Source organism: Rhizobium mulingense (assembly GCF_029194105.1).
Lineage (GTDB): Bacteria > Pseudomonadota > Alphaproteobacteria > Rhizobiales > Rhizobiaceae > Rhizobium > Rhizobium mulingense.
This window is the reverse complement of the sequence record NZ_JARFVE010000003.1, coordinates 686,560-801,902: the sequence shown is the minus strand read 5'-3', so window position 1 is coordinate 801,902 and position 115,343 is coordinate 686,560. Positions and strand designations below refer to the sequence as shown.

At 61.3% G+C, this 115,343-nt stretch carries 91 protein-coding genes, 5 pseudogenes and 1 riboswitch (2 of these 97 only partly in view); of the genes and pseudogenes, 49 read left to right on the top strand and 47 right to left on the bottom strand.

All coding sequences use genetic code 11. From position 1 onward, the window contains the following. From PYR71_RS08615 to msrA, 3 genes are all read left to right on the top strand, one after another. Window positions 1–507 carry the final stretch of an ABC transporter ATP-binding protein gene (locus tag PYR71_RS08615; RefSeq protein ID WP_275619000.1) on the top strand. 570 nt of this gene lie to the left of the window's left edge, so 507 of the gene's 1,077 nt are visible here — the last part of the coding sequence; the start codon falls outside the window, past its left edge; its stop codon occupies window positions 505–507. An 86-nt stretch (window positions 508–593) separates the two neighbouring features. Then, complete coding sequence (locus PYR71_RS08610; protein WP_275618999.1) at window positions 594–1,427, top strand: inositol monophosphatase family protein; 834 nt, start codon at window positions 594–596, stop codon at window positions 1,425–1,427. A 130-nt stretch (window positions 1,428–1,557) separates the two neighbouring features. Then, on the top strand, window positions 1,558–2,067 hold the full coding sequence (gene msrA / locus PYR71_RS08605) for a peptide-methionine (S)-S-oxide reductase MsrA (protein WP_275618998.1): 510 nt from the start codon (window positions 1,558–1,560) through the stop codon (window positions 2,065–2,067). Between the two features lie 158 nt (window positions 2,068–2,225). On the opposite strand, the gene PYR71_RS08600 is transcribed toward msrA, so the two are convergent. From PYR71_RS08600 to PYR71_RS08575, 6 genes are read right to left on the bottom strand one after another with little or no spacing between them, the layout of a single operon-like run. Further along, window positions 2,226–3,515 carry an amidohydrolase family protein gene (locus PYR71_RS08600; protein WP_275618997.1) on the bottom strand — a complete coding sequence of 430 codons (1,290 nt, stop codon included), beginning with the start codon at window positions 3,513–3,515 and terminating at the stop codon, window positions 2,226–2,228. 23 nt (window positions 3,516–3,538) lie between these two features. After that, the gene (locus PYR71_RS08595) at window positions 3,539–4,483 is read right to left on the bottom strand and encodes an ABC transporter permease (protein WP_183916752.1); all 945 of its coding nucleotides are present in this window, start codon (window positions 4,481–4,483) and stop codon (window positions 3,539–3,541) included. Next, window positions 4,480–5,529, bottom strand: coding sequence for an ABC transporter permease (locus PYR71_RS08590; RefSeq protein WP_275618996.1), 1,050 nt, complete (start codon window positions 5,527–5,529; stop codon window positions 4,480–4,482). The genes PYR71_RS08595 and PYR71_RS08590 overlap by 4 nt, the downstream gene beginning before the upstream one ends. Continuing rightward, window positions 5,519–7,051 (bottom strand): ABC transporter ATP-binding protein, encoded by a 1,533-nt coding sequence (locus tag PYR71_RS08585; protein ID WP_275619073.1) that lies wholly within the window; start codon window positions 7,049–7,051, stop codon window positions 5,519–5,521. The genes PYR71_RS08590 and PYR71_RS08585 overlap by 11 nt, the downstream gene beginning before the upstream one ends. Further along, the gene (locus PYR71_RS08580; protein ID WP_275618995.1) at window positions 7,048–8,460 is read right to left on the bottom strand and encodes an amidase; all 1,413 of its coding nucleotides are present in this window, start codon (window positions 8,458–8,460) and stop codon (window positions 7,048–7,050) included. Before PYR71_RS08580 ends, PYR71_RS08585 begins: the two co-directional genes overlap by 4 nt. A gap of 8 nt (window positions 8,461–8,468) precedes the next feature. After that, window positions 8,469–9,455, bottom strand: a complete 987-nt coding sequence (locus PYR71_RS08575; protein ID WP_275618994.1) for a BMP family protein — start codon at window positions 9,453–9,455, stop codon at window positions 8,469–8,471. Between the two features lie 337 nt (window positions 9,456–9,792). Here PYR71_RS08575 and PYR71_RS30815 point away from each other — a divergent pair. The 3 genes and pseudogenes from PYR71_RS30815 to PYR71_RS08560 all read left to right on the top strand — a co-directional run. After that, window positions 9,793–9,903: pseudogene (locus PYR71_RS30815) on the top strand (CDP-alcohol phosphatidyltransferase family protein); the annotation flags it as partial. Between the two features lie 101 nt (window positions 9,904–10,004). Next, window positions 10,005–10,625: a lysophospholipid acyltransferase family protein gene (locus PYR71_RS08565; RefSeq protein ID WP_275618993.1), complete on the top strand. Its 621-nt coding sequence runs from the start codon at window positions 10,005–10,007 to the stop codon at window positions 10,623–10,625. Continuing rightward, window positions 10,622–11,551, top strand: coding sequence for a phosphatidate cytidylyltransferase (locus tag PYR71_RS08560; protein WP_275618992.1), 930 nt, complete (start codon window positions 10,622–10,624; stop codon window positions 11,549–11,551). The genes PYR71_RS08565 and PYR71_RS08560 overlap by 4 nt, the downstream gene beginning before the upstream one ends. A gap of 28 nt (window positions 11,552–11,579) precedes the next feature. On the opposite strand, the gene PYR71_RS08555 is transcribed toward PYR71_RS08560, so the two are convergent. The 3 genes and pseudogenes from PYR71_RS08555 to PYR71_RS08545 all read right to left on the bottom strand — a co-directional run. Beyond that, complete coding sequence (locus PYR71_RS08555; protein ID WP_183916759.1) at window positions 11,580–11,903, bottom strand: chaperone modulator CbpM; 324 nt, start codon at window positions 11,901–11,903, stop codon at window positions 11,580–11,582. 2 nt (window positions 11,904–11,905) lie between these two features. After that, window positions 11,906–12,820, bottom strand: a complete 915-nt coding sequence (locus PYR71_RS08550; RefSeq protein ID WP_183916760.1) for a DnaJ C-terminal domain-containing protein — start codon at window positions 12,818–12,820, stop codon at window positions 11,906–11,908. Window positions 12,821–12,959: 139 nt separating this feature from the next. Then, a pseudogene (locus tag PYR71_RS08545) lies at window positions 12,960–13,076 on the bottom strand (universal stress protein); the annotation flags it as partial. A 142-nt stretch (window positions 13,077–13,218) separates the two neighbouring features. Here PYR71_RS08545 and PYR71_RS08540 point away from each other — a divergent pair. Continuing rightward, window positions 13,219–14,021: pseudogene (locus PYR71_RS08540) on the top strand (NAD(P)-dependent oxidoreductase). A gap of 66 nt (window positions 14,022–14,087) precedes the next feature. Here PYR71_RS08540 and PYR71_RS08535 read toward each other — a convergent pair. Further along, window positions 14,088–14,912: a phosphoenolpyruvate hydrolase family protein gene (locus PYR71_RS08535; RefSeq protein ID WP_275618990.1), complete on the bottom strand. Its 825-nt coding sequence runs from the start codon at window positions 14,910–14,912 to the stop codon at window positions 14,088–14,090. Beyond that, entirely contained in the window at window positions 14,909–16,120 is a 1,212-nt protein-coding gene (locus PYR71_RS08530; protein ID WP_275619072.1) for a Tm-1-like ATP-binding domain-containing protein, read from the bottom strand. Before PYR71_RS08530 ends, PYR71_RS08535 begins: the two co-directional genes overlap by 4 nt. A gap of 130 nt (window positions 16,121–16,250) precedes the next feature. On the opposite strand from PYR71_RS08530, the gene PYR71_RS08525 reads away from it, so the two are divergent. The 7 genes from PYR71_RS08525 (at window position 16,251) to yghU (ending at window position 22,735) form a co-directional block, all read left to right on the top strand. Further along, window positions 16,251–16,904: a GntR family transcriptional regulator gene (locus PYR71_RS08525; RefSeq protein ID WP_183916768.1), complete on the top strand. Its 654-nt coding sequence runs from the start codon at window positions 16,251–16,253 to the stop codon at window positions 16,902–16,904. Between the two features lie 79 nt (window positions 16,905–16,983). Further along, window positions 16,984–18,240 carry an ABC transporter substrate-binding protein gene (locus tag PYR71_RS08520; protein WP_275618989.1) on the top strand — a complete coding sequence of 419 codons (1,257 nt, stop codon included), beginning with the start codon at window positions 16,984–16,986 and terminating at the stop codon, window positions 18,238–18,240. Further along, the gene (locus tag PYR71_RS08515) at window positions 18,240–19,235 is read left to right on the top strand and encodes a carbohydrate ABC transporter permease (protein ID WP_275618988.1); all 996 of its coding nucleotides are present in this window, start codon (window positions 18,240–18,242) and stop codon (window positions 19,233–19,235) included. Before PYR71_RS08520 ends, PYR71_RS08515 begins: the two co-directional genes overlap by 1 nt. Continuing rightward, on the top strand, window positions 19,232–20,059 hold the full coding sequence (locus PYR71_RS08510) for a carbohydrate ABC transporter permease (protein WP_183916774.1): 828 nt from the start codon (window positions 19,232–19,234) through the stop codon (window positions 20,057–20,059). Before PYR71_RS08515 ends, PYR71_RS08510 begins: the two co-directional genes overlap by 4 nt. Window positions 20,060–20,061: 2 nt before the next feature. After that, complete coding sequence (locus PYR71_RS08505) at window positions 20,062–21,153, top strand: Gfo/Idh/MocA family protein (protein WP_275618987.1); 1,092 nt, start codon at window positions 20,062–20,064, stop codon at window positions 21,151–21,153. Between the two features lie 17 nt (window positions 21,154–21,170). Next, a complete protein-coding gene (locus PYR71_RS08500) occupies window positions 21,171–21,551 on the top strand; it encodes a cupin domain-containing protein (RefSeq protein ID WP_183916778.1) in 381 nt (126 codons plus the stop codon). Window positions 21,552–21,859: 308 nt separating this feature from the next. Then, a complete protein-coding gene (gene yghU, locus PYR71_RS08495; RefSeq protein WP_275618986.1) occupies window positions 21,860–22,735 on the top strand; it encodes a glutathione-dependent disulfide-bond oxidoreductase in 876 nt (291 codons plus the stop codon). An 83-nt stretch (window positions 22,736–22,818) separates the two neighbouring features. Here the strand turns inward: yghU and PYR71_RS08490 are convergent, their stop codons facing one another. Genes PYR71_RS08490 through PYR71_RS08470 form a run of 5 tightly spaced genes read right to left on the bottom strand, consistent with a single transcriptional unit; the run spans window position 22,819 to window position 28,787 of the window. Next, window positions 22,819–24,333, bottom strand: coding sequence for an ABC transporter substrate-binding protein (locus PYR71_RS08490; RefSeq protein ID WP_275618985.1), 1,515 nt, complete (start codon window positions 24,331–24,333; stop codon window positions 22,819–22,821). 19 nt (window positions 24,334–24,352) lie between these two features. Beyond that, window positions 24,353–26,062, bottom strand: coding sequence for a dipeptide ABC transporter ATP-binding protein (locus PYR71_RS08485; protein WP_275618984.1), 1,710 nt, complete (start codon window positions 26,060–26,062; stop codon window positions 24,353–24,355). Next, a complete protein-coding gene (locus PYR71_RS08480) occupies window positions 26,059–26,910 on the bottom strand; it encodes an ABC transporter permease (RefSeq protein ID WP_275618983.1) in 852 nt (283 codons plus the stop codon). Before PYR71_RS08480 ends, PYR71_RS08485 begins: the two co-directional genes overlap by 4 nt. Further along, on the bottom strand, window positions 26,907–27,845 hold the full coding sequence (locus tag PYR71_RS08475) for an ABC transporter permease (RefSeq protein WP_275618982.1): 939 nt from the start codon (window positions 27,843–27,845) through the stop codon (window positions 26,907–26,909). Before PYR71_RS08475 ends, PYR71_RS08480 begins: the two co-directional genes overlap by 4 nt. Before the next feature lie 51 nt (window positions 27,846–27,896). Continuing rightward, on the bottom strand, window positions 27,897–28,787 hold the full coding sequence (locus tag PYR71_RS08470) for a proline iminopeptidase-family hydrolase (RefSeq protein WP_275618981.1): 891 nt from the start codon (window positions 28,785–28,787) through the stop codon (window positions 27,897–27,899). Window positions 28,788–28,915: 128 nt separating this feature from the next. Here PYR71_RS08470 and PYR71_RS08465 point away from each other — a divergent pair, with 128 nt between their 5' ends. Further along, window positions 28,916–29,713 carry a helix-turn-helix transcriptional regulator gene (locus PYR71_RS08465; RefSeq protein WP_275618980.1) on the top strand — a complete coding sequence of 266 codons (798 nt, stop codon included), beginning with the start codon at window positions 28,916–28,918 and terminating at the stop codon, window positions 29,711–29,713. Between the two features lie 49 nt (window positions 29,714–29,762). Beyond that, window positions 29,763–30,677, top strand: a complete 915-nt coding sequence (locus PYR71_RS08460) for a proline iminopeptidase-family hydrolase (RefSeq protein ID WP_416340269.1) — start codon at window positions 29,763–29,765, stop codon at window positions 30,675–30,677. A gap of 16 nt (window positions 30,678–30,693) precedes the next feature. On the opposite strand, the gene PYR71_RS08455 is transcribed toward PYR71_RS08460, so the two are convergent. After that, complete coding sequence (locus tag PYR71_RS08455; protein ID WP_275618978.1) at window positions 30,694–31,608, bottom strand: acetamidase/formamidase family protein; 915 nt, start codon at window positions 31,606–31,608, stop codon at window positions 30,694–30,696. Between the two features lie 177 nt (window positions 31,609–31,785). Between PYR71_RS08455 and PYR71_RS08450 the strand changes: the two genes are divergently transcribed. Together PYR71_RS08450 and PYR71_RS08445 are read left to right on the top strand one after the other, a co-directional pair. Then, window positions 31,786–32,040, top strand: a complete 255-nt coding sequence (locus PYR71_RS08450) for a type II toxin-antitoxin system Phd/YefM family antitoxin (RefSeq protein ID WP_275618977.1) — start codon at window positions 31,786–31,788, stop codon at window positions 32,038–32,040. Continuing rightward, window positions 32,037–32,459 carry a type II toxin-antitoxin system VapC family toxin gene (locus PYR71_RS08445; RefSeq protein WP_275618976.1) on the top strand — a complete coding sequence of 141 codons (423 nt, stop codon included), beginning with the start codon at window positions 32,037–32,039 and terminating at the stop codon, window positions 32,457–32,459. The genes PYR71_RS08450 and PYR71_RS08445 overlap by 4 nt, the downstream gene beginning before the upstream one ends. A gap of 15 nt (window positions 32,460–32,474) precedes the next feature. On the opposite strand, the gene PYR71_RS08440 is transcribed toward PYR71_RS08445, so the two are convergent. After that, window positions 32,475–35,948 carry an AAA family ATPase gene (locus PYR71_RS08440; protein ID WP_275618975.1) on the bottom strand — a complete coding sequence of 1,158 codons (3,474 nt, stop codon included), beginning with the start codon at window positions 35,946–35,948 and terminating at the stop codon, window positions 32,475–32,477. Continuing rightward, window positions 35,948–37,216 (bottom strand): metallophosphoesterase family protein, encoded by a 1,269-nt coding sequence (locus tag PYR71_RS08435; protein ID WP_275618974.1) that lies wholly within the window; start codon window positions 37,214–37,216, stop codon window positions 35,948–35,950. The genes PYR71_RS08440 and PYR71_RS08435 overlap by 1 nt, the downstream gene beginning before the upstream one ends. A 287-nt stretch (window positions 37,217–37,503) precedes the next feature. Next, a riboswitch (TPP riboswitch) is annotated at window positions 37,504–37,635 on the top strand. 95 nt (window positions 37,636–37,730) lie between these two features. Between PYR71_RS08435 and thiC the strand changes: the two genes are divergently transcribed. From thiC to PYR71_RS08365, 14 genes are all read left to right on the top strand, one after another. Continuing rightward, entirely contained in the window at window positions 37,731–39,563 is a 1,833-nt protein-coding gene (thiC, locus tag PYR71_RS08430) for a phosphomethylpyrimidine synthase ThiC (RefSeq protein WP_275618973.1), read from the top strand. A 2-nt stretch (window positions 39,564–39,565) separates the two neighbouring features. Next, complete coding sequence (thiO, locus tag PYR71_RS08425) at window positions 39,566–40,552, top strand: glycine oxidase ThiO (protein WP_275618972.1); 987 nt, start codon at window positions 39,566–39,568, stop codon at window positions 40,550–40,552. Beyond that, window positions 40,549–40,746, top strand: coding sequence for a sulfur carrier protein ThiS (gene thiS / locus PYR71_RS08420; protein ID WP_183916808.1), 198 nt, complete (start codon window positions 40,549–40,551; stop codon window positions 40,744–40,746). The genes thiO and thiS overlap by 4 nt, the downstream gene beginning before the upstream one ends. A gap of 1 nt (window position 40,747) precedes the next feature. Continuing rightward, window positions 40,748–41,521, top strand: coding sequence for a thiazole synthase (locus PYR71_RS08415; RefSeq protein WP_275618971.1), 774 nt, complete (start codon window positions 40,748–40,750; stop codon window positions 41,519–41,521). Beyond that, a complete protein-coding gene (locus PYR71_RS08410; RefSeq protein WP_275618970.1) occupies window positions 41,518–42,132 on the top strand; it encodes a thiamine phosphate synthase in 615 nt (204 codons plus the stop codon). The genes PYR71_RS08415 and PYR71_RS08410 overlap by 4 nt, the downstream gene beginning before the upstream one ends. A 181-nt stretch (window positions 42,133–42,313) precedes the next feature. Beyond that, a complete protein-coding gene (locus PYR71_RS08405) occupies window positions 42,314–43,342 on the top strand; it encodes a substrate-binding domain-containing protein (protein WP_040112907.1) in 1,029 nt (342 codons plus the stop codon). A 61-nt stretch (window positions 43,343–43,403) separates the two neighbouring features. Next, on the top strand, window positions 43,404–44,930 hold the full coding sequence (locus PYR71_RS08400; protein WP_275619071.1) for a sugar ABC transporter ATP-binding protein: 1,527 nt from the start codon (window positions 43,404–43,406) through the stop codon (window positions 44,928–44,930). A 22-nt stretch (window positions 44,931–44,952) separates the two neighbouring features. Beyond that, a complete protein-coding gene (locus PYR71_RS08395) occupies window positions 44,953–45,942 on the top strand; it encodes an ABC transporter permease (RefSeq protein ID WP_275618969.1) in 990 nt (329 codons plus the stop codon). A gap of 1 nt (window position 45,943) precedes the next feature. Next, the gene (locus tag PYR71_RS08390) at window positions 45,944–46,951 is read left to right on the top strand and encodes a sugar-binding transcriptional regulator (RefSeq protein ID WP_064685329.1); all 1,008 of its coding nucleotides are present in this window, start codon (window positions 45,944–45,946) and stop codon (window positions 46,949–46,951) included. Then, a complete protein-coding gene (locus PYR71_RS08385; protein ID WP_275618968.1) occupies window positions 46,948–47,943 on the top strand; it encodes an aldo/keto reductase in 996 nt (331 codons plus the stop codon). Before PYR71_RS08390 ends, PYR71_RS08385 begins: the two co-directional genes overlap by 4 nt. Before the next feature lie 11 nt (window positions 47,944–47,954). Next, window positions 47,955–49,703 (top strand): glycerol-3-phosphate dehydrogenase/oxidase, encoded by a 1,749-nt coding sequence (locus PYR71_RS08380; RefSeq protein WP_275618967.1) that lies wholly within the window; start codon window positions 47,955–47,957, stop codon window positions 49,701–49,703. Then, on the top strand, window positions 49,676–50,518 hold the full coding sequence (locus PYR71_RS08375) for a class I fructose-bisphosphate aldolase (protein WP_275618966.1): 843 nt from the start codon (window positions 49,676–49,678) through the stop codon (window positions 50,516–50,518). Before PYR71_RS08380 ends, PYR71_RS08375 begins: the two co-directional genes overlap by 28 nt. A gap of 86 nt (window positions 50,519–50,604) precedes the next feature. Then, entirely contained in the window at window positions 50,605–52,134 is a 1,530-nt protein-coding gene (locus PYR71_RS08370; RefSeq protein ID WP_275618965.1) for an FGGY-family carbohydrate kinase, read from the top strand. A gap of 2 nt (window positions 52,135–52,136) precedes the next feature. Then, on the top strand, window positions 52,137–53,756 hold the full coding sequence (locus PYR71_RS08365; RefSeq protein ID WP_275619070.1) for a GMC family oxidoreductase: 1,620 nt from the start codon (window positions 52,137–52,139) through the stop codon (window positions 53,754–53,756). 320 nt (window positions 53,757–54,076) lie between these two features. Here the strand turns inward: PYR71_RS08365 and PYR71_RS08360 are convergent, their stop codons facing one another. The 10 genes from PYR71_RS08360 to PYR71_RS08315 form a co-directional block, all read right to left on the bottom strand. Next, window positions 54,077–54,478, bottom strand: coding sequence for a hypothetical protein (locus PYR71_RS08360; RefSeq protein WP_323115697.1), 402 nt, complete (start codon window positions 54,476–54,478; stop codon window positions 54,077–54,079). Window positions 54,479–54,487: 9 nt separating this feature from the next. After that, window positions 54,488–54,754: a type II toxin-antitoxin system prevent-host-death family antitoxin gene (locus PYR71_RS08355; RefSeq protein ID WP_275618963.1), complete on the bottom strand. Its 267-nt coding sequence runs from the start codon at window positions 54,752–54,754 to the stop codon at window positions 54,488–54,490. Between the two features lie 706 nt (window positions 54,755–55,460). Then, window positions 55,461–56,252, bottom strand: coding sequence for a DUF6030 family protein (locus PYR71_RS08350; RefSeq protein ID WP_275619069.1), 792 nt, complete (start codon window positions 56,250–56,252; stop codon window positions 55,461–55,463). A 426-nt stretch (window positions 56,253–56,678) separates the two neighbouring features. Then, window positions 56,679–58,118, bottom strand: a complete 1,440-nt coding sequence (locus tag PYR71_RS08345; protein WP_275618962.1) for an HlyD family type I secretion periplasmic adaptor subunit — start codon at window positions 58,116–58,118, stop codon at window positions 56,679–56,681. Next, window positions 58,115–60,259: a peptidase domain-containing ABC transporter gene (locus PYR71_RS08340; RefSeq protein ID WP_275618961.1), complete on the bottom strand. Its 2,145-nt coding sequence runs from the start codon at window positions 60,257–60,259 to the stop codon at window positions 58,115–58,117. Before PYR71_RS08340 ends, PYR71_RS08345 begins: the two co-directional genes overlap by 4 nt. A gap of 45 nt (window positions 60,260–60,304) precedes the next feature. Beyond that, a complete protein-coding gene (locus PYR71_RS08335; RefSeq protein WP_040112893.1) occupies window positions 60,305–60,613 on the bottom strand; it encodes a hypothetical protein in 309 nt (102 codons plus the stop codon). Window positions 60,614–60,663: 50 nt separating this feature from the next. Next, on the bottom strand, window positions 60,664–61,896 hold the full coding sequence (locus tag PYR71_RS08330) for a GTP-binding protein (protein WP_275618960.1): 1,233 nt from the start codon (window positions 61,894–61,896) through the stop codon (window positions 60,664–60,666). 49 nt (window positions 61,897–61,945) lie between these two features. After that, the gene (locus PYR71_RS08325) at window positions 61,946–67,243 is read right to left on the bottom strand and encodes a DUF4082 domain-containing protein (RefSeq protein WP_275619068.1); all 5,298 of its coding nucleotides are present in this window, start codon (window positions 67,241–67,243) and stop codon (window positions 61,946–61,948) included. 209 nt (window positions 67,244–67,452) lie between these two features. Continuing rightward, the gene (locus PYR71_RS08320) at window positions 67,453–68,637 is read right to left on the bottom strand and encodes a GTP-binding protein (RefSeq protein WP_275618959.1); all 1,185 of its coding nucleotides are present in this window, start codon (window positions 68,635–68,637) and stop codon (window positions 67,453–67,455) included. A 103-nt stretch (window positions 68,638–68,740) separates the two neighbouring features. Then, entirely contained in the window at window positions 68,741–74,407 is a 5,667-nt protein-coding gene (locus PYR71_RS08315) for a DUF4082 domain-containing protein (protein WP_275618958.1), read from the bottom strand. A gap of 569 nt (window positions 74,408–74,976) precedes the next feature. Here PYR71_RS08315 and PYR71_RS08310 point away from each other — a divergent pair. Beyond that, window positions 74,977–76,284 (top strand): polysaccharide biosynthesis/export family protein, encoded by a 1,308-nt coding sequence (locus PYR71_RS08310; protein WP_275618957.1) that lies wholly within the window; start codon window positions 74,977–74,979, stop codon window positions 76,282–76,284. Between the two features lie 130 nt (window positions 76,285–76,414). Further along, window positions 76,415–77,923, top strand: a complete 1,509-nt coding sequence (locus PYR71_RS08305; protein ID WP_275619067.1) for an O-antigen translocase — start codon at window positions 76,415–76,417, stop codon at window positions 77,921–77,923. Window positions 77,924–77,989: 66 nt separating this feature from the next. Here the strand turns inward: PYR71_RS08305 and PYR71_RS08300 are convergent, their stop codons facing one another. The 6 genes from PYR71_RS08300 to PYR71_RS08275 are packed head-to-tail and all read right to left on the bottom strand — an operon-like array spanning window position 77,990 to window position 83,518. After that, a complete protein-coding gene (locus PYR71_RS08300; protein WP_275618956.1) occupies window positions 77,990–79,201 on the bottom strand; it encodes a DegT/DnrJ/EryC1/StrS family aminotransferase in 1,212 nt (403 codons plus the stop codon). Then, complete coding sequence (locus tag PYR71_RS08295; protein ID WP_275618955.1) at window positions 79,198–80,172, bottom strand: NAD-dependent epimerase/dehydratase family protein; 975 nt, start codon at window positions 80,170–80,172, stop codon at window positions 79,198–79,200. Before PYR71_RS08295 ends, PYR71_RS08300 begins: the two co-directional genes overlap by 4 nt. Then, entirely contained in the window at window positions 80,169–80,888 is a 720-nt protein-coding gene (locus PYR71_RS08290; RefSeq protein ID WP_275618954.1) for an acyltransferase, read from the bottom strand. The genes PYR71_RS08295 and PYR71_RS08290 overlap by 4 nt, the downstream gene beginning before the upstream one ends. Continuing rightward, entirely contained in the window at window positions 80,878–81,981 is a 1,104-nt protein-coding gene (locus tag PYR71_RS08285) for a DegT/DnrJ/EryC1/StrS family aminotransferase (RefSeq protein ID WP_275618953.1), read from the bottom strand. Before PYR71_RS08285 ends, PYR71_RS08290 begins: the two co-directional genes overlap by 11 nt. Continuing rightward, window positions 81,978–83,015: a Gfo/Idh/MocA family protein gene (locus PYR71_RS08280; RefSeq protein ID WP_275618952.1), complete on the bottom strand. Its 1,038-nt coding sequence runs from the start codon at window positions 83,013–83,015 to the stop codon at window positions 81,978–81,980. The genes PYR71_RS08285 and PYR71_RS08280 overlap by 4 nt, the downstream gene beginning before the upstream one ends. Continuing rightward, a complete protein-coding gene (locus PYR71_RS08275) occupies window positions 83,012–83,518 on the bottom strand; it encodes an acyltransferase (RefSeq protein ID WP_275618951.1) in 507 nt (168 codons plus the stop codon). The genes PYR71_RS08280 and PYR71_RS08275 overlap by 4 nt, the downstream gene beginning before the upstream one ends. A 557-nt stretch (window positions 83,519–84,075) precedes the next feature. Here PYR71_RS08275 and PYR71_RS08270 point away from each other — a divergent pair. Next, window positions 84,076–84,855: a response regulator transcription factor gene (locus tag PYR71_RS08270; RefSeq protein WP_275619066.1), complete on the top strand. Its 780-nt coding sequence runs from the start codon at window positions 84,076–84,078 to the stop codon at window positions 84,853–84,855. Window positions 84,856–85,052: 197 nt separating this feature from the next. Here PYR71_RS08270 and PYR71_RS08265 read toward each other — a convergent pair whose 3' ends face one another. The 6 genes and pseudogenes from PYR71_RS08265 to PYR71_RS08240 all read right to left on the bottom strand — a co-directional run bounded on the left by PYR71_RS08265 (window position 85,053) and on the right by PYR71_RS08240 (window position 94,245). Further along, window positions 85,053–86,894 (bottom strand): glycosyltransferase family protein, encoded by a 1,842-nt coding sequence (locus tag PYR71_RS08265; protein WP_275618950.1) that lies wholly within the window; start codon window positions 86,892–86,894, stop codon window positions 85,053–85,055. Window positions 86,895–86,898: 4 nt separating this feature from the next. Next, complete coding sequence (locus PYR71_RS08260) at window positions 86,899–87,942, bottom strand: UDP-glucuronic acid decarboxylase family protein (RefSeq protein WP_183916852.1); 1,044 nt, start codon at window positions 87,940–87,942, stop codon at window positions 86,899–86,901. A gap of 45 nt (window positions 87,943–87,987) precedes the next feature. Next, a complete protein-coding gene (locus tag PYR71_RS08255) occupies window positions 87,988–89,481 on the bottom strand; it encodes a sugar transferase (RefSeq protein ID WP_275618949.1) in 1,494 nt (497 codons plus the stop codon). A 7-nt stretch (window positions 89,482–89,488) separates the two neighbouring features. Further along, window positions 89,489–90,355: a WecB/TagA/CpsF family glycosyltransferase gene (locus PYR71_RS08250; RefSeq protein ID WP_275619065.1), complete on the bottom strand. Its 867-nt coding sequence runs from the start codon at window positions 90,353–90,355 to the stop codon at window positions 89,489–89,491. 454 nt (window positions 90,356–90,809) lie between these two features. Next, window positions 90,810–92,930 carry a right-handed parallel beta-helix repeat-containing protein gene (locus PYR71_RS08245; RefSeq protein ID WP_275618948.1) on the bottom strand — a complete coding sequence of 707 codons (2,121 nt, stop codon included), beginning with the start codon at window positions 92,928–92,930 and terminating at the stop codon, window positions 90,810–90,812. After that, window positions 92,927–94,245, bottom strand: a pseudogene (locus PYR71_RS08240) (O-antigen ligase family protein). Before PYR71_RS08240 ends, PYR71_RS08245 begins: the two are co-directional and overlap by 4 nt. A 466-nt stretch (window positions 94,246–94,711) precedes the next feature. On the opposite strand from PYR71_RS08240, the gene PYR71_RS08235 reads away from it, so the two are divergent. The 14 genes from PYR71_RS08235 to PYR71_RS08170 all read left to right on the top strand — a co-directional run bounded on the left by PYR71_RS08235 (window position 94,712) and on the right by PYR71_RS08170 (window position 110,124). Beyond that, on the top strand, window positions 94,712–94,858 hold the full coding sequence (locus tag PYR71_RS08235; RefSeq protein WP_275618946.1) for a hypothetical protein: 147 nt from the start codon (window positions 94,712–94,714) through the stop codon (window positions 94,856–94,858). An 11-nt stretch (window positions 94,859–94,869) separates the two neighbouring features. After that, window positions 94,870–95,820 carry a glycosyltransferase family 2 protein gene (locus tag PYR71_RS08230; protein ID WP_275618945.1) on the top strand — a complete coding sequence of 317 codons (951 nt, stop codon included), beginning with the start codon at window positions 94,870–94,872 and terminating at the stop codon, window positions 95,818–95,820. After that, on the top strand, window positions 95,817–96,917 hold the full coding sequence (locus tag PYR71_RS08225; RefSeq protein ID WP_275618944.1) for a glycosyltransferase family 4 protein: 1,101 nt from the start codon (window positions 95,817–95,819) through the stop codon (window positions 96,915–96,917). Before PYR71_RS08230 ends, PYR71_RS08225 begins: the two co-directional genes overlap by 4 nt. Beyond that, a complete protein-coding gene (locus PYR71_RS08220) occupies window positions 96,911–98,053 on the top strand; it encodes a glycosyltransferase family 4 protein (RefSeq protein WP_275618943.1) in 1,143 nt (380 codons plus the stop codon). Before PYR71_RS08225 ends, PYR71_RS08220 begins: the two co-directional genes overlap by 7 nt. Beyond that, entirely contained in the window at window positions 98,050–100,317 is a 2,268-nt protein-coding gene (locus PYR71_RS08215) for a GumC family protein (RefSeq protein WP_275618942.1), read from the top strand. The genes PYR71_RS08220 and PYR71_RS08215 overlap by 4 nt, the downstream gene beginning before the upstream one ends. A gap of 34 nt (window positions 100,318–100,351) precedes the next feature. Beyond that, on the top strand, window positions 100,352–101,455 hold the full coding sequence (gmd, locus tag PYR71_RS08210; protein ID WP_183916868.1) for a GDP-mannose 4,6-dehydratase: 1,104 nt from the start codon (window positions 100,352–100,354) through the stop codon (window positions 101,453–101,455). A gap of 283 nt (window positions 101,456–101,738) precedes the next feature. Next, window positions 101,739–101,996 carry a hypothetical protein gene (locus tag PYR71_RS08205; RefSeq protein WP_416340271.1) on the top strand — a complete coding sequence of 86 codons (258 nt, stop codon included), beginning with the start codon at window positions 101,739–101,741 and terminating at the stop codon, window positions 101,994–101,996. 164 nt (window positions 101,997–102,160) lie between these two features. Beyond that, window positions 102,161–104,563, top strand: coding sequence for an FdhF/YdeP family oxidoreductase (locus PYR71_RS08200; protein ID WP_275618941.1), 2,403 nt, complete (start codon window positions 102,161–102,163; stop codon window positions 104,561–104,563). 44 nt (window positions 104,564–104,607) lie between these two features. Beyond that, window positions 104,608–105,330, top strand: a complete 723-nt coding sequence (locus PYR71_RS08195) for a c-type cytochrome (RefSeq protein WP_275618940.1) — start codon at window positions 104,608–104,610, stop codon at window positions 105,328–105,330. Continuing rightward, window positions 105,327–106,325: a cytochrome c oxidase subunit II gene (gene coxB, locus PYR71_RS08190; RefSeq protein WP_275618939.1), complete on the top strand. Its 999-nt coding sequence runs from the start codon at window positions 105,327–105,329 to the stop codon at window positions 106,323–106,325. The genes PYR71_RS08195 and coxB overlap by 4 nt, the downstream gene beginning before the upstream one ends. Beyond that, window positions 106,322–108,235, top strand: a complete 1,914-nt coding sequence (gene ctaD / locus PYR71_RS08185) for a cytochrome c oxidase subunit I (protein WP_275618938.1) — start codon at window positions 106,322–106,324, stop codon at window positions 108,233–108,235. Before coxB ends, ctaD begins: the two co-directional genes overlap by 4 nt. Then, window positions 108,232–108,834 (top strand): cytochrome c oxidase subunit 3, encoded by a 603-nt coding sequence (locus PYR71_RS08180; RefSeq protein WP_275618937.1) that lies wholly within the window; start codon window positions 108,232–108,234, stop codon window positions 108,832–108,834. The genes ctaD and PYR71_RS08180 overlap by 4 nt, the downstream gene beginning before the upstream one ends. After that, window positions 108,831–109,727 (top strand): cytochrome c oxidase assembly protein, encoded by an 897-nt coding sequence (locus tag PYR71_RS08175; RefSeq protein ID WP_275619063.1) that lies wholly within the window; start codon window positions 108,831–108,833, stop codon window positions 109,725–109,727. Before PYR71_RS08180 ends, PYR71_RS08175 begins: the two co-directional genes overlap by 4 nt. Window positions 109,728–109,761: 34 nt before the next feature. Beyond that, entirely contained in the window at window positions 109,762–110,124 is a 363-nt protein-coding gene (locus tag PYR71_RS08170; RefSeq protein ID WP_275619062.1) for a c-type cytochrome, read from the top strand. 16 nt (window positions 110,125–110,140) lie between these two features. Here the strand turns inward: PYR71_RS08170 and PYR71_RS08165 are convergent, their stop codons facing one another. From PYR71_RS08165 to PYR71_RS08140, 6 genes and pseudogenes are all read right to left on the bottom strand, one after another. Further along, window positions 110,141–111,055 carry a cytochrome c gene (locus PYR71_RS08165; protein WP_275618936.1) on the bottom strand — a complete coding sequence of 305 codons (915 nt, stop codon included), beginning with the start codon at window positions 111,053–111,055 and terminating at the stop codon, window positions 110,141–110,143. A gap of 57 nt (window positions 111,056–111,112) precedes the next feature. Further along, window positions 111,113–111,327, bottom strand: a pseudogene (locus PYR71_RS08160) (TIGR04290 family methyltransferase); the annotation flags it as partial. Between the two features lie 83 nt (window positions 111,328–111,410). Beyond that, window positions 111,411–112,457, bottom strand: a complete 1,047-nt coding sequence (locus tag PYR71_RS08155) for a UDP-glucuronic acid decarboxylase family protein (RefSeq protein ID WP_275618935.1) — start codon at window positions 112,455–112,457, stop codon at window positions 111,411–111,413. A gap of 11 nt (window positions 112,458–112,468) precedes the next feature. After that, complete coding sequence (locus PYR71_RS08150; protein ID WP_275618934.1) at window positions 112,469–113,569, bottom strand: CgeB family protein; 1,101 nt, start codon at window positions 113,567–113,569, stop codon at window positions 112,469–112,471. Continuing rightward, window positions 113,566–114,657 carry a CgeB family protein gene (locus tag PYR71_RS08145; RefSeq protein ID WP_275618933.1) on the bottom strand — a complete coding sequence of 364 codons (1,092 nt, stop codon included), beginning with the start codon at window positions 114,655–114,657 and terminating at the stop codon, window positions 113,566–113,568. The genes PYR71_RS08150 and PYR71_RS08145 overlap by 4 nt, the downstream gene beginning before the upstream one ends. After that, window positions 114,654–115,343, bottom strand: partial view of a CgeB family protein gene (locus tag PYR71_RS08140; protein ID WP_275618932.1) — the 3' portion only. 441 nt of this gene lie beyond the right edge of the window; the window shows 690 of its 1,131 coding nt (coding positions 442–1,131); its start codon lies beyond the right edge, outside the window — the gene reads right to left on this strand; its stop codon occupies window positions 114,654–114,656. The genes PYR71_RS08145 and PYR71_RS08140 overlap by 4 nt, the downstream gene beginning before the upstream one ends.

The following is a 115,343-nucleotide window of genomic DNA, read 5'->3' as shown; positions in this document are numbered from 1 at the left end:
GTCTACGTCACCCACGACCAGGTCGAAGCGATGACGATGGCCGACCATGTGGTGGTGATGCGCGACGGCATCATCGAACAACAGGGCGCGCCGCTCGAACTCTACGACCGGCCGGCCAACCGGTTCGTTGCCGGTTTCATCGGCTCGCCGGCGATGAATTTCATTCCCGCGATCGTTGCCGACGACGGAAAGCACCTGGTGGTGGATTTCGGCGCGGTGAAGCAGAAGCTTGCGATAGCACGCGCCGTTGAACCCGGGCGGAAACTCGTCGCTGGCATCCGGCCGGAACATGTCGGCGTCGTCGAGCCCGGGCATGGCAGTTTCGACGTGCCGATCGCCTTCGTCGAATCGACCGGCTCGTCGACCTTCATCAGCGCGGCAACCGAGCCGGAACTGACGATCGTCGAGACGCGGCGCGACAGAGTCAAATCAGGAGACATGATCGGGCTGTCGGTCGATGCGGCCCAGATTCATCTCTTCGATGCATCGACGGACCGGCTGATATAATATCGCGCGAATGGGTATGGGCCTCTGCGAAGGGAATGGCTCCGCACGATTGCGTCCGTCACATCTGCAGCCTCCGGATTTTCTTCATGGCATCCTCCCCGATATTAACGCGTCTTTCCCCGACCGCGTCGTCCCGCCTCCTCGTGCTTGCCGAGGCGGTGGTGAAGGCCGGCGAAACCGCCCGCGTCTCGCTGCGGCGGCGAACCTCTCGGGAAATGCTCGCCAAGGCGCCCCGCGACTATCAGACCGAAATCGATGTCGCCGTCGAGCGGATCATCGTCGACGAAATGACCAAGGCCTTTCCTGATTATGCCATCCAGGGCGAGGAAGCCGTTGGCAACCGCACGGCCGGGCCGGACACGCCGATCATCTACATCGACCCGATCGACGGCACCACCAATTACGCCTGGGGCGTCCCGCATTTCGGCATGACGATCGCCATCGCCGAACGCGGCAGGCTGGTGGCTGGCGTCGTCTATGACGCCATGCAGGACGAGTTGTTCAGCGCCGAGCGCGGCGGCGGCGCCTATCTCAATGGCGAGCGCATCCGCTGCGCCGATGTCGGCGACATCGAAAACGTGCTTATCGGCGCCGGCCTGCCGATCCCCGGCCAGGTCAAGGCGGTCGCCGAAGAAATCTATTTCGACGCCATCAAACGGCTGATGGCCAATACGGCAGGTGTGCGCCGCCTCGGCTCGGCGGCGCTGTCGATCGCCTATGTCGCCTGCGGCCGGCTGGACGGTTTTTTCGAGGATGGGCTTTCGATCCATGATTTCGGCGCCTCGGCGCTGATGGTCGAGGAGGCCGGCGGCATCGTCACCCGGTTTTCCGGTGCTGAGGTCGATGGGCGGGGCGATATCCTTGCGGCCAGCCAGGCGCTGCATCCCTGGCTCAAGGAAGGCTTCCGTATTAAGGCCTGATTTTCCTGAGCCGGCAGCGACTATAGACCTCATCATCTTCCCTTGGCGGCGATAGCGAGGCTGCGCTCATTGCGCCTTATGGAAATTGACGGCTCGGAACACTATCTCTTGGCAAACAAGGAGACACCCAATGACCGAAGAACGTGCAGTGCTCGCCGGTGGCTGCTTCTGGGGCATGCAGGACCTCATCCGCCGCTACAAGGGCGTGATCTCGACTCGTGTCGGCTATACCGGCGGCGACGTGCCGAATGCGACCTACCGCAACCACGGGACCCATGCCGAGGCGATCGAAATCATCTTCGACCCCGCCAAGATCAGCTATCGGGAAATCCTCGAATTCTTCTTCCAGATCCATGACCCGAGCACGCGCAACCGCCAGGGCAACGACGTCGGCACGAGCTACCGCTCGGCGATCTTCTATACCAGTTCCGAACAGGAGCGCGTCGCCAGGGAAACGATCGCCGATGTCGACGCATCCGGCCTGTGGCCTGGAAAGGTCGTCACCGAAGTCGTGCCGGCCGGCGATTTCTGGGAGGCCGAGCCCGAGCACCAGGATTATCTGGAGCGCATCCCGAATGGCTACACCTGCCATTTCGTCCGGCCTGGCTGGAAACTGCCGGCCCGTCAGAAGATCGCCTGATACCGCTCATGGATGCCGGGAGCGACTCCGGCCTGCAGCGTCTGCGCGATTTGCTGGTGGCATATATGACGCCGGAGGGGTGTTTTTCGACTCCCGCGCCGCGCCTGGATCATCACAGCTCGCCGCGCGGCGGGATAGTACGCAGGCGTCCTCGCGTCTCAATAGCGCGGTGCATAATCCCGACCGCCGTCGATCTGCGCCGGGCGCCCGTCCAGGAAAAGCTCGCCGACGCGCGGTGCCGAGCGGGCGATGACCTTCCCGCGGCGGATCACCGCCAGCCGGTTGGGCTTCAGCCGCAGCGCCTCCAGCGTGTCGCTGGCTTGGAGGATGACGAGGTCTGCTTTGCAACCTCTCTCCAGTCCGTAGCCAGCGAGCCCCATCGTCTTCGCCGAATTGACGGTCAGCGCGTCGAAAATCCTCTTCTTGTCGTCGATGCCGGCCATCTGCGCGACATGGATCGCCATGTGGCCTACCTCCAGCATGTCGCCGGACCCCATTGAATACCAGGGATCCATGACGCAATCCTGCCCAAAAGAGACATTCAGCCCGGCATCCATCAGCTCGCGGACCCGGGTCATGCCGCGGCGCTTCGGATAGGTGTCGTGCCGGCCCTGCAGCATGATGTTGATCAGCGGGTTGGGGATCACGTTGATCTCCGCTTCGGCCATCAGCGGGATGAGCTTGGAAACATAATAATTGTCCATCGAATGCATCGAGGTCAGATGCGAGCCGGCGACACTTCCCTGCAGGCCGAAGCGGATGGTTTGCGCGGCCAGCGTCTCAATATGGCGCGAGAGCGGGTCGTCGGTTTCGTCGCAATGCATATCGACCGGCAGGCCGCGCTCGGCGGCGATGCGGCAGAGCGCCTCGACCGACGCCGTGCCGTCATCCATCGTCCGTTCGAAGTGGGGAATACCGCCGACGATGTCGACGCCCATGTCGAGCGCCCGGTTGAGAGCGTCGATCGCCCCCGGCGAGCGGTAATAACCGTCCTGGGGGAAGGCGACCAGCTGCAGATCGATATAGGGCGCGACCCTTTCGCGGACTTCGATCATCGCCTCGACGGTCACCAGTCTGGGATCACTCGTATCGACATGACTGCGGATGAAAAGCAGGCCTTGCGTCACCGCCAGATCGCAATAGCGCAGCGCGCGATCGACCAGTTCCTCCCTGGTCACGATAGGGCGCAGCTCCCCCCAGAGCGCGATGCCCTCCAGCAACGTGCCGGAGACATTCATGCGTGGCAGCCCGAGCGACAGGGTGGCGTCCATATGGAAATGCGGATCCACGAAAGGCGGGCTCACCAGCCTGCCGGTGGCGTCGATTTCCTCTGCCGCCTGCGCCTGCAGATTACGCTCGACGGCGACGATCATGCCGCCCTCGATACCGATATCGATGCCGGTTCGGCCATCGGGGAGATTTGCATTTCTGACGATCAGATCAAACATCGGAACCTCGTTTGAAAGGGCGGCTAGCGTTCGCCGCGCCGATAGGGCTGCATTAGCGCCTGCGGCACGCGGGCGCGGCGGGCCATGATCGCAAGAGCGGCAATGGAAAGGATATAGGGCGTCATCAGGAAGAGCTGATAGGGTACAAGCCCGCTTAACGCCGTTTGCAGCCGAAGCTGAAAGGCATCGAAGAAGGCGAAGAGCAGAGCCCCGAACAGCGCGCGGCCCGGCCGCCAGGAGGCGAATACGACAAGCGCGATGCAGATCCAGCCGCGCCCCTGCACCATGGTCGGAAAGAAGCTGTTGAACGCCGACAAGGTCAGGAAGGCGCCGCCCATTCCCATCAGAGCGCTTCCGGCAACCACCGCGCCGTACCGCACCTTCATTGGATCGACGCCCTGGGCTTCCGCCGCATGCGGATTTTCACCGGTCATGCGGATTGCAAGCCCCACGGGAGTGCGGAAGATGATGTAGGCCATCAGGAGTGCGATAAGGATCGCAAGATAGGTCGGCGCCGTCTGCGTGAAGAAGGCCGGGCCGATGAACGGCAGCGTCGAGAGACCGGGAATGGCGATCGGCTGAAACGGCACGATGGTGGGCGGCGTATTGGCAAGCGGCACGATCAGCCGGAAGACATAATAGCTGAAGCTTGAGGCAAAGAGCGTCACACCGAGACCGGAGACATGCTGCGAGAGCCCGAGCGTCACCGTCAGCGACGCGTGCAGCAGGCCGAAGACGCCACCGGCGACCGCGGCGATCAGCAGGCCGGTCCACAGATCGGCACCATGATAGACGGAAAGCCAGCCGATCATTGCGCCGAAGGTCATGATGCCTTCGATGCCGAGGTTGAGCACGCCGGCCCGTTCGCAGAGCAGGGCTCCAAGCGTGCCGAAAATCAGTGGCGTGGCGATCCGCAGGATTGCCGCCCAGAGCCCGGCGGAGGCGATGATATCGAACAATTGCGTCATCGCCGGATCCTGTATTGCGTAAAGAACAATGCGATCAGCATCGTCAGGAGCGAGAGCGCCACCGTGACGTCGGCAATATAGGTCGGGATGCCGAGACCCCGGCTCATGCCGTCGGCGCCGACGAACATCGTGGCCGTGAAAATGGCGGCGAAGACAACACCAAGCGGATTGAGGTTGGCGAGCATGGCGACGACAATGCCTGCATAGCCGAAACCGGGCGACAGGTCGGTCGTCACGTAGCCCTTGACGCCCATCACCTCGATTGCTCCTGCAAGCCCTGCAAGCCCACCGGAGAGACAGGCGACCTTCACCAGCGTTCTTCCGAGCGGCACACCAGCAAAAACCGCACCGGCAGGGTTAAGGCCCGCGGCCCGCGATTGCATACCAAATATGGTGCGGGACTGGACGAAGTGAACGATGATCGCCAGCACTATCGCGATCGCAAAACCGATATGAAGGCGCGAGCGGGCGATCAGCTTCGGCAGCATGGCGTGATCGCTGACGGATTGCGACTGCGGCCAGCCGAAGGCAAGCGCATCCTTGAGAACGCCGTCGATGAGCATCGAGACGAAAAGCACGGCGATGAAATTCATCAGCAGGCTGGTGACGACCTCATCGACGGAAAAGCGCAGTCTCAGCCACAGCGGGAGTAAAATCAGCACCATGCCGGCGATCGCACCAATCATCAGCAGGAGTGGAATAAGAATGGGTGCCGGAAGATTGCCCAGCAGTTTCGAACTCGCCGCCGCAACGGCGATGGCGCCAAGATAGAACTGGCCCTCGGCGCCGATATTCCAGAGCCGCGCCCGGAAGGCGACGGCAGCGGCAAGTCCGGTCAGCATCAGCGGCGTCGCCCGCGTCAGCGTTTCGGTCGCCGAAAGCCGCGATCCGAAGGCGCCGGTCAGAATGCGCCAATAGGCATCGAGGACAGGCGCGCCGGCGATCGAGATCAGGATGCCCGCCAGCGCAAGCGCCGCGACGACGGCGATAACCGGCGTGACGATTAGCAGGGAAAGCGGGCGGTGTTCGCGGCGCTCAAATCGCATGGCCGGCCTCGCGGGTCTCTTGCCATTCCCCGGCCATCATCAGCCCCAGCCTGCGGGCATCGGCGCCGTCGGCGTCGACGGGCGGCGACAGCCGGCCTCCGACGATCGCCTGTATGCGGTCTGCGAGCGCGATCACCTCGTCAAGATCCTCCGAGATCAGCAGCACGGCAGTCCCCTGCCGGCGGGCTTCGAGCAGGCGCGCATGCACGGCGGCAACGGCGCCTTCATCGAGGCCGCGGGCAGGCTGCGCCGCGATCAGGATGCGCGGCCGCCGATAGAGACTGCGCCCGAGAATGAGCTTCTGCATATTCCCCCCGGAAAGAAGCCGCGTTCGGATTGCCGGGCCGCCACCACGAACATCGAAGCCGTCGATGATCTCGCGCGCAAACGCCATGCCGGCTTTGCGGTTGACGAGACCGTTGCGCGAGAAGGCCGGCGAGGCGATCCGCTCCAGCACGGCGTTTTCCCAGATCGCCATTTCCCCGATCACGCCCTCATGGTTGCGGTCCTCGGGAATGCGGCCGATGCCGGCTTCGACGACATCGGCGACTCCAAGATCGCCGACCGCTTCGCCGAACAGTCTGAGGTCGCCGCCGCTGCGCGCCAGCGTGCCGGAAAGAAGGTGCGCCAGTGCCGCCTGGCCGTTGCCTGAGACGCCGATGATGCCGAGGATCTCGCCCTGATGCAGCCGGAAGCTGATCGATTTCAGACGATCGATGCCGCCGGTTCGTACGGTCACACCTGCGGCCTCGAGTGCAACGGCGCCGGGTGTCGACGGTTCGCGCACGGGCCGTGTTACGCGGTGCCCAATCATCAGCTCGGCGAGTTCCGCCTTGCTGGTTTCTGACGCCCGGCGTTCGGCGACCATCTTGCCTGCGCGCAGCACGACGATGCGGTCAGCCGCCGCCATCACCTCGTCGAGCTTATGTGAGATGAAGATCAGCGACAGGCCCTGGCGGGCCATTTCCTTTAGGGTCGTGAACAGCCGCTCGGCTTCGATGTTGGTCAGCACCGCCGTCGGCTCATCGAGGATCAGAATGCGGGCATCGTTGTAGAGCGCCTTGAGGATTTCCACTCTCTGCTGCTCGCCGACCGAAAGGTCGCCAAGACGGGCATCGGGATCGACTTGCAGGCCGAAGCGTTCCGAAATCGCCAGGAGTTTGTTGCGCGCCGCCGATGTTGCCGATCGCCAGGACCACAGCCCCTCCGTGCCGGTCATGACGTTTTCGAGGACGGTCAGATTGGGCGCGAGCGAGAAATGCTGATGCACCATGCCGACGCCGGCGCGGATCGCCGCGCGCGGCTTGCCCTGCGGCAGCTCGGCACCTTCGATCAGAATTTGGCCGGCATCCGGCACGTAGTGACCGAAAAGGATGCTCATCAGCGTGGTTTTCCCCGCGCCGTTCTCGCCGAGCAGGGCGACGACCTCGCCCCTGGCCAGCGTCATGGAAATATTGTCATTGGCAAGATTGGCGCCGAAACGTTTGCTGACGCCGACAATTTCGAGAACGGGCCCGGTCATGACGGCAACCCCGCCACCGGATAGCGTTGCTGCCATCGCCCCTCCGCCTCCAGGCGTGCCGCAAGCGAGAGAAGCGCCGGCTCGCGACCCATCGGCATCATGAGCTGCACCGGCAGCGGCATGGCGTGCTCATCCTGTCCGAAAGGCAGCGTCAAAGCAGGAAAACCCGAAATATTGGCAAGGCAGGCAAGCGGCGCAAACGCGGTCATCCGCTCCAGATGCAGATCGGTGTCGGTATGATCGGACGGAAAGGAGCCGATCGCAAGAGGCGCGGAGGCAAGCATCGGCATCAGGATGCAGTCGACGGTATCAAACAGCCCCCAGACGGCGTGGCTTACCAGGACAGCATCGTTCAGCGTTTTCCAGAGTTCGATGGCCGAAAGCGCTCGTCCCCGTATGGCGAAAGCCTGCGTAAGGGGCTCGGCCCTGCTTTCATCGAGGGCTGCTGCCTCTATGAGGGCGGTGAGATTGACCGAAATGATATCAGCGAAGGCGCGGCTGCTGGCGGCGACGCTCCATTCGAAATCGGCCCAGGTCAACGGAACGGTGACATATCCGTCCTTCTCGAGCACCCGTGCCGCGTCCTCGACGGCTGCAAGCCGATCACCCTCGGTCGGATAGACCGGTCCGGTGTCGGTCAACAGGCCAATCCGCAAACGGCCGGTGCCGAAACCGGCGGGAGAGGGATCCGGAACGGGTCCGCACGCATTGCCGCTCAGATTGCTGAAGATAAGTGCCGTATCCCGCACCGAGCGGCAGACCGCCAGTTCGCTCGCGATGCCGGCAAGGTGGTTGCCAAAAGAAGGTCCGCCGGGGATGGCGCCGCGGGTCGGCTTCAGTCCGACAAGGCCGCAACAGGCGGCGGGCACGCGGATCGAGCCACCGGCGTCGGTGGCGTGGGCAATCGCGACGATCCCGGCGGCAACCGCTGCCGCTGCACCGCCGGACGAGCCGCCGGCGGTGCGGGCCGGATCGAGCGGGTTGCGACAGACAGGTCCGATTGCCGGTTCGCTGGCGAGCGAAAGGCCAAATTCGGGGCTCGTCGTCAGGCCGAATAGACAAAAGCCGGCGTCGCGGAATCGCGAAGCGAGATCGGAATCGGCCTCGCCGCCCTTTCTCGCGAAGAGGCGGGAACCGGCCGCTACCGGCAGTCCGCGGAAGGGACCGCCAAGATCTTTCGCCAAGGTCGGCACGCCGGCAAAGGGCCGCGCCGAAGAATGCTCGGGCGGGCGCTGCCGCTCCCGGTCGCAGGCCTGCGCTGCAGCGAGACCCATGGCGCCGTCGAGATAGGCGATCGCGCCGAGCGGCTCATGCCGCGCGGCTGCCTCAAGGGAGATCCGCATCGCTTCTGCAGCGCTCAAGCTGCCATGCCTGATCGCTGCCGCAAGTTCCGTCGCGTCGCCCTGCATCAGCCGAACTACTTCGGCTCTTCCATCATCTTCGGCACTTCGAAGGTGCCGGCCTTGATCTCCGCCCGCTTGGCTTCCATCGCGGCCTCCGCCTCGGCAGGCGCAACACCCTTTACGAAGACGATATCGCTGCCGCCTTCCTTCATCAGGCCGTAAGACGTGTAGTTCCTGCCGACCGGCTTGCCGGCAGCGACATCGGCAATCGCGGCATTCAGGATCGGGCGGAAATACCACATGGCGTTGGCAAACACCGTATCGGGATAACGCGGCGTGTAATCGACCAGCGAACCGACCGACTTGATGCCGCGTTCCTTGGCGGCATCGGCCGTGCCGATGCGCTCGCCGAACAGGATATCGGCGCCGGCGTCGATCTGGGCGAGCCCGGCCTCGCGGGCCTTCGGCGGATCGAAGAAGGTGCCGATGAACGAGACCAAGTGCTTTGCGTCGGGATTGACCGCCTTCACGCCTGCGGCAAAGGCGTTGATCAGCATGTTGACTTCGGGGATTGGAATGGCGCCGACTGAACCGACGACATTCGACTTGGTCATCTTACCCGCAAGCATACCGGCCAGATAGGCGCCGTCATGATTCCACGTGCCGAAGACGCCAAAATTGTCGCCGGCCTGCTCGCCGCTCGAACCCAGCACGAAAGCTGTATCGGGATAGTCGGCCGCGACCTGACGGGCCTCCTTCTCAACCGCATAGGCTTCGCCGATAATCAGCTTGTTGCCCTGTTCGGCATATTCACGCATGGCGCGCGGATAATCGGTGCCGGAAACCCCTTCGGAAAAGACATAGTCGATGGCGCCTTCCTTGGCAGCATCCTGGAGGGCCTTGTGAAGACAGGAATTCCAGGCGTTTTCAACCGGCGACGCATGAATGCCGGCAACTTTCAGCGGGGCGGCGGCCCTTGTGAGCGGGGCGAAGCTGGTCACTCCGAGCGCAATGCCCGATGCGATCACTGCCCGGCGTGAAATCAGGATGTCTTTGGTCATCGATTGCTCCCCTTTTTTTACCATCTGGTTTAAAAATCATAGTAGCGCCTAAAAATGTGTCAAGGAGAGAATAGGCTTAAAAATCAGGCTGATCACTCACTGTGCTCTTTCTTTGTACACCGATTTTTCAGCGTCCTGATGGCGTCGCGACTTGGCGCAAGAAACGCGGCGTGGCAGGCTGCATCCCCGCCGCCGCCGTGCTTTTCGGTTGAGATTTCTCGCGTCAAGAAGCACGTCCTTCGCTTCGGGCGAGCGGGCTTGGACCGGATCGCCGGGGGGCTTGGCGCGGCGGCATTGGCAGGGTATGCAGAAGACTATTGGGCTGGGGAAACAATAAATGGGTGAAGAAGGGGCCTCGCGGCGACCGATCGCGAGCCGGTCGTCGTCCTGGGCGATCGCCATGAGCGCGTGGCTGGCGCGCATCGGCGTCACGCCGAACAGCATATCCAGCCATTGGTTGCTGATCCTGACCTCAGCCATCATCGCGGCCGGAAGCCTCGTCATCTGCGTCACGCGCACGATAACGCTTGCCCGTTCGCTGGAGAGACTATGACCGCGCTCATCCGTCGTCTTCTTGTGCTGTTCGTCCGTGTCATGGTCGGCGCCCGAAGCGAGTGGCGGGGCTGCACGCCCGACACGCGCCGCCGCATCTATTTCGCCAATCACAACAGTCATGTTGATACGGTCGCCGTCATGGCCGCCCTGCCATACCAGGTGCGGCGGCTGACCCATCCCGTTGCGGCGCGCGACTATTGGGGTATGAGCGCCCTTCGCCGTTTCATCGCGGAGAAGGGCCTGCGCGCCGTTCTGATCGACCGCAAACCTCTGCCGGACAGCAACCCGCTCGAGCCGCTCGAGCGGCTGCTCGAAGAGGGGCGCTCGATCCTGATTTTTCCGGAAGGCACGAGAAGCGCCACCGAAGAGATCGCACCATTCCGCAGCGGCATCTATCGCCTTGCCTGCCGTTTCCCCGATGTCGATCTCGTACCGATCCATCTCGACAATCTGCAGCGAATCCTACCGAAGGGAAGCATACTGATCGTGCCGATCACCTGCACGGCACGTTTCGGCAAGCCGCTACGCGTAGAACCGGGCGAAGGCAAGGAAGCATTCCTGGCCCGTGCCCGTGCCGCGATCATCGAGCTGGCAGACGGAGGGCGCGTCGCATGACCAGCCTGTTCTCCATCGTCCTTGCCGCGATCCTCGGCCTGCTCGCCGTCGCTTCCGCCATCGGTTTCATTCTGCAGCGGCGCGCGACCGAACCCGGTTCCGTCGCCACCGTCCAGAACCTCAATGCCCGCATCCGTTCCTGGTGGCTCATGGTCGCGATCTTCGGCGGCGCGATCCTGCTCGGCGATGCGGCGGTCGTCATCCTGTTCGCATTCCTGTCCTTCATGGCGCTGCGCGAATTCTGGACGCTGACGCCTTCACGGCGTGGCGACCACCAGGCGCTATTCCTATCCTTCTTCGTCGTCCTGCCGCTGCATTACGTGCTGCTCGGAACGTTGTGGTACGGCCTCTTTGCGATCTTCATTCCCGTATATGCCTTCCTGATCCTGCCGGCGGTGGCGACGCTCACGGGCGACGTCAATGAATTCCTGGCGCGGACTGCCAGGGTGCAATGGGGATTGATGCTGACGGTCTATTCGATCAGCCATGCGCCCGCACTGCTTATGCTTGAGACTGGCACGCCCTCAGCCCTTCTCCTCGTCTATCTCGTCATCGTCGTGCAGCTCAGCGACGTCTTCCAGTACGTCTGGGGCAAGCTTCTCGGAAAACATCGTTTCTCGCCGAACATCAGCCCCTCGAAGACACTCGAAGGCCTGATCGGCGGCGGCGCCTCGGCCATCCTCGTCGGAACGCTGCTCTATCGTCTGACGCCGTTCTCACCCCTGCAGGCGGCAGCCATCAGCACGGTCATCGTCGTCGCCGGCTTCTTCGGCGGCTTCGTGCTCTCCGCGATCAAGCGCGATCTCAACGCCAAGGACTGGGGCTATGTGATCGAAGGCCATGGCGGCGTGCTGGATCGGCTGGATTCCATCACCTTCGCCGCGCCGCTGTTCTTCCATATCGTCCGCTACTGGTTCACCGCGTGAGAAATATCCGCCTGATGCGGCTGGCTCCTCAAAACCGGTCTATTTCCTCAAGGCTTTCGATGAGCCGCTGCTGAACCTCCCGCTCTTGCCGGCCGATGGCCGTCACCAGCTTGCTCATCGTTCCCCGCAGCGTGTGCAGCTGATCTACGAGATTCATGACGACATCGACCCCGGCTTCGTTGACACCCATATTGCCGATGAGATCGAGGATGAGCCGGCCGCGGGCGACATCGGCCTCGCGAAACTGCCGACCTTCTCCTGACATCTCCGGGATCAGCCAGCCCCTTTCGACCCAGAAGTCGAGCTGGACGACATCGATTTTCAAGTAAAGACGGAACTCATGATCATCCACGATCAGGCCTCCATATTCTTCCTCGCATCGTATGGATTTGCCGCCGCCCATTCCTTAACCAGGGAGGTCAGCCTTTCGTCTGGATTATCGGGCAGCACAATCTTCAAGGAGACATAGACGTCGCCGTGTCCGCCGCCGCGTTTTGGGACGCCCTTGCCCCTGAGACGCAGGACCTTGCCCGTATTCGAGTGCGGCGGCAGCGTCACGTTGACAGGTCCCGAAGGTGTCGGCACGCGGACCTTGCTGCCGAGCACCGCCTCGCCAAGCGAGATCGGCAGTTCCAGGCGGATGTCGTCGCCGTCGCGCGTGAAGAAGCGGTGGGGCCTCACCCGGATTTCGATAAGGGCATCGCCCGGCGGCCCACCTCCAAGGCCTGGTTCACCTTTGCCACGCAGCCGCAAGGTCTGGCCGTCTCGGGTTCCGGGCGGGATCTGGACATCGAGCTGCGGCCCGTCCGGCAGCTTGATCTCGGTCCTGGTGCCGTTGACGGCCTCGAGAAAGTCGACCTCCATGGAGAAACGCCGATCCTGGCCTTGGCTGCGCATCCTGCCGCCGCCGGCGCGGCGCGAAAAGAAATTGGCAAAAGTATTGTCGATATCGGCGAAATCGGCGAAACCGGAATTGTTGCGATAAGGATCATTGGCACCGCTCGCCGAGGCATAGTCACGGTAATAGCTACGCTGCGCCCGCTCGGCGCCCGTCATATCGATCTCGCCGCGGTCGAAACGTCGCCGCTTCTCTTCGTCGCTCAAAATTTCGTAGGCGGTCGAAATATCCTTGAATCGGTCCTCGGCCTTTTTGTCGCCGGGGTTAAGGTCGGGGTGAAGTTTCTTGGCGAGCTTGCGGAACGCGCTCTGAATATCCTTCTGCGTCGCGTCCCGCTTCACGCCCAGAAGCTCATAGGGATCCTGGCTCATGCATATCTCCGGTCGGGCAGTCCATGCTGCCGGTTGGCTTGGCATTGATATAGGTTGCCGGGCCGCCGCCGGGGAGGGGCAACCCACGGGGTACCTCAAGCCGGTGATCCTGTGATCGGTGGCGGGAACTTGCCAGAGGTCAGAGCAGGGCAGTGTCTTCAGTTTGCAGCGCGGCGCCCTTATGCGCTTGGGCTAAACGCCGATCGACGAGAACTGAGCATCCCGCATGACGCACGATCTTCTCGACGATTGAGGAGTCCGTCAGTGAAGGGGCGGCGTGCACGGGAAGACCGTCGCCCGCTTTCAACACGAGCATCCTGCCGCCTTGTCGCAGTTGACGGCGGTCCGATCGGCGATAGCTCTGATGCGATGTCGTCGTCACGCTATAGGGGTTTCACATGCCGAATTTCGCAATTATCGGAGCGGGCTCAATGGGAAGCGCTGTCGCCAGACGGCTGATCGACCAGGGCGCCACGGTGCTGACTTGCCTCGAAGGCCGGAGCGAGGAGACGATCGCGCGCGCCATCGTTCCGCCGGCGGAAGCGGTCGGCGTCGCCGAATTGGTCGCGAAGATGACATCGGGGATGCCGGCGCCGCCGCCCTTTATCGACCTCAATGCGATCGCGCCAAAAACCATGCAGGCCGTGGCGGCGCGGTTCAATGGCAGCCGGGTAGAGGTTCTCGACGGCGCCATCATCGGCGGGCCGCCGGTTCCCGGCAAATCAGGACCGGCCATCTATATCAGCGGCGATAGCGGGGAGCGAAGCAGGCGGCTCGAAGATTACGGCTTGCGGGTTCGCAAGCTCGACGGCCCGCTCGGCGCGGCTTCGGCGCTGAAGATGTGTTATGCCGGCATGAACAAAGGCTTTATCGGACTCGGCACCGCAGTGCTGCTGGCCGCATCTCGTTCCGGTGCTGCCGAAAGCCTGAAGGCCGAACTCGCCGAGAGCCTTCCCGACGTTGACCGCAAGCTGACGAAATCCATTCCCGACATGTATCCGAAAGCCTATCGCTGGGTCGCCGAAATGCAGGAGATCGCCGACTTCCTGGGAAAGGACGATCCGGCAGCGGAGATTTTTCGCGGCATGGCAGGGGTCTTCTTGCGGCTGGCCGACGACGTGAAGGGCAGCCGCGCGCTGGTAGGCAGCTGGACGAGATCCTTGGCTCCCCGGAAAGCGCCGACGCGATGGTCATGCCCTGACCGCCTTTGCTGCCGGCGCCCCACCTTGGAGGCGCCGGCAGCTGGCGTGGCCAGTCCAAGCCGCGCCTAAATCTTTACAAAATCCTCGACCTGTACCCTGATCGCGATTTCGGTCGGCAATCGCTCCATCGAACTTGCGCCGTAGAAGCCGTTGCATCCCTTGCAGCGGGCGAGCACGTATGCGGCATCCGCGGGCATAGCAATCGGCCCGCCGTGGCAGAGCACGATGACGTCGTCGCGCACGCATCTGGCGGCATCCGTCCAGGCGTTGATCTTCTCCACGCATCCGTCGAGCGTCAACGCCGTTTCGGCGCCGATCGCACCGCCTGTGGTCAGGCCGAGATGGCAGACGACGATGTCAGCGCCGGCCCGGGTCATGGCAACGGCGTCCTCAGCACTGAAGACATAGGGCGTCGTCAGCATGTCCTTGGCGTGGGCGCGGGCGATGATGTCGATCTCGAGATCGAAGCTCATGCCGGTTTCTTCGAGATTAGCGCGGAAGGTGCCGTCAATCAGCCCGACGGTGGGAAAATTCTGTATGCCGGCAAAACCCATCGCCTTCAGCTCGTCGAGGAAGTGATCGGGCAGCATGAAGGGATCGGTGCCATTGACGCCGGCCAGCACCGGCGTGTGGCGCACGACGGGCAGAACCTCGCGGCCCATCTCCCTGACGATGTCGTTGGCATTGCCATAGGCGAGCAGGCCAGCCAGCGAGCCGCGTCCGGCCATGCGGTAGCGCCCGGAATTGTAGATCACGATCAGGTCGATGCCGCCGGCCTCCTCGCTCTTGGCGGAAAGCCCGGTGCCGGCGCCGCCGCCGATGATCGGCTGGCCCTCGGAGATCTTGCGGCGAAGCCTGTTGAGAATGTCGTTTCTATCGATACGGGTCAAAACTCCCTCCTTGAGGTATGGATGTCATGAAAGTTGGCGACGAGTGCCGCGGCGAATTCCGGGCTGTTGATATGGGCGTCTATCTCGATGAGGCGCCTGTTCGGCGCATCGCGCCAGCCGTCTCGGATGGCGGCAAACAGCGCCGCGTCGGCTTCAGGATCGTGGAACGGCTGACCGGCGGCGTCGATGGCCGAAACGCCGTGGAGCGGCAGCAAGAAACGGACCGGACCCTGCATCCGGTTCAGCCGTTCGACGATGAAGGCGCCGATTCGGCCGTTTTCCTCCGGTGTGGTGCGCATCAGCGTCACCTGCGCATTATGGACGTGAAGCCTGCGGTCGCGGAAAGGCGCCGGCACGGTTTCCCGCGCGCCAAAATTCACCATGTCGACGGCGCCGACCGAGCCGACATAGGGTAGGCCGGTGCGGATGACGGCGCCGAAGCGATCTTCGGTCGCCGGAAAAACGCCGCCGACAAGGAGATCGGCGACCTCCGTCGTCGTCACGTCAATCACGCCCTGCAGCAGGCCGGAATCGGCAAGTTTTTCCATCGACTGCCCGCCGACACCGGTCGCATGGAAGACGTAGATTTCGTGCATTTCGCCGAGCATCTCACGCACCTGCGTGACGCAGGGGGTGGTAACGCCGAACATGGTCATGCCGATGCCCGGCCGATCATCGCTCGAAGTGGGGATGGGGTTGCGAGCCATGCCGGCCGCCGCGTTCGCCGCATTGCCGATCACCCGGCGCGAAATCGCGTTCAGGCCGGCGACATCGACGACCGAGTACATCATGGTGAGATCGTTCGGCCCGACATAGGGCGCGACATTGCCGGAGGCGACCGTCGAGACCATCAGTTTCGGCAGGCCGATGGGAAGTGCCCGCATCGCTTCCGTCACCAGCGCGGTATTGCCGGTTCCGCCGAGGCCGAGTACGGCGCCTACGTCATCCCGCGATTTGAGGAATGCGGTTAGCGCCTTGGCCATGGCCGAAACCGCCGTTCCCCGGTCCGTCTGCCCGAGCACGGCCGCCGCACCCTCCGGATGGAATTCGGCGACTTCGCGCGACCGGACATTGGCGCCAGCACCCTCCCCAAGCGTACCAACATCGACCAGCACGGCATCGGCGCCGGCCAACAGAACCATCTCCTTGGCGTAATTCAGTTCTGCGCTTTTGGTGTCGCAGGTGCCGACGATAAAGACCTTCCCTATTGCTTTTCCTCCGCTTTCTGATTTTTCCTGTGAGCTTTTGACAAAATTCCCGTTTTTGTATTTTCCATATTGTATATTCTTTCGCATATTGCATACTTAAGCCCTCAACGCCAGACGGAAATGAATAGCCATGAACGCACCGCGCCACCTCACCCTTCGCGAGCGGATCTACGAGGAAATCGTTCGCCTGATCGTCTCGGGCGAACTGCCGAGCGGTGTATCGATCGATGAAAAGGAACTGACGGAACGCCTGCAGGTCAGCCGCACGCCGTTCCGCGAGGCGATCGGCACGCTTGCCAAGGAAGGGCTCATCGAGATCAAGCCTTATCGCGGTTTCTTCGTGCGCAGCTTCACGCCGAAAGAGATCGACGACCTCTATAATTTGCGCAAGACGCTCGAATGCTTCGCCGTCGAGCTCGCCGTTCCTGAAATGAGCGACCGGCATATCGCAAATTTCGAGCGTATCCTGGATGAGGCAGTGGCCGCATTGCGCCGTCGCGACATGGAAACCTACGGCATTCGCGACAAGGAATTCCACGAGACCATTGCCGAGCTTTCGGGGAGCGCGCCGCTGATCGAAACGCTGGCGCGGCTCGCACTGCAGATTCAGATCTGCCGCTCGATCGCCAATGAGAGCCGTGATCTGGCCGAAAGGGCGGCCGAAGAGCGCGATCAGATCCTGCAGGCGTTCCGGGCGCGCGACATTGGCCGCGCCAAGGCGCTGATGCACGCGCATATCAGCGATGTCCAGCAGGCCGTCATGGCACGCTTTCAGAAGGGTTAGCCGAAAGACATGAAGGGGAGGGAGGTCTCCTTCAGCAACCGAACAACAGGGGCCGTGGAGCGGCCCGGAGGAGGGAACAATGCTGAAATTTCTTGCCCGCAGCACTGCACTGGCGGCGATGATCGCCGCAAGTTCGCTGGCGGCACATGCCGAAACCCTGAAGATGTGGGGGCCCGAGCAGATCACCGAGCCGCTCGTCGCGCAGCTCTGGAACGGCATCAAGGCCGATTTCGAAAAGGCCAATCCCGGTGTGACCGTCGAATTCATGCCGCCGACCGGCACGATCAGCAACGGCGCGGTGCAGGCCGCCATACAGTCGGATGCCGGACCGGACGTGATCCTCACCAACTCCGGCATCGGCCGCGTCAGCGTCGTCAAGAACGCCAAGCAGGTCATGCCGCTCACCGAGCAATATGAAAAACGCGGCTGGAAGGACAAGATCTATCCCTGGCTCTACACCGAGCTGAAGGGCCAGTTCGGCGGCGAGATCTATGAGGTTCCCGATGGGCTCGATGCGCTGGGCATCTGGTACCACAAGGATATTTTCGCGCAGGCCGGCTGGAAGATCCCAGCCACCTGGAGCGAATTCGAAACGCTGATGAAGTCGATCGAGGAGACCGGCCTGCAGCCGATCGCCATCGGCCCGCGCACATCAGGTAGCGCCGGCCATCTCTTCGGCAACCTGCTGCAGTCGGCGAGCGGCAAGGAGGTGATCGGCAAGGCGCTGCGTCGCGAGATTGCCTGGGACGACCCGTCAGTCGCAGCCGGCGCCATCCGGCTGCAGAAGCTGGTCGAGGCAGGCGACATCAAGAAGGAAATGGCCGGCCTCGATCTCGACGGCGCCTCGCGCCTCTGGTTCAACAAGCGCGCCGCCATGTTTGTTGCCGGCCCGTGGTTCACCGCCAATGCCCGCAAGGCCGGTTATGATCTTACGAATGCCGGCTACGCGCCGATGCCGTCCGACATCAAGGGCGCGGCGATGCCGACCGGCGGCGTCGGCTGGAGCTGGCTGGTGCCGGTCAACTCGAGACAGCCGGAACTCGCGATGAAATGGATCGACTTCATGCTGTCCGATGCCGTGATGAAGAAGCGCGCCCAGGATCCGGCAAGCACGATGATCTATCCGCGCGAAATTCCAGGCCTCGAACCTCCGACTCCCGTGCTGAAGGATATCTTCGCCGCAGCCGTAGGCGGCGTCGGCTACAATCCGAGCGTCTATCTGCCGGGCACCGTGCTCGACACCTATTTCCAGGTCATCCAGGGCCTCATCTCCGGCCAGATCGGCGGCGAAGAAGGCATGAAGCAGATCCAGGCCAAAATGGCAGAGGCGAAATAGTGGTCATTCCCGAAACATCAGGCAGCAAGGTCGTGGCTCCTCTCAGGGATGCACGTGCCGTGGCGGGACATACGGGCGGCCTGTCTGTCCGTATGTCCAAACGCCGGGCGGCGAGGTCCGGCTCAGCCGATGGCGATGCCGGCACCGCATTCTGGCTGATTGCGCCAGCTCTCGGCCTCTATGCCGTCTTCACCCTGCTGCCGATCGCCGCCACCTTCTGGTTGAGCTTCAACAGCTCGTCCGGCTTCAACACCTCCGCGGTCTTCGTCGGCTTCGACAACTATGCCAAGGCGGCGCACGATCCGATCGTCTGGAAGAGCTTAGTCCATACCTTCGTATGGCTGGCTTATCATGTGGTGATGGCGGGCGGCCTCGGCCTGCTGCTGGCGCTTGCCGTCAGCCGGCTGAGGACCACCCAGGTCTTCTTCCGCACCGCGTTCTTCCTGCCGCATCTGGTATCTTTGGCCGTGGTCGGCGTCATCTGGGCCAATATCTACGATCCGTTTTTCGGCCTCTTGAATACGGCGCTGACGCGGATCGGGCTCGGCGCCTTCACTCAGGGTTGGCTTTCCGATCCGGCGCTGGTGCTCTTTTCCGTCAATCTCGCAAGCTCCTGGCAGGGTTTCGGCCTCTACATGCTGCTCTTCATCGCCGGCCTGCAGAATATCGACCGCTCGCTCTACGACGCGGCTGAGGTGGACGGCGCCAACGCCTTCCAGAAGCTGATCCATGTGACGCTGCCGGGGCTTCGTGAGGTGACGACCTTCGTCGTCTCGCTGGCGATGATCAACGGCCTGAAAGGCTTCGCCACGGTCTTCGTCATGACCAATGGCGGGCCATTCTACCAAAGCGAACTGATCACCACCTATATCTACCGGCTCGCCTTCCAATCCCAGGATCATGGACTGGCGGCAGTGCTCTGCATCCTGCTCAGCCTGCTGGCAATTGCCATCACCATCGTCTTCAACCGCTGGCGCGCGAGGCTTTCGCAATGAGTATGCGCAATCGCGAATGGCCGGTGGCGCTGGCGCTGACGCCTGTCTTGATCCTGATCCTCGCCCCCTTCGTCTGGCTGCTGATCTCCAGTTTCAAGACCGAGGCCGAGATCGGCCAAGCCGACCCTTTCACCTGGCCCGCCGACCTGATGTGGCGGAACTATCTGGACGCCTGGAAGATCGGCGGCTTCGGCGATCTCGTCGGCAACAGCCTCATCAATCTCGTCGGCGTCGTCGTCCTGTCGCTGATCACCTGCGCCCCTGCCGGCTATGCGCTCGCCAAGATCCGTTTTCCCGGCCGGGAATGGCTATTCTACGCCTTCATTCTCGGCCTCACCGTGCCGGTTCAGGCGATCGTCATCCCGCTCTACCAGGTGCTCTTCGGGCTCAACCTCGTCAACACGCTTGCTGGTATCGTGCTGGTGCAGGTCAGCAACGGAATTCCCTTCGGCATATTCCTGATGCGGAGCTTCTTCATCGGCGTGCCGGATGATCTGATCGAGGCCGCGAAGATCGACGGCGCTTCGCATCTCCAGATCCTCACCAAGGTCTTTCTGCCCATCTCAACGCCGGCGGTGCAGGCGCTCGTCATCATCAGTGCGCTCTCCACCTGGAACGATTTCTTCCTGCCGCTGATCGTGCTGATCAGCCCCGAAGTTCAGACGCTGCCGCTCGGGCTGGTTCGTTTCGCCAGCACCTACGCCTCCGATTACCGCTTGGTCTTCTCGGGCACCGTCATTTCGTTCCTGCCGATCATTCTTCTCTACATCCTGATGCAGCGCCGCTTCACCGAGGGCCTGACGCAGGGAGCAATCAAGGGCTGACCATGTCGCACCACGTCCAGCAGGAAATCCGCTACAATTTCGAATTCGATCACCGCATCAGGGCCTGCTTCATCGGCGCCGGCGGACATGCCTACCGCAATATTTACCCGGCGCTGCGGTATGCGCCGGTCGAGCTCGCCGGCATCTGCGATCTCGATCTTTCCCGCGCCGAAAAATTCGCCAAGCTTTTCGGCGCCGGCAGGGCCTATACCGATCACCGCGACATGCTGGAGCAGGAAAAGCCGGACTTGGTCTTTCTCGTCACCGCCTATCATCCCGACGGCCGGGTGCAGGCAACGGATCTGGCGCTCGACGCGCTCGCCGCAGGCGCGCATGTCTGGATGGAAAAACCGACCGCCGCGACTTCGGAAGACATCGAAAGGTTGCAGGCGGCAAGTGCCGCAGCCGGCCGCATGGTGATGACCGGTCTCAAGAAGACCTTCTTCCCGACCATCGAGAAGCTCAGGGACTTGATCGGCTCGCCCGGTTTCGGCCGGCTGACCTCGATCAATGTCCGCTATCCCCAAGCCCTGCCGAAGCCTGAAGAGCGCGCCGATCTCGTCAGGATGCAGAGCTTCCTCGACCATATCTATCATCCCGGCGCGATCCTCCATTTCCTCGGCGGCGAGATCGAACGCGCGAGCTATGAATGGGAGGCGCTGTCGGGGGCTACCGTCACCAGCCTGCGCTTCCGCTCCGGCGCGATCGGCACGCTGCATCTGGCGGCCGGCCAATCCGGCGGCAGCATCTTCGAGCGGGTCGAGATCATCGGCGAAGGGGCCAATGCCATCGTCGAAAACGGCAGCCGGCTAACCTACTTCCGTAAGGCGGACCTGCCGTCCTATGGCCGCGCCGCAAGCTTTATCCAGCCGGACGAGAATGCGGCGCTCATCTACGAGCCGGAGCATTCGCTCGGCCAACTCTACAACAACAACCTCTTCTATCTCGGCTATGTGGGAGAGATCCTGCATCTGACGGATGCGATCCTTTCCGGCACCTCAATCACCCGGGGCACACTTGAAATTGCCCGCGAGATCATGAAGCTCTTCGACTTTTTTAGACGCGCGGATGCCGGCGTCACCACCAATCTCTGAACGGGGGAAAGACAGCCTTGACCGAGACAGATATGATTTTCAGGAAAGCCGGCGGCGAATTCATGCCGACCACCTGGGGCGAACTCAACTGGAAGATCACCGGCGACGGCACGCCGGGCGCCGAGATGACTTTCGGCACCTGCCGCATCAATCCCGGCGAGCGCAACCAGCTGCATTCCCATCCCGATTGCGAGGAGATCCTCTATGTCGTTTCCGGCCATTGCGAGCACAAGCTCGGCGATGCACTTTACCGGCTCGAAGCCGGCGACGCCATCCGCATTCCCCGCAATGTGCGCCATTGGGCGCGCGCGCTCGGCACCGAACCGCTCTTCGCGCTGATCATGTTCTCCTCCGGCACCAGGACGGCGGTCAATCATGAAGGCGAGGGGGCGGCCTGAGCGTAACGCTGCGTCCCGGCACGGAGCGACCCGGCGAGAATTCATCTGCGGCATCAGGCCGGAACAGTTCGTCATCGCCGACGATGGAACACTGGCGAAAATCATCGTCGTCGAACCGACGGGCAGGCGTCTTGCGGAAGCGGAGCTCTCAGGCGGCCTTTCTCCTGCATTTGCTAATATTCTGACGATTGTGTGAAGCCGCCCCGACACCTGTGACAAACCCTCATCGCCTCTGCTATGTCAGCAAAAATGTGGTGGCCAGCCGATTGCCGCCGAACTCTATCCGACCAATGCCAGGAGTTTGAAAGATGAGCGGTTCTTCCGATTACGTACCACCGAAGGTCTGGACCTGGAACAAGGCGAATGGCGGCCAGTTCGCCAACATCAATCGCCCGATCGCAGGCCCGACACATGAGAAGGAGTTGCCGATCGGCCGTCATCCGCTGCAGCTTTATTCGCTCGGCACGCCGAACGGCCAGAAGGTCACCATCATGCTCGAGGAATTGCTGGCGCTTGGCCATAGCGGCGCCGAGTATGATGCTTGGCTGATCCGGATCGGCGATGGCGACCAGTTCGGAAGCGGCTTCGTCAAGATCAATCCCAACTCGAAGATCCCGGCGCTGATGGACCGTAGCGGCGACAAGCCGATCCGCGTCTTCGAGTCCGGCGCCATCCTCACCTATCTCGCTGAAAAGTTCGGGGCTTTCCTGCCGACCGAGCCGAGCGAGCGCGCCGAATGCCTGTCGTGGCTGTTCTGGCAGATGGGAAGCGCACCGTATCTTGGCGGCGGCTTCGGCCATTTCTACGCCTATGCTCCGACGAAGATCGAATATGCGATCGACCGCTTCGCCATGGAAGTGAAGCGTCAGCTCGACGTGCTGGATCGCCGCCTTGCCGAAAGCGAGTATCTGGCAGGCAGCCAATATACGATCGCCGATATTGCCGTTTGGCCGTGGTATGGCGGGTTGGTGAAGGGCTGGACCTACGGGGCAGCCGAGTTTCTGCAGGTCGAGGACTATAAGAACGTGCTGCGCTGGGCCGACGCCATCCACAGCAGGCCGGCCGTACAGCGCGGCCGGATGGTCAACCGCCTCTCCGGCGATCCCTCGACGCAATTGCACGAGCGCCACGACGCCAGCGACTTCGAAACCAGAACGCAGGACAAGCTGGCGGCTGCCGAGTAAGCAAGCCGCATCAGCGATTTGTGGCAGCAATAAATCAGGCTCCGCCGCCTTTAGGCGACGGAGCACTTACGAGCTGCCGGGCCTCAGTTCTTGACCGTATCTTCCAGAAAGAAACGGCCGAGCGGGTTCTGGTGGAAGTTCTCGATATTCTTGCGCGAGACGTTGATGTAAGGGCTGTAATAGAGGTCAATCCAGTTGACGTCGTCCTTGGCCATCTTCTGCAGATCGACATACATCTCTTGACGCTTCTTCGGGTCAAGCTCGAGACGCGCTTTGGCGACCAGTTCCTTGACCGCCTCATTCTTGTAGTTGGTCATATAATTATTGTTCGAATCGTGGCCGAGAACGAAGGTTGTCTTCTGGTCCGGATCGAGGATGTCGTTCGTCCAATAATTGACGGAGATGTCGTAGTCGCCCGCAACCGTCATGTCCCATTCCTGGCTCGGGTCGACCTTTTGCAGGTTGGCGGTAATGCCGGCCTTCTGCAACTGCTGCTGGACCAGCACGGCCGTCTGTTCGTCGACTTCGTCACCGGCGCGGATCAGATAATTGAGCGTCAGGTCGGAAGCGCCAGCAGCAATCAGCATCTCCTTCGCTTTTTCAGGATCGTAGGGCCGCTGCAAATTATCGGCGAAATAATAAAGCGCGCCTTTCGGAATGTAAGAGTTGGCGACCGTGCCCTGACGGAAGGTGACGGCGTCGACGATCGCCTTCTTGTCGATCGCCAAGTCGAGCGCCTGGCGGACTTCCTTCTTGGCGAGCGCTCCGTGCGCATGGTTGATCAGAAGATGATCCTCGCGAGTCGAGGAATCGATGTCAACGTTGAGGTTTGTATCCTTCTTCAGCTCCTCGACCCGGGAAAACGGTACAAAGATCGCCGCATCCAGCTCGCCGGCCTGGACGTTGAGCATCCGGGTATTGTCGTCGGGTACGGAGATCCACTCCACGCCGTCGAGCTTGACGCGGTCGGCCTGCCAGAAGTTCGGGTTCTTCTTCAGGATAATGCGGTCGCCACGCCGCCATTCCTCGACGGTGAAGGCGCCGGATGCGACCGGCTTTTCGGCATAGGCATCGGCGCCTAGCGCTTCCATGCCCGCCTTCGAAATGACGGAGGCGTTCGGCAGCGCCAGCGTTGACAAGAACGGTGCCGACGGATTCTTGAGCTTGATCGTCAGCGTATGCGCGTCGGTCGCAGCCGCCGTGTCGATCACCTTGTAGGAATCGCTCCAGAGCGAGGCAGGGTGGTCGCGGATGCGCAGCAGGCTGTAGGCGGCGTCCTCCGCCGTCAGCGGCGAACCGTCCGAGAATTTCGCATTGCGGATCTTGAAGGTGTAGGTCAGGCCGTCATCCGAGGCGGTCCAGCTTTCAGCAAGGCCCGGCTCCAATTTCGTGCCCGTCTTGTCGACGCGGATCAGCACGTCATAGACGTTGGAAAACACCCAGTTGTCGATGTTCTGCGCGGTCTTGATCGGATCGAATGTCGTCGAATCCTCACGGCGGCCAATGGTGAGTACACCGGCGGCCTCGGCATAACTGGCGCTGAGGGCCAGACCGGCGAGCAAGGCTGCAAGCCCGATTGATTTCCACCTGTTTGTCATGTGTTCGTTCCCTTCGTTGTTATGGCATGCGTTTGATGGGCTGGATCGGCATCGAATGCGGATCGTCCTTGCCGTCGGCGTGCTGAAGCAGCCGCTTGTCAGGATCGATGTTGGGAATGGCGGCGATCAGCGCCGCCGTATAGGGATGCTTCGGCCGCGCGAAGACCTCTTCGGAGCGGCCTTCCTCGACGATTTCGCCGCGATACATCACGACGACGCGTTCGCAGAGATTGTGGACGATTGCGAGATCATGGGCGATGAAGATCAGCGTGAGGTTCATCTTCGCGGTAAGCTCGCGGAAGAGCTCGATGATCTGCGCCTGAATGGTGACGTCGAGGGCGGCGACACATTCGTCGGCAATGATCATCTTCGGGTCGACGGCGAGCGCCCGGGCAATGCCGGCGCGCTGGCACTGGCCGCCGCTCATGCTGCGCGGTTTGCGGCCGGCGAATTCGCGTTCGAGGCCGACGAGATCGAGCAGCGCTTCGATCCGCGCCGGGATATCCGCCTTGGCCACTTTGCCCTGCACCTTCAGCACCTCGGCAAGCATCTGCCCGATCGTCAATCGCGGATTGAGCGCGTTATAGGGGTCCTGGAAGACCATCGCCGTTTCGCGCCTGAGCTTTGCCAGGCCCGCGCGCTTCTGTGGTGCCAGATCGACGCCGTCGAAGGTGACATGACCGGAGGAAAGGGGCGTAAGGCCAAGCACGGCGCGGGCAAGCGTGCTCTTGCCGCTGCCGGATTCACCGACGATGCCGACCGTCTCCCCGGCCATGATCCGCAGGCTGACGCCGGAAACCGCGCTGACCGTCTTGGCGCCGCCCTTCAGCAGGCCGCCGCCGGCTCTGAACTGCACATGGAGATCGTCGATTTCAAGCAGTGGTCGCGCCGTCCGGTTGGCGTCCGCGACGTCGGGCGACGAGGTGGAAGTCTCGCCAGATATCGAAGGGTGGCTGTCGATCAGGCTGACTGTATAGGGATGCTGCGGCCGTGCGAGGATCGCCCGCTTCGGCCCCGCTTCAATCAGCTTGCCGCCGCGCATCACGGCAATGCGGTCGCAGGTCTGGGCGACAATGCCGAGATCATGGGTAATGAGAATGATCGACAAGCCGCGCCGGTCGCGAATATCGATCAACAGCCGCAGGATCTGTGCCTGGATGGTCACATCGAGCGCCGTCGTCGGCTCGTCGGCAATCAGGATTTTCGGGTTGCAGGAGAGAGCCACGCCGATCATCGCCCGCTGCCGCATGCCGCCGGAAAATTCGTGCGGATAGCTGTCGTACTGACGCTTCGGATCGGGGAAGCCGACCTGCGCCAGGATATCCGTTGCAGCGGCGCGGGCCTCGCGGGCGCCGAGCCCCTCGTGATAGCGTATGCCCTCGGCGATCTGCTCGCCGACCCGCATCACCGGGTCGAGATGGCTGGTCGGGTTCTGGAAGACCATGCCGATCTCGCCGCCGCGCACCTTCAGCATCTCGCCGTCGTCGACCCGCATCAGGTCGCGCCCTTCGAGCAACACGGATCCGCTTTCGATCTTCAGGAGCGAAGAGGGCAGCAGCCGCACCAGGGAGCGGCAGAACAGGCTCTTGCCCGAGCCGCTCTCGCCAACGAGGCCGAGAACCTCGCCCTTACCGAGGTCGAGCGAGACTGCATCGAGCAGCGTGCGCGGGCCGGAATCGAGATGGGCACTGACTGTGAGATCGCAGACGGAGAGCAAGGAGCCGCTCATTCGTGCACCCCCAGCAATTCACCCAGCGCATCGCCCAGCATGCTGAACCCGAAGGCGAGGCAGACGATGGAAAGGCCGGGGAACAGGGTAATCCACCAGGCCGTGGTGATGAAGCTCTGTCCTTCCGCGACCATGACGCCCCATTCGGCGATCGGCGGCTGGACGCCGAGGCCGAGATAGCTGACGGCGGCGCCGCTGAGCAGTACCAGGGTCGCATCCGACATCGAAAAGACGATCGATCCGGCGATCGCGTTCGGCAGCAGGTGGCGGAACATGATGCGCGGGCGGCTGAAACCGAGGCTGACGGCGGCAACGGCATAGTCGCTGCCTTTCAGCACCAGCATCTGCGCCCGGATCAACCGCGCATAGGACACCCAGCCGACCAGCGCCATCGATATGTAGAAGCTGCCGAGACCGGGACCGAGGATCGCGATGATCGACAGCATCAGCACGAGAAAGGGGAAGGCGAGGATGATATCGACGAGACGCATGAACAGCGCGTCGACAATGCCGCCGAAGAAGCCGGCGACCGTGCCGACCGTCGTGCCGATCAGAAAGGGGAAGATGACGCCGATCAGCGCCATCTGCAGGTCGATGCGCGCGCCCCAGATGACGCGAGACAGGATATCGCGGCCGAAATTGTCGGTGCCGAACGGGTGAAGCAATGACGGCGCCTGCAGCCGCATTTCGGCATTCTGCATGATCGAGTCATAGGGCGCGATGATGGGCGCGCCGACTGCCAGCAGGACGAAAAACAGCAACAGGCCGGCACCGACGGCAAGCATCAGCCGCCGGCGGAAAAACCGGCGCCAGCCGGGCGATGCAGGCACGATCGCCTCGACGCTCATAACTTCACCCTCGGATCGACGGCGACAGTGACGATGTCGGCGATGAAGTTGATGAGCACGGTGGCGCAGGCAAAGACCATGGCGACGCCCTGTACCACCATGTAGTCACGCGAGAAGATCGCCCTGACGAGCAGTTGTCCCATGCCGGGCAGGGCAAAGACGCTCTCGACCACCACCGTGCCGCCGATCAGCCAGCCGATGTTGACGGCAAGCAGATTGATGGTCGGCACTAATGAATTCGGCAGGACGTGCCGCCAGAAGACGACGCCTTCGGGCATGCCGCGGGCGCGCGCCGCCGTCGCGACATCCGATTTCAGCTGCTCGATCATCGCTGCCCGCAGGCTGCGCGTCAGCACCGTCGAAAGCGACAGCGCGACCGTCAGGCTCGGCAGCACGAGATGCGACAGCTTTTCGCCGATCGTCGCACCATAGCCCGAAACCGGCAGCACACCGAGTTCGACGCTGAAGAGGATGATCAGCATCAGTCCCAGCCAGAAAGGCGGAAAGCCGATGCCGAAGGTCGAGACGATACGCACCGCATGGTCCGGCGCGCGACCGGCATTGCGCGCGGCGATCGCCGCCATCGGCACCGCGATCAGCACCGACAGCGCGACGCTGGAGACGACGAGCGCAAGCGTCGGCTCGATGCGAGTGACGATCAGCTTCAGCACGTCGATCTTGTAGAGGATCGACTTGCCCATCTCGCCATTGGCGAGGTTCTTGAGGAAATAGAGATATTGTAGCCACATCGGCTGATCGAGGCCGTATTGGGCGCGGATGCTGGCAAGGGCCGCAGGCGTTGCGCGCGTGCCGAGGATGTTGCGGGCGGGATCACCGGGGATCAAGCGGACCAGAATGAAAGTGATGACGCTGATGCCGAAAATGACGGGCAGGAACTGCAACGGTCGCGTCAGAACGAATTTATAGCGATGCATGACGGCGATCGCCCCTTTGACTTCGTCGGCTCCGGTCCACTGCCTCTTGCATCAGCCTGCCTCGTGCCGGGCCAGAAAATCGAGAAGCGCCGGATAATAATCCTGCGGGTTCTCATAGAAGGGCATATGGCTGGCATTGGCAAACACCTTGAGCTCGGCATTCGGCAGCGCCAGCTTCATCCTCAGCGCGCAGGCCGGTGTCAGCTCGTCATGTTCTCCCGCAGTGATCAGCACCGGCAGCGTCAGCCGCGGCAGATCGGCAATGCGGTTCCAGTCCTTGAGGTTGCCGATATAGAGAAACTCGTTCGGCCCCTGCATCGTCTCATAGGGCGCCATGTTCCAGTCGTCGAGCGAGCGGCGGACCGGCGCCGGCCATTCCGGCAGACGGCAGACATGGCGGTAGTTGAGGATGGTGACGGCGGCGAGATATTCGGGATGCTTATAGGTGCCCTGCGCCTCGTGCTTCTGCATCATCGCGACGGTTTCGGGACCGAGTGCCGCGCGCAGCCGTTCCAGTTCCGAAATCAGATGCGGCATGTCGGCGACAGTATCCTCGAGAATCAGCGTCTTGAGGTTCTGAGCGTAAGTCAGCGCATACTCGATCGCCAGCCACCCGCCCCAGGAATGGCCGAGCATGTGGACCTTGCCGAGCCCCAGCGCCTTGCGCAACGTTTCCGTCTCCTGGACATAACGGCCGATCTTCCAAAGTGAGAGATCGTCCGGCCGGTCTGAAGCGCCGGTGCCGAGCTGGTCGAAAGCAATGATGCGATAACCCTTGTCGACGAGACAGGAATGCGCCTCGCGCAGGTAATCGCAGGGCAGACCCGGCCCGCCGTTCAGGCAGAAAATTGTCTCGCTGCCGGTCCCGAAACTGTAGGCAACGACGCGATAGCCATCGACACCGATCTCGAATCGCTCGTCCGGCTGTATTTCACGCCACATTGACCGCTCCGGCAGAAGGTTTCACTTGCTCAATATTTGGGCGTGGCTAATTTTTTACCGCAAATCGCGTTCCGTGCCAGCTATAAGAAGTGATAGGGTAGGGCGCCACGTCGAAACCGGAGCAGCCCATGCTTGACGAAATCGGAACGATCAGACGGCAGTTCACAGCGCATGAAACGCTGGACGGCCGGATCGACCAGGCCTTCGAGGCGATGAAGCAGATCGGTTTCGAGGCGCTGATCTACGACTATACGCCGGTGCCCTACGATCTCGACGGCGCGATCATGATACCGTCGCTGCTGAAGCTCAGGAACATTTCGGACGACATGCATGATTACTGGTTCGATCGCGGTTATTTCCGCATCGATCCGGTGCAGCAGGTGGCGCTGCGCACCTCCGCACCCTTCTTCTGGAATTACGATCCCGATGCCGACACGCTGATCAAAGGCTTCATGAGCGAGGACACCGCGCCGGTGACGCGTTATCTGAGCGAACGCGACATGTCGACCGGCGTCACCGTCCCGGTTCACATGCCACGCGGCGACTATGCCACCGTCACCGGCATCCGCTTCGGCCGCAACAACGATTTCGAACGGCATGCGCTGCGCTATATTGCCGACTTCAACCTGCTTGCCCATGTCTTCCACGAGACCGCCTATTCGCTTTTCGACCGGAAGGCGAGGAGCGTCGGCACGGTCCGACTGACAGAGCGGGAGCGCGAATGCCTGCGCCATTCGGCGGAAGGTTATTCGGCCAAGGAAATCTCCCGCATCATTGACCGCTCCGTGCCGACCGTGGTCATGCATCTCAATGCGGCGGCAAAGAAGCTCGGAGCCCGCAACCGCACGCAGGCCGTCGTGCGCGCCACCCATTACCGCCTGCTCGAAGAGCGGCAGACGCAGACCTGGCCACCCTATAACTTGTGATAGCTGCCGTCGTCGCTACCGCCGCGTTATGGTCTTCAACAGACCAGAGATGGAGACGCCGGTGACCAAAATCGCGACGAATGAAGCTTATCTGCCCTTTCGCGACTATCGCACCTGGTATCGCATCACCGGCTCGCTGGAGAGCGGCAAGCTGCCCCTCGTCGTCGCCCATGGCGGACCCGGCTGCACGCATGATTATGTCGATTCCTTCAAGGATATCGCTGCCCTCGACGGCCGCCCGATCATCCATTACGACCAGCTCGGCAACGGCAATTCCACCCGGCTTCCGGACAGGGGCCCGGATTTCTGGACGGTCGGCCTGTTTCTTGAAGAGCTGGACGCGCTGCTTACCCATATACGCATCCAGCATCGTTATGCCTTCCTCGGCCAGTCCTGGGGCGGCATGCTCGGCGCCGAGCACGCGGTGCGCCGGCCGCCAGGCCTGAAGGCGCTTGTCATCGCCAACTCGCCGGCCAATATGCACACCTGGGTTTCGGAAGCGAACCGGCTGAGGCAGAAACTGCCGAAAGAGGTGCAGGACACGCTGCTCAAACACGAGCTGGCCGGAAGCCTCACCGATCCTGACTACGTCGCCGCCTCACGAGTCTTCTATGACCGTCATGTCTGCCGTGTGGTTCCGTGGCCGCCGGAAGTGGCGCGGACCTTTGCCATAATGGATGAGGACAACACGGTCTACCGCAACATGAATGGCCCGACCGAATTTCACGTCATCGGCACGATGAAGGACTGGACGATCGAAGACCGGCTCGACCGCATCGAGGCGCCGACGCTGCTGATTTCGGGCAAATATGACGAGGCGACGCCCTTGGTGGTAAAGCCCTATGTCGACCGCGTGCCCGGCTGCGAATGGGTGCTCTTCGAAAATTCCAGCCACATGCCGCATGTCGAGGAAAAACAGCTTTGCCTGGAGACCGTTTCCGGCTTTCTGTCGCGCTACGACTGAAGCAGATGCCCACTCGTCACAATCGGCGGACCAGCCATTTCTTGGCGACACGGCAGGCCATCGTATAGGCCGGATCGAAGACATTGCCGATATCGTAACGCACCACCTGGCCCAGCAGATGGCTTGCCGCCGTTCTGTCGAGGCCGTAATCCGAGGCCAGCCAGGTCAGCATTTCGCTGGTGGCATGCTGAAGCGCCTGATCGAGGGGCCTGGCATTGCCAATGGTGAAGATGTCTTCGGTGGTTTCTCCGCGTGGCCAGACCAGTCCGGCCTTCTTTTCCACCGTCAGCCGCACCGTGACTTCGAAAGTGGTCTCGACGCCGGTGCCGACGATTTCACCATCGCCCTGCACAGCATGGCAATCGCCGAGAAAGAACAGCGCGCCGGGAGCCGATACCGGAAAACGAACCGTCGTGCCGGGACCGAACAGGCGATAATCCATGTTGCCGCCATATTCGCCGCTAGTCGCCGTCGAGATCGCCTGGCCGAGGCCGGGCGCCACCCCGAAACAACCGATCATCGGGGCGAGCGGCAGAACGAAATTTTCGAGGCCGGCGACCGGCTCGGACAACCGGACGGTCAGCGCTTCGCGGTCGATAGCCCAGATGGCGACATCCCGCGGCGGCAGGTCGCGAACCGTTTCGGGATCGATGACATTGGCCGCGACGATGCTGCGGGTAAAACCAGTGTCCCTTGTCGGTATCATGCTGATGATCTCGACCTTCAGCGCATCTCCGGGTTCGGCGCCATCCACGAAGATCGGGCCGTTCATCGGGTTCGGACCGGATGTCCGCCGGATGCCGTCCTCGTCAAAACCGATGGCATCGAGCGTCTCGGTGACGACGGTATCGCCATCGGCGATATGCAGCGCCGGCGCAAGTGAGCCGAGAACATTGTGAAAGCGCGTCGGAATGAAGCGGTGAGTGGTCATGAGAATACAGCTCTCGCTCGTTTCGAATGCCAGGGGGCCGCGGCTGGTCTGCCCGGCGGAGAGTCCAGACTAGATCAGAGATTACCTGGGAAGCCAACATGCCCGAGGCATGCGATCTGATCTTGCCCGCATCCTCTCAATGCTAAATGTAGGTATGTACCTACATGGAGATGCGTTATGAACGTGACAAGTCTTTCCAGCCGCGAACTCAATCACGATGTGAGCAGGGCAAAGAAGGCGGCGCAAAATGGTCCTGTCATTATTACGGATCGTGGCAAGCCATCCCACGTGTTGATGACCTACGACGAATTCGAGCGTCTCACCGGCAAGCGCCGCAGCCTGGTCGATGCTCTCTTCATGCCGGGCTTATCAGATATCGACTTCGACCCGCCTCGTGTTGAGATCGCACCGAGCGGGGTCGATCTCTCATGAAATATTTGCTGGATACCAATGTTGTTTCCGAATTGCGTAAGGTCGGAGACGGCAAGGCAGATGCTAATGTGGTCGCATGGGCGGGGGCGCAAGATACCGCGAGCTTATGCATCTCCGCCATCACGATCCTGGAGCTGGAGCGGGGAATACTCGACGTGCAGCGCCGTGATGCGGCGCAGGGGGCTCGCCTGCGTGCATGGATGGAAAATCAGGTGCGGCCCGCATTCGCCGGCCGTATCCTGCCGGTCGATGACGCGATCGCCACACGCGGCGCGCATCTGCATATTCCGGATCGGCGCAATGAAGTGGATGCTCTGATTGCCGCAACCGCCCTGGTTCTCGACCTGACCGTGGTTACGCGCAATGTCCGGGATTTCGAAGGCGCGGGCGTTGTCGTGTTGGATCTGTGGCAGGGCTGATGTCTTTGCGTCCGGTCATGGCAGCTGATGTATGGTGACATCTGGAACAACGTGCCGCGCGATCTCGCAGAGATGCCAGTGATGGGTGAGGTAGATGACCTGCCCAACCTTTGCCATTGCGCCGAGAAGGCGGAAAACCTCTTCGGAGCGGGGATTGTCGAAGCTCTCCATAATGTCGTCGGCGATGAAGGGCACGGGCGGGCGAAGCGCCGCGAATTCCTCATAACCCGCCAGCCGAAGCGCGAGATAGAGCTGGAACTGCGTGCCGGTCGACATCGCATCTGCAAGCTTCGAGCCGCCGTCGCGTGACACGCCGATCAGTACTTCTTTGTCCCGGTCGGGCTGGGTCGTGAGGCCGGAATAGTTGCCGCCGGTGATCAGGTGAAAGGCTTCCGATGCGCGGTTCATCATCGAGCTGCGGTGTTTTTCGCGATAGATGCGCAGCGCCTGTTCGGCCGCCAGCGTGCCGGCGCGCAGCGTCAGATGCCGCACGGCCAGTTCTTCGATCTCAAGGAAGATGGTTCGGCGTTTGGCTTCGATCCGCGCCACCGCGTCATCTCCGCCGACGGCCTCGAGCTTCTGCCGCGCCAGCGACACGTCGGAATAGAGAAGCTTGGCCCGCTCGGTGAGATCCTCGATCCGGGCGCCGAGCTCGATCGCATCGCGCTCGGCCGCATCGGCGTCGATATCGGCAAGGCGGCGTTCGGCTTCGGAAAAACTTGCCGCGCGCAATGCCTCGGCGATCTGGCCGCGCAAGGTAGCGGCCCGCGCCTCCAGCCGGTCCCGCTCTCTTGCCTGGTTCAGGAATACTTCGACCGAGGCAAGCGAGTCCGTGCCGAAATAGCCGGTCAGTTCGTTCCTGCGGGCATTGTGAACGGCAAGTTCTTCCTCTAGCGCCCGGCGTTTCTCCAACTGTTTTTCGAGATCCGCCTGCCGGTCTGCCCGAAGCTGTGCGGCATGCCGCGCCGCCTCATGGCGTTCCACCAGCGCATTGGCCGATGCGAGCGTATCGGAGACCAACCGGCTGAGGCCGCAGTCCGCGAGAAGAGCGGCGATATCCCCGCGGAACTGCTCCTGGTCGCGCTCCATCGCGGCAACGCGGCTTGCGAGGTCGTCCCGCTCCTTCAGGATGGCGGGCAGTGCGGCGAGCGCATCCAGCACGGCGCGGACGGCGGCCATCGAGCCAGCCTTGTGGGCAAACCAGGTTCGCGACAGCGCCTCCGCCCATTCCCGGTTCCAGGCCGCGACCGCAGCTTCCGCCTCCTGCCGGTCTCGCTCGCGTTCCCTGACATCGCGGTCGAGATCGCCGATTGTCTTCTCGTGCGCCTGCCGCGCCGCCTGTTCGGCTTTGCAGGCGGCGAGCATATCGCTCGCCGCCTGCATCAGCGCGGCGACCGGCAGATCCTCGGCGCCACCATGGCCCGCATCCGCAAGGCTCGCTGCAAGCGTTGCGGCATGGCTGTCCAATTCGCCGCGAAGTGCCTCCACCGCGTCTTCGGCCCGCTGCAGTTCGTCCCAGGCGGCCAGCGCTGCGGCTCGCTTGGTGCTCCATGCCTCGAGTGCTGCTATGCTCGGCGAAGCTTCGGCGTCATATTCGATTGCCTCGGGCAGGAGGCCACGGATGCCCTCGGCAAGCACATCATGTTCGGCGCGCGCCTCGCTAAGCAATTCCGTTTGCCGTTCGATCGCCGCCGCCGTTGCCGCTTCGGTCAGGCGGAGCTGACGCAGCTCGGCAAGTTCCTGCGCGCGTGACAGCCGGCCGGCGGACACGACATCGTCCTGGCGCATCCGCTCTTCGAATGTCCGGGCGGTGGCGGCATTCAGGCTGGCAAGATGCGCCTGCCAGGCGGCATCGCGTTCATCGCGCAGCCTCGCGGCCTCGGCATCGTCGATCGAACCACCGGCGACGAAGGCCGCGATCCGGGCTTTGGTCAGCGCCTGTTCGGTGCCCAGATCGCGCAGCCGTGCCTCGTGATCCGCAATCCGCTTGTCGATGGAGATCGCCTGGCCACGCCAAGCCTCGGTCTGCCGAGGCTCCGCCGCGCTCGTCCGCTGCAGAGCGACGGCATCACCTGACCAGGGCGCAAGCTGTGCGAACTGCTTCTCCTGTATTCGCTTCGCCTGCACGAGTGTGCGTTCTTCCACGGTGAGCCGCGTTGCGAGATCGGACCCGGCCAGCCGGCTCAGGGCCGCCTCGATGCGGCCGAGACGTGCGGGATCGAGGATCGCGGCTCCATTTTGCGAGCCGCCTTCCTTGTTCAGCCTTTCGAGATTCTCGCGCGCTCGCACCAGTTCGCGGCCTGCGGCAGCCAGGTTGGCCTCGACGCCGGAACGTCGCTCGATGAGATCGCGGATGATGCCGATCAGCGAGGCGGGCAGGAGCAGCGCCTCGGGCGTCGCATGGCCCGGCTGCTCGAGATCGGCCAGCAGCCGCACCAGCTCGCCTTCCTGTTCGGCCAGCGCCAGCCGGCGCTTCGGCAGGTCGCTTTCAGCCGCGAGATAGCGCACACGCCCCTGATCCAGCATGTCCATATGCGCGGCGATCGCCAGCGCCTTGTCGTCGATCGTGATCGCCTCGATCTCGTCGGCAAGCTGGCGCAGCGTGCGGTCGGCGGTTTCGACAAGCGCCTGCAGCCGCGTCTCGTCGCGGAAAAGCTGCGGCAGCAGTGTGAACCATTCGGCCGGCGGCCGCGGCAGATCGCCCATGCCAGCTGCGTCGGCGTCCAGCCGCCGGAGTTCCAGCGCCGCCGGCAGGGCGCCAAGAAGACGCGTCAGCTCCTGGTGCCGCGCCTTGGCCTCGGCCAGTTTCCGCGTCGTGGCGGCATAGGCGGCGTCGGCCTGCTCGAGGGTCGATTTCAGGCCCGAATAGGTGGAGGCAAGCGTGTCGATGGCATTGCGCTCGGCCTTCAGCGCTTCGAGCGAGCGTTTGAGTTCCGCAAGCTTCGTGCTCGACGACCGCTTCTTGTGAATCCCATTGGCTTCGTCGACGGCCGTCACCAGCGAGCGGCTGAGGCCGGCGAGACCCGAGCTTGCCGAGAACAGCAACTCGCCGAGCTCGCCCTTGCTTTGAATGATGGCGTTGCCGCCTTCCTTGAGCGACTGGTCGTCGAGCGAGAACATGGTGCGATAGGCCTCGCGGCCGACGCCGCCGAGCGCGCCCGCGAGCAGCGCCTCGTTCACAGCCTGTCCCCGATCATCGACGAGGCTGCCGGTCCGCAATTTTAGCCGCGCCAGCTCGTGGTGCGCGCCACCGAATTCCAGCCGCGCACCGACCTTCATCGTATTGTAGGGATGCAGGAAATTATAGGTGCTGCGCTCGCCTATGCCGTAGAGCAGATCGAGATAGGCGGCGAAGGTGGTCGACTTGCCCGCTTCGTTGAGGCCATAGACGATGTGCAGATCGGGCGAACCCGGTCGGACCGCGCCGAAGTCGATCGAGTGGTCGGTGAACTTGCCATAACGGATGAGGTCGAGACGGCGCAGGCGCATCAGCTGTCTCCCCGCTCCGCGGCCTTCATCCGGGCAGCGATGTCCTCGGCGCCGTCAGCGAGAAGGCTGTCGATGAAGCGTTCGAAACCCGCCTCGTCATGTCCGGCAAAGGCCCGGCTTTCGGGCGGCAGGTCGGCGAGCAGGTCGCGAACCATCTCCCTGACATCGTCGCGAAAGCCGCTGCGGGCGATGACCTCGTCCCGCATCAGCGCGCCGAGTTCGATGACGGGATCGGCGGCGGATTCGGCTGCGAGGATCGAGGGCGCTTCGAAGGCGAGTTCCAGCTTCTCGATCCAGGTTCGGCCGATCCGGTCACCGCGCTGCTCGGCTTCCGCCTGCATGAGGTCGACATCGCGGCGAAGCTGCCAGGAGAGCGGCGTGCGACCGGAAAGCCTGAGGCGCGCGACGAGATGCGGCGAGGCCGTATGGTCGCGCTGCGCCGTCAGTGCCGCTTCGATCGCCATGGCCGCATCACGCCAATCATCGACACCCGTGAGGTCGACATCGACGCGCTCGAACTGCGCGATGCTGGTGCGCCGCTCCTCGACCGTCACCGTCCGGTCGTCCGCCACGGTCACCAGCGAAACGGTTTTGACGCCCGACTCGTTGATGTCGCGGCCTTGCGGCATGCCGGGCATGATGATCGTCGCCGTGCCGGGATACTGGCTCCGCTGATGAAGATGCCCGAGCGCCCAGTAGTCGAATCCCCAGGCGTGAAGGTCGAGTACGTTGCAGGGCGCATAGACGTCATGGCCGGCGGATCCGGCAAGGCTCGTATGCATGATGCCGATATTGACCGCTCCCGCCACCGGCGGCTTGTACTTCGGCAGAAGCGGGTCCGGCGCTTGCGGCTTGGCAAAGCTCAGACCGTGGATCGCGATCGACAGGCTGCCTTTTGTCGCCTCCACGGTCTCGGCATGGCCGCCGAAGATCTTCACCGTGTGGGGCATCACCAGCTCCCTGGCGATCTTCGACATCGCGTCGTGATTGCCGCGAATCTTGAAGACACCAATCCCCGCCCGGTGCAGCCGTTCCAGCTGGCTTGCCAGGAAGCGCGCCGTCTTCATCGACGTCTGCTCGCCGTCATAGAGATCGCCGGCGATAACGAGTGCATCGACCTGCTCCTCGAGGCAAAGGTCGACGATCACGATCAGCGCCTGCCGGCTGGCGTCACTCACGAGATCGGCCAGCTCGGCGTTGCGAAGCGCCAGGGAACGCAGGGGAGAGTCGAGATGGAGATCGGCAGTGTGGACGAAACGATAGGCCATGAATGCAAAAGCCGCGTGGATAGGACGATGAGCCGGTGCCGTCGGACAGGTGAACGCGCGGTCGCTGTCCTGACCGTGAGCATGAGACTATGGAGCACGCCTCCAAGGGGCGCGAGCGAAATGGGCCGGCAAACCGGCCCATCCACAATCAATGTTGGTAGACCGGCGCCGGTACGGCCGCCGGCACACTCTGCGATCCCAGCCGATCGGCGACCAGCATCGACAGCCACTGCCTTGAAACGCAAAAGGGCTTCTTGACACAAAGGCCGCTGCGGTCTTTGATGGCCAACATTCACCAGGGGTGTCCCGGCAAGGGGCTGAGATTCTGCTAGACGATACGGCTTTGCCTGTTGTGGCGCAGTGACCCGTTGAACCTGATCCAGTTCATACTGGCGTAGGGACGGTGCGGACGCTGCGGCTGTTGGGCGGATTTTCGCTTTGTCGCGCAAGGCGTCTTTCCATCATTCCAACACTGGAACTGGGTCTCCAAACGTCAAACCTTGGAGCCTCATCCATGAATATTGTTGCACCCCAGCTTACTCCCGTCGTCACCACCGGCTCGCTTCCGGCCTCGACCAAGATCGTCAAGCCCGGAACGCTCTATCCGGATCTGCGCGTGCCGATGCGCGAAATCAGCCTTCACCCGACCTCCGGCGAGCCGCCGGTTACGGTCTATGATTCCTCCGGCCCCTATACCGATCCGGCCCATGTGGTTTCTATCGACGCCGGGCTGCCGCGTTTGCGCGAAGCATGGGTCAGGGCGCGTGGCGACGTCGAAGCCTATGAAGGCCGGGTGGTGAAGCCTGAAGACAATGGTTTTGCCACCGGCGAGCGGCTGACGCCGGAATTTCCCATTCGCAACACGCCGCTGAAGGCAAAGGCCGGACGTGCCGTCACCCAGCTCGCCTATGCGCGTGCCGGCATTGTCACCCCGGAAATGGAGTTTATTGCGATCCGCGAAAACCTCGGCCGGCAGGCCGCGAAGGAGGTGCTCGCGCGCGACGGCGAGAGCTTCGGCGCGCATGTTCCGGATTTCGTGACGCCCGAATTCGTGCGGCGGGAAGTCGCCGAGGGCAGGGCGATCATCCCCGCCAATATCAACCACCCCGAAACCGAACCGATGATCATCGGCCGCAATTTCCTGGTGAAGATCAACGCCAATATCGGCAATTCGGCGGTCACCTCGTCGATGGCGGAAGAGGTGGAGAAGATGGTCTGGGCGATCCGCTGGGGCGCCGACACGGTCATGGACCTTTCCACCGGCCGCAACATTCACAACATCCGGGAATGGATCATTCGCAATTCGCCGGTTCCGATCGGCACCGTGCCGCTTTACCAGGCGCTCGAGAAGGTGAACGGCATTGCCGAAGATCTGACCTGGGAAGTCTATCGGGATACGCTGATCGAACAGGCCGAGCAGGGCGTCGATTATTTCACCATCCATGCCGGCGTGCGGCTGGCCTATATCCCGCTCACCGTCAATCGCGTCACCGGCATCGTCTCACGCGGCGGCTCGATCATGGCCAAGTGGTGTCTGCATCACCACAAGGAGAGTTTCCTCTACGAGCATTTCGAGGAAATCTGCGACATCTGCCGTGCCTATGACGTCTCATTCTCGCTCGGCGACGGTTTGCGTCCGGGGTCGATCGCGGACGCCAATGACGCAGCACAATTTGCCGAACTCGAAACCCTTGGCGAATTGACCAAGATTGCCTGGGCGAAGGACTGCCAGGTGATGATCGAAGGCCCCGGCCATGTGCCGATGCACAAGATCAAAGAGAATATGGACAAGCAGCTCAAGGTCTGCGGCGAAGCCCCCTTCTATACGCTCGGACCGCTGACGACCGACATCGCGCCGGGCTATGACCACATCACTTCCGGCATCGGGGCCGCGATGATCGGCTGGTTCGGCACGGCCATGCTCTGCTACGTCACGCCGAAGGAGCATCTGGGACTGCCTGACCGCAGCGACGTCAAGACCGGCGTCATCACTTACAAGATCGCCGCCCATGCGGCCGATCTCGCCAAGGGACATCCGGCCGCCCGCATCCGCGACGATGCGCTGTCGCGCGCACGCTTCGAATTCCGCTGGGAGGACCAGTTCAATCTCTCCCTCGACCCGGATACGGCCCGTTCCTTCCACGACGAGACCCTGCCGAAGGAGGCGCACAAGGTGGCGCACTTCTGTTCGATGTGCGGCCCGAAATTCTGCTCCATGCGAATTTCCCACGACATTCGCGCCGAAGCCCAGAAGGAAGGATTAGAAGCTATGGCGGCCAAGTACCGCGATGGCGGCGATCTCTACATGCCGGCCGCAGAGGTCGCGAAAACTCCAGCCGGAGAATGACCATGCGCGTTCTCGTCAAAGGGGCCGGCGTTGCCGGCCTCACCGTGGCCTGGCAGCTCTATCGCCACGGCTTCCGCGTCACCCTCGCGGAGCAGGCCGACAAGGCCGGGGCCGGCGCATCCGGCTTTGCCGGCGGCATGCTGGCGCCGTGGTGCGAACGGGAAAGTGCGGAGGAGCCGGTGCTGACGCTCGGTCGCCTTGCCGCCGATTGGTGGGAGGCGGCATTGCCCGGCCATGTCAATCGCCGGGGAACGCTTGTCGTGGCCGGCGGGCGCGATGCCGGCGAGCTCGACCGCTTTTCCCGCCGGACAAGCGGATGGGAATGGCTGGACGAGGCGGCGATCGCCGCTTTGGAGCCTGATCTCGCCGGCCGCTTCCGCGGGGCGCTGTTCTTCCGGCAGGAAGCGCATCTCGACCCACGGCAGGCACTCGCGGCCCTGGCCGCAGGGCTTGAGGACGCCCGCATGCGTCTTATGCTCGGCGTCACGGGCGAAGCTGACCTTGCCAATTGTGACCGGGTAATCGACTGCACCGGTGCCGCCCAGATCGGCCGGCTGCCCGGATTGCGCGGTGTTCGTGGCGAGATGCTGTGCATCGAAACGGGCGAGGTCAGTCTCTCCCGCCCCGTTCGCCTGCTGCATCCGCGCCACCCGATCTATATTGTGCCGCGCGAAAAAAACCGCTTCATGGTCGGCGCGACGATGATCGAAAGCGACGATGACGGCCCGATTAGCGCACGTTCGCTGATGGAATTGCTGAACGCCGCCTACGCCTTGCATCCTGCCTTCGGCGAGGCACGGGTTACGGAAACCGGCGCAGGCGTGCGGCCCGCCTATCCGGACAATCTGCCGCGTGTGACACAGGAGGGACGCACCCTCCATGTCAACGGCCTCTACCGCCACGGCTTTCTGCTGGCGCCGGCCATGGCCGCAGAGGTCGCGCGGCGTCTTCTCACCGAACAAGGACAGCCTGAAAGGAGGGCGTCATGACCTTCATCATCAATGGCGAGGAACAGGAGGTCGCGGCCGCGACGCTCGCAGATCTGCTTCTCGCTCTGGACTACGAAGGCGGGTGGCTCGCAACCGCGGTGAACGGCGAACTGGTGCACCGCGAGGATCGTGCCGATTTCATGCTCGGCGAGCGCGACCGCATTGAAATTCTCTCACCGATGCAGGGAGGCTGACATGCTGAAACTCTACGACATCGAGGTCCATTCCCGGCTGCTGCTCGGCACCGCCCGCTACCCATCGCCCGCCGTCCTGGCAGAAGCCGTGAGACGCTCGAAGGCGGAAATTGTCACCGTCTCGCTGCGACGCGAGGCGGCCGGCGGCAAGGCGGGCGGCGCCTTCTTCGAGCTGATCCGCGAGCTCGGCGTACGGGTGCTGCCGAATACGGCCGGCTGCCACAGCGTGCAGGAGGCTGTGCTGACAGCGAAGATGGCTCGCGACGTTTTCCGCACCGACTGGATCAAGCTCGAAGTGATCGGCCATCACGATACGCTGCAGCCCGATGTCTTCGGCCTTGTCGAAGCGGCACGCATCCTGACCGGAGAGGGCTTTCAGGTCTTCCCCTATACGACCGACGACCTTGTCGTCGCCGAAAAGCTGCTGGAGGCCGGCTGCCGCATCCTGATGCCCTGGTGCGCGCCGATCGGCTCCGCCATGGGACCGGTGAACCCGATGGCACTGCGGTCATTCCGAGCGCATTTTCCTGAAGTGCCGCTCATCGTCGATGCCGGCATCGGCCGCCCGTCTCACGCCGCCGCGGTGATGGAGTACGGGTATGATGCCGTTCTTCTCAACACTGCCGTTGCCGGCGCGGGCGATCCCGCTGCTATGGCCGAAGCCTTCGCGCTTGCCATCGATGCCGGCCGTCTTGCGCATGGCGCCGTGCCGCTGGAGCCACGCGACATGGCCGTTCCTTCCACTCCCGTCATCGGGAAGGCCGTCTTCTCATGAAGCTCGACCCTTTCTATCTCATCGTCGACAGCGCCGAATGGATCGAGCGTCTCGTACCGCTCGGCGTCAAACTTATCCAGCTGCGCATCAAGGACCGGCCGGAGCCGGTGCTTCGCGAGGAGATCCGGCGTGCGAAAGCCGCCTGCGCGGCAGCGGACTGCCAATTGATCATCAACGATTACTGGAGGCTGGCAATCGACGAGGGATGCGATTTCATTCATCTCGGGCAGGAAGACCTGATGGCGGCCGATCTGGCTGCCATTCGGCGCGTCGGCCTGAAGCTCGGCCTTTCCACGCACGATCCGTCAGAATTAGAAACCGCGTTGGCCGCCGCACCGGACTATGTTGCCCTTGGGCCGGTCTGGCCCACGATCCTCAAAGAAATGAAATGGGCGCCGCAAGGCGTCGAACGACTTGCGGACTGGCGGCGACGTGTCGGACCAATGTCGCTCGTTGCCATTGGCGGGATCACTGCCGAACGCGCGCCGCTAGTATTGGAAAACGGGGCCGAAAGCGCTGCCGTGGTCACCGATATCACTCGCAATCCGGATCCCGAGGCCCGTACACGACAGTGGCTGGCCGCGACCGCGCCGTGGCGATCTGTCGGTTGAGACGCCGCATCTGGTCCCACTGAAATATATTTCACGTCGTGAATTATATTGACAGGCATCGAGCTTTACGCTTAGCTGCCCATACCGGACGTCGAGGAGGAAGTCCGGACTTCAACACGATCAGCGGCGCTTTTCGGCGCCCTCGGGCTTTTGGGAGAGGCTTCGGCCTCAAGGAGGACTCTTGCGCACTTTACTCACCACGACCGCAATGGCGGTTTTTGCTGCAACGTTTATCGCCGGCGCCGCAAGCGCGGGAACGGAAAACCCGTTCCGCTGCAAGCCGGGCGAAAAATACGTCATGAACGTTATGGTTTCGGGTGTCGAATATTGGTTCCCCGTCTACGAGATGTTCAAGCAGGCGGGGCAACAACTCGGCTGCGAAACGGAATATACCGGCACACCGGAATATGACGTCAACAAGCAGATCGCCACCTTCGACCAGGCGCTGGCGCAAAATCCGGCCGGAATTCTTGTCCATCCGATGAATTCCGACCCCTTCATCGAGCCGATCAACCGCGCCATCGGCCAAGGCACGGCGGTCGTCACCTTTGCCGCCGACTCGCCGCTGTCCAAGCGCGTCTCCTTCATCACCTCGGACAACACCCGCGAAGGCACCTATGCCGCCGATGCGATCGCCGAGAAGATGGGCGGCAAGGGCGAATACGCCGTTCTCGAAAATCCCGGCCAGGACAACCACGATAAGCGCATCGCCGCCTTCATCGCCCGCATGGAAGAGAAGTGGCCGGATATGAAGCTCGTCGGCCGCGCCGCGTCCAACCAGGATCCGACCAAGGCCTATCAGGGGCTTTCCAGCCTCATCCAGGCCAACCCGAACCTTGGGGCGGTTTTCATGCCGGAAGCGAACTCCGCGATCGGCGCCGCGCAGGCCAACAAGGAAACCGGCGGCAAGGTCCTCGTCATGTGCGCCGACGTCAATGCCAACATACTCGACATGATCAAGGCCGGCGAAGTCTTCGGCTCGATCAACCCCAACCAGGGCATGCAGGGTTATATGGGCTTCATGCTGCTGTGGCTCGCCAAGCACCCGGAACTGATCGACCCGATGAACGACGCCAAGCGCTCGGGCTTCAACCCGATGAGCATCCCGGTCGTCGACAACGGCCTCTCCATCGTCACCGCCGCAAATGCCGACGACTTCTATTGGGACAAGTACCTGAAGCATCGCGGCACCAAGGGCATCGAGGAATAAGACCCGGACAGGCCATCCGCACTTTCGGTGCGGATGGCCGAGATGGAGAGGGAGGAAGATGATGACGGAGCCCCTGCTCACCATTCATGGCGTCACCAAGCATTTTGGGGCGGTGAAGGCGTTGACGGATGTCGACTTCACTCTCGAACGCGGTGAAGTCCATGCGCTCTGCGGCGAGAACGGCGCCGGCAAGTCGACGCTGATGAACATCATCGCCGGCGTGCTGCAGCCGACCCACGGCGAAATCCACGTCGACGGCAAGGTTGTGCGCATTTCCTCTCCCGCCGTTGCCCAGTCTCTGGGCATCGGCCTGGTGCACCAGGAAATCGCGCTCTGCCCGGATGCGACGGTCGCTGAAAACATGTTCATGGCGGCGACCAATCGCCGTCGGGCGCCGCTCATGAACTACCGCGGCCTGGAGCGCGATGCGCAGGCGGTGATGAACCGGCTTGCCCCGATCGATGTCCGCCGCAAGGTCGCCGACCTGCCGATATCAAGCCAGCAGTTGGTCGAGATCGCCAAGGCGCTGACGCTCGACTGTCGCGTGCTGATCCTCGACGAACCGACGGCTGCCCTGACCGAGACCGAGGCGCAACAGCTCTTCTCGATCATCCGCGATCTCAGGGCGAACGGCATTTCGATCATCTATATCAGCCATCGCATGGCGGAAATCTTCAGCCTCTGCGACCGGGTCACCGTGTTCCGTGACGGCCGCTACGTCTGCACCGACCGCATTGCCGACGTGACGCCGGATGACGTGGTGCGCCGCATGGTCGGCCGCGAGATCACGCAGCTCTATCCCGACAAGCTGGGCGCCGGCGAAACGTCAGGCGAGATCATTCTCGAGGTTGAAGGCATCAGTGACGGGATGCGTTTTCACGACGTCAGCTTCGGCCTGCGCAAGGGCGAGATCCTCGGCATCGGCGGCCTCATCGGCTCCGGCCGCACGGAAATCGCCGAAGGCATCTGCGGACTGCGGCCACGCACGGCAGGAACCGTCCGCCTGCACGGCACGACGCAACCGATCCGCGCCTATTCCGATGCCGTGAAAGCCGGCATCGTCTACCTGTCCGAGGACCGCAAGGGGTCGGGCGTCTTTCTCGAAATGTCCGTCGCGCAGAACATATCGGTGCTGGACCTGAAGGCGCTCACCAATTCGGTCGGCCTGCTGAATGGCCGCGCGGAGGCCGCCCTAGCGGATGATTTTGCCCGAAGGCTTGCCGTGCGTATGAGCGGCATCGAGGCGCCGGTGAAATCGCTTTCCGGCGGCAACCAGCAGAAAGTGGCGATCGCCAAGCAGCTCGCGGTGAAGCCGAAAGTCATTCTGATGGACGAGCCCACGCGCGGCATCGATGTCGGCGCGAAAGCGGAGATCCACCGCCTGCTGCGCGAGCTGGCAAGCTCTGGCATCGGCATCATCGTCATCTCCTCGGAAATGCCGGAGCTGCTCGGCCTTTCCGACCGGCTGCTGGTCGTCCGCGAGGGACGCATCGCGGGGGAGCTGGGCGCCGACGAGATGTCGGAAGAGGCCGTGATCCGCCTTGCCTCCGGCATGGGCAGCGCAAGGGCGGCAGACCATGCCGCGTGAAGAGAACATGGGAGAGAGGGAAATGGCAATCGACACGATGGCGGCAGGCCTGCCCAGGACGTCGTCCTTCAAACGCATCGGCACGATGCGCGAGGCAGGGCTGATCGCGATCATCCTGGCGCTCGGCATCATCATGAGTTTCGCCTCGCCGCACTTCCTGACGCTCGGCAATTTCCGCGCCATGCTGATGAGCTTCTCCGTGGAGGGTATCGTCGTCGTCGGCATGACGATCCTGCTCATCGTCGGCGGCATCGACCTTGCGGTCGGCTCCGTCGTCTGTTTCGCGATGGTGCTTTCGGGCTCGCTCTTTCTTGCCGGGCTCGATCCGTGGACGGCCTCGCTTGCCGGCATTCTTGCCAGCAGCGCCATCGGCGCCATCATGGGCTTCTTCGTGACCGTCGTCGGCCTCAACCATTTCATCACGTCGCTGGCGGTCATGGTGATCGTGCGCGGCCTCTGCCTCATCATCACCAAGGGCACGCCGCTTTCGCTCTTCACGCTGCCGGCCGGCTTCAAGGCGGTGGGGCAGGGCACGTTCTACGGCGTTCCCTACGTCATCCTGATCTTCGTCGCCGTCGTCATCCTGTTCGATTTCCTGCTGCGCCGGGCGACCGCCTTCCGCAAGGTGTTCTACACGGGCAGCAACGAGAAGGCGGCGCTCTATTCCGGCATCAAGACGAACCAAGTGAAGTTCTGGGTGACGGTGCTGTGCTCGACGCTCGCCGGCGTCGCCGGCGTCATCTACATGTCCCGCTTCGGCGCGGCGACGCCCACGTTCGGCGTCGGCATGGAGCTGAACATCATCGCAGCCGCGGTGATCGGCGGAGCCTCGCTGAACGGCGGTTCGGGGACCATCCTCGGGGCCATTCTCGGCATCGCGCTTCTTTCCCTCGTCACCTCGTCGCTGATCCTGCTAAATGTTTCCGTCTATTGGCAGGACTTGATCAAAGGATGCATCCTGCTTGCCGCCGTATCCATCGACCATTTCCTGCACAAGCGGAAGGCCGCCTGACATGCCGATCGCCAAACTGAAACCCAGGACGACAGCCCCGCGCGAAGAAATCGTCATCGCCCGCCAGATGCACCAGGCGCTCGTCCTGCATTTTCTGGAGGGGCTGACGCAGGCGCAGATCGCCGATCAGCTCGGGATCTCGCACGCCACCGTCAACCGCCTCATCAAGCGGGGCCGTCAGCTCGGCCTGGTCGAGATCAAGATCAAATCGCCGATCGAACCTCTGGTCGATATGGAGGAGCGGCTTCTGGCGCTTGGCGGCATCAGCCGCGCGGTCGTGGTCCCCACCGTCTCCGACAATCCGCAGACCGCGCTGCAGGCGGTCGGCGAGGCGGCGGCCCGCCTGCTGCTCGAAGAAATCGCCGATGGCGACACGATCTGCATCACCGGCGGCAAGGGCGTCAGCGCCGTCGTCGCCGGCCTCCAGGCGCCGCGCCGCTTCGATGTCGAGGTCATCCCGGCAACCGGCTGCGTGCAGGGCAAACACTATACCGACGTCAACCACGTCTCGACCCTGATGGCCGACCGGCTTGGCGGACGCTCCTACCAGATCCACGCGCCGCTCTTTGCCGATGACGCCGAGCAGCGGTCGATGCTGATCAACATGCGCTCCGTCGCCGACGTCTTCCGGCGGGCGCGGGAAGCGAAGGTCGCGGTGGTCGGCATCGGCTCGATCCTGACCGATGATTCGAGCTATTACGACCTGCACCCTTCCTCCAGCACCGATCGCGCGGCGATCGAGCGTTCGGGCGCCAGCTGCGAACTGCTCGCCCATTTGCTCGACGATCACGGCCGCGTCTGCGACTACAGCCTGAACCGGTCGCTGGTTTCGCTGACGCTGCCGGAATTCGCCTCGATCCCGACAAAGATCGGCGTCGCGAGCGGCCCGAACAAGGCCGGGCCGATCCTCAGCATCCTGCGCGGCAATCATCTCGATACGCTCGTCACCGACGAGGCGACGGGCGCGCGCATTCTTGAACTCGCATCCGAGGAAGGATTTTCCGCATGAGCGGCGAACAGTTGACCCGTGAAATCGGCCGCTCCGGCGTCAAGGCATCGGCCGTCGGCCTCGGCACCTGGGCGATCGGCGGCTGGATGTGGGGCGGCACGGACGAGGCGGAATCCATCGCCGCCATCCAGACCTCGCTCGATGCCGGCGTCACGCTCATCGACACGGCGCCGGCCTACGGCCTGGGCCGGTCCGAAGAGATCGTCGGCAAGGCGCTCGCCGGACGCCGCGACAAGGCGGTGATCGCCACCAAGTGCGGGCTGGTGTGGCATACCCAGAAGGGCAACCATTTCTTCGAGCAGGACGGCAAGCCGGTGCACCGCCATCTCGGGCGGGACTCGATCGTTCACGAGGTGGAGGAAAGCCTGCGCCGTCTCGGCACGGATCATATCGACCTCTACATCACCCATTGGCAGGACCCGACGACGCCGATCGAGGAGACCGTCGCGGCGCTGGAAGAGCTGAAACAGGCTGGGAAGATCCGCGCGATCGGCGCCAGCAACGTCAACCGGTCGGAACTGGAGCAATATATCGAGACCGGTTCGCTCGATGCGATCCAGGAGCGGTTCAGCATGATCGATCGCCAGATCGAGGCGGACCTCCTGCCGCTCACCATCGCCAACGGCGTGTCGACGCTCAGCTATTCCTCACTGGCGCTCGGCCTGCTTTCCGGCGCCATCGGGCATGAGCGCGTGTTTTCCGGCGACGACCAGCGCAAGGACAATCCGCGCTTTTCCGTCGCCAACCGTCGGAGGGCCAAGGATTTTGCCGAGGCGATCCGGCCTGTGGCGGAGCGCCACGGCGCCAGCATCGCGCAGACGGTGATCGCCTGGACACTGGCCCAGCCGGGCGTAACCTTCGCGCTTTGCGGTGCAAGAAACCCGGCGCAGGCGCTCGACAATGCGCGGGCCGGAACGCTTCGCCTTTCAACCGCCGATCTCGCGGCCATCGACACCGCCATATCGGCGCAGCTCGCCACCATGGACGGATAACGGACGCCATCATGAACCGTGTGGAAGCAATGGACGGGCTTCGCCAAAGCCCGAAGGTGGACGTCTGCGTCCTCGGCGGCGGCATCAACGGGCTCAGCGTCTTTCGCGAGCTGGCGCTGCAGGGCGTGAACGTGCTGCTCGTCGAGCAGGGCGACTATTGCTCCGGTGCGAGTGCCGCCCTCTCGCGCATGGTCCATGGCGGGTTGCGCTATCTGGAGAATGGCGAGTTCAGCCTCGTGCAGGAGTCTCTCGTCGAGCGCGACCGGCTGCTTCGCAACGCTCCCCATTATGTCGCGCCGTTGCCGACGACGGTTCCTGTTTTCGATGTGTTCTCCGGCCTTGCCAACGGTATCGTGCGCTTCCTCGGTCTCACCCGGCGTCCGAGCCGCCGCGGCGCCGTGGCCATCAAGACCGGGCTCGCCATCTACGATTTCCTGACGCGCAAGCGCGCGCTGATGCCCCGCCACCAGTTCCGCGGACGCCGGGCGACGCTGGCAAAATGGCCGGCGCTCAATCCCGGGATCCGCAGCTCAGCGACCTATTACGACGCCTGGGTGAGCCATCCGGAGCGGATCGGAATCGAATTGCTGCGCGACGGCCTGTCTGCGGGTCCGAATGCCCGGGCCTTGAACTATGCGACGATCGAACAGGTCGGGGCGGGGGACTTCCTGCTGCGCGACGGCATCGCCGGGGAGACGTTTCGCATCCAGCCGGGTCTCGTCGTCAACGCGACCGGGGGCTGGATCGACATCGCCAATGGATCGCTTTTTCCCGAGGGCGCGCGTCCTGCCCCGCTGATGGGCGGCACCAAGGGGTCGCATCTCATCATCGACAATCCCGCGCTTCACGACATGCTCGACGGGCACATGATCTATTACGAGAACGAGGACGGGCGCATCTGCATCCTCTTCCCCTATCTCGGCAAGGTGCTGGTCGGCTCGACGGACATTCGCGTCGATGACCCCGGCACTGTGCGCTGCGAGCGCGACGAGCGAGACTACATCCTGCAGTCGCTTGCCTTCGTGCTGCCCGGCATTCGCATCCGGCCGGAAGAGATCGTTTTCCAGTTCGCCGGCGTGCGCCCGCTGCCGGCCAGCAAGGACAGTTTTACCGGACGGATCCCGCGGGATCATTTCTGCACCGTGATCGAAAGCCATGATGGCGGCCCGCCCGTTCTCTGCATGATCGGCGGCAAGTGGACGACGTTCCGCTCCTTCGGCGAACTGGCGGCCGACATGACGCTGGAACGGCTCGGCCGAGCTCGGCGCATCGATACGTCGGAGAGGACATTCGGCGGCGGACGTGCCTTCCCCAAAGATGGCGGCGGCTGGGTTCGTGATCTTGCGGCCTCGACGGGCATCTCCATCGATCGCGCTGCAATCCTCTTCGAACGCTATGGGACCGATGCGGAGGATGTCGCGGGCTTCATCGCGGCAGGTCCCGACGATCCTCTGCCGCATGCCGGCTACAGCCTTCGCGAAATCCAGTATCTGATCGGCGCCGAAGCCGTCGAGCATCTCGACGATCTGCTGCTGCGCCGCACGACGATCGCAATTTCCGGCGAGCTCTCACTCGACATGGCTGACGCCGTGCTCGACCTGCTGGCCGTCGAAAGAGGCTGGTCGGCTGAGCGCGCCGCCGAAGAGCGCATCCGCTTTCTCACCATCATGCGCGAGCGCCACGGCGTCGCCGAAGCAACCCTTTCCGCAAGGAACGAACGGAGGAGTGAACTATGCGAGACAACCGCAAGGTCCGGATGAACCGGCTGTTCGGCAACGGCCGTTGCCTTGATGTGGCAATCGATCACGGCGTCTGCAACGAACCGTCCTTTCTCGACGGGCTGGAGAACATGCCGGCCGTCGTCAAGGCGCTGGTCGATGCGGGACCGGATGCGATCCAGATGAATTACGGCCAGGCCGATCTGCTGCAGGATCTGCCCGGCAAGGACAAGCCGGCGCTCGTCATGCGCATCGACATGGGAAATCCCTATAACCGCGTCCGTCATCGCGACATGTGGGCGGTGCTGCAGAATGAAGCAGAGCCGCTGGTCGGCGCCTTGCAGATGGATGCCGCCTGCGTGGTGGTCAACCTGTTCATGCTGCCGGATGAGCCCGATCTGTTTCGCCAGTGCGTGCAGAATATTTCGCGAGTCCGGGCGGACTGCGAGAAATATGGCATGCCGCTGATGATCGAACCGCTCGTGATGCAGCCGGTCACCGAGCGCGGCGGCTACATGGTTGATGGTGATGCCGACAAGATCGTCACTTTGACGCGGCTTGCGCGCGAAATGGGCGCCGATATCGTCAAGGCCGATCCGACGACCAATGCGGAGGATTTCCACCGCGTGGTCGAAGCGGCGCGATGCCCGGTGCTGGTGCGCGGCGGCGGGAAGGAGGATCTCGCCGCTGTCTTCGCCAAATCCGCGGCCTTGATGCGGCAGGGTGCGATGGGCATGGTCTATGGCCGCAACATCTACCAGCATGCCAATGCGAGCGCCGTCGTGCGCGGGCTGATGGCGATCATCCACCAGGATGCTAGCGGTGAAGAAGCCGTTACGATCTATCGTCAAGGCTAAGGTGCTGGAGCAATTCCCGGAAAAGCGTGAAGCGGTTTATCTTTGGAATTGCATAAGCAATGACAGAACCTTGGGAGGGGTTCGGAATGGAAGAATATCTGTTGGGGCTGGACGCCGGCAACACCGTCATCAAGGCGGTGATCTTCGACCGTACCGGCCGGGAAGTGGCCTATGCGGGAGAGGAGGGGCATAGCCGCATGCCATGTCCCGGCCATGTCGAGCGGGATCTCGGTGAGCTTTGGGCTAACGCCAAACGCGTCATCCGCACTTGCCTCGACCGGGCAGGCATTGCTGCGGCTGATATCGCCGCAATCGGCTGCGCCGGTCACGGCAATGGGCTGTATGCGCTGGATCGAAATGGCGAACCCTTCCTCGGCATCCAGTCGCTCGATACGCGGGCGACCGGGCTTGTCGAGGAATGGGCGGCCGAGGCTGTCGGCGATCGCACCTATCCGATCGCCCGCCAACGGCCCTGGCCCTCGCAGACACCGACGCTGCTCGCCTGGCTGAAACGTCATCGACCGGAGATTTTCCAGCGCATCGGCACGGTGTTCTGCTCCAAGGATTTCGTCGTCAACCGGCTGACCGGCGAGCGTGTCAGCGAAATGTCGGATATGTCAGGGGCAGGGCTGCTCGATCTCGCCGCCCGCCGTTATGACCGCACGCTGATGGAAGCTTACGGCCTTGGTGACTGCATGGACCTGCTGCCGCGGCTGATCGAAAGCGCCGACATCGCCGGCAAGGTGACGGAAGAGGTGGCGGCAGAGACCGGCCTTGCCGCCGGCACGCCGGTTGTTGCAGGGCTCTTCGACGTCGTCGCCTCGGCCCTCGGCTCGGGCGTCTCGCGCACCGGCAGCGCCTCGATCATCGCCGGCACCTGGAGCATCAACCAGGTCATCATCGACGGGCCTGATCTCGGCGGACCCGTCTTCATGTCCTCGACCTTCGATCGCGCGCGCTACATGGCGATGGAAAACAGCGCCACTTCGGCCGCCAATCTCGAATGGCTGGTGCGGGAATTCTTCGACGGTGAGCATGCCGAGGGCATCTCGCCCTTCGACGCCTGCTGCGCACTGGCGGCGGAAATTCAGCCGGCTGCTGACGACCTGCTCTATCATCCCTATCTCTACGGCGCCCAGCAGGATGGCCATGCGCGGGCGGGCTTCTATGGCATTGCCGGCTGGCACACTAAGGGTCACCTAATCCGCGCCCTGCTCGAAGGCGTCGCCTTCGGCCACCGCCAACACGTCGAGACGCTCCGCGGGGCGGGGGCAACCTTCGACCAGGCGGTGCTGTCGGGCGGCGGATCGCGCAGTCGCCTCTGGCCGCAGATCTTTGCCGATGTGCTCGGCGTGCCGGTTTCGGTCGCCAAGTCTAAGGAGACAGGGGCTCTCGGTGCGGCGATCGCGGCAGGTACCGGAGTGGGCTTGTTTGCCGATTTCACGGAAGGCGCGGATGCCATGGTGCGTATCGACCGGCACTATCGGCCGAATGCCGCGCTCGCCGCGCATTACGACCGGCGCTACGCGCTCTACAGTGACATAGCGGAAGCCATGGCCCCGCTCTGGCGGCTGCTTTCGGCAGCCGAATCTACGGCGACGGGAGCTGCAGCGTGACGATGCAAGGCAATGAAACGCCGATGGACGAGGGAAGCTACGATTTCATCATCGTCGGCGCCGGCTCCGCCGGCTGTGTTCTGGCAAACAGGCTCTCGGCCGATCCGAAGAATCGCGTGCTGCTGCTCGAGGCCGGAGGCACGGACCGCTATCACTGGGTCCATGTGCCGATCGGCTATCTTTACTGCATGGGCAATCCGCGCACCGACTGGATGATGAAGACGGCCGCCGAGGCCGGCCTCAATGGCCGCGCGCTGAACTATCCGCGCGGAAAACTTCTCGGCGGCTGTTCGTCGATCAACGGCATGATCTATATGCGCGGCCAGGCGGCCGATTATGACGGATGGCGGCAGGCCGGAAACGTCGGCTGGGGCTGGGACGACGTTCTGCCCTATTTCCTGAAGTCGGAAGATAATTACCGCGGCAAATCCGCCATGCATGGCGCCGGTGGTGAATGGCGCGTCGAGCGCCAGCGCCTTTCCTGGCCGATCCTCGACGCCTTCCGCGATGCGGCGGAAGAACTCGGCATCCCGAAAACCGACGATTTCAATGACGGCGACAATGAAGGCTCTGGCTATTTCGAGGTCAACCAGAAGGGCGGCCTGCGCTGGAACACGACGAAAGCCTTCCTGCGGCCGGCAATGAAGCGGGGGAACCTTCGCGTCCTGACGGGTGCTGAGACGGAACGGCTGGAGTTCGACGGCAAGGCGGTTTCCGGAGTGCGTTTCCGGCTTGGCGGCCGACTTTGTATCGCCCGCGCCTCCCGCGAAGTCGTAGTGTCGGCGGGTGCCATCAATTCACCCAAAATCCTGGAACTCTCCGGCATCGGCCGGCCTGAGGTCCTTTCGGCCCTTGATATTCCGGTTCGTCACCCCCTGAAGGGCCTTGGCGAAAATCTCCAGGATCACCTGCAGATCCGCACGGTCTTCAAGATCGAAGGCGCGCGCACGCTCAATCAGCTTTACCACAACCTCTTCAGCCGCGCCGGAATGGGCCTTGAATATGCCATCAACCGGTCGGGTCCTCTTTCCATGGCGCCGAGCCAGCTTGGCATCTTCGCCAAAAGCGATCCCGCCGTCGCCACGGCGGACCTCGAATATCATGTCCAGCCGTTGAGCACGGACCGGCTCGGCGAACCGTTGCACCGCTACCCCGCGGTCACGGTTTCCGTCTGCAATCTCCGGCCGGAAAGCCGCGGCACGGTGCATGTCACGAAAGGCGACGCCAGCCAGCCGCCGGAAATTCGCCCCAACTATCTTTCGACGGCCGGCGACCGGCTGCTTGCGGCAAAATCCATCCGTCATGCCCGCAGCCTCATGCGGACCAGGGCCATCTCCCGTTTCAACCCGCAGGAAATGCTGCCGGGCCGGGAATATGAGAGCGACGACGATCTGATCCGCCGCGCCGGCGACATCGCCACGACGATCTTCCATCCCGTCGGCACCTGTAAGATGGGCAGCGATCCGATGGCGGTGGTGGACACGCGGCTACGCGTGCACGGCGTGGCGAAGCTCCGGGTCGTCGATGCCTCGATCATGCCGACGATCGTTTCCGGCAATACGAATTCGCCGGTGATCATGATTGCGGAGAAGGCGGCGGAAGCCATTATCAAAGGCGATTAGAGAGGACCATGCCTCGCGCAACCAACCGGCCGTCGCGCCGCTCGATGCCCGCCAGACTGGCTCTGCATTGAAATCTCGGTGGCGTTGGCTTAGGCGCGAGGAGCATTGTCCCGTTTCGCGTTCGCCCCCATAATCGAGTTCCATAATAGAACTTACGCCAGATTCGCCTGTAGCCGGGCACGTTCTAGCCAGCGTCCGCACGAGATCACCCTCAATGCCCAAAGACGATCATCATCGTTTGGACGCGGCGGCCGCGGCAAACTGCTTCGTCAAATCCATTTCATGACGATCAATACGCCGCCACACTCTTGCCGTGGCGGTCAGCGGAACCGGTTGACTTCGGTGGCCGACTTGCGGCGGCTGATGAATTCGCGCAGCAACGGCAGGAAGAAAGCCTTGCTGAAGCGGCCTGTCGGCGGCTCGGGCTCGAGATAGAATGAATTGCCGATGGTGTCGGTGTTGAACTCATCGAAGATGATCCAAAGCCTGCGATCGGCATCAAGGCCGGCGCGGCGTTTTTCGATCGCAGGCACCTCTATAGTAAACCGCGATGCCTCCGGCTGTTTCGTGGTGATGGGAAAGAACAGGACCAGATCACCGTCCGGCCGCGGCATTCTCACGCCCACGGCGACCGGCCGCTCCTTGCGTCCTTCCGTCTCTCCACGCTCAGCCTCCCGCGCCCACAGGTAAGGATAGCGTATGACGCTTGCGGTCTGGATCAGGTCGTAGCACTACCGACCTGCCTCATCCTCACCGGCATAGGTCTCGACGGCGTTCTCGAATTCAACGAAGAGTTCATCCGACATGGTTTCGATGGTGCCGGTGGATCGGCGGTCGGATTGCTTCATCAGCCGCTCGTAGTCTTCGATGTTGAGGAGGACGAGGCGCGGCTTGTTGCGCTGGGTGATAGTGACCGGATGACGAAGCGCCTCGGCGATAATGTCGCCGGATTTCCGGGAGAGATCGCTGGTAGAATAGGAACCGCTTGACCTGGGCATAGGCGTCCTCCTTCGCTGTATTTGGTGTTATATACAGCATTTGCAATAATGCTGTATATAGTTGAGGCTGCCTTTATTACAACGATTGAGCTCTCTCGCGGCTACGTCGGCTTCTTCTAAAGAACCAGGCTTGGCGAAAGGGCGCGCAGACCCATCTTGCGCGCGATGTCGTCGCCTTTGAACCTCAGCCCAATAGGTCGCTTTCCTGGAGGCTGCGCTTGGTTCGTTGGTTCGGCCCGAGCAGGTCGCACTTTCCGATAGCGCTGGCGTTGCAACGATGCGGATCCCCCGTGATCGGCTTATCGGTCGAAGAAATCTCCGTTCCGACCCGGCCCCTGGATAGCTATCAGTTCGAGGCTCTCGGCTTCACCAAGATCGACGTTGAAGGCCACGAGCTATAAGTATTCAAAGGTGCGGAGGCCACATTGAGCCGAGACCTTCCCAATCTGCTTATCGAGGCGGAAGACCGACATCGACCCAATGCTGTCGGCAGTGTGATCGACTATCTCACACCGTTTGGCTATTCGCTATATTGCCTGAAAGATCGAAAATTGCGTTCCCTGTCGTCCGAGAAGGTTCGGAAGAGCTCTTCCGGAAGGCCCTATATGTACGTTTTTTCTATCCGTGCGGACCTGTAAAGCGTCATTCGTGGCCCTCCCCTGCACGGTCATAGCAACTCCCGCAGGTCACCCCTCCGGCTACGCCGTCAATTTGCGCAATTGGCTGACGTGGACGTCCTCCAGCGATCCGTGAGGATCACGTTCCCCGAAACGTTGCGGCGATCGGTTCCGGTTAGCCAGCGCTCTGGCGAAAAATACGTCTTGGTCCTCACCTGCGAAGCTGAAGTCGCCTTGAGACCAAGAACAAAATCAAAATTGCTTCCGCCGTCGGCTTCGCGCATGAAACTGAGGTAGGCGCCGAATCGCTCTTCTTCGACATTTCGAAGGTTTTGGATCGACATAAGACTATCCTCGAAATCGCGCCAGCACGCCTGCTTCACAATGATCTCGAATATGCGCAGAATAGCCGGGGCGAGACGCCCCTCATCGTCTGTCGTCGGCCCGATGATCCTGGCGCGGATCTCAACAATATCGCCCATTTCATTTCCACGAACCTTGAGGAAGGTGGAACTGAGGGGACGCGCCTCGTCACGTTCATAGATGCGCTGAAAATAACATTCATAATTGCGATTGCGCATCGATGCCGCTTTCCATTCGCTTATCTCGATACCGGCCTCTCGAAGAGCAGCGCAAATGCTCGACCCCGAGACACGCCATATCCGTAGAAACTGACCCGCCAGCTCCGGTTTCGGGACCTCGATCAGCTGGGGCGATATGGGCATCGGCCGGAGGGGAGAAGCAGCCTCATCGTCACGGCGGGAGACGATTTCCGATGATGGGGCAGCCTTATTGAGAGATCGATCTTCAATTGGCCCAGCCGGACCTTCGAGGCGGTCGCTTCCGCCGAAAAAAACGACGACCCCGGCTGCAAGCAACATGCAGATCAAAAGCACTGGCCAAAGCAGCCAGCGGGGGACGTTCCGCAATGGGAAATTCCAGTGTGAACGTGAGCCGCCGCCAGGAGGATCGACGTCTGATGACACCTTATACACGGCGCGGCCTCACAAACGAACTAGGAGCCGGTGCGAGTTCGAAGTCGAGCGACCTCGATTCTTTTTGCGACCACCCGGGCTTGGATCTGTCAGCCCCGGCTCGCAGCTCCTGGGGAGGTGAGCAACGCATCTGCAATACCGTACAGTCTGTTCGACTCACCGTCGACACAGCGAGTGTGAGGTTGTGCGCGTATAGCGTCAAGCGGCGATCGACTTCACGAACATGCAGGCGGGCAAACCGCAGACGATGAGACCCGATACCTGCCTCAAAACTCACTCGGAACTGTGTTTTCAGCCAACCAGTCCGTCAGCCTATGGTTCACGTATTGCGTTGTCGAGTCCGCGCAGCAACGGATACAGGAAGTACGAGATCACCGTGCGATTGCCGACCTTGATTTCCGTCGAAACGGTCATGCCCGGAAGCAGCCGCACCGGCACATCTGCGGCATTCAGCCGGGTATCTGCAAGCAGGATCCGCGCCTTGAAGAAAGGGGCGGCCGGCTGGCCGGGGGTGGCTGTCTGCTCTTGTTGGCCGGTTAGAAAGGTGTCCTGGCTGATGGTTCTCACTTCGCCGGAGGCGGTGCCATATTTCTGGAACGGATAGGCGTCGAGTTTGACGCGTGCCTCCTTGCCGACGGACACGCGGCCGATGTCGCGGGTGTTGATCGACACTTCGGCTTCAAGCGGTACGTTGATCGGCACCAGCGTGACGACCGGTTCGGCCTCCCGCACCACCGAACCGACCGAGCGTTGCGCCAGATCGAGCACGACGGCATCGGCGGGTGCCGTCAGCGCCACCATGTTGCGGCGCAGCTCCAGTTTCTTCAGCTCTTCACCCGCCATGTCGCGCTGGCTGCGCAGGTCCGCCAACTGCTCCATCGCGGCGCGGCGGAAATCCTCGATAAAGGCCTGACGGTCGGCGAGCAGCTTGGCATAGGTGTGAGCCGCCTCGTCGGCCTTGCCGCGCACGGCAGTGATATCGGCCTCGACATCAAGGCGGGCGTCGCGCGAGCCGAGCATGGTGAGCAGCGAGCCGCTTTCCGTGTCATAGAGCTTCTTTCGTGTCGCCTCGATCTGCGAGAGATTGTCACGCCGGTCGTTCAGCACGGCCTCCTGGTTGCGGTTTGCCTTAAGGACGGAGGACTGGCCGGCGATCTGCTGCTGGAAATTCTGCAGTTGCGCCGTGTAGAAGGCACGCCGCTGGCCGAACAACTGCACCTGCAACTGCTCGTCCGGCGTATTGCCGGCGATCTTCGAATAGTCCTCGCCGGTCAGCTCGGTCTCAAGCCGCTTCACCTGGGCGTCGAGGGCGGAAAACTTCGTCTTCAGCTGCCCGACATCGGCTTGGCTGAAGGTGGCGTCGAGCGTCGCCAGCGTCTGGCCGGCACGCACCACCTCGCCGGCCTTCACGTCGATCGTGCGGATGATCGAGGTTTCGAGCGGCTGGACGACGATGGTCGGCTGAGTGGTGACGAGCTTGCCGGGCGCAATCACCACCTCGTCGATTGACGAGACCGAGGCCCAGGTGATCGCTGCGGCAAGCAGCGCCGTGACGCAGTAGAGCGTCATGCGGGCAACGCGCGGCGGCGCGCGCTCTTCCAGCTCGACGGCGTCGGACTGAAATTCCGCAATCGCCGGCGGCAGTGGTGGGCGGGCGGTGAGCTCCCTGCCCTTGTCCGGCCCCTTGGCCGATGGGGCATTGTTCGAGCGTACGGGCAGGTTCTCGCTGGACTTTTTGACATGCGCGTTCATGCGACCTGCCTCATCTGCTGTGCCCAGAGGTGACGGTAGGTCATGCAGCGAGACACGAGCTGATCGTGTCGGCCGATATCGGCGACCTTGCCGCGATCGATCACGAGAATGGCATCGGCGTCGACGAGCGTCGAAAGCCGGTGCGAGACAATGATGACGGTGCGGCCGGCGGCGATGCGGCTCAGATTCTCGCGGATGATCGCCTCGCTATCGGGGTCGAGCGCGCTCGTCGCCTCGTCGAAGATCAGCAGCTTCGGATCGGTGATCAGTGCGCGGGCAATCGCCAGGCGCTGCTTTTGGCCACCGGAGAGGTTGGCGGCATTTTCCTCCAGCATCGTGTCGAAGCCGCGCGGCAACCGTTCGATGAATTCTTCGGCGCCGGCGATGCGGGCGACCTCCATGATCTCCTCGATGCTGGCATCGGGCTTGGCGGCGGCGATATTGTCGCGCACCGAGCCGCGGAACAGGAAATTGTCCTGCAGTACAACGCCGATGCTGGTTCTCAGATGCACGAGGTCGATCTCGCGACTATCATATCCGTCCATGCGCACAAGCCCTTCCTGGCTCTGATAGAGACCCTGGATGAGCCGGGTGATCGTCGTCTTGCCCGAGCCGCTCTTGCCGACCACGCCGAAGACGCAGCCTGCCGGAATGGCGAAAGAGACATTGTCGAGCGCCGGCGCGGTGTCGGGAGCGTAGCGGAAGGTAACCCTGTCGAATGCGATGTGGCCCCGCAGATGCGGCCGAACGCCGCGCCCGCGGCCCGCCTGCTCCGGCCGCTGGTTCATGATCTCCCCGAGCATGCGCACGGAGAGCGCCACTTCCTGATATTCATGCACCATGGTGACGATCTGGACGAGCGGTCCGGAGACCCGGCCGGCGAGCATGTTGAAGGCAACCAGTGCGCCGATGGTCATCGCGCCATTGAAGACATCGAGCGCTCCGAGGCCGATGATCGCGACACTCATCAGCTTCTCCAGCAGTCCGGTCATCGCCTGGGCGATGGTCGAGATCTTCTCGACCCGGAAACGCACCGAGATCGACTGGGCCGAATAATCGTCCCATACCTTGCGCTGGCGCGGTTCCAGCGCCAGCGATTTGACGGTGCGCATGCCGTGCACGGTTTCCACCAATAGGGCCTGCCGGTCGCCTTCTGCCTGATAGAGCGCCTGCAGGCGGCGCTGAAACGGCCCGACGAGCAGCATTACGACCAGGCCGACAAGCGCTGCGAAGCCGAGCACCACGAGCGTCAGCTTGACGCTGTAGAGAAGCAGGATCGGTACGAAGACGAAGAGGGACACGCCGTCGAGAAGCGTCAGGAACAGCCGGCCCGTCAGGAATTCGCGGATGCGCCCCGTCTGCTGCATGTGCTTGACGAGAACGCCGGCCGAAGCCTGTTCGAAGAGCGCGATCGGCAGGTTCAGCAGATGGCCGAAGGTGCGGGTCGCGACGCGGATGTCGATCCTGTTGGTGGCGTAGAGCAGCAGATAGCGCCGCAGGAAGGTGAACGTCGCGTCGAAGACGAGCGCAATCGCAATGCCTGCCGTCAGAACCGTCAGTGTCGCATAGCTCTGATGCACGAGCACCTTGTCGATGACGAGCTGGAAGAAGATCGGGGTCATCAGCCCCAGGCCGTAAAGCACGAAGGCCGCGAGCGCGACATCGCGGAAGAAGCTGCGCTGCTTGATGATTTCGGGAACGAACCAGCGGAAGCCGAAGGGCCGGTCCTCATCGGACATGCGATAATTGCGCTTCAGCAGGATCACCGATCCGAGCCAGGCCTTGGCGAATTGCTCTTCGCTGAGCATCATCGCTTCGGCGCGTGAGGCAAGCGGGTCGAGAACGCGAATTCTCTCCTCCTCACCGCTCCCGACAGCGTCGGCGATAACTACCCAATTGCCGTTCGTCAGTTCCGCGAGCACCGGGAAGGCCTCGCGGAGCTGAAACAGCGATCGCCAGTCGAGCGTCAGATGCCGGGCCCTGAGGCCGGCATCCTTGGCCATGCGCAGCAGCTGCCGCACGGCAACGGGATCGTTGCCGACGGCATAATCGTGCTGCAGGCGCTCAGGAGCAAGATCGACGCCGTGATGTCGCGCGACGAGCGCCAGACAATGCAGGTTGGTATGCAGAAAACCACTCATGGCCCACCCGAAACCCAATACGAAACCGAGGCGAAATCTGTTTTATCAGTTGAAGTTCGGCGAAGCGTTCGAAGCGCCGGCCGGACCCGATTGAATATCGGCAGCCGCCGCAGCTGACATATCGCCAACGCGACGAACCGCACCCGCTTCGACCAACCCGCCGAGCGCCTTCTGCATCAGATCGACCGCATTGGCGAAGGCATCGACAGGCATGATGATGCGCTGGCGGAAGACCGGTTTCGGGTTGTTGTTGGCATCACGATCGGTAGCCGAAAGCGACATCAGGTCGATGCGCACGATCGTTCCGGTAATGGTGATTTCGCCGATGCCGTCTGCGTAAAGTTCGTTGCTCATTGTTCTCTCCTCTGGTTGATAATCAAAACGTCTTCACCTGAAGGCGCGCTCTAACTGTTTGAATGTGCATGCACATGCCCGTGCGGCCAGGCAGGAAACGGGTCCCGGAGGCCGACAGCCGTCTGAGGGTCGAAGCCTGTCTCCTCACCGGTCAGGCAGTCGTCGAGTGCCGTCCTGATTGCTCCTTCGTCGAAGCCGGCGCCGATGAAGACGAGTTCCTGGCGGCGGTCGCCCCAGACCTCGTCCCAATGCCGGTCGATGAGCTGGCGGAACTGCGGAAAGCGTGGCCACTGCACCTTCGGCACCGAGGCCCACCAGAAACCTCTGGTATCGATGCGGCACTGCGTGCCGGCAATCGAGAGAAGGCCGATCTCATCCGGCCTCGTCGCCAGCCAAAAATGCCCCTTCGCACGGATGAGCCCCGACCATTTCCTGCCGAGGAAACCCTGCAGCTTTGAAGGATCAAACGGCCGGCGGCTGCGATAGACGAAGCTTCTGATGCCATATTCCTCGGTCTCCGGCACATGGTCGCCCCAACCGAAGAGTTCCTTGTGCCAGAGCGGATGGCGGGCGGCCTTCGCCTCGCTGAAGAGACCGGTATTCAGGATCGTGCCGAGCGGCACCTGGCCGAAGACTGCTTCGATCACCTCAGCATCCGGATTAAGGGCCGCGACGACCCGGCGCACCTCGGCAAGGTCGGCGCACGGCACGTCGCCTGCCTTATTGATGATGACGACGTCGGAAAATTCGATCTGCTCGACGAGCAGTTCCACGAGCTTGCGCTCATCGTCCCCGTCACGCCGTTCGCCGCGGTCGGCAAGGAACTCGGCACTCTGGTAATCGGCAAGCAGATTGACCGCATCGACGACGCAGACCATCGTGTCCAGTCGGGCGACGTCGCAAAGGGCTGCCCCGCTTTCGTCGCGGAAGGAGAACGTGGCTGCGACCGGCAGCGGCTCGGCAATGCCGGTGCCCTCGATCAGCAGATAATCGAAACGGCCGGCAGCTGCCAATCGCCGCACCTCGCTCAGGAGATCGTCGCGCAGAGTGCAGCAGATGCACCCGTTGGTGAGCTCTACCAGCGTCTCGTCCGTGCGCGACAGATCCGCGCCGCCCTCGCGCACGAGATCCGCATCGATGTTGACTTCGCTCATATCGTTGACGATGACAGCAACCCGACGACCCTCCCGATTGCTCAGGACATGATTGAGGACAGTCGTCTTCCCGGCGCCGAGAAAACCGGCGAGAACCGTAACCGGCAATCTGATATCTGTACGCATCATCGATACTCTCATACTTTACGGCATGCTTGGTCTTGCATCCGCGTGGGCGTTACGCCGCGAGCTGCGGTTTGAATGCCACGTCCACGTAGTAGTTCGTGCTGTTGTAGCTGGCGGTCGGGAACAGCCCGCCCGATCCATAGGCATAGACGCCGTTATTGCCGCCGGGCGCCTTCAGGTCCCCATTCGTCACATCGCTGGCAAAATAATTGCCGGTCGCCGAGTAATTGCCGTTGCTCGAGTAGGAAACGACGTAGGTCGTATCCGCCTGGATGGCGATCTGCTGGGTGAGCTGCGCAGTCTGCCAGCCGCTCGCCGTCTCGTTGTTGAAGGTGACGCTGCCGAGCAGCGTGCCGGAGGCCGTCCACAGATAGCCATCATGCGGGCCGGTATTATCGGCCCCCTTGTAGAGACGGATGCCGGTGATCCAGCCCGCGGTGTCGGCCTGGAATTTCATACCGAGATTGATCTGCTGGTTGTCGTTAGCGTTGACGATCGCAGGCGTCGCATCGGCGGCAAAGAGGTTCTGCTCCGGCCCAGCCGACTGGCTGCCGTTGACGGTGAGCGCAACCGGCGCCGAGGCCGTGCCGCCCTTGCCGTCCGAAATCGCGTAGCTGAAGCTTGCCGGCCCTGAGTAGCCTGCCGTTGGCGTAAATGTCACCGTTTGGGCCTGGGCATCGTAGGAGACAGTGCCATTAACCGCGCCGCTGACGCCGGTAACGACAAGCGGATCGCCATCGCCATCGCTATCGTTTGCCAGGAGTGCCGAGGCCTGAATGGTGATCGGCGTGCCGGTACTGGTCGAGAAGCCGCTGTCATTGCCGGCGACCGGAACCGCATTCTGCCCGCTGCCCTGCCGATAGAGCACGTCGATCCAGTAATTGCTCGCATTATAGGAAGCGGTCGGAAACAGGCTGCTCGTGCCATAGGCATAAAGGCCGTTGCCGCCGCTCGTCGCACTCGACGGCGCCGTCAGCGCGCCGTTCGAATAATCTGTCGTGAAGTAGTTCGCCGTTGCGGAATAGAAACCGTTCGAATGGTAGCTCGCCACATAGGTGGTGCCGGCCGAAACATTGATCGGCTGGGTGAAGGAAACCGTCTGCCAGCCGCTCGCCGTCTCGTTGATGAAGGTCGCCTGGGCCAGTAGCTGGCCGTTCGCAGTCCACAGCGAGCCGACATGCGTGCCGGTATCCTGGGCGCTTCTGTAGTAGGTGAGCCCGGTGATCTGGCCGTTCGCAGAGGCGATGAACTTGACGCCGAGTTCGACCGAGTTGGCGTCGTTGGCGGCGGCAATCGCCGACGTGTCGGCGCCGGTGAACAGGCTCGACGTCGCGCCCCCGGCCGGCGGCGTGTCGACGGTGAGGCTGACCGTGGCCGATGCCGTGCCGCCAAACCCGTCTGAAACCGTATAGGAGAAGCTCGCCGCACCGGTATAACCCGCCGTTGGCGTGAATATGACCGTCTTGGTCTGGCTGTTGAAGCTCACCGTTCCGTGGACCGCACCATTGACGCCGGTAATGCTGAGCAGGTCGCCATCACCATCGGTATCGTTTGCAAGCAGGCTGGCTGCGGCAATCGACAACGCCGTGCTGGAATAAGTCGTGTAGCCATTGTCATTGGCCGCGACCGGCAGCACGTTGCTCGTTTGGTTATAAATGACATCCACCCAGTAGTTCGACGACTGGTAGCTGGAGGTCGGGAAACCGGAGCCGTCGGCAAAGACGCCGTTACTGCCGGCAAGCGCCGTCAGCGAACCATTGCTATGGGCGGTCGTGAAATAGTTTGCCGTTGCCACGTAGGAGCCGGTCGTGTGGTAGGAGGCGACATAGGTCGTGCCGGCCAGGATATGCACCGGGTTCGAGAATGTCGCGGTCTGCCAGCCGCTCAGCGATCCGCTGTCGGCGAACGCGACGGTCGCGACCAGCGTGCCGTCAGCCGTCCACAGCGAGCCGGTATGCGGACCGGTATCGCCGGCCGCCTTGTAGAAGCGGACGCCGGTCACCATGCCGCTCGAGGAAGCGGAGAACCGCATGCCGAGTTCCAGCGACTGGCCCTCGTTATAGCTTGCGCCCATCGGTCCTTCGCTTGGCTTGAACAGCGTCTCCCCTGAAGGGCCGGGGTCGACGATAAGGCTGACACTGCCCTGATCCGTGCCGCCGCGCCCGTCCGACAGCGTATAGGTGAAGCTTGCCGGCCCCGAATAATTATTGGTTGGCGTGAAGGTGATGGTGCCGTTCTGCTTGTTGAGCGTGACCGTGCCGTTGACAGCATTGCCGACGGCCGAAATCGTCATCGCATCGCCATTGGGATCCGTATCGTTTCCGATGAGCGAGGTGATCGAGAGGACGACGCTGTCGTTGCGGGTGAGCGTCAGCCCCGTATCGTCGGTCGCAACCGGCGCACCGTTAGGCCCGGCATCGAAGACCACGTCCACCCAGTAGTTGGTGCCGGTGCCAGGGCTCTGGCCGGGGAATGTGCCGGCATTGTCGCCATAGGCATAGACGCCGCCGCCATCGACGGCCTTCAACGCGCCGCTGGCATAGGTGCTGCCGAAATAATTCTGGGTGGCGGAGTAGTATCCATTCGTGTGATAGGAGGCTACGTAGGTCGTGCCGGCGGCAATCTGGATCGGCGAGGAGAACATCACCGTCTGCCAGCCGGAGAGCGACTCGCCGACCGAGACACCCGTTGCCAGCAGCGTTCCGTCGGCTCTCCAGAGGCTGACGGCATGGTCGCCGATATTGTAGAAGCCCTTATAGAAGCGGATACCCTCGACATAGCCTGCCGTCGTCGCCTGGAAGCGCAGGCCGAGTTCGACGGAATCGCGATCGATCGCCATTTCGACGGCGGGCTTGTCGGCCAGCGTCCACAGGCCCTGCGTGCCCGGCAAGTTGACGGTGACCTGCTTGCCGGCCGCTGGCGCCTCCATGTTGACGCTGTCGTCGACGGCGCGCGACATGATCGTATAGGTGCCGCTCGCCTGCACGACCCAGTTATAGCTCCAGCTCTCGCGGCCGGTGGCCTTGAACCAGTGCTGCCCGCCGTCGGTGGAGATTTCGACGCCGGCGATGATGCCGCCGCCGAAATCCTGCGCCGTGCCCGTGATCGTCACATGCTGGCCTTCGAGGAAGCTTGCGCCGACGATCGGCGAGCTGATCGTCGAGGTTGGCTTCAGCGTGTCGGTCGATTGTGTCGCCAGGATCAGGCTCGCATCCAGCGTCGTCGGCTGGATCCCCATGTCGGCGAACATGTTGACCATTGCCTGCTGCACGTTGCGATCGGTCGATGTCGTCGGACCCTGGTGGTTGTCGCTCAGGCCCCACGACCAGAAGACGGTGCCGGCGCCGAAGACCAGCGCGCCACTTGCCGCCCGGTACATGGTCAGACTATGGGTCGCCACCGCATCGCCGACCGTGGTGCCGTAGTCGCGCAGGTAGGTGCTCACGGAGACCGTCGACAGTGACAGGTTGATCAGTCCATCGGGACGAAATCCGTTCTCGACATCGGAATCCCATTCATAGCCGAGCAGGTTCTGCACGAGATTGTAGGTATCGCCCTCCTGCAACTCCGAAACGTCGGTGTTGCGCCAGAAGCGCAGATTCGAATAGTCGTAGGGGATGGAGATCGTATCCTGGCGGTAGCTGTCCACCTGGAACATCGTTCCCGTCAGCGAATTCTCCGGCTCCTGCCCCGGATCGGCATAACGCGGGTCGCGCCAGGTGCCGGTGCCGACATTGCTCGGATCCGTGCTCGTGCCCCATGTCTCCTTGTAGCAGACCATGGTGCGATAGGCCTGGCCGCTGCCGTCGATGCTGCTTTCCCAGCGCACCTTCCAGTAGCATTCGTTGCCGCTCCAGAAGGCGAGGTTGACGCCGGCATCGCGGGCGGCCTCGACATTGGCGCGCTGTTCGGCCGACCAGTATTCGTCATGTCCGACGGAGAGATAGGCATCGTGGTTGAGCAGCAAGCTGCCGCTGCGCGCGGCATCGACGCCTGAAATATAGGACACGTCGTAGCCGTTCTGCTCCAGCCAGGAGATGGCGGAGGATTCGGCGCCGAAGATGTAATCATGCGAGCCGCCGATCGGGCTCGTAGTGGTGATGATCGGCCTGTTGTAGCTGACCGCCGAGGCGCGGCCGATGGCCTGCAGGCCGCAGCTGCAGTTCGGCGGCAGGTAGCCGATCATGTTGGCCGGATCGACGGGCACTTCGCCGTAGTAGAGGCTGGCGCCACCCCAGGCATTATAGGCCTGCCAGGTCGTGTCCGACGTCTGGAAGACGATGTTGCTGGTCGAGGCGTCGTCGCGCACGACGAAGGGGATGATACTGGCATCCTCGGTGCCATCCTCGCGCACGAGTTTAGCGAAATAAACGCCGGAGACCGCGTCCGTTGGAATCTGCCAGCTCGCTGAAACCGACCAGTTGCCGCAGTCGATAAGACCTAGCGACATGTCGACAATCGGATGCGGCTGGATCTGCGCCGTGGTCAGCTGCTGCTCGATCGAGTCGACCTTGCGCGCGCCAAGCCCGCCATAATAACCCATACGGTAGATATCGATGCGGTAGTGGGTGGAGTCTGTGGCAATCTTGAAATCGACTGTCTGACCGATATTCGTGCTGATTTCGGTGGCAAAACCCTGGATGGTGCCGTTGCCGTCGCCCTCCAGCCCCCATTCGCTGATCGGGTTGCCCTGCTTCAGGTTTTCCAGCGCGATCTTGTTGGGCGTCGCCACTGCCGAAGGCACCGCCGCCGGTCCCGACAATGCTGCCGGGGCCGCTGTAGTCTCGGCAGACGAGTCCTGGTTCGGCGCGACCGAGAGGGATGCAGCCGAGGTTTGAAGGCGCAGCGAAGCCGTGGCGACACTGCTGGAAGAAGGAACAGGTGCTGCCGTTTCGGCGCTGCCGGTATCGCTGGTAATACCCGTCAGCGCGGGAGCAGCAGGCAGCGTCGCAGCCTCCTCGTACGGATCCGGGCCGAGCACGGTGCGCTCGGATGTCGAGGGGGACGTGTCGAAGACCGCGGAAGCCGACGCCGTCTTCGTCGATGTGGCCTGCGTGCCGCCATCGGCCGCAGGCGCCGGCATCGATGTCGACGATTGAGGGGACGATTGCATGCCACCTGATGATATCAGGGAAGATGTGACCGTGCCGGTGAAGGAGGACTGGACGGTTGCGCTATCCTGACTGGCAAAACCCGAGGATCCGTCAGTGCTCGTCGAAGACACGACCATCGCGGATCCAAGGGTTGCCCCCCAGGCAGGGGGCGCACGCCAGATACTCAACGCTCCACCAAATATACTCAGGTACTCACGATTACTAACATGAATTCTCCGCATCAGCGGCGTCCCCATCCCGTCGATCGACACTACAAGACTTCATCCTGCCAGCTTTCGTAAGGGAACGGACGACAGCAATCTTGGGTATATGGGTGGTACCCCCATACGTCGATATGATGACCCTCACCCGCACCCGGCCGATAAGGCCCCAAAGCCGCCTACGCAGCTGGCCGCGCTGGTTGGTCGGGCCGGTTAACTCGAGCGCTGTCGTTCGCCGCCCCGTGCTACCAGGCCGGAAACGGATCTTCGAGGGCGGCCCAGTCGCGCGGATCGGCGCTGGCAAGGCATCCGTCCAGCGCGGTCCGTACAGCTGTCTCGTCCATGCCCACGCCGATAAAAACCAGCTCCTGCCGGCGGTCGCCCCAAGCGCTGTCCCATCGGCTCTGCAGCTGTCGATGAAACTGCTGGTGGTTGGGCCAGTCCTGCCGGGGCACGGCTGCCCACCAGAGCCCCATGGGTTCGCAGCGCCGCTGGATCCCGGCAGCCGACATCAGGCCCACATGACGCGGGCGCGTGGCAAGCCAGAAATGGCCCTTGGCGCGCAGCACTCCCGGCCAGGGCTCGTCGAGGAATGCCCGAAACCGCGTCGGATCGAAGGGACGCCGGGTTCGATAGACAAAACTCGAGACCCCGTATTCCTCCGTCTCCGGAACATGCTCATCCGGGCTGTACAATTCCTTGTGCCACAGCGGATGGGCCGCGGCCTTTTCTTCGTCGAAGAGGCCTGTATTCAGAACAGTTTCGAGAGAAATCCTGCCGAAATCCGTCTCCACCTGGAGCGCGTCCGGATTGAGCGCAGCCACTGTCTTGCGGACATCCGCTCGGATATCCTCGGTCGCCTCCGAGATCTTGTTGATCACGACGACATCGGCAAACTCGATCTGGTCCACCAGGAGGTCGATCAGTGTGCGCCGGTCCTCACCGTCCCGCTGCTGGCCGCGATCGGCAAGCAGATCGCCGCAGCTGTAATTGGCCAAAAGGCTTGCAGCGTCAACGACGGTGACCATCGTGTCGAGTCTGGCAAAATCGGAGAGCGAAACGCCGTACTCGTCGCGGAAGGAAAAGGTCGCCGCGATGGGACGTGGCTCGGCAATGCCCGTTCCTTCGATCAGCAGATAATCGTATCGCCCCTCTTCGGCCAGTCGTCGCACTTCCGTCAAAAGGTCGTTGCGAAGGGTACAGCAGATGCAGCCATTGCTGAGCTCGATCAATGTCTCCGTCGTATACGAGAGGTTGCAGCCACTGTCGCGAATGAGGCTGGCGTCTATATTCACTTCGCTCATATCATTGACGATTACGGCGACCCGCAGGCCTTGACGGTTGTTCAGCACGTGACTGAGGAGCGTCGTCTTGCCGGCGCCGAGGAAGCCGGCCAGCACGGTCACCGGGAGTCGCTCGACCTTGTTCATCGGTGTCCCTTGAAGGGGAGCGGAGGCAACGCCCCTCGTTGCGACCTGCGTTTGCGTCCTATTAGCCTCATTCGCAACCGATCCCTAACCTTAATCCCTTGCGTCACGCCGCGAGCTGCGGCCGGAAGACAACGTCGGCGTAGTAATTGCTTGAATTGAAGCTGTTGGTCGGGAAAAGACCCGCTGTGGCGGAACCGCCATAGGCATAGACGCCGTTGCCGCTGGCGGGCGCCGTCAACGGACCATTGGTGACTGGGGCCGTGAAGAAATTGTTGGTCGCCACGTAAGCGCCTGTCGTGTGATAGGAGGCGACATAGGTGGTGTTGGCGGCGATCGTGACCGGGGTCGCGAAGTTCACTGTCTGCCAGCCGCTCGCGGTAGTATTGGTGAAGGTGGCGGTGGCGAGCTTGGTGCCCGTTGTGGTCCACAGATCGACGAGGTTCTGGCCGTTGTCGTTGGCGCTCCGATAGAACTTGATGCCGGTAACGTCACCGGCGACGTTCGACGTGAACTTGACGCCAAGCTCAAGCTGCTGACCATCGTTGAGGTTGGTCTGGGCCGGCGTGCTGGAGGCGGAGAACAGGCTGTAGGTGGTCGACGAAGTCGTCGACACGGCGATATTGAAGGTCTCGTTGGCGGCAAGGCCGCCAAGGTCGGTCGCCGTCACCTTGACGCCATAAGTGCCTGAGGTCGTCGGCGTGCCGGAGAAGGTCCGCGTCGAGGCGTTGAAGCTCAGCCATGAAGGCAGCGCCGTACCATCGGCGGCCGTTGCCGAATAGGTCAGCGTCTCGCCGCTGTCGACATCGCTGAAGGTCGTCGTCGGCAGGGTGAAGGAGAAGGCGGAGCCGACGGTGGCATTCTGGGTCGTCGTCTGGACGGCCAGCACCGGTGCATCGTTGGCGCCATGGATGGTGACGGTCAGGTTTGCCGTGGCGGTGGCGCCGGCACTGTCGCGCATCGTGTAGCTGAAGACATCGCTCAGCGTATTGGTCGACTGCCGCAGCCCCTGGACGGCGGTATTGCTCTCGTTGATCGTATAGGTATAGGCGCCCGATGCATTGAGCACGAGACTGCCGTAGGTGCCGTTCAGCGCCGAGCCGAGCGTGCCCGACGTCGCGCCGAAGTTGACTGCCGACACCGTCTTGGTGTCACCGGCATCCGGATCGGTGTCGTTGGTCAGCACGTTGCCGCTTGCAACCGCGCCGCCCGACCCATTGGCTACCCCGCCCTTCTCGGTCGCATCCCCCGCATCGGCAACCGCCGTCGGCGTCGTGTTGCCGGGCGTGCCCGATCCCGGACGGAAGACCACATCGGCCCAATAATTGGTAGCACCGAAAGTGGCATTTGGGAAAATGCCAGCGGTGGCGGATCCGCCATAGCGGTAGACGCCGTTGCCGCTGGCGGGCGCCGTCAGCGGGCCGCTGGTGACGGCGGTCGTGAAGAAATTGGCCGTCGCCACATAGGCCCCTGTCGTGTGATAGGAGGCGACATAGGTCGTGTTGGCGGCAATGGTGAAGGGCGTTGTGAAGTTCGCCGTCTGCCAGCCGCTCGCCGTGGTATTGGTGAAGGTGGCGGTGGCAAGTTTGGTGCCCGTGGCGCTCCACAGGTCGACGACGTTCTGGCCGTTGTCGTTGGCGCTGCGATAGAACCTGATGCCGGTAACGTCACCGGCGACGTTCGACGTGAACTTGACGCCAAGCTCAAGCTGCTGACCATCGTTGAGGTTGGTCTGGGCCGGCGTGCTGGAGGCGGAGAACAGGCTGTAGGTGGTCGACGAAGTCGTCGACACGGCGATATTGAAGGTCTCGTTGGCGGCAAGGCCGCCAAGGTCGGTCGCCGTCACCTTGACGCCATAAGTGCCTGAGGTCGTCGGCGTGCCGGAGAAGGTCCGCGTCGAGGCGTTGAAGCTCAGCCATGAAGGCAGCGCCGTACCATCGGCGGCCGTTGCCGAATAGGTCAGCGTCTCGCCGCTGTCGACATCGCTGAAGGTCGTCGTCGGCAGGGTGAAGGAGAAGGCGGAGCCGACGGTGGCATTCTGGGTCGTCGTCTGGACGGCCAGCACCGGTGCATCGTTGGCGCCATGGATGGTGACGGTCAGGTTTGCCGTGGCGGTGGCGCCGGCACTGTCGCGCATCGTGTAGCTGAAGACATCGCTCAGCGTATTGGTCGACTGCCGCAGCCCCTGGACGGCGGTATTGCTCTCGTTGATCGTATAGGTATAGGCGCCCGATGCATTGAGCACGAGACTGCCGTAGGTGCCGTTCAGCGCCGAGCCGAGCGTGCCCGACGTCGCGCCGAAGTTGACTGCCGACACCGTCTTGGTGTCACCGGCATCCGGATCGGTGTCGTTGGTCAGCACGTTGCCGCTTGCAACCGCGCCGCCCGACCCATTGGCTACCCCGCCCTTCTCGGTCGCATCCCCCGCATCGGCAACCGCCGTCGGCGTCGTGTTGCCGGGCGTGCCCGACGTCGTGAACATCACATCGACCCAATAGTTTGTCGACTGGAAGGTGCTCGAGGGGAACAGGCTGTTGCTGCCATAGCGGTAGACGCCGTTGCCGCTGGCGGGCGCCGTCAGCGGGCCGCTGGTCACATTTGAGGTGAAGTAGTTGGTGGTCGTCGAATAATGACCGCTGTTCGTGTGGTAAGACGCGGTGTAGGTTTGCCCGGCCGTCAGCGTCACCGGACTGGTGAAATAGGCGGTCTGCCAGCCGCTGGCCGTCTCGTTGGTGAAGGTGAGGGTCGCAAGCCGCGTGCCGGTGCTTGACCACAATGAGCCGGTATGCGTGCCCGTATCCAGGTTGCCCTTGTAGAAACGGATGCCGGTGACGGTGCCTGCGACGGAGGTCTGGAATTTGACGCCGAGCTCAACGGCTGAGGTATCGTTGGTGTTGACGACCGCTGGCGTCGCCGCACCGAAGAGTGAGGTGTAATTCGGCCCGCTAACAGTGACCGTTCGCCCCGCGGAGGGGGTTTCCAGGTTAACGTTATCGTCGACTGCGCGAGATCGGATGGTGTAGGTGCCCGAGGTCTGCGGCGACCAGGTATAAGTCCAGTTCTCGTCGCCCGTGGCCGGATGCCAGCTGGCCCCGTTGTCGGTCGAAACCTCGACGGCGGCGATGACCCCGCCCCCCGCATCGCTAGCGGTGCCGGTAATCGTCACGGTGGATCCAACGGTCGCCGTGGCGGGCACCGTGATGAGCGAGGTCGGTGCGGTATGGTCCGACGAAGCGGTTGCTGCGACGAGCCCGGATTGCAGTGTTCCCGGCTGAATGCCCATGTCGGCGAGCAGATTGACCATCGCCTGCTGCACGCGGGGATCGGTCGGGGTCGCCTGATTGTCGTGATTGTCGCTCAGGCCCCATGTCCAGTAGACAGTGCCAGCGCCGAACACCAGCGCCCCGCTCGGTGCGCGGTAAAGCGTCAGATTGTGGGTCGCGGTGGCATTCCCGGTCGTGTTTCCGTAGTCGAGCAAGTAAGTGCTGACTGGAAGCGTTGTCGATGACAGCTTGACGAGACCCGCCGGATCGAAGCCGTTGTCAGACGCTTCATCCCACTCGTAGCCAAGATAGTTCTTGGTGAGCGTTGCCGTCTGGCCGGGCTGAAGATTCGCGACGCTGGTATTGCGCCAGAAGCGCAGGTTGGCGTCGTCATACCCGACCGTGATCGCGGCGAGATTGTTGCCGACATCGTCGACCTTGAATAACTGCCCGGTCAGTGAGTTTTCCGGGTTTCCGCCGCCGATGGCGGGTGGGCTGAAGCGTGGATCGCGGAAGGTGCCCGTCCATTCGTTGGAAGGATCGATGCCGGAGTTGGCCCACGTCTCCTTGTAGGTGATGAGGGTGCGATAAGGCGTGCCATCGGCGCTGTAGGCATTACCCCAACGGGTGCGCCAATAGACCTCGTTGCCGCTCCAGAACATCAGGTTGACGCCGGCATCGCGCGCGGCTTCGACATTGGTTCGCTGTTGACCCGACCAATATTCGTCGTGCCCGGCATCGATATATGTCTTGTGATTGAGCAACAGGCTGCCATAACGGTCGACGTCGACACCGGACATGTACGAAACATCGTAGCCGTTCTGTTCCAGCCAGTAGATGCCCGCATATTCGGCGCCGAACAGATAGTCCTGCGGACCGGCAAAAGTGCCGACCCCGCCGCGGGTCGCAATCGGTCTGTTGTAGCTCACCGCATAAGCGCGACCAGCACCCTGCCCCGTCGCCGGGCCGTTGCCGCCATAGAGGTTTGCGCCGCCCCAGCCGTTGTAAGCCTGCCAGGTCTCGTCTGCCGTCTGGAAGACGATGTCGCTTTGGCTGCCGTCATCGCGCACAATGAACGGGATATGATTTTCGCCGAAGGTGCCGTCTTGTCGCACGAGCTTGGCGACATAGACGCCCGAGACGGCATCATCGGGGACGGCCCACGAGGCCGAGACAGCCCAGTTGCCGGCGTCGACCGTGCCCGTCGTGGAATTGCGCAATGGATTCGGCTGGGTCTGCAAGCCGGTGTGCTGCATGGTCGCGACCTTGCGGGCGCCCATGCCGCCGTAATAGCCGAGCCGATAGATATCGATCCGGTAGTTGGTGGAATTCGTGTTAATCTTGAAGCTGATCGTCTTGCCGTTGTCGACGCTGATATCGGTCGCAAACCCTTCGATGTTGGAGCTGCCGGCACCGTCGATGCCCCACTCGCTCTCCGGATTGCCTTGCTTCTGGTTTTCCAGGACGATCGCGTTGCTGGCGGCCGCCGCCGCGGCCAGACTTTGTGTCGTCATCGACCGCTGCGTAGTCGTCGTTGCCGTCGTCACCGAGCCAGAAAGGATGCCGGTGCCCTTCGTAGTGGTGCCCTTTCCGGTCTCTCCGCCGCCCGGCAAGGATCCGTTCAAGGCCGCTGTTTCCGTCCAACTTGCGGTTCCGCGCCAGCCCGAGAGCGGAGACAGGTTACGATCGAGAAGCGGGTCGCTGATCGAGGCAGCGATCGCCCGCTTGGCCGTAGATACAAAGTCCGGGCCCTCGGTCAGCTTGGTCCCCGGCAATTGACCGTCCTGTTGGAGCATGCCGACACCATGAGCCCAGTCGAGAATTCGCGTCGGGGATGTATAGTAGCCGCACCCGCACACACCAAAGGGCATGCCAAAGGCCAGTGAATTCGCCCCAGCATGCTGGGCGGTCGCCTGCGCTGACGGGCTCGATTCGAGAATGACGACTTTGCCCGAGTGCGCACGTTCGCCGGCCACCGCAGAATTCTGCCCCGAACCTGTCGGTGCCGGGCTCTGCGGCAGATACGGCGCCAGTGGATCGTCGCCAATGAGGCTCATATCAGCGGAGCTGCGATAAAGCGGCGATCGAGGTCCGAATGCAACTCCGTTCGCGTGCACGTTGAATCCCGAAAAGCCCGGCCCATAAGTAAAAAACCGAGATGCAACGCTGTTACCTTTCCGGTCTCCGGTCTCGCGATCTGCTGCGAAAGGGTCGGACAAGGGCGGCAGTGGGTGGGTGATACTATCCTGAACGTCAGGGTCGGCGATCACCCCCGTCCGATGTTCCGCCTCGCGCTCGGCGAACGCCGGGTTATTGTTGGAATCGTCCACAAGCTTGCCATCAAGCTTGGGTCCACCCGCGGTATGCGCGGATGCCGCAAGTTGAGCACTGTCTGCGTGCCTTTCGGCAGGCTTGCGCGGTCTCACCGTCTCGCCGGCTGCAAACCACCGAGGAAATAGCGAATCCACCAGGAGTGAGCGCGAAGTCCACCGACGAGCGTTGCGATTCATGGCAGGCACCTCTCGCGAAAATCAGCAGGATCAAATCTATCAAGATCGTTTTGGTACGCGGCCTTGAATTGTAGTCGAAAACGACCAGGGTATATCCTACGCCTTTCGCTCTACAGGCGGCATCCTTTGGGCAAACGGGCCGTGTTGCGTCGCGGACGCGCTAAATGCGATGCACGAGGGCGACAATTCGCCCTCCCGCGCGAGTTTCGAAGCCGCAGCGGTGGCTAGGCCGTTTGTCATCCGGCGAAATCGACGATCCGACCAGAAAGCCTCTGCCGGCAGGGTTGCGGTCCCTCCAAGCGAGCGCGCCTATTCCTGCATGCAGAACCTGTTGATTTTTCCGGTCAATACCTTCGCGTCGCGCCGAAGATATACGTTTCTACTCGATTTAGGCGGAAGTACCTCCCACCTCATCAATATTGATATGGCAAAACAAACGACCTCCACCTTCCTCAAGGCTTCGCCAGACTGCACACTGGCGATGTAGCCTCGGACTTGGCGTCCGGTGGTCAAGCAGCGTTCAAACGTATTGTATTAGCGTCCGTGTAAGAATGTTTTGCAGGCGAGACATGTACATGAATCTACCACACCGCGCCCCTCGCGTGTTCCTCCGCGCGATGTCCGTCATCAGTGCACTCGTCTTCCTCGCCGGAGCTGTACCGCCAGCTCTCGCCGGTAGCTTGGCGCCACAAACGAAGATTCGCCTGACGGTCGTTCAATGGATAGCCTCGAAAGGGCAATTTGAACGATGGGATGGGATCGGCGGCGAATATACGGTTTCCGATGCAGGTATCGTCTCCCTGCCATTCCTAGGGTCGCTAGCGGTCGGCAATCTGGACAATGAGGGTCTTACCAAGGAGATCGGCAAGCGCCTTCAGGCAAAGATGGGTCTGGCCCAGGCACCTGCCGTGACCATCGAACTTCTCGAATATCCGCCGATCTACGTCGTGGGGGACGTAACGACCCCGGGGCAGTACAGCTTCCGCCCCGGACTGACCGTCCTCCAATCCGTGGCGATGAGCGGCGGGCCGCGTCGCGCCAAAGATCAGGAGAAAACGCATTCGACCCAACTCGTAGGAGAATTGCGCGAAATCAATCACTCGATCCTGCGCAGCACCGCGAGATTGGCGCGGCTCCAGGCGGAGATGGATGGGGCGCAGGAGATTACCTTCGATCAGGCGACCGGCGCCGATCAGCAATTTGCCGCCGGGGTATACAAGGAGGAAAGGATTATCTTTAGGGCTCGCGCAAATGCGCTGGAGAGGCAGGCAAGAGCATTCACCGAATTGCGCGATCTTTTGACCACTGAGATATCGACGCTGGAAGAGAAACTGACGGGCGCAGACGACAATATCAAGTCCGTCGAGGACCAGTTGCTCAGCGTCAAGTCGCTAGTTCAGAAGGGCCTGACGGTCTCGTCGAGGCAGTTGGATCTGGAACGGTTGCTGACGACTTACCGCTCCGACAAGCTCGACCTTGTCACCGCCGTCATGCGGGGCCGCCAGGCGATCAGCGAGACGACACGGAACCTCGAGGGACTTTACGACGCACGCCGGAGCGAAGTGGCGATCGAAGCACAGTCCGAACGCGCAAGTCTCGATCAAATGAAGATGAAGCGCGACACAACGCAGAAGTTGCTCATCGAAGACCTTGGAAATGACGGCATTAAAAGCCTCGGCGAGGACCTTCCGCTTACCTTCAGCGTGACCCGTCGGAACGGAGGACAAATCGACCAGTTCCAAGCCTCGGAAACGACGACGCTGGCGCCGGGCGATGTCGTGAGGGTCGTTCAGCCTCGCATCTTGGACAGTTCGCTTCAGACCAATTCGAGCCGATCATCAGAAGCCCCCGCGCTCGCAGATCGAGCCGGCCAGTGACCCTCGACGAGCACCTATTCTCATTCAGCTGCAGCGGACGTTTGAGCGCGGCCAAGGCGCTAAGGCCGCCTGTCTCGAAGGAATGGCGCTTGATGGGGACCGGCCTGACCCGAGCGACAAGGGTTGAATGATGACTTTGCGCATGATCCCACCCAGCGGTCAGACTTATACCCAAATCCTCAAGTCGACGATGCTGATGGGTGGTTCCTCGCTGGTAAATGTCGCCCTGAGCATCATTCGCAACAAGGCGCTCGCCGTTCTGCTCGGCCCTGAAGGCGTGGGGCTTCTCGGCCTTTACACGGCAATCCTCGATATCGCCCAAGCAATAGCTGGTCTGGGCGTGAGCAGCAGCGGTGTGCGCCGAATCGCCGAGGCGGCGGGCGGCGGCGACGAAGAGAAGATCGCGCGGTCGGCGACAGCGCTCAGGCGCATCTCGGTGGTGCTCGGGTTGCTTGGCGGGCTTTTACTTGCTGCGCTGGCCTTTCCGGTGTCGAATTTCACCTTCGGCGACTACCAGCAAGCCGGCGGCATCGTGCTGCTGTCCCTAGCGATATTCTTTCGGATCGTGTCTGCCGGGCAGGCTGCGTTGATCCAGGGCTTGCGGGGCATTGCAAATCTTGCCCGCATCAACGTGCTTTCGGGGCTCTTCGGCACGATGATCAGCATCCCGCTGATCTATCTGTTCGGCGAGCAGGCGATCGTACCCTCTCTCGTGGCGATCGCGGCCGTGTCAGTCCTTCCCACCTGGTGGTACAGCAAACAAATATCCACGCGCCCACCGCCAATGTCGGCGCACCAGTTTGGCTCGGAAGCCAAAGCTCTGTTCAGGCTCGGCGTCGCTTTCATGGCAAGCGGACTCCTGACCTTCGGCGCGGCCTATGCCATCCGCCTTATCGTGCTGAATGAAGGCGGCATCGTAGCGGCTGGATTGTATCAGGCAGCCTGGGCGCTCGGGGGGCTGTATGCCGGTTTCATCCTTCAGGCGATGGGAACGGATTTCTATCCGCGCTTAACCGCAACCGCGGACAACAATGCCGAGTGCAACCGGCTGGTCAATGAGCAGGCGGAAATCAGCATGCTGCTGGCAGGCCCCGGCCTGATCGCCACCCTGACCTTGGCGCCGCTCGTCATGAGCTTGTTCTATTCGGCCGAGTTTCATGGAGCCGTGGAGCTTCTGCGCTGGATCTGCCTTGGAATGATGCTCAGGATCGTCGCCTGGCCGATGGGTTTCATCGTGCTGGCGAAGGGTGCGCAGACGATCTTCTTCTGGACGGAGGTCGCAGCAACGCTGGTGCATGTGGGGCTGGCGTGGCTCTTCGTATCAAAGTTCGGTACGACAGGAGCCGGCACGGCGTTCTTCGGCCTCTACGTCTGGCACAGCATCCTGATTTACGTGATCGTGCGTCGGCTTACCGGTTTTCGCTGGTCGCGCGCCAATCGCAGGCACGCGCTTCTGTTCCTTCCTGCATCGGGATTGGTCGTCTCGGCCTTTTTGCTCCTGCCGGCATGGTCGGCGACGGTGATCGGTTGCGTCGCCATTATCGTGACCGGGCTTTACTCGCTGCGCATGCTGGTGGAGCTGCTTCCACCGGAGTCGATGCCCCCAATCGTCAGAGGATGGATCACGAAATCCGCATGAGAAAAAGCGCGCATTGGGCAATGCGCGCTTTGTGATGTTGTATTCCGCCGCGGGCAGGCATTCGCTTCAGGCCGGTACGACGTCCTGCTCGGGCTGACGGACGACGCGCCCGGAGTCGGCAACGGCCTGGCGCAATGCCTCGATGACTCTTTCGATATCGACCTCCGTCATCTGGGCGTAAAGCGGCAGGATGATGGTTTGCTGCTGCGCCGAAACGCTTCGCGTCAGGCTGGTGGCCGCGCGATGGGAGTTTTGGCCGGAATAGGCTCCCTCCAGATGAATGTTCATCACACCGCGTCGCGTCGATATTCCTTGATCGAGCAGCGCTTGCATGACGGCCCGCTGGTCGATTTCATCAGACAGTCTCACGCAGAAACTTTGCCAGTTGCTTCGAGCCCAGCGCGGCTCGGTGGGAATCGACAGACCTTGGATCATGGACAGTCCCTCGCAATACTGCGAGGCAAGCCGTCTCCGCTGCGCAATCAGTTCCGGCAGCCGCCGCAACTGCACCCGTCCCACCGCGGCCTGGAGGTCGGTCATCCGGTAGTTGTAGCCCAGCTCATCATAGTCCTCAAAAATCACCTGCTTAGAGCCGTGGCGGACTGCGTCGGTGACGCTCATACCATGCTGGCGCCACAGCCGGAATTTTCGGTCATATTCCGGGTTCTCCGTCGTCAGCATAGCGCCATCACCCGTGGTGACGACCTTTCGGGGATGGAAGGAGAAGCAGGCGATATCGCCATGCGGTCTGCCAATCTTTTCCCAACCGCCTTCCCACAGGATTTCGCTTCCCGTCGCACAGGCCGCATCCTCGATAACCGGCATCGAATATTTCCTGGCGATGTCCACAATCGAACGGAGATCGCAAGGCATGCCGAGCTGATGCACGCACAGGATTGCCTTGGTGCGGGGCGTGATTGCCGTTTCGATCAAGCTGGGGTCGACATTGTAGCCATCGACCTCGATGTCGACGAAGACCGGCACTGCACCGCAGTATCGAACAGCATTCGCGGTGGCGATGAACGAATGGCTGACCGTGATGACCTCATCGCCAGCGTTGACGCCGATTGCCATCAAGGCGAGATGAAGCGCCGTTGTGCAGTTGGAAACGGCACAGGCGTGCCCGGAGCCGACAAATGCCGCGAATTCCTGCTCAAATGCCGCGACTTCCGGCCCCTGGGTCACCCATCCCGATAGAATAACGCGGCGCGCCGCCTCAGCCTCTTCCTCTCCGAGAACGGGTTTGGCGACAGGGATTGTGGATAATGACGGGCTCATGCAGCTTGACCTCCGGCCGCAGCAGTCTTCGACTGCCACCACGCGACAAGGTCACGAAGCCCCTGCTCCATCGAGATTTCCGCCTTGAAACCCAGAAGTCTTTCGGCCTTGCTGATATCCGCAAGGCGACGGGTTACGCCATTGACCGCGCGCGCCTCTTTGTGCTGCGGCTCGAGTGAGGATCCCATGATGTCGCTCAGCATCTGCGCGAGTTGCAGCAAGCTTATTTCCCTGCCGCTCGCGACGTTGAAGACCTCATCGGTAACGTCATTCTTTGCCGCCAGCACGTTTGCCCGGGCGATGTCGCGTGCATCGACGAAGTCCATCGTCTGGCTGCCGTCTCCATAGATCAGCGGCGGCATTCCGGCTGCAAGGCGTTCCATCCAGCGGATCAGCACTTCGGTGTAGGCGCCGTAAACGTCCATTCGCGGCCCGTAGACGTTGAAATAACGCAGCGCGACATAGCGCAGACCATACATGTCGGCGAAGCTGCGCAACAATCCCTCGTTGAAGGTCTTTGCCGCGCCATAGATCGTCCGGTTGTTGTAGGGATGATGCTCTTCGGTCGTCGGAAAACTTTCGGCAAGCCCCAGTACGGAGGCGGAAGAGGCGGCAACGACCTTCGAAACTCCCGCTTTCACGGCAGCTTCGAGAACGTTGAACGTGCCTTCGGCAAGGACTTCGAAAGCCAGTCGTGGCTCTTCGGCGCATTGGGTGATGCGGATGGCCGCCTGATGAAAGACGATATCGACGCCGTCGAAGGCTTTCGCCAGCAGTGCCCTGTCGCGGATATCTCCGTCGATGATGTTAAGGGGCGCGCTGCCGATTGCCGAGCTGAGATTGTCCCGGCGCCCGCGCACGAAATTGTCGAGGATGATGATCTCGCGAGGTTTTTCCAATGCGACAAGATCGGCAATATGCGAACCGATCAGACCGGCACCGCCGGTAATGAGTACCCGTTTGTTTTTCATGATCTTTCCTCACGCGACATGTTCGTCATCGGATCATTCTCCGAACGCCAACGAATAAATTTCGCAGGGACCCCTGCGACAACCGAGAAGGGCTCGACGTCCGAGACGACGACGGCTCCCGCTCCAACGATCGCCCCCTTCCCGATCGTCACGCCGGGAAGAATGGTCGCATTCGTTCCTATATCGGCCTCCGCGCAGATGCGGACCGGCCTGATTTCAAGATCCGTACGAATGATCGGGACATCCACCGGCAGTGCCGTGTGGCTCGAGCCAAGCACCTTGGCGCCAGGTCCCCACCCGACGCAATCCTCGATCACCAGATCGCGAGCGTCGAAATAGGCCGTCGGTCCGATCCAGACATTGTCGCCGATCGTGCATCGGCCGTCGAAGCGTCCCTGGATATAGGCCTGAGCCCCGATGAACACCCCGTTGCCGATCTCGAACGTCTCCGGGTGTTTGAAGCCGGCGCCGCCTGCTACCTGCAATCCCGTGCCGCAGCTGCGCGTTATCGCCTGCCAGATGGCTTTGCGCATCATGGTGTCGACGACACCATCCCCCGTCGCGAAGCGACCGTAGAGCTCGATTAGGCCGGCGCGTCCATAAGATTGCCTGAGTTCTTCGACGAGCCCCGCTTGGTAGGCCGGATCCGCCGGTCTTTCTTGACGGCCGTGCACCGCATGCACGATCCGAGTCTGGCCCGCACGATCAACTGACATAAGCGTCTTCCAACGCAGCTGCCACCTGATCGACGTGCCGCGCGGGCATCTCAGGATAAATCGGCAGCGACAGAACCTCTTTTGCGGCGGCCTCCGAGACCGGGAAATCTCCGACCCGGTAACCGAGATCGGTATGGGCCTGCTGCAGATGGACGGGGATCGGATAGTGCAGCCCGGACTGAATGCCCTCGGCGCTCAGCACGCGCTGAAGCTCGTCGCGATCGCGGCTTCTGATGGCATAGACGTGGTAGACGTGGCGCCGGCCGGCTTTCTCGACAGGCGTCGTTAAATGCGTCGATCGCCCAAGCAGCGACGAGTAGCGGCCTGCATGAGCGCGCCGCGCCTCGGTCCAGGCCTCAAGGTGCCTGAGCTTGATCCGCAGGATCGCGCCTTGAATGGCATCCATGCGGTAGTTGAAGCCCTTCAGCAGATGATGATAACGCTGCTCCTGGCCCCAGTCGCGTAGCATGCGCATTGTTTTTGCCTGGTCGTCGCGGTTGGTCACGACGATGCCCCCCTCGCCGCAGGCTCCGAGGTTTTTACCCGGGTAGAAGCTGAAGCAGCCCGATGCGCCGAGGCTGCCAGCGCGCGCACCTTTGTATTGCGCTCCATGCGCCTGGCAGGCGTCCTCAATAATCGGTATCCGGTAGTGGTCGGCAATCGCTTGGATCGCATCCATATCGGCCATCTGCCCGTAAAGATGGACGGGAATGATGGCCTTGGTGCGGGGTGTGATCTTTGCCTCGAGCTGAGCCGGATCCATCGTCAGCGTGACCGGCTCGACATCGACGAATACTGGCCGTGCGCCCGCATAGCAGATCGCCGATACGGTCGCGACGAAGGTAAATGGCACGGTGATGACTTCATCGCCGGGGCCGACGCCGGCCGCGAGAAGCGACAGATGCAGGGCGCTGGTCCCGGTATTGACTGCGATCGCATGTTTGACATTGCAATAGTCCGCGAATTCCTGCTCGAGGCGGGCGACCTCTTCGCCCAGTATGTATTGCCCCGAAGCCAGGACGCCGAGCACCGCGGCGTCGATTTCGCTCTTGATGGAATTATACTGTGCCTTGAGGTCCAGGAACGAAATCATGCAATGCGCCTCGCCTCTTCGAGCTCGATGATACGACCGCGCTGAGCGAGCGACCGGCTTGCGGCTTCAAGGATGCGGACGACACGCAGCCCGGCTTGGCCGTCGGTAATCGGCCGCGTATTCTGCTCAATGCAATCGACGAAGTGATCGAGCTCGCGTTTCAACGCCTCGGTCATATCGAGCTTGGGCGCCCACATGTCGCCGCTGCGGTAGCCGACCAGCATCTGATGGACCTTCTCGCCATATGCATCGGAATTGGGGCACATGGTGATGCCCTTGTCGTAAACCTTGATCTTTTCGCTGGGCTCCAGATCGTCATAGACGATCATCTTGTTGCTGCCGCCGATCAGCGTACGGCGCACCTTGACCGGCGCCAGCCAATTGACGTGGATGTGGGCGATGAGCTTGCTCTCGAAAAAGAGCGTCAGATAGGCGATGTTTTCGGGTTCGCCGAGCACATGGCTCATGCCCGTCGCGGAGACCGCCACCGGTCTTTCCTGCAGGACATGGTCCAGGATGGACAGGTCGTGCACGGCAAGATCCCAGATGACGCTCACATCATGTTGGAACAGCCCAAGATTAACCCGAACCGAGTCATAGTAATACATGTCGCCCAAGCCGCTTTCGACCAGTTCGCGCATTTTGCGGACGGCGCCGGTGTGGACGAAGGTGTGATCGACGGCGAGCACGAGGCGTCGCCGCGCTGCCTCTTCGACCATCCGGGATGCTTCCTCCGTCGTCGATGCCATCGGTTTTTCGACGAAGACATGCTTTCCGGCCATCATGGCCTGCATTGCGAGCTTGTAGTGGGTCGAGACCGGCGTCGCGATGGCGATTGCATCCACTCTCGGATCACGCAGGACTTCCTCGAAATTATCGGTGATCGTTACCGCCGGATAGCGGCTCTTCACGGCCGCCAACCGATCGACATTGAGATCGCAGACTGAAATGAGCTGTGCGCCGCCCGCCTCCGAAATATTGCGGACCAGGTTTGGACCCCAATATCCATATCCAACAACAGCAATGCCGATCATCGCATTCCTCCAAACGCTTGCATGTTTACTGACCGGTCATGAACGTGACCGGTGATCCTGGCCGGAACACCGGTAACAATGGCGCCGTCAGGCACATCCTTCGTTACGACAGCGCCGGCGCCGACCTGCGCGGCCTCTCCGATGGTCACGCCAGGCAGAATGGTAGCGTTGCTGCCGATCGACGCGTGGCGCTTGACCAGCGTGGGAATGACAACCCAGTCGGCCTCCGTCTGCAGGCTGCCGTCCGGATTGACGGCGCGCGGGTAAGTGTCATTGGTGAACATCACCCCGTGGCCGATAAAAACGCCGTCCTCCAGCGTCACGCCTTCGCAGAGGAAGGAATGGCTGGAGATCTTGCAGTCTTTTCCGACGGTGACGTTTTTCTGGATTTCAACGAAGGTGCCGATGCGCGTTCCCGCGCCAATCGTGCAGCCGTAGAGATTCACAAGATCTCGATGGTGAATAACGCAGCTGTCATCCAGCTTGACGTTCGAGGCAATCATGCCGGCTCGTTCCTATTCAAACAGGCCCTGATCTGGCTGAAACCGGTCACAATCGTATGAATGCGCAAGATTTCATTTCAACAGAGCAAATATTTCTCTGCCTCCAAAGAGAATTGTTTTCGCCCTCTTAGTAAAGAAACAATACGTCGAAGCTTATTCACCAAAAGGCGTATATGCTTACGAAAATCGGATGACGAGGCTCGCGATCGTCTATGGCCATCGCTCGACAGCAGAGGCCGTTAGCCGGCGGACGATCCTGCCTCACATCAAAGACGGGGCATCGATTGCATATGTTTGGTGAGTTTATTGAAAATATATAGTAATGTCATATATCTCCATGCAAATTGCTTAGAAATATATTGATCAGTTCCAAAAGTTGATCTATTGATATCCAATCATGGAACAAAGGTGCAGGCGTAACCACTATTAATTAGTGTAACGACCCCAGAATTGTGGTAATAAATTAGCACTTTTGTTAATCAAACTCTCCTTTTTTGCGAGGGGATGTCACGTTCGACTTTGCGTACCGCGTGGAAAAAGACTGGGAGGACAAGGCGTTGGATTCAATAAACATAAACCATAGGCAGGAAAATATATCACTTCCCCTAGAGATAGAAAACGGCTCGGCGGCGCTTGCCCGACCGGCAAGTCCAAAGCACTCACTTGTTATACTCGACAGGAGAGAACTTGATCGGCATTGCCTCGCGCAATGCATGGCCGCCCACACGGCAGATTTCGAGATTCTGGCGTTTGGATCGATTGAGGAGTGGAAGCAGAAGCGCGAAGAATATCCCCCACTTTCGGCAATTCTCTTGAATGTCGGAGGCAAGATGGTCGACGACCCTGCCGTTTCGGAGCAGATCAAGAGCCTTTCGTCCGAATTCGTCTCGACGCCCGTGATCATCCTGTCAGATAGTGATGATTTCGCCCAGATCGTTAGGGCGATCGACTGCGGAGCCAAAGGTTACATACCAGCCTCCGTCAGCATTAGCGTTTGCATGGAGTTGATCGCACTGTCGGTAGCAGGGGGACTTTTTGTGCCTGCAAGCGCTCTGTTTGCTATGCGCCACTTGCTGCAGTCGAGCGGCTCGCCAGCCCAGCCGCTGGCGGGGATATTCACCGATCGTCAGGCCGAAGTCGTAGCGGCGCTGCGGCGCGGCAAGGCGAACAAGATCATTGCCTATGAGCTCAATCTTCGAGAAAGCACCGTCAAGGTGCATGTCCGCAACATCATGAAAAAGGTTAAAGCCACCAACAGGACGGAAGTCGTGTTCAAGCTCAACGACCTTTTTCAGAATAATCTTTCGGGCGGCTCAACGGCAAGCAGCCTGTGCTGATGCGGCAGGCGGGGCTCCTATCGTGCCACGCACTGCGAGCACATTTTTTCCTAAACATCTCGGTGGCGGCACGGAAAATGCGCCACCGAGTCGATAATCTGACATCATGGATTGTCATCGGGTGGCGCATAGGCTCAGTTGAGTTCTTTCCCACGCGCCTTCCAGGTGTCGCTACCCACACCTACATTTTTCGCTAGTTAATTACGGATGTTCCTTGGAGGCCGTGAAAGCGCCATTTGAATCTTGCGCAAAGAGCCTCTCTGCGAGTGAGGAACTAGACCCCGCGCCAGGTGCCAGAAATATCGGAACTCCGGCAGAGGCGGCACATTCGGCCGCAAGCCGTTCAGGCGCAGTTTCACCATCAGACCATCGATGCCTGAATAGAGTCGCAGGCGCAAACCGGCATCAGCTTCGAAGTGTGGAGCTTTCGTGTTCTCGCCGGCTGCGCTGCCCCCAAGGGTGGCAAGCCGAAGACCATTTGCAAGATCAGGCCGCTGACACCGCTCAAGAATATCGGTGAACCACACGAGCCACTCGGAATCTGTCCGATCGGGAAGCTGATGAACGCTTTTCCGATCGCTGCCATCCGATCTCGGGACAACCGCATCAGCCGAACCACCGAGTTGCGCGATGACAAGGTGCGCGCGCCTGATTTCGTCGTGAAATAGAGATGGATAAAAGTCTTGCAGCTTGGACGCCTGCTTAAGCTGGCCTCTGCAGATCAAAGCGAGCAGGAAATAAGCCCATTCGACCGGATCCGGGTCGGGCGCCCCATAGTCTGTCATCGTTACCTTTACGAGGTCTATCAGAAGGCCGGAGGCACGATCGGCGTCGCCCTCTTGCAATGCACATAAGGCAAGGCGGAATTTCGCTTCGGGCAGGTAGGAGACAAAGTCCAGGCAGCGTTCGTAGCAGTGCTTGGCGTCCTCCACTCTGCCCTGCTCGAGGAGCAAGTCCCCCTGCTTCAGCAAAGCGCGATCGCTCGCTTCCCCAACGATATGGACGCTCTGTTGCATTGAGGTACGCCCTACCTTCGCAAGTTCGCCGAAGGGGCCGGATTGGATGATCTTTTCGCCGACCTGCAGGCCTTTGCTGAGCATGAACCACTGATATATTTGCGGCCTGTGGGTCAATGTATGACACGAATGGACCAAGTCGTAACCGGCTGCGGTGATCCGCCGTATTTCGTCGGGATGAGCAAAAAGGTAATCCAGTTTCTCGACCACGTTGCTGCTGTCGACAAAAACACAGTTCTCCATGTCGACAAAGCCAGCCGCCTCCACCGCTGCCGTTCGTTCCGCCACGAGACAGGACTTTGCCCCGGGGATCTCAAAATGCTTGCGCACGACCTCGCCGCCCATGGTGCCGCATGTGGGGGCGATGAGGCTTGCGTTAAGCGCGCGCGCATAGGCCTCTCCGGATAAGAGCCGGGACGCCAGCTTGCTCTCATAGGCGTGTTGCGGTGAGACCAGGCAGGGATAACGGTCGCGGATGATCGGAAAAATCGTCTGTCGCCAGGGATAGAGACCGTAGGCCTGACCTGTGAGGGTGACCGGGATGACCTTTTGCTGCCCATAGTCGTGGTAGACTTCGGGATCGATGAAATTTGGCCAGACGAACAGATTTTCCTTTACCGCCGGCATGTATTCTGGAGTCATCGTTGCGATTGCGAAATAGGTCTCGATGCCCCACTGCTCCATATCGGAAAGGAAGCCGGCGCGCCGATCGCACCATGGGTCGGCATTATGAAGGCCAAGCTTCGGGACCGCGATATTGGTAGTGGTGTTGGTGATTTTTATCCGACGTGAGCCGTGCGACCGATAACCGCTTTCAAACAGCGTCAGATCCGGTTCGTACCTGTCGCATATCTCTGCATAATCGCAGTCGCGGTTAACGACGACGACATCGAAATGTGTTGCCAGGCACTTGACCTGCTGCTGCATGTGCAGCAGCAGGTAACCGGCCGCGTTCGCATTGGGTTGGTGGTCCCATTGGAAAAAAACGAGGCGCGGTTTTCGATGATCAACCTTGCTGTTCATGTCCCTATCGGATGGCTCCAGGAGCAGTGACTTCGACGCTCGGAGCTGCCAGATGTGGATAGGGCTCTTGCCAGGAGTTGACACCAATCCTGTTCTTTAATCCACCAGAAAGCTTCCACTCGAAGTAAGCGATCGTTCTCTCAAGCCCCTCACGAAGGTTCACCTTCGGTTGCCAGCCGAGGTCCTGCTGTGCGCGGGAAATATCGGGCTTGCGCTGCGTCGGATCGTCCATCGGCAAGGGATTGTAAACGATGCGTGATTTCGAGCCCGTCATCTCGATGACCATTTCGGCCAATTCCCGGACCTGGAATTCTCCTGGGTTACCGAGATTGATCGGACCGGTAACACCGGCCGGCGCACCCATCAGGCGGAGGAAGCCCTCGATCAGATCGTCTACATAGCAAAATGAACGCGTCTGCGTGCCGTTGCCGAAGATGGTGATCGGCTCGTTTTGAAGCGCCTGAACGATGAAGTTGGAGACGACCCGTCCGTCATTGGTCTGCATGCGCGGCCCGTAGGTATTGAAGATCCGCGCTACCCGAATTTCCACGCCATATTGGCGATGATAGTCGAAGAACAGCGTCTCGGCGCACCGCTTGCCTTCGTCGTAGCATGCCCGCGGACCTATGGGATTGACGCTGCCTCGATACTCCTCGGGCTGGGGGTGGACGGCCGGATCGCCATAAACTTCACTCGTCGATGCCTGGAAGATCTTCGCCTTGGTGCGTTTGGCCAGGCCGAGCATATTGATGGCCCCGTGCACATTGGTCTTCACCGTCTGCACGGGGTCGTGCTGATAGTGGACCGGAGATGCCGGACAGGCAAGGTTGTAGATCTCGTCGACCTCCACATAAAGCGGGAAGGTAATGTCATGACGGAGCACCTCAAAGCGAGGATCGTCGAGAAGATGCAGAACATTGTCGCGCGAACCGGTGTAGTAATTATCCACGCAGAGGACGTCATTGCCTTCTCGCAAAAGCCTTTCGCACAGGAATGATCCCAGAAATCCAGTGCCGCCGGTAACCAAAACTCGCTTGTGTCCGTGCATTGATGTGCTCCATTGTTGATGATTGCGCGCAGGACGAGAAACAGGTCAGCAGGCTCCCTTGCCCTTCAGGACCGCAGGAATTGTGCTGAGAAGAATGTGCCAGTCGAACCACAGGGACCGGTTGTCGATATAGAAGCCGTCGAGTTGCTGCTGCAGCTCGATATCCGCATCGCTTCGTTCGGATATCTGCCAGAGGCCTGTCAGCCCCGGTACTACTGAACGCCGCTTGTCACGAAATTCGCTATCCATCGCCGAGAGGTGATACTCCGGAAACGGACGGGGTCCCACCAGGGCCATTTCCCCTGCAATGATATTCACCAGCTGCGGGAGTTCATCGATGCTCGATGCGCGAAGGAGATGTCCGATCACCGGCAAAACGCGCGGGTCCTCCCGAAGCTTGAAGTGAGTGGACCATTCTGCTTGTGCGGCTGGATTGTCTCGGAACAACGCTTCGAGGCGTTGTTCCGCATCTCTGTACATCGTCCTGAGCTTCAGGACGTGAACCGGCTTGCCAAACAAACCTTCCCTGGCGTGCCTGAAGAAAACCGGCCCCGGATCGATGGCATAGATCGCCGCAGCAGCAATGAGAATGATGGGCATAAGCACCAGCACCGCGGGAATGGCGATCGCCAGATCGAGGGCGCGACGTACCAGGTTCGAGTTTGCCGCCCCCCCGCTGCTCGCCAGGCGAACACCGATCTCGCCGCCGATATCAGCCGGCCGCAATCCGGTGATCTTGAGGTTCGGCGTGTCGGAGAGCAGGATGACCTCGTCGAAGCTCTTACGCAATGTCGCCAACTCGGTGGTTAGCGGGCCCGTATCATCGGCGATCAAGGCAATCGATGGGCGGTCATCAACTGACAGTTCCAAAATATCAGGCGCGCAGGATTCGGTGCGAATGCCGTACTGCCAATGATCTGTGAAATACGCCATGAGCGCGGGAATACGGTTGCGGCCACCGATGATAACCGCCCGCTCTCCCCAGAATCCAAGTCTTCGCGACAGACCGCGGGCAACCCCATGCATGGCAGGCTGAACAATCAACCCGAGGCCTAGAAGCCCGAAGATGGGAAGCAGCAGTCGCGTCCCTTCCGGTAGAAGGATCGCTCCAAGCGCTGCGATGACAGCGACCTTGCCCGACGCTGTCGTGCGGCGGCGCAGATGCTCGTGGTCATGGAGCCGATAGCCGGGATAGAGCGCGTTCGACGCATAGAGAATGATCGTTGCCAGGGCAGCGACGGCGAAAGCACGCTCCAACACCATATTCTCCGAACCGTCGGGAAGAAACGGCAGAAGAAGAAAATAGGCTATCAGATAACCCGCAATGTCGCCGGCGACCAACAATGACGACGTAGCGAGCCGAGGTATGCTGCGCTTGAGTGGAGCTGGCATATTCAGCCTTAGCCCGCTGCTGAACGCGGCGCCCGGCGTGGCGTTTGCCAGCGGCGGGACAGAATTTGCCGGACCCGTTCGCGTGGCGGCCACATCATTTGAGGTGATTGCCTTCGGCAGGTCGGATATCGACGCTAGTAGGGACATGATGGCTTTACACCTTTACGGCTGCTGCTTTAGGCGCGGTCGATCCAAAAACCTCGTCTTCGATCGGAAATTTCCGAAGTCCCAGTCTCTGGAATGCTGTCAGTGAGATGAAGGTCGGCACGACCAGCGCATAGCGCCGCCACAGCCGCCGCGGCTCGCATAGAAGGCGAAACACCCATTCGAAGCCGCTTCTTTGAATGATCCTGGGAGCCTGTCGTTTCAGGCCGGCGTGGAAGTCGAAAGCCGCTCCGACACCGATGAGCATCGATGCATCAAGACGATCGCGCATGCGAGCCATCCAGAGTTCCTGCTTGGGGCTGCTGAGACCAACCCAGATAATATCCGCGCCTGACCGATTGATCCGGTCTGCAATATCCGTCTCTTCTTGCAGCGACAATTGATGAAACGGTGGTGCGTAGGAGCCGACTATCTGCGCTTCCGGGAATTTTGCGAGAAGGCGTGCCTGCAACCGATCCAGCGTCTCGGTTGTCGCTCCATAGAGGAAATGGCGCACGCCTTTGGCTCTGCCAGCGTCGAAAACAGACAGCATCAGGTCGGGTCCGTAGACCCGGTCGCTCTCCAAATGGCCGGCGCGTTTCAGTGCCCACACCAACGGCATGCCGTCAGGGGTTACGAGGAATGCCCGGTTATGTATCGACCGAAGTTCGGCATCGTCCTGGCATCGGACGATGCCGTGCGCGTCGCGAACGCACACATATCCCTTCCTGCCTTCTTCAATCGCGGTTTGAATAAGCCCGGTCGCGCTTCTGAGATTGACCGCCGAAACGCGAACACCAAGGACATTCGTCCATCCCAAGGAGCCCTTCGGATGGAGAACTGAAGTTTGGCTGCTGTCTGCTGATTGCTTTCTCATGACCTGCGCTTTCGCGACCGAAACTGTCATCAGAATATCCTGGCAGACCGATTGCCTCCATACTTGCCGCTCCAGCTATTGGACGTAGAACAGACTTGTCGTTTACGTCTTACGCCGAGATGACGTACAATATTTGAAGTAAGTCTGTGTACCCCATAGCTTGCCACGTTGCTCCTTATGATGAACGCGGCCCCGAAATTGCGGTTTGACCCTAACGGAACTGCAGAAGATACCGTTTCGTGCGAGCAAAGATGGTTAGGCTTGAGCACTAACAAAGCCGGGAAGAGAGAACATGGTGAAGGGGGAGATGACAGCTCCGGCCGGCGAGCCTTCGGTTCGATCGCCGCGCTCAACTCGTCAGTTGCCGGCACCAGGCAACCATCCTTGATCGGCAGTACAAGTTGCCATAGCCAGGCTTAATCGACGCAGAATTCTGCTAGTGGCGGCGCCCTTGTTACTCGGGCGCGACCACGCTTCCCGAGTCCGCGCCGGCCTTCTGAAGATCCGCCAGACTGCCATATTCTCCGGACCGCATGATCCTCGGATCTACTCGGAAGCTCTGGTTGCTCAAATTGCCGATGTAGCGGTTACCCGCGAACTGCACATATCCAGGCCCGTGATCAGGAGCGTGGACGTATGCCGCAAGCCCGTTGCTACTGTCGATCGACACGACATTGTTCTCGATACGATTTGGCTTGGCCCATGGTGGGTGCCAGCCTCTGCCGGTTCCGTCATCGACGCGAAAGGCTGCACCCGATCCGCCGGTGATCACGTTTCCCGTCACCAAGTTGCTCCAGCCGCCGTTGATGCCGATCGCCGATATGTTGTCCGAGAGCGAATTTTCTTCGATGCGGATCCCGCTCGCCTTCCCATCCGTGTAGATCGCCCAGCTGATGGGAGTGGGCCATTCGCTGGTATTTTCGTATCCGGGAGGCCAGAACGTCCCGTCCGGCCTGTTCATAAGGTAGCCGGTCCCGGTCACGACATTGGAGCGGATGGTGCTGTTCAAGGGGTCGGCTTGCTCGCCCATCATCTTGATGGCGCCGCCATCGGCAGTCTGCTGGTTGGCGTTACGGACCACATTGTGCTCGATGACGGCGTTATAGACCGCGTCATTAGAACCCCACAGTGAACCGCCGGCGATCCCGAACTGCGCGGTGTTCTCGATGAGGTTGTCGGCGATCCTGACATTGTCGGCAGCCTGGAACCATACACCGGCTGTCTCAATGTAAATCTTTCCAATGTCATGGATGTAGTTTGAAAGGATTCTGGCACCGTCCGACTTGCCGAAGGTGCCATAATTCGTGCCGACGTAAATCCCGTTGCCAGCCACATCCGCGATCACGTTGCCGGCAATCAACGCGTCCTTGCTTTCCGTCACATGGATCCCGACGCCGACATTCTCGATATTGTTGCCAAGGATTTTAACACCATCGGCGTGTTCGATTCGGATGGCGCCGAATCCTCTCGTATCCGTAAAAAATTTGCCGCTGCCTTGGGGCGCTCCGTCTCTGAACTCGAGCCCCGATACAACCACCCCATTGGCCCCGTCCAACTTCAAGAATGTCGGCAATACGCCAGCAACGACGACGGAATCGGGGAACGACTGATCGATCGGGGTATAATGAAGCTGGCCCGCGGCAGCGTCGTGCCACCACTCTCCAGGCGCGTCGAGCAAGCTCTTGGCGCCGGTCAGGAAGTAGCGGCTGCCTTCGGCGGTAAAGAAATAACTTGTGCCTTTGGTATGGACGGTCCGGCCGCCGCCATCGATGGATACGACCGGAAGCGTATCATTGCCCCACTGGCTTCCGGGTTGATACCCACCAACGATGTCGACGACCAGCCCGCTCGCATTCCCCACATCCGGAAGATCGCCGGCACGGAAACAAAAGCGCGTGTTTCCTTCCCACATATCGATTGCAGGTTCGCACTTTGCCGCGAATAACCACCCCTTGCGGGGGTCGCCATCAGCCGGAGCATTGGGAAATCGAGCCCGAGTTTGCCGTATCCGATTGACGAAAAGGTCACCGACGCCTTGCTCCGGCGGCAATGTCAGCGGCGCCGTCCAGCGGCCATCGGACTGCCGCGCCCAGTTGCCCACGCGTGGCCCTCCATGCAGAACCGGCGCTTCATTGCATCTTGCCGTGAGGATCAAACCGGTATCGCGGGCGTCAAAGACGATCGGCTGGGTAAGGTAGTAATCGCCTTTACGGAGCGCAATTATATCGGGACCGCCTTTCTCGCGGGCAGCATCACGGGCTCGTTCGATACTGGCGAAAGGGCCATCGTTCCCCTGCTGATTTGCGGTCGGAAGCAGGCCGCTCCAACTGTCTTTTCCATCGGGAGAAACATAGAATATTGTCCGCGCGGTGCTGCTGCTCAATGCACCGCGTAAAGAAGTCCCATTCAATTTGGCTGCCGAAGTCGCAGAAGCTTCCGCGCAGGTCGCTTCCTGGAGGAGTATCTGCAGGCGCTCTGGCGCAACTCCCTCTGTCCCGGCTGGAGCCGGATTGCCGGGCTGCGCAAAGAGCATGACAGGCAAGATGCTCAGGATCAGTCCAACACGCCGCGTCATAATGTCTGCAACCCGCTCATGAGGCCACGCGAGACGCCTGCCAAGATGGCGAAGCGCTGATCGAAACGACGGGCTCGTACAGCGAAAACATGATGATGGCTGTGGTGAACAGGATGAAGATGGCGTCATTTTGAACGAAAAAAATACTCTCGGTCAGATTCATCACCAGGATCATGATTGTCAGGACATTGAGCCAGAGCCACCCGTACTGCACATCATGACAATGAAGCACCGCGCCTTGGCGGATTGCATGGGGAAGCATTAGAGCAAACGGGATCATTCCTACGATTCCAAAGCTCAACAAGATATCGCGATAACCATTATGGGCGTGGGGCGCGGCCCATCCGCTCTTTAACCATATCTGCGTGGCTTCGGGGTTCGCGTCTGTCCAGAAAGCCTGGTAACCATACCCAAGCAACCAACGATCGGATATCTCGCGATCAACCAGCTCCCACAATGGCACCCGGCCCGTCAAAGTCGCATCCTTACCGAGCGCTTCAAGGGCCGGAACCAGGAATTCGTGAAGTGAAATCAGAATGCCGACAGACAGCTGAATGAAAAACAGGACGATGACGACGCGGCCAATGCTGCTGCTTCTTTGCAGGAGGGAATAAAAGCCGATCAGGCAAAACGCGACTGACGTTGCAATGATTGCGGTCATCGATCCGGAGCGCGCGAGGCAGATGATACCCAAGGCCAACAAAATGAATGCGGTTCGCCGCAGGCCGAAAGTCCCGTCGATCAGCACAGCGGTCGCCACCAAGATCATCAGCGCCGCGTACCAGCCCAGCACGTTCTTGTGAATGAAGATGCCCCGCATAGCACCATCCGGCATAGTGGCGAGGGCTGGTGACACGACAGAGATAACCACACTGAGGACGATACAGGCACCCAAGGTCATAATTAACAGGAACAGCAACTGCCTTGGCGTGAAACGTATCGCCAGGACGTAGGAAAGAAACACGCAAAACAAAAGGCCGATTGCGCGCCTCAAGGTCGATGAAGGTCCTATTGACCACAGGGTGGACAAAAACGGCAGGATAAGAAACAGGGGAATAATCAGATTCCGCCTGAGCGCCGTCAGAAATTGCGGAAAATTGCGTATCAGAATTACGATTGTAAACGCATATACCGGAAGGCAAGGAAGACGCAGTATAGATTTGGCATAATCGCTGAGCGTTCCGTCCGCATCTAACAGGATAAGCGGCAGAAGGGCGCCTGTCTGAAGAAAAAGGGATATGCCGGCGCCCCAGCATTCGATGGCCCGCCAACTGAGGGTTGGTCCAGTGGTAGTTCTGAGGCTGTCTACTCTCATTATCCGTTCCGACCGAATTGAACAGACAAGCGACTGTTGATCGCGAGATCAAACAACAGGTGTCGGCCCGCGTGGCTACGCTGCTTTCAAGCAATCATCCGGCCACGTCAGCAGTCAACCTGTCCTAGCGAGGGCTGAGCTACGCCTAATGCACCCTCTCTCCACCCAAAGGCTATGTTGTGGTTAAGCTCCGAGCTTGCATCTACCCCAAAGGCGGGTCGTCGCGTCCGTATGATTGCCCTTAAGAGCAGGTGTTGCGCATGTCCGTTCACCGGTACCGTGGCGATGAAAGTGTTGTGAAGCGTGGTGGATACGCCGCGCTCCATTGGACCAAGGCAACAATTGGCTGTCTCTGCAGTCGAAGCCTGGAACGTTTAGGATTGCTATGTTCCTGCGTCATGATCCTAGTCCTCCATGCAACGCGACGGGCGCTCCACCCGCCGCGGCATTGTCAGCGGCGATCTTATTGGCTCTGCCCAAGGCGCTGTTCGGCCGACAAGGTCTTTCGGATATTGCGATCACCGCGGCACTGGACTTCGTTGGCTGCGTGAAGGTCGGCCTCCTGCGCAACTTTGCGCCGCTGCAGAGCGTCGCATGGCGACAACCTGCATGAGAGCGCGCGTCATGGAGCTGCCGACCCTCAGTGTCCTCATTAACAATTACAACTACGCACGCTTTGTCGGGCGGGCGATAGACAGCGTGTTGAGCCAGGCCGAGGGCAACGTCGAAATAATCGTTGTCGATGACGGATCTACCGACGACTCGCGCTCTGTTCTGGAAGCATACGACAGCCGGGTCAAGGTGATTTTTCAGGAAAACGCGGGACAGGCGGCTGCGATTAATACCGCGGTAGGATCGAGCGCCGGCGAGATCCTCTGTTTTCTGGACGCCGACGACTGGTGGGCGCCGAGCAAGCTGTCGGCGACGGTTGCAGCCTTCCGCGCAAATCCTCAAGCATCGCTTGTCTATCACCGGTTGCAGCCGACGCTTGTCGATGGCACGCCGACCTCCAAGCCGATCCCTCGAACTCTGTGTTCAGGGGCGTTGTCTTCGCTGCTTACAAGATCGGCAGGCTGGTGGCCATTTCCGATGACGTCGGCCATCGCAGTGCGGCGGAGCAGTTGGAATGCCGCGGGCAGCATCCCAGAACAGTTCCGCATATCGGCCGACGCTTGGCTGGTGGGCATCTATCCGTTTCTGGGGGACGTGATTGCCATGCCAGACCCGCTGGGATTCTACCGCATCCACAGTAACAATTGGTATCGCGCTGCCGAAGATGCTGCCACGCTCCGGAGACGGATGACGCACTGGCAGCAGACCGTTGAAGCAACGAACCTGTTTCTCTCCGCTCGTGAACTGCCGGCACAATTACATCTGAGGGACCACTATCCCTATCGCGTCGCGTCGGCAAAGCTGCAGGGCGCCGATGCGCTCACGCGGTTCAGGCTTGCCATCGAAGGCCTCTTCTTTGCCGGCGAACCGAACCTGCTCAGGCGGACGCGCGACAGCTTGCGCTCGGCGCGCAGTCTGTCTCGGCTTGGTCAGGACGTCGGCCTGCCGGGGGTAGCGAAATGAAGGCGCTGCTGTTGGTCTCTGAACTGGAAGACTATACCATCTCCTTTGCCAGCGGCGTTGCCCAGCACCTCGATGTCGTGCTTGCCGTGCCGCGCCGGCGCTACGCGCATCTCGCCTCTTCCTTCGACCCGGCCGTCGAGCTGCACCTTCTGGACTGGCCGAGACACCGCTCTCTCTCCAATCCGTGGTTTTTGTACCAGCTTACGCGGATGATCCGGCGCGAACGGCCGAACCTTATTCATCTCCTCAGCAATTCTACGCTTTGGCTGAACCTCGCAGTGCCGTTCTGGCGCCCGATCCCGCTTGTGACGACTATCCATGACGTCGAAATACACCCGGGCGACTCCGATACGCGTACCTTGCCCGGCTGGGCCCCCGAACTGATGGTGAAGCAATCCGGACACCTTGTCGTGCATGGCGAGGGACTGAAGCGGATGGTCCTCGACCGATATGCAAAATCGCCGGACTGCGTCCATGTTCTGTCGCATCCCTCCATCCTTCGCTATGCGGAACTCGCCCGGCGGCAGAAGATGGCGCCACGCGTAGCGGATGGAACGATCCGCGTCCTGCTGTTCGGACGGATATTTGCCTATAAGGGCCTGGAACATCTGGTCCGGGCCGAAGCGATGCTCAAGGACGTGCTTCCCAACCTGCGCGTCACGGTCGCGGGCCGTGGCGACAATCCGGCGATATTCCTGCCTCTCATGGGGGATGCCGACCGCTATGATATTCGCAATCGTTTTATCGAGGATGCAGAGGTCGCCCAGCTTTTCCTGGACACCGACATCGTCGTGCTTCCATATACGGAAGCCTCCCAAAGCGGCGTGCTCAACCTTGCCGCCGCATTCGGCAAACCCGTCATCGTTACTGATGTCGGCGAGTTGCGGGATACCGTTGAGCCCAACGGGTTGGGGATGGTGGTCCCCCCCGGCGATCCCAAAGAGCTCGCGGCAGCGATCAGGACATTGGCAGACAACGGCGAGCTTAGAATCAGGTTGGGCGCCAATGCGCTCGAATGGGCCCAGGGGCCGAATTCGCCTGAACGGGTCGGCGGCCGGGCCGCGGCAGTTTATCGGGAGGTGGTCGGGTCATGCTGATGGAAGCCCTCACAGACAGAAGCCGGCCGGCGGCCCGCAGCGCGGCTAGCGTCCGCCATTATCTTCCGGGCGGCTGCGAGAACGGCGGCGGCATCGGCAGGCTTGTCGGCTATATAATAGAGACGGCGAAAGAGACCGGCGCGAAACATTTCGTCACCGATACAAGAGGGGCTCGATGGTCCAAACTGACTTCGCCGGCGCGACTGGTCGGGGCGATCCTGACAATGGCAAAGGACCGGATCGTTACGCCTGATCGCATTCACCATATCCACATCGCTGGCCGCGGCAGCACTTCTCGCAAACTGATCCTGACCGAGGCTGCCCGCCTGTTAGGGTGCTGCCACATATTGCACCTTCACGACTACGATTACGCCGGCGATTTCGCGCAACGCTCGCCGCGTCAACAACGGCTCATACGTCGAATGTTTCAGAATGCCGACCGTGTCGTGGCGCTGGGCCAGCGCGATCGCGCGACGCTGACGACCCTTCTGGGTGTTGACGAGCGCCGCGCGGTCGTCGCCCATAATTGCGTCCCCGATCCCGGGACGCATAATATTTGCGACGGCGGGACACCGCTGATCGTATTCCTCGGCCGGTTGAGCGAACGCAAGGGGGTCACTGAGCTTCTATCGGCCCTGAACCACCCGCTTATGAAAGAACTCCGGTGGCGGGCCGTACTGGCCGGCGATGGTCCTGTCGAGCATTATCGCCGTCTGGCTGACGCCATGGCGCTTTCCGATCGGGTCGAGATGCCCGGCTGGCTTGACGCCGGTGAGGCGCGAGCCTTGTGCGCGCGTGCAGATATTCTGGTCCTGCCGTCGCACGCCGAAGGGCTGGCAATGGCCGTGCTCGAAGGACTGTCCCATGGGCTCGCCGTCGTAACGACTCGTGTTGGGGCGCATGAGGAAGTCATTACCGATGGTGAGACCGGGATTTTCGTGCCGGTGGGAGACCAGAATGCCCTGGGCGCAGCTTTGGCAAAGCTGGTATCTGACCGCGAATTGTGCATCCGCCTCTCCGTCCAGGGGCGCGCGCATTATGTCAACTATTTCAGCATGATGGTCTATATGCGCTCGCTTGAAAAACTTTACGAAACCGTATCCGCGAAACACCAAGGATGGGCTGCCGCACGATGACGATTTCCACTGTTCCGCCGGACCGCAACCTTCCGATCTCGCCAATGCGGTATGATCCTCGCGCTCAGGTCGAGACCAAGGCGGATAACCTAGACCTCGCATCCGCCTTTCGTATGCTGCGGCGAAGAATGGTCATGATCATTGCGATAACCTTGCTGCTGGTGGCGCCCGCGGCGATTATGATCTCTGGGTTGAAGCCCACCTATCAGGCCTCGGCCCGATTGATCGTCCACCAGCCTCTCGCGACATCACTTGGTGCGGAGGATACCAGCCGCGGCAATCCGCTTGACGTGAAATCGGAGACTGAGCGGCTTTTATCCAGAAGTATTGCAGAGCGAGTCGTGCGCGAAATGCGGCTTAACATGCGGGACGAGTTCAATCCAGCGCTGCGGAAGGTCTCGTTTTTTGAGAGTATCCGGGCAAACCTGCGAGGCCTGTTCGACACGGAAAAGCCCGCTTCGGCGGCACGAGACAGCATCGAAGCCACTATCCGGGAATATTATCAAGCACTCGGAGTGTGGCACGAAGAGAGGAGCGAAGTTATCCAGATCAGCTTCACGGCAAATGATGCTGAACTCGCAGCCGCTGTTCCTAACCGTGTCGTCAGCATTTATCTCGACGAGCGGAAGGGCAGTGTCGGTGCCCGCCTGGATGCAGCGGAAACATGGATCCGACAGCGCATTGCCGAACAGAAGGGTCGCGCGGTTATTGCTCGCGACGCTGCCCGCAACTATCAAGAATCGATGGACATCGTCTCGAAAGAGGACGCTCAGGATGAACGTATCAAAACCCTCCTGGAACTCACCGGGCGCGAAGGTAAAATCGAGGAAAGCCGGCTTGAGGTAAAAGCGACGATATCGGCGCTGGAAACCGCGGATAATCCTTCGGCTGCGGTGCAGAACATCGCCGTCCCCGATAGCATCTCCACGAAGCAACGCGATCTTCGCGCACAGGAGGAAGATCTTTCCCGTCTGCTTGAGCTATATGACAGCAATGCCGAGGCAGTGGTGGATTTACGCAGGAAGATCGAACGATCCCGTATCGATCTCGACCTCGCAACCAAGCAATATCTCCAATCAATGCGCGCCAAGCTTGCCGCCCTTGATCATGAAGCCAACGCAGTGCAATCCATCTTGGCTGTCGCTAAGGAAAAACGCACACGCGATGCCCTGGCGCAGACCGAATTGACACGACTGCAGCGTATTGCCGAAAACGAGCAAGCCGCACTCGACAAGCTTGAGGACCAGCGTCGGGACCTCGCCGCCAAGGCCACACTGCCGGGCGCGGAATTGGAGGTTTTCTCACCGGCTTCGGTGCCGCTCGTGTCACAGGGACGTGGAAGGCTCTTCTATCTGGTGGGCGCCCTCCTGGCTGCAATCTCGGCAGCCGTGACCGCTGCTTTCGTACTCGAGATGTGGGACCAGTCCGTCCGGAGTTTCGATCAGATAGCAGGAATGGCCCGCACGATACCGGCAGGACTTATCCCACGGCTGGCGCGGAAGGAAAATCCGAAGACGATTTTCAGACTTGTGCAGGTCCCGATGTTTGACGAGGCAATTCGCACCGTGATCCTGACGCTCAAACAATCCAACGGGGGCAAGGTGCCGAACAGTATCGTCGTTACGTCGGCGCACAGCGGAGAAGGCAAGTCGCTTGTCGCAAGATCGCTGGCTATCGAGCTCGCCGCCGCGGCAATTCCGGTGCTGCTGGTCGACGGCGACCTTCGACGGGGAGAACTCGATTCGTTCTTCAGGTCGGGGCTACAGCAGGGTTTGAACGAATACCTGAACGGCCAGGCAGATATCCGCGACATCGTCTACCACCATCCAAGCGGTGTCGACTTCATTCCATCTGGCAAATTCAGTCTTCAGCGACGCGTTCGTCCGAACGGCCTGACAGATATCATCGAGGTGGCGGGCGCGGCCGGCCGGATTGTCATCTTCGACAGCGCGCCCGTGCTCGCCTCGACAGACACCGTGCTTCTGACTGCGCTCGCGGAAAAAACACTGGCTGTTGTCAGATGGGGAAAGATGAGCCGTCGCGCGGTCGAGTTCAGCCTGCAGCAAATGAAAAGCCCGCGAAATTCGGAAATCCTTGTCGCGATCAACAATGTAAGCCCCGACAAACACGCGCTGTATAATTTCAGTGATTCAGAGCTTTTTTCCAAATCTCTGATGAAATATTACCAGCCTCACACCGACGATACTCCGAAAGCAATAATTAATAATATATTTTCTTTGAAATCGAAGATAATACATAAATGAACTGCCGCACTATTGTTCGAGTTGGAGGGCAGTCATGGATATGGGTATGACAAAGAACCAAAAAGTTGCACTGATTACGGGCATAACAGGTCAGGACGGTGCGTATTTGGCCGAAATGCTCCTGGACAAGGGCTATATCGTTCACGGCCTCAAACGACGCTCATCGTCCTTCAACACCAGTCGTATCGAGCATCTGTACGAGGATCCCCATGTCGAGAATCCTCGCTTCATTTTGCACTTTGGGGATATGACGGATTCGACCAATCTCATCCGCGTCATCCAGGAAACGCAGCCGGACGAGATTTATAATCTCGCCGCACAGAGCCACGTTCAAGTTTCGTTCGAGACACCGGAATATACCGCAAACGCCGATGGAACCGGCACCCTGCGGCTGCTGGAAGCAATTCGACTCCTTGGGTTGACCAAGAAGACCCGCTTCTATCAAGCCTCCACCTCGGAACTCTACGGGAAGGTTCAGGAAGTTCCGCAGAGCGAAACGACACCCTTCTACCCTCGGTCACCCTACGCGGCGGCCAAGCTCTATGCCTATTGGATCGTCGTCAATTATCGCGAGGCATATGGCATGCATGCCTCGAACGGGATTTTGTTCAATCATGAAAGCCCGATCCGCGGCGAAACATTCGTAACGCGTAAAATCACCCGGGCGGCGGCGGCGATCCATCTTGGATTGCAGGACAGGCTCTATCTCGGCAATTTGGATGCGAAGCGCGACTGGGGACATGCACGAGAATATGTCCGCGGTATGTGGCTGATGCTGCAACAGGACGAACCGGGGGATTATGTCCTTGCGACCGGCGAGACGCATTCGGTGCGTTCCTTCGTTGAAAAGGCTTTTGCCAAGGTGGGCATGCCGATTGATTGGCGTGGGAACGGGGTCGAGGAAAAGGGATTCGACAAGACTTCAGGTCAGTGTGTCGTGGAGATCGATCCGGCCTACTTCCGCCCGACCGAAGTTGATCTTCTGATTGGCGATCCGACAAAGGCGCACACGAAGCTTGGCTGGAAACACGAGACCAGTCTCGATCAGCTGGTCACGGAGATGGTTCGCGAGGATCTCAAAGTCATGGCACGAAATGTTCCGTCCGTGGGCGTGACGAAAAGTTTTGCTTATGCCTGAAGAGCCCCACGGGCTCGCCGATCAAAAGGGAGTTGCGCCTGCGTGCCGTGCGCGCTGCAATGTCAATCGGCGTCATACCAGTCTTCCGCTCCCATGATCAGATTCCGGAGAGGCACAGCTCTCGCCGTCGCCTCCTCATTCGCTGCTTCCTGCGTCCTCTCGACGTCCTGATGATGAACTGCTCCAACGGCAATTGAAGGGAACGAAATTCAAGCGGTCTGGTTTGGTCCTTGGAAGCGCCTGTCGAGCCCTGGCGACAGGGCGGCCCGAGGAGCACGTTGCTGTGAATGTTATAAGGTTCCCCCGCAGTAGAGAGCACTCCGACGATCCGGATCGCGCTTTCGTAAGCAGCGACGCAGACGCGCGACGTCTCTACAAATTCGCCCTTCAGTACGAGATGGATGGCAAGAGCTGGGCCACCGAAATCTGGGCCTATTCCTCCAAAGACGCCGAAGACCGGGTCGCTGCCATGCAGCGATCGCTGACGATGTGCGGCCAGCTCTATGCTGAGGTGGAAGCCGAAGCGCCGACATCACCCTGACCGCCTGCGACATTGTTTGAGCCGCCAGGGATCTTTCATTCATCCCTCAGTCCCGGCAATCGTCAGGCGCCTCCGCCGGTCCGCCGGGAACAGTACGTTCCCCGGAGAGTTCGGGCCGCGAATACCTTGCGGGATTCCCGCTTCGGCACTGTGGGGAGTTAGAGATGTCAACGAAATCAAAACAAAGCCCAACAATCGGTGAAAATGCACGGACGGCGGGCGGCTGGGGAGCGGCGAGATCTGTGGGAGAAATCCTTCTGCGCGAGCACGTCCCGCGATCCGGGTCGTCGATGCTTGCCCATCACAACAAACCGGACGGCTATATGTGCGTGAGCTGTGCCTGGGCCAAACCTGCAAAACCGCATGCGATGGAATTCTGCGAGGAGGGCGCAAAAGCAACTGCCTGGGAGATCACCACGCGCCGTGCGAACCGCGCTTTTTTTGCCGCCCATACATTGCAGGAGCTGGAGCAATGGAGCGATCACGATCTCGAGGAGCAGGGCCGGCTTACCCACCCGATGCGATGGAATAGCGCGACGGATAGATACGAACCGGTGAGCTGGGACGAGGCCTTTGACGAAATCGGCAGAGAGCTGCGCGCCATTTCTCCGCAGCAGGTGGATTTCTACACGTCAGGTCGCGCCTCCCTGGAAACCTCCTATATGTATCAGCTTTTCGCACGCATCTTCGGCAGCAATAACCTACCGGACTCGTCGAATATGTGCCACGAAAGCACGTCGGTCGGGCTTCCGGAAAGCATCGGAGCGACCGTCGGAACGGCAATCCTTTCGGACTTCCAGAACTGCGACTGCATCTTCTACCTGGCGCAGAACGTCGCCACCTCTTCGCCCAGAATGCTGCACGATCTGCAGGATGCGGCCGACAGAGGCGTCAAGATCGTCACCTTCAATCCGTTGCGCGAAGCCGGCCTTGAGCGTTTCATCAACCCGCAAATGCCGAGCCAGATGCTGACCGGCCGATCGACATCAATTTCCTCGGAATATTTCCAGGTGAAGAACGGAGGTGATATCGCAGCCCTGTTCGGGGTCTGCAAAGCCTTGATCGAAGCCGACGATGCCTTGAAGGCGATGGGCGCGAGCAAGGTTTCAGGCTCCGACGCGGCCCCCGACAAACCGGACAACGCTGCGGCGGTCGCGTTTGCCGCTTCCATCGCCGCAGCCGACAAGAAGCACGTGCTCGACCACGATTTCATCAACACGCACACGTTGGGCTTCGAAGAGTTCGCCGAGACCGCCCGCCGCCACGATTGGGCCGAGCTGGAGCGTGTTTCCGGCCTGACCCGCGAACAGATGATCCAGGCGGCGCGCATCTATGCTCATTCAGAAGCCGTGCTGATGATCTACGGCATGGGATTGACCCAACATGTGATGGGCGTCCAGAACGTCCACATGGTCGCCAATCTCGCGCTGTTGCGCGGGAATGTTGGTAAGCCGGGCGCAAACATCTGCGCGGTGCGAGGACACTCGAACGTTCAGGGACAGCGAACGGTCGGAATAACCGAGAAGCCCGCCCTCGTTCCGCTCGACAAGCTGTCGGAACTCTATCAATTCGATCCGCCGAAATGGGAGGGTCGCTCGACGGTCGATACCTGCAAAGCCATCATGCAAGGTGAGGCAAGGGCGTTCGTCGGGCTGGGCGGCAATTTCCTGCGTGCGGTCCCGGAAACGGACGCGATGGAAGAGGCATGGCGGAAGCTGCGCCTCAGCGTCCAAATTGCAACCAAGCTCAATCGCAGCCATGTCATCCACGGCGAGATCGCCTATCTCCTGCCCTGCCTCGGTCGGCTCGAGATCGATGAACAGGCGAGTGGCCCGCAAGCCGTCTCCATCGAAAGCTCGGTGGCGCATTTCCACGGCTCACGCGGAAGGGCAAAGCCGGCTAGCCACGAGCTGCTGTCGGAACCCGCAATTATCGCCGGCATCGCCAAGGCGACACTGACGAGAGGCCAGGTGCCCTGGGATGAATGGGTCGGCGACTATTCGAAGATCCGCGACGCGATCGAAGCGACCTATCCCGAGACATTCAGGGATTTCAACAAACGCATGTTCCAGCCAGGCGGCATTTCGAGACCCGTACCGGCGCGAGAGCGAAAATGGACTACTGCGAACCAGAAAGCCAACTTCATCACCCCACAGCGGCTCTTTCCCGAACTCGATATCGGTTCCGACGCCGGGGAGGTTCTCAACCTCACCACCCTGCGCGCGAACGATCAGTTCAATACGACGATCTATGCCTACGGCGATCGCTACCGGGGTGTGAAGGGGACCAGACAGGTGGTCTTCATGAACGAGGAGGACATTCTGCGGTTGGGCCTCAAAGAGGGTGACTTGGTTGATCTGACGACGGCCATCCATGTCGTAAAGATGCGCCGCGTCATGAATTTCAAAGTCGTGCGGCACGATATTCCGGCCGGCTGCTGCGCAGCCTATTATCCGGAGGCGAACCCGCTCTTTCCGCTGGCCCATCACGATGCGAAGGCCAAGACGCCGTCTTACAAGCTGCTGCCGGTGCGTCTCAGCCTCTCCGCCCAATCCTCGCGGTCTTGAACCGGATCTCGGCGATGGGCCAAAGCAAGAACGGAAGCTGGTTTATGGTAGCGACGCTTTTCTGCGTGGCCGCCGCAGCGGCAGCTATCGGCTGGGCAATTCGTCCACGGCAGGATCGAGCCTACCCCGCCATGTTGGGAGCCGTGGTGCAGCTACCGCCGCCTCCCGACCGAGCAACCGAAAAAAAGCCCGGAATTTGGTTCGCCTCGACAGCAATTCTCTGCGTGTTTGCTATCGGCGCCGTGATCGGCTGGGCAAGGCATCCCAGGCAATATCGCGCCGATCCCCCCGTGACCTCAGCGCTCGACCAGTTCCGGCTGATGCCCAACAAGATCGGCGGGACACCTCCCGACGTCTATTTCGCCCTCGACAGCCCCTATGAAACCACCGCCTACGATCTAGGCCAGGGCAAGCGTCTTTATTCCTGGTTCGGGTGCCCTATGTGCCATGGAGATGGGCGAGGCGGAACCGGCCCTTCATTTCTCGATGGCTGGTGGCTGTACGGCTCGGAAATGGTCTCGATCGTGGCATCTATCCGGGACGGACGACCTCATGGCATGCCCTCCTTCGCCAACAGAATGACGAGCGACCAGATCTGGCAGCTCGCGGGCTACGTCAGGACGATCGGCGCCTATTCGGCGCTCTATACCGCGCCGAGCCGGAACGACGACAAACATACCAGACCGGCCGAGAACCGGGCGCCGGCAGCAAGCCATTTCGAGGAGGGACCGACCGGCGTCCGTTCCGATCGAGGTGTTCGGCCTTGAATATCCCCCGCGCCTCCCTGCTATTCCCCCATCTCCTGTTTTTCTCTGGCTGCACTAGCGATCCGCAATCGGCTCTTAATGCCGATGGACCTTCAGCCATGGAGCTTCGAGAGTTGATATCGCTGTTTGTCGCGGTCTGCGGTGTCGTCTTCGTGCTGGTCATGGTCGTCATGACGTGGGCCCTGGTTCGCAGGAGGAAGCCGGCGCCCGGCAGGCCTCAGACCGAGCGCTCCATGGGCAGGGCCGTAAGCGCGGCAATTGTAGGGACCGTTCTCGTCATAACCTTTCTGACCGTTTCGAGCTTTTACGCCACGCGCAGCATCGACTGGCGCGAGGCTGATCCTGCGACGGTCGTCGTTCGGGGCCAGCAATGGTGGTGGAAATTCACCTATCTTAATGCGGATCCGGCGAAAACCTTCCAGACCGCCAACGAACTGCATATTCCGGTGGGAACCGACGTCCGGCTGCGTCTGGTGGCAACGGACGTCATTCACTCATTCTGGGTACCTAACCTGACGGGAAAGCAGGACCTGGTTCCCGGCCGCGAGAATGGACTGACGCTTCATGCCAGCAAACCCGGCGTCTATCGCGGTCAATGCGCCGAGTTCTGCGGCCTGCAGCACAGCCACATGGCTCTGCTGGTGGTTGCCGAGGAGCCTGACGATTATGCCCGCTGGCTGGAAGCGCAGCGAAACGCAGCGGTCGAGCCGGCCGACGGCGACGCGGCGGCGGGCAAGCTGGTCTTTATGAGCAAGCCTTGCGCCGCCTGCCACACGATCCGCGGCACGGCGGCGGGCGGCACTTCAGGACCGGATCTTACCCATGTCGGCAGCCGCAGCATGATCGGAGCGGGGCTGCTGGAAAATACGCGGGGATCGATCGCCGCCTGGATCGCCGATCCGCAGACGCTGAAGCCGGGAAACAACATGCCCTTGGTTCCTCTCACCAGCGAAGAGCTGCAGCAATTGAGCGCCTATATGAGTGAGCTCCGATGACGTGCCAGGACAAGACTCCGTCACCCGCCGATCTGGCAGCCGGCAATGAACCGGCCGAAGCCTTTCTCAGGCGAACTTGGTCGACGCCGTCGGGGCTGTTGGCCGCGCTGTCCACTGTCGATCACAAGGTCGTCGGACGGCGCTATATCGCGACAGCCTTCATGTTCCTGCTCCTCGGCGGCGTGCTTGCGCTGGCGATGCGCCTCCAGCTCGCTTTCCCGGAGGCGCGCTTCATCAGCGCGGACCGTTACAACCAGATCTTCACGGTCCATGGGAGCAACATGATGTTCCTTTTTGCCGTGCCAGTGATGGAGGCGATGGCCGTCTATCTGGTCCCGCTGATGGTCGGTACCCGCAACATCGCCTTTCCCAGACTGAATGCCTTTTCATATTGGATATTTCTGGCCGGGGGGTTGCTCCTCTGGATCTCTCTCCTGCTCGATACGGCCCCTGACGTCGGATGGTTCGCTTACGTTCCCCTAGCCGGCCCGCAATATGGCGCAGGGAAGCGGGTGGACATTTGGGCGCAGATGATCACTTTCACCGAAGTGTCGGCCCTTGCCGTCGCCGTCGAGATCGTCGTCACCGTCTTCAAGCTCAGAGCGCCAGGCATGTCGCTCAATCGCATTCCGCTTTTCGTGTGGTCGATGCTGGTGACGGCCTTCCTTGTCATTCTGGCGATGCCGGCGATCATGTTCAGTTCTTCGTCGCTCATTCTCGACCGGCTGGTAGGCACGCAGTTCTACAACCCTTCGGAGGGTGGCGACGCCCTTCTCTGGCAGCACCTATTCTGGTTCTTCGGCCACCCCGAGGTTTACATCATCTTCCTGCCGGCAGTGGGTATGGTATCCGCCATGATCTCAACCTTCACCCGGCGGCCTGTTTTTGGATATCTGCCGCTAGTCTTGGCAATGATCGCGACCGGTGTGCTGGCTTTCGGCCTCTGGGTGCATCATATGTTCGTCGCCGGTCTGCCGCGTCTTGGAAGCAGCTTCTTCACCGCCTCCAGCATGGCGATCGCCATTCCCGCAGGAACCCAGATCTTCTGCTGGCTGGCGACGCTGTGGGACGGACGTCCCATCTTCAAGACACCGCTGCTTTTCATCATCGGCTTCCTGATCACCTTCGTGATCGGCGGAATGACCGGGGTGATGGTGGCCTCCGTGCCGCTCGACACGCAAGTTCACGATACTTATTTCGTCGTGGCGCATTTTCATTATGTGCTGATCGGGGGGTCCGTCTTCCCGCTCATCGGCGCTATCTACTACTGGTTCCCGAAAATGACCGGCCGCATGATGAGCGAAAGGCTCGGCCGATGGGCCTTCGGCCTCATCTTCACCGGCTTTCACCTGACCTTCTTCCCGATGCACATCCTCGGCCTTCAAGGCATGCCGCGCCGCGTCTACACCTATCCGCCGGAATTGCCCTGGGCAGGCTTGAACCTCTTCGTCAGCCTCAGCGCCATCATCCTGGCTGCCGGCTTCCTCATCTTCTTCACCGACGCCGTGCGCAGCTTCAAATTCGGTCCGGCCGCAGGGCCGAACCCCTGGAACGCCTCGACGCTGGAATGGGCTACGTCCTCGCCCCCTCCCCCCTACAACTTTCGCCACATCCCGGTTGTTCAATCCGCCGAACCGCTCTGGGCGGACGGAGAGACCTTGCCGGTGGCCACAGGCCTTAGACTCGACCGACGGGAAGTGATTGTCAGCAGCGTTACGGGAGCCGAGCCGGAAGCGCGGGAATCCATGCCAGCCAATTCGATCTGGCCGCTCCTGGCAGCGATCGCCACCAGCGTCATGCTGATCGTTTCGATCTTCACCCCTTGGGCGGTGATCTGGGGAGCGATCCCGATAGCCATCACCCTCACGGGATGGTTCTGGCCGAAGCAGACTCCGGAGGACGAGTCATGAAAGAACGTATCGCACTCGACCTGTCGAAGCTTCCCCTGCATGGCATGGGCAGTGCGAGCCTGACCTTCTGGGGCACCGCCGCGTTCATGTTGATCGAAGGCATGGGATTTGCACTGACAATTGCGATCTATTTCTACCTGATGAGCCTGGCGCCGCGTTGGCCGATCGAAGCCCCTCCTCCGGATCTTCTTCCGGGCACGGTCCTCACCCTGCTGCTTCTCGTCAGCATCGTGCCGAATATGCTGGTGTCGCGGTGGGCGCAACGCAAGGAGCTGCGCAAGGTGCGCCTGGGGTTGATTGCCATGGCCTTCATGGGCGCGATACCGCTCATCCCCCGCGTATTCGAATTTCCTGCCCTTCATATCAGCTGGGACGACGACGCCTACGGATCGATCGTCTGGACGATTCTTGGTCTGCACACTACCCACATCGTCACCGATCTCATCGACACGATCGTTCTCGCCTGCCTGATGTTTTCCAAGCATGCAGACAATACCCGCCGCTACGGCGACGTCGAAGACAACGCGCTTTACTGGAACTTTGTCGTCCTCGCCTGGCTTCCCCTCTACGGATGCATTTATTGGGTGCCGCGGCTATGAGAACAGGAACAACGATCGCCTTGCTGGCCATTATGGCGGCACCGGCCTCGGCCCATGACGGCCATGCCCATTCCGGCTCTTTTCCGTGGACCATCGACCCCTGGATCGTTGTACCGCTGGGTCTCAGCGCGGCCTTATATGCATGCGGCAGCCTTCGCTTCCGGCCGCGCTCCCTAGAAAGCCGCCGTTCCTTCGTCCAAAGGCTTGTGACCTTCTGGACCGGTTGGTTCATTCTCACCGGCGCGCTCGTGTCTCCCCTGCATTGGCTGGGTCAACAGCTTTTCAGCTTCCATATGGTCGAACATGAATTGGTCATGGCCATTTCGGCGCCACTAATCGTGCTATCGCGGCCCTCGGCGATGCTGCTCTGGGGACTACCGAAGATCGTCAGGCGCCAGACGGGACAGGCACTTGCTTCAAACGCGATGCGCAGCGCGTGGAACTGTCTCAGCAACGGCACAGTGGCGACACTGCTGCACGGCGTGACGATCTGGGCCTGGCACGCGCCGATCCTGTTCGACGCCACGATTGACAGCCCGCCCCTCCACCGCCTGCAGCACCTTTCCTTTTTCGCGAGCGCCGTCCTGTTCTGGTGGTCCGTCATCTGGAAGAAGAATCGGGGGCTGGCCGCCTGGCACGTCTTTTTGACCATGCTGCACATGAGCATTCTCGGTGCGCTCATCACACTTGCGCCGAGAGTGCTCTATGGGGTGCAGACGCGAGCCTCCGAGACCTGGGGGCTGTCGCCGCTCGAGGACCAGCAGATGGCGGGCCTGGTGATGTGGGTACCTGCAGGGATCATCTACGCCATCGCAGCGCTGACGCTGACCGCATTGTGGATCAGCGACTCGGGAAAAGGAGGCGCAGGTGGAACGCACATCGTTGCCCCGTAACTCGCTTCGGCCTGCTTTCGTCGCCGCTGCCTGCATGGTCAGCTTGGCGGCAGCGGTTTTCTTGACAGACATCTATCGCCAGCGCTCCGAACGCCAAGCCGCTGCGATCTCGATGACGAAAGGCGATCCCGCACGCGCACCGGCGATCTTTCGCCGCTATGGCTGCGCCGGATGCCACACGATTCCGGGCATAGAGGGCGCCGACGGCAAGGTCGGCGGCGATCTGTCCGGTCTGCGCGAACGGGTCTACATTGCGGGCGTGCTCAACAATTCCGCCGATAATCTGGTCGCCTGGATCGTTACGCCGCAAGCCTATTCGCCACAGACCGCAATGCCGGCCACGGGCATATCCGAAGCGGAAGCGCGCGACCTGGCCGCCTATCTCTTTGGGCGTTAGGCACTGAGCGACCGATTCAAGGACGAGGCGTCGGCCGCGGCGGCAATGACTTCAGATATCGAGCCATGGCGATGCGGTCCGACTCGGGGAGTTCAGACGTGTTTTCCACGACGTCCGCCATCGACCAGCCGACATAACCGTGATCGGGCGTCCTGCCGCTCCGAAGCATTTCGGCGATTTCCTGCTCGGACCACGAGCCAATGCCCTCCGGCGTGATGTTCGGATTAAAACCGACACCTTCGGAACTCACCCCTCCGGCAAATCGCGTCTTGGGCTTGATTGCGCCAAAGATGTTGCGGGAGGAATGGCACTCGGCGCAATGGCCGAGCGCTTCGACCAGATAGGTCCCGCGATCATGCATCGGATCGCCGATCGCATTTCCTTCCGGCCGACCTTCATGGAAGAAGAGCAGCTTCCAGAAGCCGACGAAGCGTCGAATGCGAAATATCGGATCGATATCATGCGGCTGCGGACGTTCCGCGACCGGTCGGAGCGTATGCAAATAGGCATAGAGGTCCCTGACATCGTCAAACGTCATGCCGGTATAGCTGGCATAGGGAAACACGGGATAGTAATGCTGTCCCGACGGAGACACGCCGGCGATCAGCGCATTGGCCAGATCTGCGACTGACCATGAGCCGATGCCGGCCTGCGGATCGGGCGAAATATTAGGTACGCGAAAGCTTCCATAGGGGGAGGCCAGAGCGAGGTCGCCGCCCAGTTTCAGACGATCCGGCTGGCCCGGTGAAGCATGGCAGGAGGCACACCCGCTCGCGGCAAATACCAGCCGGCCGCGCTCAGCATCCCCGGGCGTCAGCCCGGAATCGCCGGCCGCAAAAAGCGGATGCGGTCTGGTCACGAACCAGACCAGGGTCGCAATGACGAGGATCGCAACAATGGCAAACGAAACCGATCCCGTACCTTTCAACATTCTGGACCTGCGTTCTCCTATCGAGCGATCGCCTCAAGAGGGCGGCGGCTCGACCATCTAGGGCCGTCGGCCTCGGCGACAAAGATAAACGTCGCGCTCGGGATTTGTCTCCAACACAAAGCCGGAGCTTCGCAACTTGGCTTCGACCGCTGCCTTGTTTGGGATGAACCAGTTGGTAGGATCGGCTGCATAGCGCTCTTCGACGAAGAAAAGCGTCGGGTAGTCCCGCCGGTCAAAACGTTCCATTGCGAAAATTCATAGTCAACTTGAAGCGTGGATATTGTGGAACCAGGCCCCAGTTCGTTGATGCGCCATTTCAAAGCCGGATTCATCATCGTCTGCATCCGCCTTACGATCAGCTCTCCAGAAAGGCAGTGTGCGAGGCTGCCATTCTGCGACGATGGCGAGGCGCTCCTGTTCGCCTTCGTGGGCGATCGTCCAGATTTGCTGCGAACCAGTCGATCGTATATCTGAGCCCTTCGGCAAGCGGCACCGTCGGCTGCCAATTGAGAAGCTCCATTGCACGGGAAATATCGGGCCGGCGACGCTGGGGATCATCCTTCGGCAGCGGCCTGTATGCGACAACGGTCTGGACCGGCATCATTGAACGGACCATCTCGGCGAGCTCGTTGATGGTGAACTCCCCGGGATTGCCGAGGTTGACCGGCATGCCGGGGTTGGGCCGAACGTCCATGAGTGCTATGAGACCGCCGACAAGATCGCTGACATAGCAGAAGGATCGTGTCTGCGTGCCGCTTCCATAGATGGTCAGAGGCTTCCCGGAAAGGGCCTGCACGATCAGGTTGGAGACGATCCGGCCGTCATTGGCCTGCATGCGCGGGCCATAGGTATTGAAGATGCGGGCGACCCGCGCGTCGACTCGGCCCACGCGAAGCATGTCGAAGCAGAGAGCTTCGGCGGCGCGCTTTCCCTCGTCGTAGCAGGCGCGTGGCCCCGTGCAGCTGACATTGCCGCGATAATCCTCCCGCTGCGGATGCTCGGCCGGATCGCCATAAACCTCGCTTGTCGAGGCCTGTAGAAAGGAAGCCCCGTGCCGGTCGGCCAGCGCGAGAAGGTTGCCCGTGCCGGCGACGCAGGTCATCATGGTATGAACGGGATCGGCCTGATATTGTGGCGGCGATGCGGCGCAGGCCAGATTGTAGATCTGGTCGACAGGCTCATCAATCTTCAGGAATTCGCAGATATCTTGTTCGATCAGCCGGAAACCCGGATGGTTCACCAGCGGCCTGACATTCTCCGGCGATCCGGTGATATAGCTGTCGACGCAAATGACGGTATCGCCACGGCCGAGAAGAGCATCACAGAGATGCGAGCCGACAAAGCCCGCGCCCCCTGCGACCAGGACAGTCTTGCCTTTGCCGCGATGATTGACTTGAAGCATCGATACTCTCCTTACGCTGAGATACGGTCCAAAGCTGGCTTGGCGGGCAGTTGCGAAAGAGCGCGAGCGAGCTCACCAGCACGCGCGGCGCCCGTATGACCGCTCATCACCAGTTTCCTGGCGGCAGCGGCGACCGCCAAGCGGTCGCTGTCGGGAAGGTCCGTCAGCAGCGCCACAACATCTTCCGGCGCGCGTGCGATGAGAGAGGCCTCCCCGTCCGGCAACAGTTCGTCGAGGCCGCGCCAGAAATCGCTGATGATGGGCGTTCCGCAGGCGGCGGCCTCGAAGAGGCGCACGCTGGGCGACCAGCCGGCGGCAATCATGTCGCTGCGGGTCACGTTCAGCGTGAACCGCTGCCGGCTGTAAAAACTTGCATGATCGGCGGGCGCCAGATGCTTGATGCGTTCGACATTGGCCGGCCAGTCGATCTCGGCAGGATATTGCGGCCCGGCGACGACGAAGCGCATGGCCGGCAGGCGGCGCGCCGGCTCCAGAAGGAGACGCTCCAGCGTCGGCTGCCGGTCCGGGCTGTAGGTTCCGAGATAGCCAAGATCCCAGGCGGGGGCCTCTCCCGTGTTGCCATAGCGCTCCTGATCGACGGAGCAGTAGAGCGCAACGGCGCTCTGTGCACGGTAGTTCTGCTCCAGCCGCGCCAGCACCTCTCCTCCCGAGAAGGAGAAGTAAGCATCGAACAACGGAATCTGCCTCAGCGCCAGATATTCCTCATCGCCGCGGTCGAGCTTGGCTAAGGTCACCGGCGTGTCAATGTCGTAGAAGCAGAGGCGTTTCAGATTCAACGCGGCGAGCCTGTCGATCAGCGCCACGCCATCGGGTACATAGGATCCTGCAATGACGGCATCGGCCGTGCGCAACCTTTCCCCGTAAAGCTCGATCAAGGCACTCAGATCGGAATAGTAACCGAGCTCGCAAAAATCAGGCGAAGCGAGATCCCTGTGATCGGCGTACCAGGGCACGTCCCGCTCCAGGAACAGAATGCGGTGAGCATCTTCCCGCAAGCCTTTAATGAGCGCTCGATACGTCGTGGCGTGGCCGTTTCCCCAGGATGAGGAAAGCGAAAGGCCGAGGAACACAATGTCGAGAGGTCTTGTCATTCCGCCGCCTCCCCGCGCGCGCCGAGGCGGGCGCGAAAGATCGCATCCACCGTTTCGGCGCGATTGGCATAGGTGTGCTCGGCCAGCACGCGCTGGCGCGCCCGTTCTCCGATCTCCTGCGCGCCCCGGCGCGACAGACCCGCAAGCAAGGTAGCCACCTCTTCTCCATCCCGCGCAACGAGGATCTCCTCGTCGGGTTTGAGGAACAAGTCGATGCCTTCCCAATAATCGGTGATAAGGCAGGCGCCGGCGCCGGCCGCCTCGAAGACCCGCGTCGCGGGCGAAAATCCGGTCTCAGCCATGCTGGCGCGCGATATGTTGAGAACCGCCATCGGAGTGACGTTGAAGGCATTGTGATCGCGCGTCGGCACGTGGCCGATATAGTTGACATTGGACGACATCGGCTTGTCGTGCCAGCCGGAGCCACCAAGCAGGAATTTCCGGTCCCGCAGACGAGAAGCAGGCTCCAGGAAGAAGTGCTCGACCCGCGCCTCCCGGTCCGGCAAGCGATTGCCGAGGAAACCGAGATCGGCGACAAAACGGGGGTCCTCCGGCACCGGGTGATGCGTTTGCGGGTCCAGCGCATTGTAGACAGGTATGCATTCGGCCGCGCCGACGGAGCGGTATGCACTCACGACAGGATCGCCGCCACCGTAGGTCAGCACAAGATCGATCCTGGGGAGCGCTCGGCCCAGCGGATGGTCGGGATTGACCCTGAGTTCGGCAAGCGTGGCCGGGGCATCAACGTCCCAGAAGATTTTGATGGCCTTCGCCCGCGCGTTGCGAAGCACTTCCTCCAGCAACAGATCGTCTTCGAAACCGACGCCGCTCGCCTTGACCACGATGTCGGCGCTGGCCGCTTCGCCGGCAACGGCCTTTAATGCGTCGATCGTTCCCTCGTAGACGACGACCCTGCACCAATCCGGCGGATCGATGTCGCGGTTTTTCTGCCGATCGTAGACATCGGGCTCGTAGAAGGTGATCTCATAGCCTTTCCCCGACAGCGCCCGCAGCAGGCCGCGATAGTAAGTAGCGGCACCATTCCAATAGGCGGAGACGAGGCTCGAACCATAAAACGCGATTTTCATTCCGCCGCCTCCCGTGGCTGAAGCTTCGCGGTGACCTTGCTCGTGCCGCAGTTCGCCAAAATTTCCAGCAGTTCATCAACGCGGTGCCGGCAGGTGTGACGCGCCTTGATGGTCGCAAGACCGGATGCAGCGAGGCTCGCGGCCAGATTCGTATCGAAGAGGACGGCATGCAGGCTTTTCTTCATCTCCTCGCCATCGCCGACAGGCAGATAATCCAGGCCTGGGGTGAAGAGATGCTCGATATCAGCCCAAGGTGCAGAAATCAGGGGGATGCCGCAGGCTAGCGCCTCGAAGACCCGGATCGTCGGAATACCGGGCAGATGCTCGATATAAGGCCGCCGCGGGATGTGTACCGTCACTTTGTGGCGAGCAAAGGCGGCCGGAACATCGGCGTTAGCGATCCAGCCGCCATAAATGATGCCGGCATTGCGAAGTTGGTCCAGCGCATGGTCGGGGTATCGAACGCCGCGAACCATCGTCTTGAGCGCGAGATCTCTGGCGGGCCGGATCAGGAACTGGGCAATCTCAGCCGATCGCTCGTCATCGCCCCAGTTGCCGATCCAGATGAGGTCTCCTGACTTCTCGACATTCGGCAACGGCCGAAACAGCGAATCGTCCGCTGCCTCATGCCAAGTGAAGACGGACTTTCCCCAGCCTGCCCGACGATAGCGCTCACGCAAGGTCTG

Coding starts and splice junctions, on each gene's coding strand:
- PYR71_RS08610 (WP_275618999.1), top strand. CDS start 594: ATGGCATCCTCCCCGATATTAACGCGTCTTTCCCCGACCGCGTCGTCC.
- msrA (WP_275618998.1), top strand. CDS start 1,558: ATGACCGAAGAACGTGCAGTGCTCGCCGGTGGCTGCTTCTGGGGCATG.
- PYR71_RS08600 (WP_275618997.1), bottom strand. CDS start 3,515: ATGTTTGATCTGATCGTCAGAAATGCAAATCTCCCCGATGGCCGAACC.
- PYR71_RS08595 (WP_183916752.1), bottom strand. CDS start 4,483: ATGACGCAATTGTTCGATATCATCGCCTCCGCCGGGCTCTGGGCGGCA.
- PYR71_RS08590 (WP_275618996.1), bottom strand. CDS start 5,529: ATGCGATTTGAGCGCCGCGAACACCGCCCGCTTTCCCTGCTAATCGTC.
- PYR71_RS08585 (WP_275619073.1), bottom strand. CDS start 7,051: ATGACCGGGCCCGTTCTCGAAATTGTCGGCGTCAGCAAACGTTTCGGC.
- PYR71_RS08580 (WP_275618995.1), bottom strand. CDS start 8,460: ATGCAGGGCGACGCGACGGAACTTGCGGCAGCGATCAGGCATGGCAGC.
- PYR71_RS08575 (WP_275618994.1), bottom strand. CDS start 9,455: ATGACCAAAGACATCCTGATTTCACGCCGGGCAGTGATCGCATCGGGC.
- PYR71_RS08565 (WP_275618993.1), top strand. CDS start 10,005: ATGACCGCGCTCATCCGTCGTCTTCTTGTGCTGTTCGTCCGTGTCATG.
- PYR71_RS08560 (WP_275618992.1), top strand. CDS start 10,622: ATGACCAGCCTGTTCTCCATCGTCCTTGCCGCGATCCTCGGCCTGCTC.
- PYR71_RS08550 (WP_183916760.1), bottom strand. CDS start 12,820: ATGAGCCAGGATCCCTATGAGCTTCTGGGCGTGAAGCGGGACGCGACG.
- PYR71_RS08525 (WP_183916768.1), top strand. CDS start 16,251: ATGAACGCACCGCGCCACCTCACCCTTCGCGAGCGGATCTACGAGGAA.
- PYR71_RS08520 (WP_275618989.1), top strand. CDS start 16,984: ATGCTGAAATTTCTTGCCCGCAGCACTGCACTGGCGGCGATGATCGCC.
- PYR71_RS08510 (WP_183916774.1), top strand. CDS start 19,232: ATGAGTATGCGCAATCGCGAATGGCCGGTGGCGCTGGCGCTGACGCCT.
- PYR71_RS08505 (WP_275618987.1), top strand. CDS start 20,062: ATGTCGCACCACGTCCAGCAGGAAATCCGCTACAATTTCGAATTCGAT.
- yghU (WP_275618986.1), top strand. CDS start 21,860: ATGAGCGGTTCTTCCGATTACGTACCACCGAAGGTCTGGACCTGGAAC.
- PYR71_RS08490 (WP_275618985.1), bottom strand. CDS start 24,333: ATGACAAACAGGTGGAAATCAATCGGGCTTGCAGCCTTGCTCGCCGGT.
- PYR71_RS08485 (WP_275618984.1), bottom strand. CDS start 26,062: ATGAGCGGCTCCTTGCTCTCCGTCTGCGATCTCACAGTCAGTGCCCAT.
- PYR71_RS08480 (WP_275618983.1), bottom strand. CDS start 26,910: ATGAGCGTCGAGGCGATCGTGCCTGCATCGCCCGGCTGGCGCCGGTTT.
- PYR71_RS08475 (WP_275618982.1), bottom strand. CDS start 27,845: ATGCATCGCTATAAATTCGTTCTGACGCGACCGTTGCAGTTCCTGCCC.
- PYR71_RS08470 (WP_275618981.1), bottom strand. CDS start 28,787: ATGTGGCGTGAAATACAGCCGGACGAGCGATTCGAGATCGGTGTCGAT.
- PYR71_RS08465 (WP_275618980.1), top strand. CDS start 28,916: ATGCTTGACGAAATCGGAACGATCAGACGGCAGTTCACAGCGCATGAA.
- PYR71_RS08460 (WP_416340269.1), top strand. CDS start 29,763: ATGGAGACGCCGGTGACCAAAATCGCGACGAATGAAGCTTATCTGCCC.
- PYR71_RS08455 (WP_275618978.1), bottom strand. CDS start 31,608: ATGACCACTCACCGCTTCATTCCGACGCGCTTTCACAATGTTCTCGGC.
- PYR71_RS08450 (WP_275618977.1), top strand. CDS start 31,786: ATGAACGTGACAAGTCTTTCCAGCCGCGAACTCAATCACGATGTGAGC.
- PYR71_RS08445 (WP_275618976.1), top strand. CDS start 32,037: ATGAAATATTTGCTGGATACCAATGTTGTTTCCGAATTGCGTAAGGTC.
- PYR71_RS08440 (WP_275618975.1), bottom strand. CDS start 35,948: ATGCGCCTGCGCCGTCTCGACCTCATCCGTTATGGCAAGTTCACCGAC.
- PYR71_RS08435 (WP_275618974.1), bottom strand. CDS start 37,216: ATGGCCTATCGTTTCGTCCACACTGCCGATCTCCATCTCGACTCTCCC.
- thiC (WP_275618973.1), top strand. CDS start 37,731: ATGAATATTGTTGCACCCCAGCTTACTCCCGTCGTCACCACCGGCTCG.
- thiO (WP_275618972.1), top strand. CDS start 39,566: ATGCGCGTTCTCGTCAAAGGGGCCGGCGTTGCCGGCCTCACCGTGGCC.
- thiS (WP_183916808.1), top strand. CDS start 40,549: ATGACCTTCATCATCAATGGCGAGGAACAGGAGGTCGCGGCCGCGACG.
- PYR71_RS08415 (WP_275618971.1), top strand. CDS start 40,748: ATGCTGAAACTCTACGACATCGAGGTCCATTCCCGGCTGCTGCTCGGC.
- PYR71_RS08410 (WP_275618970.1), top strand. CDS start 41,518: ATGAAGCTCGACCCTTTCTATCTCATCGTCGACAGCGCCGAATGGATC.
- PYR71_RS08400 (WP_275619071.1), top strand. CDS start 43,404: ATGACGGAGCCCCTGCTCACCATTCATGGCGTCACCAAGCATTTTGGG.
- PYR71_RS08395 (WP_275618969.1), top strand. CDS start 44,953: ATGGCAATCGACACGATGGCGGCAGGCCTGCCCAGGACGTCGTCCTTC.
- PYR71_RS08390 (WP_064685329.1), top strand. CDS start 45,944: ATGCCGATCGCCAAACTGAAACCCAGGACGACAGCCCCGCGCGAAGAA.
- PYR71_RS08385 (WP_275618968.1), top strand. CDS start 46,948: ATGAGCGGCGAACAGTTGACCCGTGAAATCGGCCGCTCCGGCGTCAAG.
- PYR71_RS08380 (WP_275618967.1), top strand. CDS start 47,955: ATGAACCGTGTGGAAGCAATGGACGGGCTTCGCCAAAGCCCGAAGGTG.
- PYR71_RS08375 (WP_275618966.1), top strand. CDS start 49,676: ATGCGAGACAACCGCAAGGTCCGGATGAACCGGCTGTTCGGCAACGGC.
- PYR71_RS08370 (WP_275618965.1), top strand. CDS start 50,605: ATGGAAGAATATCTGTTGGGGCTGGACGCCGGCAACACCGTCATCAAG.
- PYR71_RS08365 (WP_275619070.1), top strand. CDS start 52,137: ATGCAAGGCAATGAAACGCCGATGGACGAGGGAAGCTACGATTTCATC.
- PYR71_RS08355 (WP_275618963.1), bottom strand. CDS start 54,754: ATGCCCAGGTCAAGCGGTTCCTATTCTACCAGCGATCTCTCCCGGAAA.
- PYR71_RS08350 (WP_275619069.1), bottom strand. CDS start 56,252: ATGTTGCTTGCAGCCGGGGTCGTCGTTTTTTTCGGCGGAAGCGACCGC.
- PYR71_RS08345 (WP_275618962.1), bottom strand. CDS start 58,118: ATGAACGCGCATGTCAAAAAGTCCAGCGAGAACCTGCCCGTACGCTCG.
- PYR71_RS08340 (WP_275618961.1), bottom strand. CDS start 60,259: ATGAGTGGTTTTCTGCATACCAACCTGCATTGTCTGGCGCTCGTCGCG.
- PYR71_RS08335 (WP_040112893.1), bottom strand. CDS start 60,613: ATGAGCAACGAACTTTACGCAGACGGCATCGGCGAAATCACCATTACC.
- PYR71_RS08330 (WP_275618960.1), bottom strand. CDS start 61,896: ATGATGCGTACAGATATCAGATTGCCGGTTACGGTTCTCGCCGGTTTT.
- PYR71_RS08325 (WP_275619068.1), bottom strand. CDS start 67,243: ATGGGGACGCCGCTGATGCGGAGAATTCATGTTAGTAATCGTGAGTAC.
- PYR71_RS08320 (WP_275618959.1), bottom strand. CDS start 68,637: ATGAACAAGGTCGAGCGACTCCCGGTGACCGTGCTGGCCGGCTTCCTC.
- PYR71_RS08315 (WP_275618958.1), bottom strand. CDS start 74,407: ATGAATCGCAACGCTCGTCGGTGGACTTCGCGCTCACTCCTGGTGGAT.
- PYR71_RS08310 (WP_275618957.1), top strand. CDS start 74,977: ATGTACATGAATCTACCACACCGCGCCCCTCGCGTGTTCCTCCGCGCG.
- PYR71_RS08305 (WP_275619067.1), top strand. CDS start 76,415: ATGACTTTGCGCATGATCCCACCCAGCGGTCAGACTTATACCCAAATC.
- PYR71_RS08300 (WP_275618956.1), bottom strand. CDS start 79,201: ATGAGCCCGTCATTATCCACAATCCCTGTCGCCAAACCCGTTCTCGGA.
- PYR71_RS08295 (WP_275618955.1), bottom strand. CDS start 80,172: ATGAAAAACAAACGGGTACTCATTACCGGCGGTGCCGGTCTGATCGGT.
- PYR71_RS08290 (WP_275618954.1), bottom strand. CDS start 80,888: ATGTCAGTTGATCGTGCGGGCCAGACTCGGATCGTGCATGCGGTGCAC.
- PYR71_RS08285 (WP_275618953.1), bottom strand. CDS start 81,981: ATGATTTCGTTCCTGGACCTCAAGGCACAGTATAATTCCATCAAGAGC.
- PYR71_RS08280 (WP_275618952.1), bottom strand. CDS start 83,015: ATGATCGGCATTGCTGTTGTTGGATATGGATATTGGGGTCCAAACCTG.
- PYR71_RS08275 (WP_275618951.1), bottom strand. CDS start 83,518: ATGATTGCCTCGAACGTCAAGCTGGATGACAGCTGCGTTATTCACCAT.
- PYR71_RS08265 (WP_275618950.1), bottom strand. CDS start 86,894: ATGAACAGCAAGGTTGATCATCGAAAACCGCGCCTCGTTTTTTTCCAA.
- PYR71_RS08260 (WP_183916852.1), bottom strand. CDS start 87,942: ATGCACGGACACAAGCGAGTTTTGGTTACCGGCGGCACTGGATTTCTG.
- PYR71_RS08255 (WP_275618949.1), bottom strand. CDS start 89,481: ATGTCCCTACTAGCGTCGATATCCGACCTGCCGAAGGCAATCACCTCA.
- PYR71_RS08250 (WP_275619065.1), bottom strand. CDS start 90,355: ATGAGAAAGCAATCAGCAGACAGCAGCCAAACTTCAGTTCTCCATCCG.
- PYR71_RS08245 (WP_275618948.1), bottom strand. CDS start 92,930: ATGACGCGGCGTGTTGGACTGATCCTGAGCATCTTGCCTGTCATGCTC.
- PYR71_RS08230 (WP_275618945.1), top strand. CDS start 94,870: ATGGAGCTGCCGACCCTCAGTGTCCTCATTAACAATTACAACTACGCA.
- PYR71_RS08225 (WP_275618944.1), top strand. CDS start 95,817: ATGAAGGCGCTGCTGTTGGTCTCTGAACTGGAAGACTATACCATCTCC.
- PYR71_RS08220 (WP_275618943.1), top strand. CDS start 96,911: ATGCTGATGGAAGCCCTCACAGACAGAAGCCGGCCGGCGGCCCGCAGC.
- PYR71_RS08215 (WP_275618942.1), top strand. CDS start 98,050: ATGACGATTTCCACTGTTCCGCCGGACCGCAACCTTCCGATCTCGCCA.
- gmd (WP_183916868.1), top strand. CDS start 100,352: ATGGATATGGGTATGACAAAGAACCAAAAAGTTGCACTGATTACGGGC.
- PYR71_RS08200 (WP_275618941.1), top strand. CDS start 102,161: ATGTCAACGAAATCAAAACAAAGCCCAACAATCGGTGAAAATGCACGG.
- PYR71_RS08195 (WP_275618940.1), top strand. CDS start 104,608: ATGGTAGCGACGCTTTTCTGCGTGGCCGCCGCAGCGGCAGCTATCGGC.
- ctaD (WP_275618938.1), top strand. CDS start 106,322: ATGACGTGCCAGGACAAGACTCCGTCACCCGCCGATCTGGCAGCCGGC.
- PYR71_RS08180 (WP_275618937.1), top strand. CDS start 108,232: ATGAAAGAACGTATCGCACTCGACCTGTCGAAGCTTCCCCTGCATGGC.
- PYR71_RS08175 (WP_275619063.1), top strand. CDS start 108,831: ATGAGAACAGGAACAACGATCGCCTTGCTGGCCATTATGGCGGCACCG.
- PYR71_RS08170 (WP_275619062.1), top strand. CDS start 109,762: ATGGTCAGCTTGGCGGCAGCGGTTTTCTTGACAGACATCTATCGCCAG.
- PYR71_RS08165 (WP_275618936.1), bottom strand. CDS start 111,055: ATGTTGAAAGGTACGGGATCGGTTTCGTTTGCCATTGTTGCGATCCTC.
- PYR71_RS08155 (WP_275618935.1), bottom strand. CDS start 112,457: ATGCTTCAAGTCAATCATCGCGGCAAAGGCAAGACTGTCCTGGTCGCA.
- PYR71_RS08150 (WP_275618934.1), bottom strand. CDS start 113,569: ATGACAAGACCTCTCGACATTGTGTTCCTCGGCCTTTCGCTTTCCTCA.
- PYR71_RS08145 (WP_275618933.1), bottom strand. CDS start 114,657: ATGAAAATCGCGTTTTATGGTTCGAGCCTCGTCTCCGCCTATTGGAAT.